Source organism: Aidingimonas lacisalsi (assembly GCF_008079445.1).
GTDB lineage: Bacteria > Pseudomonadota > Gammaproteobacteria > Pseudomonadales > Halomonadaceae > Aidingimonas > Aidingimonas lacisalsi.
The window spans coordinates 479,001-594,343 of the sequence record NZ_VRYH01000003.1; the positions used below are offsets into that span (position 1 = coordinate 479,001).

Sequence of the window (115,343 nt, forward strand, 5' to 3'; positions counted from 1 at the left end):
AATGGTATACAGACAATACAGAAAATACTCTGTTATTGGGCATTGATTATCAGGATTTTGATATCGACTATATGAATGGCGATTTTTTTGATTTTGGAGATATTGATGTCTTTGACCCGCATTATGGGAATTTTACTGCGTCATCGTTAAATTATCAGGCTGAAGAAAAGAAAGAACAAATTGGTGTGTATCTGCAGGATCAGTTGCGGCTTGGTGATCGCTGGATCTTGCTGGGTGGAGTTCGTCATGACTCAGTTGATGTCGAAAGTTATAGCGAAGATCCCTTTGCAAATGATTATAATGAGACTGAAAATCAACTGTCATTCAGTGGGGGGGTAATGTATTTGGGAGATTATGGAATCTCACCCTACCTGAGTTATAGCGAGTCTTTCAGCCCACAAGTGGGGCGAGGTCCGGATGGGCAAGCCTACGAGCCCAGCGAGGGGGAGCAGTGGGAGGCAGGTGTGAAATATACTCCCAATTGGCTTGATGGTTACGTAACTGCTGCAGCATTCGACCTCAAAGAAACCAATACGCTTTACACGAACGCCCAGCTAGCTCAAACGCAAGGTGGTGAGCGTCATTCACAAGGTTTCGAACTGGAGGGCGTAGGCTATTTGACCGATCAGCTTCAGCTAACGGCGGCTTACACTTATCTGGATACCACCATTGAAGATCCCGAGCGCGGTGAGTTTCGTGCCGGTTTGACACCACGCCACCAGGCCTCGTTGTGGTTGGATTATGGATTCGAAGGTGGGGTGTTGAATGGTTTGGATATCGGTGCCGGTGCACGTTATGTAGGCGATAGCGTTGATGCTGCTGAGGATAGTAATGCCAAGGTATCTTCCTATACTGTTTATGATGCCAAGGCCAGTTATGACATCAATGACTCTTGGACCGCTCAGGTGAACGTCACTAACCTGACCGATAAAGAGTACGTAAGTGGTTGTGACTCTTGGTGCTACTACGGCGAATCGCGCAGTGTGATCGGTAGTCTCAGCTATCGCTGGTGAGGTCGAGTCGGCGGTCAATCAAGCAGTGGGTTGCCTGGTGTGGGTTGATCGGTTATGGGCGATTCCAGTAACCCCAGGAGCAGTACGCCGCCACTGCAAGGGCGTATGCCGATCGTGGTGATCGTGACCTGTAGATCGACCCATCCATGAGGGTGGGCCGTGGCGATAAACGGCATCAGAAACAGGGCGATACCGATGCCTGGCACGCGGCATCGGGCGAGCATCGAAGCGACTGGGGTCGCCATCCAGGCATCTCTGTGGTGGGAGAACTCACCGTAAGCGTCCCTATTAAATACGGCGTAATCCCCACATGAAATAGGCACCACCCACCAGCGAGGCGACCAGTCCCGCCGGAATTTCTTCGGGAAAGAGCAGTTGCCTGCCCAACCAGTCGGCAACCGTCATCAGGATGGCCCCTACCAGGGCTGCTCCCAGTAGATGCGAGCGTGCGCGCGCAAAGCCCATCAAGCGCGCCATGTGTGGTGCCAGCAGGCCGACGAAGGAGAGCGGCCCGACGACCAGTGTCGCGCAGGCGGTTAGCAATGCCACCAAGCCGAGTAAAACAAGACGCGCACGCGTAATGTCGATACCCAGGCCGTGGGCGGTCGGAGTTCCCAATGGCAGGATATCCAGCCAGCGAGTGAAGGGTCTGGCTATCAGCGCCAATAGCAGCGCGAGTATTGCGACCGTGGTGGCGGTTGTCAGATCGACATAGTAGGTAGAACCCGACAGCCAAGCCACGACTTGCTGGCCGCGAGGGTCCCCACCAGCAAGCACGATGGCGCGCACCGCATCGAAGAGAGCCGTGATCGCAACACCTGTCAACAGCAACCGTTCCGGAAGGAAGCCGCTGCGGTGATTGAGCAGGATCAGCACACCAAGTACCGCCAGCGCACCGAGCGTACCGATACCGATCAGTGCCAGGTGCGATGCGCCGGGCAACAGATAGATGGCGCCAATCAACGCGATGGCCGTGCCGCCGCTGATGCCGAGTACTTCCGGGCTGGCCATCGGGTTGGCGGTCAGACGCTGAATGAGTGTCCCCGCGATCGCTAGCATGACCCCACTGCCGCTAGCCGCTAGCAGGCGCGGTAAGCGCCACTCCAGAGTGAGCCATTGTGAGGGGCCGAGCCACTGCCATCCTTTGTCTCCCTGGCCGGTCAGCAGGGCGGCGAGGATAGCCAGTACCAGCAGCGCACTCAGTGCAGTGGCCAGGCGTCCCGGTGCGGAGTGGCGGCGCATGAGACTGTGGTTAGCGGTCGTTGGATGGCCGCTGTGCAACGCAAGGCGCGGAATCAGCCATAGCAACAATGGCGCACCGAGTGCTGCGGTCGTGGCGCCGGTTGGAATCAGGGTTGGCAGGGTGCCGGAAAAACGTTGTAGCAGTAAGTCGGTACTGGCCAGCAACAGTGCCCCCAGCAAGGGGGCCCATAACAGGCGTTGCATCAGCCGTCTCGCACCCGCCAGACGCACGATGGCAGGGGCTGCCAGGCCGATGAAACCGATCACACCCACGACGCTGACCACGCAGGCCGTCAGGAAGACGCCGACTCCGAGTCCAGCCAGACGCATTCGTTTGAGCGAGACCCCCAGGCTACGCGCATTGGCGTCGTCGAGGTCAAGGATTGCCAGTGGCCTGAGCAGGAGGATGGCCAGCAAGGCGCCGATAGCCAGTCGAGGCCAGAGGAACTCGACCCCTTCCCATCCGCTCTGCGATAGAGAGCCCGCTCCCCAGATCAACAGGCCTTTCAGGGATTCCTGATTAAACAGCAACAGCGCCATGCCCAGTGCGCCGGCATAGAGATTGACCACCAGGCCGGCCAACACCACGACCATGGGGGCCAGACCGCGGCGCCAGGACAACAGGAACACCAGACCCATGGCCAAGCCGCCGCCGGCGAGGGCCACCCATTCACGGCCCAAGGCGAACAGCCAGGGCGCCATCAATGTCGCCGCCATCAAGGCAAGATTGGCACCGCTGGCAACGCCCAGCGTTGTGGGGGCTGCCAAGGGATTGCGTAGAACCTGCTGCATCAGGACGCCGGCCAGGCCAAGACCTGCGCCCGCCAGCAGAGAGATGGTCAGTCGTGGCCACCAACTGTAATGCAATACGATCTGGGTGACATTGTCCGCTTGCGGGAAAAACAGTGCAGACAGTGCCGTCGACAACGCGCCGGCATGTTGAAGTGCCAGGCCTGCCAGGCCCATTGCCAATAGGCAGAAGGTCAGACAGAGTCGTGGTGGTGTCAGGCGCAGACGCGAATCAAGCACGGTCGGTGTCCTCCAGGGCCTCGACCAGCAAGTTGGCGAAACGCTGCGCCGATGGTAGACCACCGAAGGTCCATACCGGATCGAGCCAAATGACGTCACCACGCTTGACGCTGGGCAAACGCTGCCAAAGTCCGCTGTTGGCCAGTCGTTCTTCGACACCCACAGGCAGTGGTTTGATGACCACGAGTCGGGCGTCGATGGTCATGAGGTCTTCGATGCCAACCAGGGAGAACCCCCACGCATTGGTCGGCTCCTGCCAGCCGTTCTCCAGTCCCAGACGCTCAGTGACGGCCTGTAACAGGCTGTGATCGCCGAAGACACGGGCATGTCGTGCATCCATCAACTGGATCATCAAAAGAGGGTCCCGTGAAGCAGATAGGGTATTGCGCTGGCGTTCCAGTTGGTCTTCCGTGTTCTCGACCAGGGTGTCGGCGGCAGTTTCACGTGCGGCAATGTCTCCCAATTGATGGGTCATCTCGACCAACTGGTCCCACAAGGGTCTCTGGCCAGTATAGAAATCCAGCGTTTCCACCTTGGCGATGCGTGACAGCTTCGGCTTCAGCCTGGAGAACATGGGTGAAATCAGGATTCGCGACGGGGCAAGTTCCGACAGGCGTTCCAGATTGGGCTGGGAGCGCAGGCCGAGGTCAACGACCTCGTCGGGCATGGCCGGCTTCCCTACCCAGTCATGGTAGGCATCTATCTGAGCCACGCCTGCGGGCGGTGCGTCCAGTGCCACCAGTGTCTCAGCCAGCGTCCAGTCGATGGTGGCAATACCTGTATCGTCTGCGGCCAGTGTCAGCGGTGCCGGTATGAGCGCGATCAGTACTGCCAACAAGGCATGCCGCCATCTGCATAGCTCGATTCGCCTGGCACGTAGGCATGCAGGCAGTCTGAATGACGGAAAGACTGACAATGAAGGCTCCGACACGATCATTCCGAGGTAGGTGTCAATGGATCACGGCGATAGCGTGCTCTCCACTGGGATGAGTCATGATATGCATGGGAATGCCATAAATGGCTTCCAGAGTGTCGTCCTTCATCATTTCCTCGGGGGAACCTTGAGCGAGCACCCGACCGCTATGCAGGGCGATGAGATGGTCGCAATAACGTGCTGCCATATTGACGTCATGAAGCACCACGATAACGCCTAGCTGCAGCTCTTCGCATAGCTTGCGTATCAGTGCCAGCACTTCGACCTGGTGTGCCATATCCAATGCAGCGAGTGGTTCGTCGAGCAGCAGAAAACGACTGCCCTGAGCCAGCAACATGGCTAGCCAGACACGCTGGCGTTCGCCACCGGACAAGGTCTCGACCAGGCGATCGGCAAAATCCTGAGTATGGGTCAACTCAATGGCCCGCTCGATCTGGGCGTGGTCTTCACGTGTCAGCCGACCGAGTAAGCCGTGCCATGGATAACGGCCGAAACCAATCAATTCACGGCCGGTGAGCGTCTCTGCACTGGGCAACTGTTGCGGCAAGTAAGCGACTTGCCGAGCGAACTCCCGCGGGCCCCAGTCCTCCAGCGGCCGACCATCGAGACGGACATCGCCCTGGCTTGCCTGTTGTTGCTGGGCCAGGATCTTCAGCAGGGTCGATTTGCCCGAACCGTTATGCCCGATGAGGCCGTATACATTGCCCTCGGCGAAACCAAGGTCGGTTGGGTGAAGCAGACATTTGCCATTGACCTCGAAGGTCGCGGCCTTGACGTCGAACATGTTGGACTCCGCTTGGCAGAGGTTGGCGCATCAGCGATACACTGGGAATGACGGCAGGACTGAACGCCGATGTCGTCACATCGATGCCGTGGTTAGTACGCCGTGCCAATTGCCAACTGTAAAGCAAATAAGAATGGTTATCAAAGGTTGGGTGTCACGTACAAGGGGGTGATGGGCCCGATTGTCGAATCGCCCTTGAGTTTGTTGGCGCTCATCCCCATACAATGAGACGGCATGCAGGAACAGTGGTGAACCCGTCGTGTTTTACGTGCATTCACTGGCGATGGCCACTATTCTCTAGCCCAAACCATAAGGAGTTGATGAAATGCCACACACTCTCCCCGAATTACCGTATAGCTACGACGCGCTGGAACCGCATATCGATGCCATGACCATGGAGATTCACCACTCCCGGCACCATCAAACCTATGTCAATAACCTCAATGGCGCGCTGGAAGGTACCGGATTGGAAGAGGTTCCGGTCGATGAGTTGATCGCCAACCTGGATCGTGTTCCGGATGACAAGCGCCAGCCGGTAATCAACAATGGCGGCGGTCATTCCAATCACGCCAAGTTCTGGACCATGATGTCTCCGCAAGGCGGAGGACAGCCAAAAGGCAAGGTGGCGTCAGCCATCGAGAGTGAACTCGGCGGTTTTGATGCCTTCAAGGATGCCTTCAAGAAGGCGGCACTCGGTCGCTTCGGCAGTGGTTGGGCATGGCTGAGCGTGACACCGGAGAAGAAGCTGGTCGTCGAGAATACGCTCAATCAGGATAGCCCGCTCATGCATGGCAACACCCCAGTCCTCGGTCTGGATGTCTGGGAACACGCCTACTATCTGAAGTACCAGAACAAGCGTCCGGACTATGTTGAAGCGTTCTTCAACGTCATCGACTGGGATGAAGTGGAACGTCGTTACCAGGATGCTACTGCCTGAATGGCAGCATGATTCGTACGGTCAAGTTGACCGTGATGTCAATGCGCCGCGCTCCCTTGGGGGCGCGGCGCATTACTTGCGGACCTGCCTGTCACAGCCTTCCAGTGGGCAATTGCCGCAGTAGCCGATTTCCGGAAGGAGATAACGTAGGCAACAAAGCTTGCGTAAGCGTTTGACGTCCTGATTCTGTGACTCGATATAGCGTATCGGGCGATACAGCGGGTTGCGGCGCCCATCGGGGTAGTGGCGTGACTCCAGCAACGCCTGCGCTTCCCCGGCAATCCCGGGTGAGGCTTGGGGATGTCGCTCGATCGCTGTGGCGTAATGTTCGAATACATTACCCGCATTGCTCCAGAACACACGAGTAGAGGCGCCGGATAGGTCGGACAGCATCTTGAACAGAGGCGCCAGGTGACCATCGAGCAGTGTCTTGAAGCGTGCAAATAGGCCTCGCGACACGAGGGGAGTCCCTTCGTGGACTAGACACAGGCGCTCTGTTCGACCCTCGGGTGTCAACACCAGATGAGTCTCTTCAAGGGCAATCGGGAGTTCGCGCTCGAGGATCAGATTGGCGAGCAAGGTCGGTGCCAGTACGGCGTTGATGTGCCATTTCGACCAGAGCGATGCGATGGCACGACGGTCACCGTGCCCGTACTGAGCGGCGAATCGCTCCAGCAGGTTGTCCAGCGTACCGGCATCGAGCAGTTGACCGCCAGCCAAGGCATGACTCGGTGCGCTACCGATGGATGGGGGTGCCAGGGACTCGAGAGGGCCCACGTACAGATCGCTCAGACATGGCGTGGTCACTGTGGCAAACGGTAAGTGAGCAGGTGCATTCATGACTGAACCTCTGACGTGGGAGCCTCCACTGTAAAGTCAATACGAATCGTTATCAACTTTGTCGGTCATCAGAAGTCATAGCTGACTGACGCGGTAATGTTGCGTTCGGCACCGAAATAGCAGTAGTCCAGAGAGTTGCACGAAGCGACATACTCTTTGTCGAGCAGGTTGCCGACCTTGAGTCGAGCGCTCATGCCTTCCAGGCCGAATTGTTCGAGATCGTATCCAAGAGTGGCATCCACCAGCGTGTAGTCGGGCACTTTCTCGGTATTGGCACGATCGGCATAGATGTCGGCGTAGTAGCGTACGCCCAAGCCGGCATCGAGCCCTTCGAGGGCGCCGTCCTGGAAGGCATAATGGCCCCACAGGCTGGCCTGATGGCGAGGTGCATAGATGGCATGGCTGTCTTCCTCGCTCTCTACGTCGCTCTTGGCGTAGGTGATGTCGGTATAGCTGTAGGCGGCTTGTAGGCGTAGTTCGTCCGTCAGTTGCTTACGGGTTTCCACTTCCAGGCCTTGTGACTCGATCTCGCCGATGGAGCGGTAGGGGTCGGTGGGCTGCTCCTTGGTCGCGACGTTTTCCTGATTGATGCGGAAAAGCGAGAGACTGTAGCGGTCTTGCGTGCCCGGTGGCTGGTACTTGAGGCCTGTCTCCCACTGCTCGCCCTCCATGGGGTCGAGCACATCACCGTCGATATCGACGAAGCTGGTCGGCGTGAAGGCCGTATTGTAGCTGACGTAGGGTGCGACCCCGTTATCGAACAGATACAAGAGCCCAGCGCGGCCGCTGAAATAGGTTTCGTCGAGCGTATCCTCGTGATCGGCCAGCTTTTGCTCATTGGTGATCGAGACCCAGTCGTAGCGGCCGCCGAGCGTCAGGCGCCAGCGATCGAACGCCATCTGATCCTGTAGGTAAACGCCCGTCTGGGTCAGTTCGTGGCGTTCGTCGTTGGTGACGACGATATCCCCGATGGGATCGGCGCCATATTGTGGATCGAAGGCGTCGATAGAAGGGAAGGCGCCTGAAGTCCAGACCACGTCGTTCTCGCGCTTCTGATAGTCGACGCCCACCAGCAAGGTGTGGTCGATGAAGCCGCTGGAGAATTGTCCCTCGAGTTGGTTATCGACTGTCCAGGCTTCGAGTGATTCCCGGCCACCGGAGTAATAGCGAGTCAACTCGTTGGCATCGGGTGACACCCATCCATAGCCATAGACCTGGTTCAGGGTGGTATCCGAGTTCAGGTAGCGCAGCTTCTGACGCGCAGTCCAGGCGTCATTGAAACGGTGCTCGAGGCCGTAACCGAACATCCGTTGGGTACGCTCGAACTTGTCGTAATCGTCCTCGCCGTCGAAGAAGTTATTGCTGATCTGCTGACCATTGTGGCTTTCCACCGCTCCCTCGTAAGGCACACCGGAGTGGTAACCGCCTTCCGGATCTTTCTGCAGATACGCCATGAACGACAGGGTCGTGTCATCGGTAACGTCCCAGGTCACCGAGGGAGCGATGGCATAGCGCTCCTCCTCGACCGGGCCGAACTGGGTATCCGCGCCGCTGGCCAGCCCGACTACGCGATAGGCGGCACGCCGCTCGTCGTCCAGTGGTCCCGTGAAATCGAATGCCGCGCTGCGCTGGCTATTGTTTCCGACGCTGAGGCGCAACTGACGCTGCGTATCGAACTGGGGCTGCTTACTGGTCATTGCCACCAGCCCCCCGGGCGACGAGCGACCGTAAAGCACCGAGGCCGGGCCCTTGACGATCTCGACACTCTCCAGGAAATAGGGGTCGATCACCATCGAGCTGTAACCGTTGGTGTCGCCCATCACCTTGAGGCCATCGAGGTAGGTATTGCTCAGGCTGCCGTCGGAGAACCCCCGCATGACCAGGTAATCGTAGCGATTGGACGCACCGACCTGGTTGGTATACACCCCGGGCGTATATTGCACGGCTTCCCTGAGCGTGCGGGTGTCGCGCTCATCCATCTCGTCGCGATCGACGCGCGAGACAGACTGCGGTGTTTCTATGAAGGGGGTCTGAGTCTTGGTCGCTGCCCGTTGTGCAGTCACGGTGACGGTATCCAGTGACTCGGCATCGTCACTCGCTGTTGCCGTGGTCGTCGACGTTTCTTCCTGCGCCCAGGCTGGCGTCAGCATACCGCTCGCCAATAGGGCGACCGCCAATGAGAGAGGATGTCTTGTCAGCATGAAAAGATCCCTGATTATGAATTTCTCTAGTAATGAGAATTATTTCATTTTTTGTCACGAGTCAGGGTATGCATGCTGACAATAATCGTATGATGAGTGACTCGAGACGTATGATACGTTCTTACGACAGGCTGCTAGGCGGCACACCGTAGCGACGCCTGAAAGCCGTGGCGAAGTTGGTGGCATGGCGGTATCCCGCAAAATGGGCAGCTTGCTGTACGTTGAAACCTGCCTGGAGATAGCTCCTGGCGAGTTCGAGCCGGCGGTCGCGAAGATAGCTGAACAGGGATTCGCCATATAGCGTACGGAACTTGCTGCGTAGACTGCTGGGGCTCATCGAGGCGAGCGTTGCCAGGCTTTGCAGCGTGTGTTCCTGGGTCGGTTCATCGCGCAGCAGGTTGCGCACGAGTTCCAGTCGCTGTCGTTCCTGGGGCAGCAGCGCGTGTTGCCGTTTCTCCGATACCGACGCTAAAGGAAGTCCATGAGCGATCAATTGTAATGCCAGCCCTTCGAGCAGCAGTTGGCGTTGCATGCCTTGCCAGGCGTGACTGAAACCATGATCCAACGATGGCAGGAGATACCCTGGTAAGTGCCAGGTGTGCAGTTGGAAGTCGGCGTCCTCGAACCATCGTCTCAGTGCCGCATCGTTGTCGGCGTGCTCGCGAAGGGCGTCGGTGCTCAACGAAAGGTTCAATGTCCTGAGATGCTGTCCGGGCGGTTGGGATGCACTCAGTGCCAGGGTATTGCCCAAGCGCGTGCTCATGGCCATGCCCTCGCTCAGCAATCGCTCTTGCTGACCAAGACGAACGCGAACCTGCCCTTGGAGTATCACGACGATGAATAGCGGGGTTGCCAGCAGCGAGGTCGATTCGTATGGCTCGAGAACATCGATATCGGATGCTGTCAGGCGGATGCCGGGTCGCAGCAGGAACTCCTCGACGTTTCCCTGAAAGACCGTGGCACGTTGCTCGTCATGGGGCGTGCAGTTGGAAGTCAGCATCGGAAACCGATACGCAATGCCGTAATGATCGCCGAAGCGACGCAAGTCAAAGGCGGAAAAGCAGTGTCGTGTCGATGGTTCCGGCATGGCAGCGTGTCTCTAGGTATCGGGGTAACTAGATGCAGTCATCATTCCTGAGTGTGTTGAACGGCCATCCTTGCTGCCCGTCGAGCAGGCCGACTGTCGTCTTCAAATAAGAAATAGAATCATTATTGACTTTAACGGGTCATGCGTCACAATACAATGCAATGCACCATTTGTGGGTCGACAAGGATCGTTCATGGAACTGCTGCGTGTCGTCTTTCGATACTATCGCTGGCCTTTTCTCGCCGTCATGCTGCTCAGCCTGGCTAGCGCCGGCCTGAGCATCGGGGTGATTGCATTCATCAATCAACGGCTGATCGACCTGCAGGGAACGCCAGGCGTGGTACTGGCGCAGTTTCTCGGCCTCATTCTGCTGCTGTTGTTGATATCGCTAGGGTCGCAACTGGCACTGACCACGTTAGGTCACCATTTCGTCTACCAACTGCGCGGCAAACTGATCAAATGCATCCTGGACACCGATATCGAACGTCTCGAACAGGTGGGGAGTGCCCGGTTACTGGCCAGCCTCTCCAGTGATATTCGCTATATCACCGTAGCGTTCGTGCGTTTGCCGGAATTGGTGCAGGGTATCATTCTGACGCTGGGGGCCGTCCTTTATCTCGGCTGGTTGTCGCCCAGCATGTTGATGGTGATGATGGTCTGGGTAGCAGTCACTGTTCTGGTGGGATGGGTGCTGGTATCGCGAGTCTATCGCTACATGAGTCGGTTGCGTGAGACCGAGGACCAGCTCTACAAGGATTATCAGTCGGTCATCGAGGGACGCAAAGAGCTGGCTCTCAATCGTGATCGTGCCAGGTGGTTCTACGATGAGGTGTTCGAGCACGATTCCCTGGCTTATCGTCATCACATCATTCGTTCCGATACCTTCCATCTCAGCGCCGTCAACTGGTCCAACATCATGATGCTGGCAGCCATCGGCGTGGTGTTTTTCCTGGCCCAGGGATTGGGGTGGGCCACGACCGGTGTGGCAGCGACCTATTCGCTGACGCTATTGTTCCTGAGGACACCCTTGATTCAGGCAGTGGGGGCATTGCCAACCTTGCTCAATGCCCAGGTCGCTTATGACAAGCTCAAGACGCTGGCACTGGCCGACTATCAGGAAGGGTTTGCACATCATGGCAACCTGGATGGATGGCAGACCATCGAGTTTCGAGGCGTGACCTTCCAGTATGCGGCAGGGGAAGCCGCGCAAGGCTTTCAGATCGGGCCTATCGATCTGACGCTGCAGCGTGGCGATCTGGTGTTTCTGATTGGCGGCAACGGTAGCGGGAAGTCAACCTTCGCTCGCTTGTTGACCGGTCTTTACCAGCCGCACAGTGGCGAGATTCTTGTCGATGGTCGGCCAGTGGCCAGTCAGGACTGGCAGGCCTATCGTCAGATGTTTTCAGCGGTGTTTACCGATTTCCACCTCTTTGACCGTCTGCTTGGCCCTGATGGTGAGCCACCCGATCCATCGTTGGTCGAGGCCTGGCTGGCCAGACTCGGTATGCATGACAAGCTGCATTTCGAGGGGCCGCGTGTCACCAACCCTCAACTCTCTCAAGGGCAAAGCAAGCGGTTGGCCATGCTGCTGGCCATCGCCGAACGACGTGACATCCTGCTGCTTGACGAATGGGCCGCCGACCAGGATCCACAATTTCGTCGAACATTCTACCGCGAGTTGTTGACCCATTTACGCGACATGGGGAAAACGGTGGTCGCGATCAGCCACGATGATCACTACTTTCAGCATGCCGATCGTTTGCTGGAGATGCGTGATGGCGGCCTTGTCGAGCTAACCGGCGAACAGCGCGAGCTCGCCAGCCGCGATGCCATTGCCAGAATCGATGAATGACGGCGTTGCAAGGGGGCTGATGCCCTTTTCCCTCCCTCCATAGTGGGTACTGCCGATCAGGCATGATTCGGGCATACCCGATCCAGAATGTTTCCTGGCGTTTCAGTCAGGAGAGCCAACAGCACCAATACCTGAATGCTGCATACGTATCGACGGCAAAGGGGCCCACGCAGGCGATATGAGGTTTGACAAATCGGCATGCATATGAGGCGGCAGGGGAACCCAACTGCGCTCGTTGAAGAGATGCAATACCTGCGCTTCGGGGTGAAAAGCGAAGGCGGCGTGTCGCTCGTCGGGTGGATATGCTTTCCGTTCGAGAGGGTTGCTTGGTAACACGTCAGGAACGTCGTCCTATCCACTAAAAAGCCCCGCAACAGTGCGGGGCGAAAGCGAGCATCGGGGCGATGAATCAGTAGGACATGGACCAACTGAGAGTGTACGTTCGGCCACGCCCCTGGTAGTCATAGAGATATTCGGGGCCGTAGTAGGGGGAGTAAAGCGAGGCGGCACGTTGGCCCCAAGTCGTTGAATAACTTTCGTCAAGTAGGTTCTGGACACCCAAACTGACTTTGCCGACGTCGGTCTGCTGGCTCAATGACAAGTCGAGAGTGGTGTGGCTATCGATACGACCACCTTCGTCATCCTCCAGATCGAACTCATGATTGGCTTGAAGACGTGCGGATCGGTCGAGGTCCGACCACCCGACGAAGGCGGTGGCACTGGATGGTGATGAGGTATCGACACCACGCTTTTCCCAATCGCCACTGTCGTCTTTCTGCTCGGAACGTACCAAATGGAGCGTACCCCCTGCTTCGAAACCATTGTCGAAGTAACGGGTTACTTTGCTCTCGAGACCGTAGTCTCGCTTTTGTTCATCGACGACATTAACGCTCAAGCCGTCAGGATTGTATTCCAGTGACTCATCGGACCAGGCGTAATAGGCAGCGGTTTGTGCCTGCCAATGAGTGCCTTGATATCGCCAGCCAAGTTCGATTTGGTTGGTCTCGATGGCAGAGAGTGGATTCTCAGCAACGTTGAATCCTGCATCCTGGCCATAATATTTTGCGGGATCGGGAAGCTCGAAGCCCTGACTGAACTGAATCCAACTCTGTTGTCCATTCTGAAAGTCATAGAGTGCTTGGGTGTTAAAAAGCGTGGCGTCGTAGTTGTTTTCGCCACCCGGGATGCCCTGAAAATCATCGATTTCCACATCCATATATTGGTGGCGTATACCGCCGCTGAGCTTCAAGGCATCCGTTGCTTGCCAGTCACCCTGCACATAACCGGCATAGGTATCGATCTGGTAGCCGGGATAGCGCGGGGAAATGCCAGCATTACGTTGGATCAAACCTCCACTGGCATCGGTGAGCGCAGTATCGAAATACATCTGGGAAGCGTCGAAAGACTCTCGGTCCAGATCCATACCGTAGGTCAGGCTGACATCCTGCCCAGGCTGGGCATCGAACAAGGCTTTGATGCCTGTCAGGTCGGTATTCTGCTTGGAGGCAGAGAAAGCATATTGATTGACTGGCTCATCGACATCCCACGAACCATCGCCATCCAGGTCGTCATAGTCTGAGACATACGGGAATGGATGAAAGCTGGCTTCTTCCTCTCGATGGTAGGCCTGTAAGTAAAAATTCTGATTGAGGAAATCGGCATTGTGATATTGCAGGTTGACCATCTTGCGGTCGGTTTCGGGCTCGCGATCGGCACTGAAGCCATCGCGAATTTCCGCATCGTTCAGGTTGGCGGGATCGGCATCCAGGTTAGGAAAATACACGCTGTGATCCCCTTCGTAACCTGAACGGTAAAGCTGGGCAGCTAGCTCCAGTGTCTGATTGGTATCCAGGTTGAGAGTCAAGCTGCCGAAGATATCGATACTGCGATTATCCTGCAGATCGGTTTGCGAGATGTCAGGAAAAATTTCATCGCCGTTGCCATCGTATTGGCGGCCATTGTCCTGATAGGCGACGCCGATTCGACCCTGAATGTGTTCGTTGCCGCCACTGGCGGATTGCGCCACTCGGTAGTCTCGGTCGTCACTGTTGTTGAAACCGGTCGTGACGCCGGCTTCACTTTCCCAGTGTGGCCCACCAGATTCGCCTCTCTTGGTGATGATGTTGATGATGCCACCGGTGGCGCCGCCGCCGTAGAGGCTGCTGGCACCGGACAGGACTTCGATTCGCTCGATATTGAAGGGGTCGATGGAATCGAATTGACGGGATAATCCCCGTGAACTGTTCATCGAGATGCCATCGATCAGAACCTGTACGCTACGCCCGCGCATGTTCTGTCCATAATTGGTCCGACCTTGCGGCGCGAAATCCAGCCCTGGCACCAGCTTGCCTAACGCCGTCTTGAGGTCGGCCCCCGTTTCGAGCTGCTGTTGTAGCTCTGCTTCCTCGACGACCTGAACGGCACTGGGTACCTGATCGATCTGGGTAGGGGTACGGGAGCCAACCACCACCATGGTATCCTGATTTTCCTGGGCGTATAGGCCGGTTGCCATCGACCCGGCGGTTACCACCAGGCCGAGTGTCAGCGGTTTTTTCATTGCGGTTTCCCTTGCTGAGGATGCTTGGTATTGGAATGCGCGGCTCAGGGTAGTGAAGATGACAATTAAACTCAATAAGAGTAATTTGCATTTATTGCAACAGACTGCCGTTCGCCTCGGTCGGCATGTGGTCATGGAGAAGGAGTCGAAATGCGCGTCGATGTCGCTGTGATCGGGGCCGGACCTGTCGGGCTCTGCTTTACCCGGGCGCTGGCAAGTGCCGGGCTGTCGGTGGCGTTGGTCGACAAGCAGCCGTTGGTAGCGCTGCGTGATCCGACACCGGATGGGCGCGAGATCGCGCTGAACCATGCGTCGCAGGCGGTTCTGAAACGGCTCGATATCTGGTCGCGTATCCCCGCCGACGAGGTGTCTCCCTTGCGTGATGCACGCATCTTCAACGGCGGCTCGCCGTTTGCCATGACGATATCGACTGGCCAGGGGGAGGCGCGTACGCCCTTGGGCATGCTGGTGCCCAATTTCCGGCTACGCCAGGCGGCGTTCGATGCCGTGGCGGAATGCGACGGCGTGTCCTGGCATGAAGCGGCGTTGCAGCGTATCGATAGCGATTCCCGACATGCCCGGTTATGGCTCGATGACGGCACCCGGCTCGAGGCCAAGCTGGCCGTGGCTGCCGATAGCCGTTTTTCGGAAGCGCGGCGACAGATGGGCATCGGCGCCGAGATGTGTGATAACGGCCGTAGCATGCTGGTGTGCCGCATGCGACACGATAAAGCCCATGACCAATCGGCCTGGGAGTGGTTCGATCACGGCCAGACGTTGGCGCTGTTGCCACTGGAGGCGCATGAATCCTCGGTGGTCGTGACGCTACCCAAGCGTGAGATGGAACTGCTGACGGCCCTGGATGACGATACCTTTGCGGCCAATATCGCAGCGCGTTTCGACTACCGTCTTGGCGACATGCGAAAGCAGGGCGAGCCTGCCGTCTACCCGCTCGTGAGTACCTATGCGCATCGTTTCGTGGCACGCCGATTCGCTCTGGTCGGCGATGCCGCCGTCGGCATGCATCCCGTGACGGCGCACGGTTTCAACCTCGGCCTTCAGGGGCAGCAAGAACTGGCCAGGCGTGTTATCGTCGCCCACCGTCAGGCACAAGATGTTGGGGGTCCGGCCGTTCTGGTACCCTATGAACGCCATCACCGCCTGGCAACCGGCCCGCTCTATGTGGCCACTCAGGCGATCGTGTCGCTATATACCGACGATCGCCCACCGGCCCGCCTGTTGCGTCATGCCGGACTCCGTCTGGCCGAACGCGCAGCTCCGTTGAAGATGGCGATTGCCCATCACTTGACCCGCTAAAAAACCGCCTATCACCTGACTCCGAACGTTGACTGGTCGCCGATCACAATTCGCTACAATAACCAGATATTGATTTTTTCTCGGCGTGTTCTACCATATGTGGTGTGCCGTTCATGGACGGTGTCCGCAAACCATCACGCTGCCGTGCGTCGTCAACAGAGGGAGTCGTAATCATGACGATCAAGATTTACAGCAAGCCCGCTTGCGTCCAGTGCAATGCCACCTACCGTGCCCTGGAAAAGCAGGGGCTCGATTACACCGTCATCGATCTTACCGAAGACCCCACGGCGCTCGAGACCGTTCAAGACATGGGATACCGCCAGTTACCCGTCGTTGTCGCAGGGGAAGACCACTGGTCAGGCTTCCGTCCGGACAGGATTCAGGCTCTGGTGGCATGAGTCAGACCGCAGCGCTCGATACGGAGCCTGCAACACGGGGGGAGTTGGTCTATTTCTCGACACGTTCCGGCAATACGCACCGTTTCGTGGAAAAGCTGGGGCTGCCGGCTCAACGCATTCCACTGAATCGCGATGACCCGTTCTTGCGTGTCGATTCCCCCTACATATTGATCACCCCGACCTATGGCAATGGCCATCTCAAAGGGGCGGTTCCGGGGCAGGTCATCCGTTTTCTCAATGACGAGCATAACCGCGGACTGATCCGTGGAGTGGTCGCCGCTGGTAACACCAACTTCGGTGCGGCCTTCTGCCTGGCGGGCCGGATCATCGCTGAAAAGTGCCAGGTACCACTGCTCTATCGGTTCGAGCTGCTTGGTACCCCAGATGATGTCACCGAGGTTCGCAAGGGAGTCGAGGAATTTTGGAAACGTCAAGCATAGTTACCCCACAGCGACATGCTGGAGAGACGTCGGAAGCGCGGGCGCTGGATTATCACGCGCTCAACGCCATGCTCAACCTGTACGGTCCGGAAGGCGAGTTGCAACTCGACAAGGACCGCGAGGCAGCGCGTCAATATTTCCTGCAGCATGTCAATCAAAACACGGTGTTCTTCCATTCGCTGGAAGAAAAACTCGATTACCTGGTCGAAGAAGGCTACTACGAGGCGGATGTCCTCGCTCAGTATGACGGTGCCTTCATCAAGTCGCTGTTCGAGCAGGCGTATGCCTACAAGTTCCGCTTTCCGAGTTTCCTGGGCGCGTTCAAGTACTACACCAGCTACACGCTGAAGACCTTCGACGGCAAGCGCTATCTCGAACGCTATGAAGACCGTGTGTGCATGGTCGCGCTCAACCTGGCGCGTGGTGACGAAACCCTGGCTCGCTCGCTGGTCGACGAGGTCATCAGCGGCCGCTTTCAGCCGGCCACGCCGACATTCCTCAACTGCGGCAAGCGTCAGCGCGGGGAACTGGTCTCGTGCTTTTTGCTGCGTATCGAGGACAACATGGAGTCCATCGGCCGCTCCATCAATTCGGCACTGCAGCTCTCCAAGCGCGGCGGCGGGGTGGCCTTTCTGCTCAGCAACGTGCGTGAATCCGGCGCGCCGATCAAGCATATCGAGAACCAGTCCTCGGGTATCGTGCCGATCATGAAGATGCTCGAAGATGCGTTTTCCTATGCCAACCAACTGGGCGCGCGTCAGGGAGCCGGGGCGGTCTACTTGAACGCTCACCATCCCGATATCCTGCGTTTTCTCGATACCAAACGCGAGAACGCCGACGAGAAGGTTCGCATCAAGACGTTGTCACTGGGCGTGACGATTCCCGACATCACCTTCGAACTGGCCAAGCAGAACGAGGACATGTACCTGTTCTCGCCCTATGATGTCGAGCGTGTCTATGGCGTCCCGTTCGGGGATATCAGCGTCACCGAGAAGTACGATGAGATGGTCGCCGACCGGCGGATTCGCAAGGACAAGATCAACGCCCGCGAATTCTTCCAGACGATCGCCGAACTGCAGTTCGAGTCCGGCTACCCGTACATCATGTTCGAGGATACGGTGAATCGGGCCAACCCGATCGCCGGCCGGATCAACATGAGCAACCTCTGCTCCGAGATCCTGCAGGTCAATACGCCGACCGAGTACGACGACGACCTTGGCTATCGCGCGATCGGCCACGACATTTCCTGCAACCTCGGCTCGATGAACATCGCCAAGGTGATGGATGCCGGCGATATCGGCACCAGTGTGGAGATCGCCGTGCGCGGCCTGACCGCCGTCTCGGAAATGAGCAACCTGAAGTCGGTGCCGTCCATCGCCGAAGGCAACGCGCAATCGCACGCCATCGGGCTGGGGCAGATGAACCTGCACGGTTTCCTGGCGCGCGAGCGGATCTTCTACGGTTCCGATGAAGGCCTGGACTTCACCAATATCTACTTCTATTGCGTGGCCTATCACGCGATTCGTGCCTCGAACCGCCTGGCGGCCGAGAAAGGGCAGAGCTTTGCCGGCTTCGCCGAGTCCGACTATGCCAACGGCACCTTCTTCGACAAGTACACCGATCAGGTGTGGGAGCCGCGTACCGAGAAGGTCCGGGGGCTGTTCGAGAAAGCCGGTATCGCCATTCCCGGTCAAGCGGACTGGCAGGCCCTGAAAGAATCGGTCATGGCGTACGGGCTCTACAACCGTAACCTGCAAGCGGTACCGCCGACCGGCTCGATCTCGTACATCAACCACTCCACCTCGAGCATCCATCCGGTGGCGGGCAAGATCGAGATCCGCAAGGAAGGCAAGCTGGGTCGTGTCTACTATCCGGCGCCGTACCTCAGCGATGACAATATCGAGTACTATCAGGACGCCTACGAAGTCGGTCCCGAGAAGATCATCGATACCTATGCCGAAGCGACGAAACACGTCGACCAGGGGCTGTCGCTGACGCTGTTCTTCCCGGATTCGGTGACTACCCGTGACCTCAACCGGGCGCAGATCTACGCCTGGCGCAAGGGCATCAAGACACTCTATTACGTTCGCCTGCGTCAGCCCGCTCTGGAAGGGACCGAGGTCGAAGGCTGCGTGTCCTGCACTCTATGAAGGGCGGCAACCGCCGTTGACGCTCGACATCATCATGTCATAACGCGCTGGGGCTATATTGGCCCCAGCGCTAACGGGACGAGATTGACGATATGACTGCCACAGCTGCCAAGCGCCTCAGTCGCATTAATGCGATCAACTGGAATCGCCTGCAGGACGACAAGGACCTGGAGGTATGGAACCGCCTTACCAGTAACTTCTGGTTGCCGGAGAAAGTGCCGCTGTCCAACGACATTCAGTCGTGGAACACGCTCACCGAGCAGGAACAGCAGCTGACCATCCGTGTCTTCACCGGCTTGACGCTGCTCGACACCATTCAGGGCAGTGTCGGCGCACCGGTGCTGATCGAAGATGCCGTAACGCCACACGAGGAAGCGGTTTACACCAACATTGCGTTCATGGAATCCGTGCATGCCCGTTCCTACAGCTCGATCTTCTCGACGCTGTGTGCCACGCGCGATGTCGACGACGCTTTCCGCTGGAGCGAAGAGAATCCGATGCTCCAGGCCAAGGCCGATCTGATTCTCGACCGCTACCGCGCCGAGGATCCGCTGATGCGCAAGGTCGCCAGCGTGTTCCTGGAATCCTTCCTGTTCTACTCCGGCTTCTATCTGCCGATGTACTGGTCCAGCCACGCCAAGCTGACCAACACCGCCGACCTGATTCGTCTGATCATTCGGGACGAAGCGGTGCACGGCTACTATATCGGCTACAAGTTCCAGCAAGCGCTGGCCGAAGCGTCGCCGGCGCATCAGGAAGAGGTCAAGATGTACGCTTACGAGCTGCTGCATGAACTCTACGACAATGAGGTGAAGTACACCGAGTCGCTGTACGACGGTGTCGGGCTCACCGAAGACGTCAAGAAGTTCCTGCACTACAACGCCAACAAGGCGTTGATGAATCTCGGCTTCGAGGCGCTGTTCCCGAGCAGCGTGACCGACGTCGACCCGACCATTCTCGCTGCGCTCTCTCCCAGTGCCGACGAGAACCACGACTTCTTCTCGGGCTCCGGTTCGTCCTACGTGATCGGCAAGGCGGTCGCCACCGAGGACGAAGACTGGGCGTTCTGAGACGGACAGGACACACCTCAAGCGGCCCGAATGGGTCGCTTGACGCCTCGACACGGCTCGACGGCGCGCTCTAGTTTCCCGCATGAGTCGTAGTATGCTGTTCGCCCCAGCAAATGAGCCGAGAGGATCCCCGTGAGTCTTGCCCAGCCTTCCCGCAGCACCAGCAGTTTCCATGCCCTGGTACGCTTGCTGCGTTATGCCCGGGGCTACCGGCGGCGCATCGTCGCCGCGACGACCTGTTCGATCATCAACAAGCTTTTCGATATCGCCCCCGAGATCCTGATCGGGGTGGCCATCGATGTGGTCGTCAACCAGGAGCGCAGCTTCGTCGCCCGGCTCGGTTTCACCGCGCCCCAGGAGCAGATCACGATCCTGGCCGTGCTCACCTTCTTCATCTGGGCCGGCGAGTCGATCTTCGAATATCTCTACCAGATCCTGTGGCGCAATCTCGCCCAGCGCCTGCAGGCCGACCTGCGACAGGACACCTACGAGCACGCCCAACGGTTGGACATGGCGTTCTTCGAGGCGAAGAGTTCGGGGCAACTGGTGGCGACCATGAACGACGACGTGAACCAGCTCGAGCGGTTTCTCGACGGCGGGGCCAATGCGCTGGTGCAGGTCGGCGTCACCGTGGTGGCGGTGGGCGCGGTGTTCTTCGTCATTTCACCGCTGATCGCCCTGCTGGCTTTCACGCCGATTCCGCTGATCATCTGGGGTGCGTTCTACTTTCTGCGCAAGGCCGGGCCGCTCTACAACGATGTGCGCGAGAAGGTCGGCGACCTTTCCAGCCGGCTCGCCAACAACCTTGCCGGCATCGCTACCATCAAGAGCTTTACCAGCGAGGCACGCGAGGCCGAGCGCCTGCGTGCGGCAAGCGAGGCCTACGTCGAGGCCAACCGTCGGGCGATTCGGGTGAGTTCGGCCTTCATCCCGGTGATTCGCATGGCGATCCTGGCCGGCTTTCTGGCCACCTTCACCGTCGGCGGCATGCTGGCGCTGCGCGGTGATCTCAACGTCGGTGCCTATGGTGTGCTGGTGTTCCTCACCCAGCGTCTACTGTGGCCGCTGACCGGGCTGGCCGAGGTAATCGACCTGTTCGAGCGTGCCATGGCCAGTACCCGGCGTATCCTCGATCTGCTCCAGGTGCCGATTCTGGTGCAGGATAACAGCTCACGCGAGCTTGCCCAGCCAGTGCGCGGGGCGGTGAGTTTCGAAGCGGTCAGCTTTCACTATGCCAGCAGTGGGGCGGGGGTCGAGACGGTAAGCCTCGACGTGCCGGCGGGCACCACCCTGGCGCTGGTCGGTGCCACCGGCTCCGGCAAAACGACGCTGATCAAGCTGCTGCTGCGTTTCTACGATCCTCAGCAAGGCGAGGTGCGCATCGACGGCCAGCCGGTCCAGAGCGTCAGCCTGGCGTCGCTGCGCCGTGCCATCGGCCTGGTCAGTCAGGATGTGTACCTGTTCGAGGGCTCGATACGCGACAACATCGCCTACGGCAGACCCGAGGCCAGCGAGGCGGAGGTCGTCGAGGCGGCGCGCACCGCCGAAGCCTGGGAGTTCATCGAGGCGTTGCCGCAAGGACTGGATACACCGGTGGGAGAACGCGGCATCCGCCTCTCCGGTGGCCAGCGCCAGCGTCTGTCGCTGGCCCGGGCGCTACTCAAGGATTCACCGATCCTGATTCTGGATGAGGCCACCAGCGCGGTGGACAACGAGACCGAGGCGGCCATTCAGCGTTCGCTGAAACGTATCGCCCACGGCCGCACGGTGATCATGGTCGCGCATCGGCTTTCCACCATCGTGCATGCCGACGAGATAGCGGTGGTGCATCGGGGTCAGGTGGTCGAACGGGGCTCGCATCAATCACTGCTGGCGCTCGACGGCTACTATGCCGCCCAGTGGCGAGTGCAGACAGGGTCGGCGCGTGCCGAGGACGTGCCGCTCGCCTAGCGCATCAGTGACGTCTAACGATCGACCAGGGTGGCATTGAGCTCCACCGGTATCTCATCGCCGATGCGCTCGTAACCGAGCAGGTTGACGATCGTCCGCCCCGTTTCATCCTTCATCACATCGCTGCCGTTCAGCACGATGCGCTCGGCATTGGTGATGTGGATACTGTCGTCACTCTCGCGCGTGAAACGCAGCCGCAGCGGCTCCTCCTGAGCGGTACTGGACGTATCGGCACGGAACAACAGGGTTTCGGTGAACGAGTCGCCGACCGCCAGGTCGTTCAGGCGTTCCGGCGGCAGTTCGGTCGAGAGCGTGACCAGCGTGCGATCCGTCAGGGTATCGAGCCAGGGCGGCAACTCACCGAGCTTTTCGAGCACATCGGTCTGGTTGAGCCGTAACGGCAAGCGCAGGCGCCCCTGTTCATCGATCGAACCATCCAGCTCCCGCACCGAGTGCTGATGCGGAATCGGCCCCTCGGACGCCAACTCGATGACCGTAGCATCGATCCGCGAGCGCTCGGGGTCCAGTTGCCAGTCGGCTTGCGCCACGCCCGCACTCAACAAAAGCGCCACACCCAATCCATAGCGTTTCATGATCGACACGGTATCGCTCCTCGTTCATCGACATCCAGGTATGGCTGGCCTCAAACGCCAGCATTCGCTATCATACGCCCGCGTTGCGTAAGGGCCTATAGCTCAGTGGTTAGAGCAGGGGACTCATAATCCCTTGGTCGCAGGTTCGAGTCCTGCTGGGCCCACCATTCCCTCCTATGACCCTCCGGGTCACGTTACGCTCCCCGACGATTGTGCAAATAGCGGGCAAGGTAGAGGCTATTGGCTCACCACTACTTCCTCGTAGGCGAAGGCTTATACATCAACGGTCGATTCACGCTGCCTGGTAGAGATCTAGGCTGTAAGTGTGGCTTGGCACCCGTAGTGCCGGAATTTGATGATAACGATGACTAGGATAGTCATGTCTGAGCTGATGTGCTGAACACGAGCATTTAGGCTGAATGGCGCAGGAAATATGACAAATGAGAGCCCGCCATGCGACTGGCTTTACGGCGCCAGGTCGGTCTCCTCTCTACACGACTGTGATAAATGTCTACTGGGCTGCCAGATGGTGGACATTTTCTATCATGCCACTCGGGCATCAAGACTAGTCTTCAACTCGTCAGTCAATCCCTCCTCCAACGCATCCAGGTAGTCGACGTACCACTGCATCATGTCTTTAGGTACATGACATGGTTGCTGATGGAAGGTGACCAATAAGGTGGGCAGGGTAGGTGGGAAGCCAGCCATAACCAACTGAATTTAAATAGAAATATCATGGCAGGCGCGGTCCGGTTACCCCATGTGCTGCACTCATAACCCCGAGATACCCGGTTCGATTCCGGGGCCATTACCAACATGCCGTTTGGCGAGATATGGCGTTTCCTCCTAGATTGATGAGTTGGCTCTGTGCTGGAGCACAGGATCAGCAACTGGAGGAGAGAACAATGCCAACCACTGGAGAGAAGCCAGGTCCTGGCATCTACGCCTGTCGCGACTGTGGTGAGCGAGTCATTCTGGACGATCCGGATGATACCCTGCCGCCTTGTCCCGAGTGCGACGGCACTGACTACGACTAACCGAGACCGCTTTTTCATTTGAGGCCCTGCCGAGTTCCCGGTAGGGCTTTTCTCGTTTACTCCCACGCCGTGAGGCGCCGGAGGCCCTATGACCCATCCACTTCAGGAAACGCTGAGAGCCGAGGTCATCGACCGTGAGGGCGGATACGTAAACCATCCAACCGACCGTGGTGGCCCGACGCACTTTGGCATTACTCAGGATGTCGCCCGTGAACACGCTAAGATTGCGCAGGAAGTCAAGCTGGGACAGCGTTGCCGGTTTGTCACCCGGGATCTGGCTGGATGTCCCCGCGCTGGTTGTCACAATCGCTGTTGCTGCGGGTATCAACGTGTATTTCGAGCTTGAGGGATGGCCAGGAACTGCCGTTGGCGTGGTGTGTGGCTGGCTGGGGCCCTGCAGAGGGCGCGTTAGAGATCAATGTGCGCGAACGCAGCCAAGACAAGGCCAGACGCATGAGAGCAGCGCCGACCTCGTTGATGGACGCATTGCCTATTTCATCGACGTGAAATCAGCTAGTTCCCGGGCCGTCTTTATAGCTTCGGATATGCGGTGAATCTTCAGATTCCTGCATATCCTGTCGTACTGCTTCTGCACTTTCCAGAGTTGAATGTATGCCGATGCTTGTACCGGTATCGGAATCGTATACCTCGTATTTGGTTTCATTGCCATCATCGATCTTTCTGATTTGAATGGCGTCCTCAAGCATGTCTACCTCGGTATCAAGGATGTAAAACAGAGACTCTGTCTCGCTGACTGAGTTCCGTCCCTTAGTGACTGAACTATCCACACTACATCCCACTAGTGAATTCGACCAGCCATGGTTCGACCGTTTCCGCTGCCATTGAATGGCGACGCGGTTGGGCCACGCCGTGAGGCGTCGCCCACTTGTTCTGGAGGTTCCGTCGTATGTATACGATCAAGTTTATCGATCCGGACGGCCGTCTTGCGTTGGTACCGGCTCTGGGCAAAGTGAGTGTGAGGCAGCCGTTACCGAGCAGTGCATCATTGCAGCGTTTCATGGTCGGGCCGACCTCGTCATCAAGTCGTTGATCTTTCCACTTGTACAGCACTTGCCTGCTCACGCCGACATCGACTGCGACTTCTGAAGCGGCCCCCTGGCGAGAAGACAGCTCAATGACGGCGTCTTGCTTCTGAGCGCGTGACAACGCTGTGCTTCTAACCTTGCCAGTGAAACGCTGTCTCATACCGGGGTTAAGCTCATCAATCCACTTTGCAAGCATCTCGACACATGGGTATCCCAACGCTCTTGTGGTTCTAGCGAGGCAGCGGCCATGACTGAGATAGTGACCAACCGCCCGTTGCTTCTGTTCGATGGAATACTTCTGTGTAGAAGGAGGCCGTTCCGGTAGGCCACCGGTTTCAAGGTAGGTGCGGTACCATCGACGCAGATTTTTTCGAGAGGGATATCCCAACTCGCGAACCGTTGCTGCCGCGCTCTTGCCGTACTTGAGATAGAGCTCTAGGGCCCTTATGCGATCTTCATACGAATACATGAACTACCTCCGATGTAGTCCAAGATTTTGTCCGCACCCCCTCTACGGACTTATAGCGCCGATGCCGACATCATCTCCTTGCAGGTGTTGCTGGGCCATCCCGTCTCGGTCGGCGGGCGGACCGCTCTGGAGATGCGGGGCTACTGCACTCCAATGATCGGCACTGCGAGCCCGTGTGGATATTTCGATATTTTGCGCCTCAGGGGGGATGCAGGCCACTACCTGTGTTGCTAGTCTATTCGTCTTCAAAAAGGGAGTCGCAAAGCCGTGAATGCTGTCGAGATCGAAGAAGCTATCTCCGCCTTGGCCGAACAGCCGTTTGATGCAGAAGAGTTCCCGTTCGCCTTCCTAGAGGCGTTCGGCAACAAGGCGACCACGATCAAGCGGCTCCGCAGCGGCGCGACGAACAAGTCTGATATTGGCGGCGTCCTCCAGACCAACCACATCCACATCAAGGTCTGCGCTGAGGGGCAGGTCTCCGACACGATCCGTGAGCTGCGCGAGAGCCCGGCCACGAAGAATGCCCGTAACCGCGTCAAATTCATCCTGGCAACGGATGGCGTCACGCTGGAGGCGGAAGAGCTTGTATCAGACATCGCGCCGATCGTCTGTCCATTCGAAGACTTTCCAGAGCATTTCGGCTTCTTCCTGCCGCTTGCGGGTATCAGCACCGTTAAGCAAATTCGCGAGAGCGGTTTCGATATTAAGGCCACTGGTCGCCTGAACCGGCTTTATGTTGAGCTTTTAAAAGACAATCCAGATTGGGCTACCGCCGAACGACGCCACGACATGAATCATTTCATGGCTCGGCTGATCTTTTGCTTCTTTGCCGAGGATACTGATATCTTCGACGGCTCGGGACTTTTCACTACAACCATCGATAAGATGAGTTCGCGGGACTCGTCCAACACCCATGAAGTCATCGGTGAGTTGTTCCGAGCCATGAACATACCGGTCGAGGAAAGGAAGAAAGCGAAGCTGCCACGCTGGGCAGATGCCTTTCCGTACGTCAATGGCGGGTTGTTTGCTGGTGACACGGAGGTGCCGTGCTTCAGTAAAATCGCACGCTCCTACCTCGTGCACATCGGCAATCTCGACTGGAAGAAGATCAATCCCGATATCTTCGGCTCGATGATCCAGGCTGTCGCCGATGACGAGGAACGCGGTGCTTTGGGGATGCACTATACGAGCGTCCCAAACATCCTGAAGGTGCTGAATCCGCTCTTCCTCGATGATCTGCGCGAGAGGCTTGAAGAGGCAGGTGATAATGCACGCAAACTTCTGAATCTGCGTAACCGGATGGCAAGGATCAGGGTCTTCGACCCCGCCTGCGGCTCCGGCAACTTCCTTGTGATCGCCTATAAGGAAATGCGGGCGATCGAGGCGGAGATTAATACGCGGCGTGGGGAACCCGAACGACGCACTGATATCCCTCTGACGAATTTCCGAGGCATCGAGTTGCGGGATTTCTCCGCCGAAGTAGCGCGGCTGGCGCTGATTATCGCCGAATATCAGTGTGATGTTCTCTATCGCGGCCAGCGTGAGGCGCTTCGAGATTTCCTGCCGCTTGACGCGATGAACTGGATTACCTGTGGTAACGCACTACGGGTTGATTGGCTGAGTATCTGCCCACCAACCGGAACCGGCGTGAAAATCCATGGTGATGATCTGTTTAGCACGCCTCTCAACCAAGCCGAGATAGATTTTGAGAATGAGGGCGGAGAAACCTACGTGTTTGGCAATCCACCATATCTTGGCGGAAAAAAGCAAGATCCGGAGCAAAAATGCGAAATGAAGGACATTGCAAAAGGTAGGTACAATCACAAAAACTTGGATTACATATGCGCCTTCCTGGCAAAGGCGTCAGATCATATAGATCTGTTCTCGGGTGTCGCCTTTGTTGCTACGAGTTCCGTGAACCAAGGGATTCATGTGCCAAAATTTTGGCCGTTCATGTTGGCACAGGGAGTCGAAATTCAGTTCTGTTATGAGCCGTTCAAGTGGTCTAATAATGCCTCTAATAATGCAGGTGTTTATTGCACAATTCTTGGGTTGAATGCTAGGTCGATAGGGCGCCGCTATATTTTTTCTGGAAACAGTAAGCGTGCTGTAAGTCATATAAATCCTTACTTGGTTTCAGGGCCTAATGAGATTGTAACGGGGCTTTCGTCCCCGCTTTCAGATTTGTCTAAAATGAATACAGGAAATCAGGCTGCCGACGGCGGGCACCTGTTTCTGTATTCTCAGGAGCGGGATCGGATAATTTCAAATAACGACTTTGCTAATAAATTAATCAAGCGGGTAAGCGGGACGTCTGAATTTTTTGATGGCAAGATTAGATGGTGTCTTTGGATCAGTGATGATGATATAGAATCCGCCAGAAAAAACTCCGAGATAAGAAGTAGAATCGAAGCTGTGCGTGAATTTAGGGAGAATGGAGGTGAGGTTGCACAAACACTTTCTGATCGCCCTCACCAGTTTCGCTACAGGAATATGGCCAAAAAATTCGGATTGATTGTGCCCCAGGTGTCTTCCGAAAGCCGTGAATTTATACCCTGTGGTATATTTGACTCGGAAATGGTCGTCACGCATAAGGCTCATGCAATATTTACGCCTTCTTTTGTTGATTTTTCTGTGTTTAATTCAAAGCTGCATTTTGTATGGGCTAAAACACTATCAGGTCGTTTAGGCAACGGTTTAAGCTACTCATCTAACTTGAGCTGGAATACATTTCCGTTATACAAGCTAACGGAAAAAAATAGAACGGATTTGACTCGTTGCGCCGAAGAAATCCTGTTGGCTCGCGAAGCACATTTTCCCGCAACCATTGCCGATCTTTATGATCCGGAAAAGATGCCGGATGATCTTCGCGCGGCACATGACCGCAACGACGAGGTGTTGGAGCGCATCTACATCGGTCGCCGCTTCCGCAATGATACCGAGCGCCTGGAAAAGCTTTTCGAGCTTTACACCAAGGTGACGGCAGGTAAGCAAGACAAGGCGAGGAGCGAGTGATGGCAGATCGTGTTCTTTTCCAGATGTATTCCGGCCATCGAGCTCAGCTCATAGAAAAGCATGAGTTCTATGTGCAACAAGCCAAGGCGCGGCTATTGGATCAATTTACGGATGATGCCATTTCGGAGGAAGCAGATAGAGCTGCGGAAGAGTCCCTCGAAAGGCGTGGCCAGTATTTCGATCCAGATCGCCATGATTCTGGGGACTTTGAGGAAGCCGCTTACGATGATGGCGTATGGCGGTATCAGCTCTTGACAGAACTACGCGACAGTGTGCGTCTGAGCATCGTGTCAGGGTTCTTCCACAAGTGGGAGAAGAACCTGCGGCAATGGTTAGTCGATGAGGTTCAACACTGGCATTATGGAGAGGTGACAAGAGAAGTCATTTGGAAGAAGAACCTTTCCGATCTTTTCGATTTGTTAGAAAGCTTTGGCTGGCCTCTTAAAAGCTCAGCATATTTCCAGGATCTCGACGCTTGTCGCTTGGTCGTAAATGTTTACAAGCATGGCGACGGCCCTTCTTTGAACGAGCTGGCCAGTAACTATCCGCAGTTCCTGGATCATCCACTCGCAGAAATTCACGGTCAAGTCGGCGAGATGTGGTTCTCTCCAAGCCATGAATATCTGAAAATTTCAGAAAGAAACCTTGCTCAGTTCTCATCAGCAATATTGAAGTTTTGGAAAGATGTCCCCGAAAACGTTTTCGACTGTCAAATCGTGGAGCCGCCGAGCTGGTTGGTTAAGGCTATAGAAAAGGACCAACAGAAGAAAGAGAGTTCAAAATGAAATCCGTCCCTTCAGTTTCCGTCACCTATTCTCGCAATGGCAGCTCCACCGAGTCGAATGAACTTGGTATGCGCCCGATGCAAGAGCGTGCCTTTGAGCGGCGGGGGGAGCAGTATCTCCTGATTAAGTCGCCGCCTGCCTCTGGTAAAAGCCGCGCGCTCATGTTCATCGCGCTCGACAAGCTGCACAATCAGGAGCTTAGGCAGGCGATCATCACCGTGCCGGAAAAATCTATCGGCTCGAGCTTCGCCGATGAGCCGCTTAGCGCTTTCGGGTTCTGGGCGGACTGGCATGTCGCGCCGAAATGGAATCTCTGTAATGCGCCGGGCACTGATGGGGGGAAGGCTGACTCCGTGGGCGCCTTCCTGGAAAGCGATGATAGCGTGCTGGTCTGTCCGCACGCGACCTTTCGAAACGCCGTCGAAAAATTCGGCATCGAAGCCTTCGATGACCGCCTGATCGCAGTGGATGAATTCCACCATGTCTCGGCCAATCTCGACAACAAGCTGGGTGCTCAGCTCACTGAGCTGATCGGGCGAGACAAAGTGCATGTCGTCGCTATGACCGGATCATATTTTCGGGGCGATACCGAGGCTGTGCTCATGCCTCATGACGAGGCGAAGTTCGATACTGTCACCTACACCTACTATGAACAGCTCAACGGCTATCAGTACCTGAAGACGCTCGATATCGGCTATTATTTCTATTCTGGCGCCTATGCTGACGATATCCTGAAAGTTTTGGACCCTGCCGAGAAGACGATCATCCATATACCGTCCGTGAATTCGCGCGAAAGCACAAAAGACAAAATCAAGGAAGTCGAGCATGTTATCGACGCTCTTGGCACGTGGCAAGGAACCGATCCCGACACTGGTTTCCAGCTTGTGCAGCGCTCAGACGGGCACGTTTTGCGGATCGCCGATCTTGTTGATGACAATCAGGCCAAGCGAGATAAGGTATCGGCAGCACTCGAAGACCCCACACAGAAGGACAATCGCGACTATGTTGATATCATTATTGCCTTGGGCAAGGCTAAGGAGGGCTTTGACTGGGTTTGGTGCGAGCACGCGCTGACGGTTGGCTACCGGTCGAGTCTGACCGAGATCGTCCAGATCATCGGTCGTGCCACTCGTGATGCCGAAGGTAAGACCAGCGCACGTTTCACCAACCTGATTGCCGAACCGGATGCCGCCGAGGAGGCAGTCACCGAGGCCGTAAACGACACTCTTAAGGCGATCGCCGCCAGCCTGCTCATGGAGCAGGTACTTGCACCACGCTTCAACTTCACCCCGAAGAAACCGGATAGCGAGCCAGCCCCTGGCTTTGACTACGGTGAGGGCGGATATAAGGAAGGCGAGTGCAATGTCGGGTTCAATGAAGAGTCCGGTCAGTTCCAGATCGAGATCAAGGGGCTTGTCGAACCGAAGAGCAAGGAAGCGGAGCGCATCTGTAAGGAAGACCTGAACGAGGTTGTTGCGGCTTTTGCACAGGACAAAACAACTGTCGAGCGTGGGCTGTTCGATGACGAACTCGTTCCTGAAGAATTGACGCAAGTGCGCATGGGAAAGATTATCAAGGACAAGTACCCTGAACTTGATGAAGATGATCAGGAAGCTGTCCGCCAGCACGCGATAGCGGCGCTAAATCTGACCCAGAAAGCCAAAGAAGCTGCACTTGACGGTGATGAAGCCGAGAAGAGCGGAAACACTGCCTTGATTGATGGTGTCCGTAAATTCGCAATGGATGTCCGTGATCTGGATATCGATCTGATTGACCGGATCAACCCGTTCAGCGAAGCCTATGCCATTCTCGCCAAAACGATGAGCGAGGAAAGCCTGAAGCAGGTTCAGGCCGTCATATCGGCAAAGAAAGTAAAGCTCACGCCCGAAGAAGCGCGTGACCTGGCGCGCCGCGCCGTGAAATTCAAGCAGGAGCGTGGAAGGCTGCCTTCGATCACATCGCCTGACGCATGGGAAAAGAAAATGGCCGAAGGCGTGGCTTTTCTTGCCCACATGAAAGCGGAGGCTGCCAATGGCTAAAGAATTCACAGAAGACGACGATGCACTTCTCGCCGAGCTTGGCGTTGAAGTCGAAGAGAAGAAAGCACAATACCGCACTCCTCGCGAAGAGCGGATTATCGCGGGTTTTGAAGAAATTCAGCGATTTTATGAAGAACATGGCCGCGCACCGCAGCATGGCGAGGACCGTGATATCTTCGAGCGTCTGTATGCCGTTCGTCTTGACCGTATCTGCGATCAGCCAGATTGCCGGGACTTGGTTGAGCCGATCGATCATCAAGGACTCCTGGCCGCATCAGTGCTATCGTCGTCTCCGGAAGCCGATGAGCTGGATGACGATGCTCTCCTTGCAGAGCTTGGCATCGAGGCCGAAGCCCCTCCGATCACTGAGCTAAAACACGTTCGAACGAGTGCCGAGAAAAAGGCAGCCGAGGAAATTGCTAACCGCGATAAATGCGAGGATTTTGAGGAGTTCAAGCCGCTCTTCGATCAGGTACAGAGCGATTTGGACAGCGGCTTGCGAAAAACGCGGCCATTCGAGATGAAAGCTGATATAGAACAGGGACGGTTCTTTATCGTAGGTGGGCAGAAAGCCTACGTCGCGGAGATGGGGGAAACGACCATCACTGAGCAGGGGCGGACGGATGCCCGGCTGCGTGTGATCTTTGATAATGGTACAGAGAGCAACATGCTCATGCGCTCGCTTCAACGCGCCCTGAATAAGGACGAAGCGGGCAGGCGCATTACTGAACCCGACCCTGGCCCCTTGTTTGCACAGGATACGATCGAAGGTGACGAGGCGAGTGGCACGATCTATGTACTGCGCAGCAAATCCGATCACCCGACTGTTGTAGAAAACCGCGATCTTATACACAAGATCGGCGTCACTAATATGAGCGTCTCAAAGCGTATAGCTGGTGCGCGGCTCCAGCCGACGTTCATGATGGCGGATGTAGAGATTGTAGCAACCTACGAGTTGTTCAATATCAACTGCACTAAGCTAGAAAACTTAATTCACCGGATTTTTGAACCCGCACGGCTCGACATCGAGATCATGGACCGCTTCGGAAATCCCGTTGTGCCGCGCGAGTGGTTCCTCGTTCCACTATTCGTGGTGGACGAGGCTGTGGAAAGGATCAAAGACGGCACAATTGCTGACTTCACGTATGATCCCAATGCCGCGGCGTTGAAACCTCAGGCAAGTCATAGAGAAGAGAACAGGTAGTAGGGCTGTTCCGATCGGATCGGAGTGGTGGCGTTGGAACTCTTGCCCGGCATCGCGCAATGTGGGCGGGCCCTTAGGCTCGCCTACGCTTGTATTCGTTGCTTTCGTGTCCAAATCTGGTTTATGTGTTCCTGACTTCGTTTAGTTTGGCTATTCCTTTCCTTGTTAGTTTAAACTGACTTTTAGGTTTGTAAATATGCTATTTTGTATAACATGAGCGAACTTAAAGGTGGAAAGCTAAACCAGTTGGAGCGCCTGTTGCCGGAAGGCCTGCTGGTCGATGCGGCGTGGCTGGAGGCGCATGGCTACTCGCGGGCGCTGCGCAGCCAGTACGTTTCCAGCGGCTGGCTGGACAGCCCCGTGCGTGGTGTGTATTGGCGGCCGCGCGGCGTCTTGCGCTGGGAGCAGGTCGTCATCTCCTTGCAGGTGTTGCTCGGCTACCCCGTCTCGGTTGGCGGGCGGACCGCCCTGGATATGCGGGGCTATTCCCACTATCTCTATCAGGCGCAGCAGGCTGTCCACCTCTATACCGACCGCAAGCTCCCCTCCTGGCTCTCGAAGCTGCCAGATATGCCGGCATTTGTTGTGCATAACCGCGCGCGCTTCCTACCGGCGCTGCCCGGTTACAGCGATCAGCTCTCTCTGGACCCGGCCGGGGCGAAGCCCCGTCTGCCGGGGGCGCTGGATATCGATGCGTGGGGACCGTGGGGCTGGCCGCTGGTCCGCTCAGCCACCGAGCGGGCGATTCTCGAGCTGATCGACGAGCTGCCGAATAGTACCTCGTTCGACATGGTGGACAAGTTCATGGAAGGGCTTGTGACGCTGCGGCCGCGCAAGATGCAGGCCTTGCTTGAGGAGGCGCAGAGCGTCAAGGTGAAGCGGCTGTTCTTCTTCTTTGCCGACCGGCACCGGCCTCAGTGGCTGGACATGATCGAGCGCAGCAAGATCGATCTCGGCAAGGGAAAGCGGATGATCATTCGGGGCGGCAAGCTGGACAAGACCTATCAAATCACCGTCCCGGAGGACATGGATGCCCTTTGATCCCACATTCAGGCAGCAGGTACAGCTTCTCGTCTCGGTGCTCCCCCTGGTCGCCGAGGAAGGCTGCTTTGCCCTGAAGGGTGGGACGGCGATCAATCTCTTTGTTCGTGATCTGCCGCGCCTGTCAGTGGATATCGATCTGACCTACCAGCCGGTGGCAGAGCGGGCGCAATCGCTGGAAGCGATCGACAGCGCCCTGAAGCGGATCGGTGAGCGCATTACCGGCGCGTTTCCGGACATGACCGTGCAGGGCTCGGCCCCCGGCGGGAAGGGGGCGATCAACAAGCTCGTGGTGCGGACCAAGCACCGCCTGCAAATCAAGGTCGAGGTGACGCCGGTCCTGCGGGGCTGCGTCTATGAGCCGGCCGTGATGCCGGTATCGGAGACGACCGAGGATGAGTTCGGGTTTGCGAAGATACAGGTCCTGTCCTTTGCTGATCTGTATGCTGGCAAGATTCTGGCGGCGCTGGACCGGCAGCACCCCCGCGACCTGTTCGACGTTCATCTGCTCCTGGAGGAAGAGGGCTTGAGCGATGAGCTGCGCACGGCGCTCATCGTCTATCTGGTCAGCCACGATCATTCACCCCATTCCCTGTTAGCGCCGCCCGCCAAGGATATCCGCGCCATATACGAAACCGACTTTGCCGGGATGACGGAGCGGCCCGTAGCGCTTGAAACGTTGCTGGATGCCAGGGACCAGCTGGTCAGCACGGTCCTGTCCGGCATGCCGGAAGAGCACAAATCGTTCCTGATCTCTTTCTATGAAGGCACTCCCGCATGGGAAGTGCTGGGTATAGAAGGTCTAGAGCGGCTGCCAGCCGTGCGGTGGCGTGAGTTTAATCTGGAGAAAGCGGGGCCCGGCACGCGGGAATCGATTATCAAGGCGCTGGAGGAGGTCTTGTCCGCTTGAGGCTGGGCCGTGTGTTGATGCGGCGCATCTCCTGACGGAGACCGGGCTCTCGTGAACTGAACCCCGGCGGGGCGGGTTTCAGCCGTGCGGCGTCGATCCCTTGCGCATGACGAGGCGCAGCTATGAGCAAATACGACAAGCTGAGTGCGTATCTGGAATCGTTGAGCGGCTCCGAGTGGCATGCCGGTTTCAGGCAGCTGGAATCCATCCTCGGCTTTACGTTACCGGCGAGCGCGCGTCGCCATTCAGCCTGGTGGGCGAATGACGCGCGTCAGGGCCGGCAAGCCATGACCTGGCTCTCGGCGGGCTGGCGGATCGGTGATCTCAACCTGACCGGCGAAACCGTCACGTTCTACCGGGATGCCGGTATTAGCAGGAAGGCCGCGTCGCGTTTTGAACAGGGCTCGCAGCGTGCAGGCGCAGCTACGGAGAAGTTCGATGTGAGCGTTCTACCGAAAGCGGGCGGCATCAATCCGCTGGAGCTCTCTGTGGGCATGACATGGCGCGTTCTGGGACGCCTGATGCTGGATGATAGCGGGAAGCTCGTCTTTCCGGCGGTTCCGGACAGCTCGGGGCTGTACCGCTTTCGTCTGCTGGCGGCGGGGCCGAGCCGTCATTACATCGGCGAAACGATCCGGCTGCGGCGGCGCTTTTCCCATTACGCCAATCCGTGGCCAAGCCAGATGACCAACATCCGGATCAATGCTTTGTTGCGGGAGCATCTCGAAGCCGGTGAGCATATCGAGATCGATATCATAACCGGCGCCGACAGCATGGTCATCACCGGTACCGCGATGCCGGTGAACTTCACGGATAAAGCGACGCGGCGGTTATTCGAGCATGCCGCCATCGTGGCCGAAGGCGGCGAGGAAGTCGAAAGCCTCAATCGCTAATCAGCAGGACCGAGAGCTTGCCTGCCGGGGCCGCTTTTCGGTGATGGGTGAAACGGTCATTGCCTTCAATAGCCTGTCTCCTTTCCCTCGTTTCTTAAGTCTCACGCGAACCTGGCCGGGCGCGCCGGGCGATCAACGGCCTGCCCGCACCACCCTCCGCCTGCGGCCCGAAGCCTTGGCGAAGGGCCGTGTTGTCCGTTCCCCTGACGGTGATCCCCCGGCTTATGCGCCCGTCCTTTTCGTCTCGCGTCTTAAGGAAACGAAAAGGAGACAAGACAATGAAACTGTTGACCACACCCATCCGCGAAAAGCTCTTGCGCAACGGCCGCATCAATGCCGGCCTGATCGAAGAGGGCAGGGAGCCCGCGGACTTCCTGCCGGTCGTAAAGCTCTTTACCCCGGATGCGAGCTGCACCTGGCTCCTCATGGAGCTTTATCCCGGTGACCCGGATATTGCGACAGGACTCTGTGACCTTGGGCTCGGTTTTCCCGAAACAGGCCCGGTGCGTATCTCGGAGCTGGAATCCGTGCGCGGCGTCTTCGGTCTTCCCGTCGAATGAGACCGGCATTTTGCCCCGATGCACACCCTGCGGGTCTATGCCCGCGCCGCCTGGAACGCGGCAGCGATCACCGAAAACCCGCAAGCACTCAGGCAGGCTGCTGAAATCCTGGCGAAGGGCGGTGCGGCATGAGCAATACACAACGCATACAAACTACCCGCTTAGCGCTGCATTCAGCATGCCGGGCGCGCGGCGAGAACCCTGATCACGGCGAGGACGCCGTGATCGACCTCCTGACTGATCTGCGACATCACTGCCGGGCGGCAGGCATCGATTACGATGCCTGCGACCGGATGGCAGCGGACCACCAAGTGGCCGAGGGAGGTGCATCATGACGTATCTACCCGACACCAGTGAAACCTATGCCGTCGATCCGACCCGTCTTGCGATGGGCCGGTGGTGTCACCGGGCAGAGCGGACTATCGGGGAAGGCGACATCCATGCCTCGTACAGTGCCGATCATATCGGCATGGGCCGGCCCGTGCGTCCGCCCTTTTCCTGGAAGGGCGCGCTCTGGACCTGCGTCGGCACGGGGTATGGCAATGGTGACGTGGTCTCGGCCAAGGCGTACCGGCTCGTGCCGGTACGGCTGTTCGATGGCACGCCGGTGACCTACGCGGTGAAGACGCGTGACGCAGGGACTGCGCGCGCGGACGCGAACGGCTTCTATCACGGCATGCTGGTCAAGTCTGCCGGGAAAAGCTTCGTGCTATGCGGGCCGCCTGCGCTGTTCGTCCCCGGTCGGTCCGAACAGATGAGCCTGTTCTAGTCATCGCAGCTCTGTCCCGCGCGGCTCAGACCGCAGCGGGGAGGGGCCGAGTATGGTCAGGTTCGGCATCACATAAGAGCACATAAATTGGTCGTGGCTACTTCCTTATTTTCCCGGTGGACTGCTCGATAATTTGCAAGTCATCTTCCGACATGCTGTCTATGTACTCAGCATCCAGTACGACGTTTTTAAGTCCGAGTGGAGTGCAGACCTTGGCTAGTTGAGCCTTTCTATCGAGCTTCGTAACCTCGGAAAAGACAGACAGCACACCCTCGCAAAGCGCCCGGCGTTGATCATCGGTGCTGAATTGTTCTGCCGTAAGATCCTCCAGACTCCTGACAAGGGCATCTGCCGTCTTCTCTCTTCCTTCTTGAACGGACAGGATTTGCTGGAGGAGAGTGATGAACTGCTCGTCAGAGATATGCTTGATATTCTCGTGGATATGGTGATAGAGGCGGACGGCCTGCTCATCGTTCGTACTTTCGCTGACAAGCGCGTCTAGTAACGGCTGGGGATCATGCTCTGATACTGCATTGGCCCATAGCGCCAAAACCGGGTCCGAGGCGCCATCGGCTTCCTGTGGCGGCTGTGCGAGAAGGCTCATGGTTGCCGCTTGTACATCTTCCGAAGCGGCGCACCTGATTTCCTGCACAAGTGCAGCTCGTGAGCGGTCCGCATCACCATCATCGTCTTCGACGATCGTTCCGACCAGCTCTGTGAGCTGCTCAGGCGTACGTTCGGCCTCGGGATGGCGGCGGCAAAGCATCTCGCTTACTTCGGGGTCGTATGCCCATAGCTTGTAGGCGCAGGCAACGAGTTGGTCTTGGTTGCCTGTCTGGTCAAGGCGGGCGCGTTGGCGGAGCCTGTCGAGGCTCTTGAGCAAATCGGCGGCCTCGCTCTCTGATTTATCGATACGGTGGAATGCATCGATACCGGCGTTGAACAGCTCTTGGGCCGCATAGTCGAAACCACCTTCAGCAGCCGGCAGCGGCCAGGTTTCGCTCATCGCATTATATACGCCGGTTAGGATTGTTGGCTGTGACTGTAATTGGGTGAAGCTAATGAGTAGTTGCTGCGCCTTTTTAGACGGCAGCTTTTCCAGGTAGCCAGCGAGGGCCTCAATTTTTGAAAAAAGGTGATCGCCGGAATTTTGCTGGGCCAGGTTCATTGTATCGTCAATGAATTGTTCAAGCTGCTCGAGGAAGGGGCTGGCCTCAAGGATCGATTCATCTAGTGTGGAGAGAAGCCGGGAAAGTGCCTCGATTTTATGGTCGTCAAAAGGCTTGGGCCCACGCAATGGTGCGATGGTTGAAGCCAGGGCTGTGCGAGGCTCGTCGGGAGCATCCTCGCTGTTGACGGTGACAAGGAGGACCTGCTGACATGGGGCCGGCAGGTCCGCAAAATAACGCTTGGCCCAGTCCTGACTTAGTGCTGTCCATTGTGCAGGATCGGCATTCTCGAGAACCGCATACAGTCTGGATGCGCTGGTGGCAGCCTGCCGGGAAGGTTTGGACCATTCCTTGGCAAGCTGAACCAGGTACGCGATGCTGTCATCGTCAAATGACCCGCGTGCTTCGGTGAGATCTGTAAATGTATCGCGCAGTTCCCATTCGCCATCAAGAGGCCACGATTCAGCATCTTGCTCATAGTGGACAAAGCGGGCGCACATATTCGAAAAAATGGACTGGGCCACGTTAGCATCGGCGTAATCATGCCAATCGGCGAATTTCGAGAAAACAAGTGCTACAAAAGATGGCTCAGGCAAAGCGGCGAAATCCGAAAGGTATTTCCACAACCTTTCTCGTGTCTGCGTTCCTCGATCGAAGAAATACGTAAAGATAGAATCGAGACGCTCGGTCACAGTGGCCAGATTGAGGGCCTCTGGATCGTCCTTGCTGAATTCTTCTGCGATGATCTCTGGATAGTCTTCGCGCAATAAGGGAAGCAGGATATCTTCGTGGGCGGCCAGCTTCTCCTCGAGCCAGGTCAGCGATAGCTGATCTGACTGTCCTGTAATCTTTACCGTGCGGTGTAGCAGCCACTGACCAAAAGCAGATTGCGACTGTGGCGGCAGGTTGGCCTGCTGCATAAGGGTAATGACAAGGTCGGATGCGGACTTAGTAAGTTCACAGCCTTCCCGCAAGCTCGGCGCTTCAAGGCTTGGCAGCCGGACGTTTGTGGGCTCAGCCGTTATATCTTCGATTACCGCTCGACCTAGTGCACGTAATTCCTCATTCTCAGCATAGGGCGTGAGGACATGCAGTTTGGACGGACCGAGACGCCAGCGCAGAGAGTCGCTGTCGGCTGCGCGCCGTACGGCAAGTCCCAGGGTGCGTCGCTTCTCATTCTCGGGAATCCTGTCGTCAAATTGAGAAACGGTAAAGGCGACGTTGTCCTGTATCGTCGGCGTTTCGCTACGCAGGTCGTCGATAAGGTCGGCAAGCAGGGCACCAAAATCGGGTGGGAACGCTCCCGTACTTCCTGTAAGGCCGGCCGCGTCCAGGAGCGCGACCACATCCGAGGTTCGCAGAGCCTCTTCGATGGGCACTGCCTTGTCGCCATGCTGTCGCGATACCGGGTCCTGAGAAAGAGCCAGAAGCGGCTGAAGGCTGTAAGGGCGCCGAATGTCCTGAATATGCGACATGAATTGGCGAAGGCCGCGGTGCTGCGGCTTTACGTCCCAGCGGCTGTCCTGCTTTTCTTCGCCGGCAATTGATTGGTCTGCTGAAAACTCTGCCAGTTGTTCGCGGACTTCTGCCGGTAAGGGTTCCAGAGGTTCCGGTCGAATGAACCTGTCAATGAAATAATCGAAGACGCGCGGGTTCTTTTGAAGCACCTGATAGAAATCAGGAAAGTCGGTTCTGATCACACATATGATGGCAAGTGTGAGCGGGTTATTCGTAACCACGCCTTCTCCCAGCCCGCCCGGATTGTCGGCGCCGACAGCATTGCGTTCGCGTAGGGTGCTGAGCCACCAGGATTGCGCGAATAGATTGACAATTTGAATGGCATTGCGCGGGCTTTGCACAGCCGGGTGAATCATCCTGTCCACAAGCTCTTGAAGATCGATCTCCCGCTCCTTGAGGTCGGCAAGCAAAGCCGGGTATTCGGTTTCCAGCAAGCCGAGTGCAAAGCTGCGCATGTCCCGCTTGGGGAAGGGGGGAATTTCCAGGCGGAACTGGAAAATCCGATCAAGATAGCGGCGCGCGTCTTGTATATTCGATACCGCTGCGGGAAGATCAGCCGCGCCGCGCCGCCTGCTCAGGGCGTCGGCTACGCGCTCTTCGTCGCATGAGATAACGAAGACGATGCCAATGTCACCGGGCATTTCATGCGAGGCCATTTCGATCAGGCTGCGAATGCCGTCAAGCCCGCTCACCATTTCGTCGGCGGTGAGGCGGTCGAGGTCGTCGATGAAGACGACAATACGCCGAACATTCTTTTTATCACCTTTCTTAAACTTTCGGATTTTGGTGAGAAAGAGGTCTTCAAACTCCTCGATAGTTTGACTCGGGGGCGAGGTTATGTTGACTGGTGTCCGTGCAGATAATATTGGAAGACTGGAGAAGTATTTTTGGGCAAGCACCCAGATGATACCGGAGGAGGCAAGAAGGCTGGCAGCGGAGGTGGCCGGATCATCGAACCCGAATCCCCACGCCATCAATACCAAAAGGGCCACGAACAGGACGGCAAAGACGCCGACGACGAGTAGGCCCAGAACGTACTGATCCACAAATTCGGCCCATATTTCTTTAAAGGGCTTCCTTTGGGACTCCGTCGACGAAACAGTCTTGAAAAGATGACGGTCGGCTTCTTCGTGCGTGCCACCAATTTCAAGAAAGATGTGGCGGAAGAGTGATTTTCGAATATCAGTCTCGCCGCCATATTTCCAGGCATTGAAGGTGATCGTATGGATACGATCCCGGCGCTTTATGCCGGAGATTTTCGCTTTCTTGTCAGTGCGATCGTCAGTATGAAGGTGATCGAGATATAGCCCTTTGACGGTGGACTTGCCAGTTCCCCATTTTCCGAGCAGGCCGATGGAATAGGGTGGTCGGTGCTTTTCATCCTCAATGAGGCCCTGAAGTGCCGACGCAAGGTGAGCATGGCCGAATTTGTCGTGATCAGCCGATGACACCTCCTTGTCCAGGTATGCGGGCATCTGTGCTGTGTGTAATCGAAGGTCAGTCATGCTACCCCTTTCTGATAGGAACCCTGCTGATTGCTGTGCGTGTCGCTAGTAATAATTATTCTCAATTATATCTGAGCAGCTAATCCTTTTTTAGGTATCATGCTCTCTTCCACCGTGTCTATGCTGCAACGGTGGAAGGACATATTTCAGGCTTTCCTTGGTCTGTAATGCTCTTTAGTTTCTGTACGCCCTAAGCGGCTAATGCTGGGTATGTTCGGGGTGCCACATAGCCTAGGGACTTATGCGGCCGTTCTTCGTTGTAGTACCGGATCCAGCAGTTGATGACACCCCCGGCTTGGTTCAGCGAACTGACCGGTGTATCAAGGCTTCCTCCGATACTGTTTTTAGCAAACGTGTATTACCCGAATGAAAGGTGGCTGCGGTAGCATCAAGGGTACACCATCGGTACACACACCAGCTTCGTGTGCTATCCTCAACTTTAGCTAACTTGCTGATTTCAAAGAACTGTACCTTTTTCTCTATTACGGTCGCTTTTCCTTGTATGTCAGTAGATTATTGATTTAAAAGCGAACTTATAATTCTTCGATCGCAGGTTCGAGCCCAACTGGGCCCACCAATACTCCCTTATCCTGCCGTTGCAGCAAGCTACCTACCGGCCTGCGTCGGATGGTTGATGGAGCGAGCGACCTCCGTGTCGATCGCACACGATTCTTCGTCCGGCCCCCGTCGTTACGTCAAGGCTGGATATCGCTGGCTGTCTTGCGGTTCGTCCTTGAGCTTGAAGCTGCCGACCAGTTCCGCCAGGCGGTCGGCTTGCTCGCGCAGTTGTTCGGCGGCGGAGGTGGATTCTTCCGCCAGCGAGGCGTTCTGCTGCGTCATGCGGTCGAGCTCTGCCACGGCAACGTTGACCTGGCCGATGCCGTCGCTCTGTTCGGTGGTGGCGTGGCTGATTTCTCCGAGCATGCCGGCCACGCGGTTTACCACTTCGACGAGCTCGTTCATGGCGTTGCCGGCGTCGCGCACCAACTGGGTGCCCCCTTGGACTTTCTTGTCGGAGGCGTCGATCAGGCCGCGGATATCCTGTGAGGCTTGGGCGCTGCGCGTGGCCAGTTGACGAACCTCGTTCGCCACCACGGCGAAGCCTTTGCCACTTTCGCCGGCGCGGGCGGCTTCCACCGAGGCGTTGAGCGCCAGCAGGTTGGTCTGGAAGGCGATGTCATCCATGACCTTGATGATGTCGCCGATCCGCTCGGAGGCGTGCTGGATGTCACTCATCGTCGTGACCACGTCAGTGACCGTGTCGCCGGTGCCCTGGGCTAGCTCGGCAGCGGATTGCGAGAGGTTGCTCGCTTCGCGAGAGGAGGTGGAGGTGTTTTCCACCGTGCCGGTGATCTGCTCGATCGAGGCTGAGGTCTGCTGCAGGCTGGATGCCGCCTGGTCGGTGCGTCGCGACATGTCCTGCCCGCCACTGGCGATCTCCTGGGCGGCGTGGCGAACGGCGTCACTGCTGCCCCTGACCTGGGCAAGCACGTCATGCATCTTGTCCGCGAAGGCGTTGAACTGGATGGCGAGTTCGCTCGCTTCGTCCTTGCCTTGCACGGGGAGCCGCAGTGTCAGGTCACCATCGCCATCGGCGATCTCGCCCATGGCTTCCGCGGTGCGTCGAATCGGGCGGAACAGGGCGCGCAGCAGCAACGCGAAGACCACGAGGCTTGCCAGCATGATCATGGCCACGAGCAGCATCACCAGCAGCACCGCTCGATTGAGGTCGGCGAACAATTCGCTGCGCGGTATCTGCGCAAAGGCAACCCAATCGGTGCCGGGCACCTCGATGGCGGCGGCCAGTTGCTCGGCGCCATGTGGGTCGGTGAGGGTGGTGTAGCGATAGCCTTCCCCGGACAACAGCTCGGCGGCCTGGGTCTCCCACCCGGGCAGGTCCGCTACTGACTGGCCGGCCATGGAGGCGCCTTCAGGATGTACGCTGATGGTTCCGTCCTGACTTGCCAGAAATACCGAGCCGGTGTCGCCGAGTTGATAGTTGTTGATGGTGTCGACCATGGTGTCCAGGGTATAGCCGACCCCGGCGACGCCCACGCGTTCGCCGTCCATCTCGACCACGTGATTGATGAAGACCTTCAGTTCCCCGCCTTCGGAATCGACATCCAGGGCGTAATCCGCATCGTTGGCCTCATCGACCATGTCGTAGAACCACTGGTCTCCTTCACGGTCCAGTGTCCGCTCGACGCCATTCGCCGTGTAGTAGTTGCCGCTGAGTGACGACACGAAGAAGACGGTGTTGGCCCCGGTGCGTTGCTGCAGCCGTTCGAAGTGGTCCACGGCGCGCTCGCTATCTTCCCGCGATTCCCCTTCGGCCAGCCACTTGTGCAGATAGCCATTGTTCGCCAGGCTCTGGGCGGTGGTGATCGGCCCGGTCAGGGTGGCGTTGATGTCATTACGAATGCTTTCGAGCGTGGTCGGCAATTCCTCTTGGGTGACTCGGTCGGTGATCAGGTCGCTGAACAGGCGATACTGAATGGCCGTGGCCCCGCCGACGATCAGGATCATGCAGAGGCTGATGGCGATCATCAGCTTTTGGGCAATGGTTAGATTCTTCACTTTTCCCCCTGGTTCGCGCTCCATCAGAGCGCATGTGTTGTTGTTGACTACTTGGTCAACATGTATCGGCGGGAAGTAGAAAATCTGTAGGCGACGCACTGTATCGGATGTGTAGTGTCGGTTGGGGGAACGCTTGAGGCGGGGCCGATGGCCGGCAGCGCCCAATTGGCGAAGTCCTGAGAGTTCGCTTAGCGCTGGTGGTCGAACATCATCACCAGCGCTAGTGCCGCTGGACGTTATAGCATGCCTGCCATCATTCGCTGTATCTGCCATATTGCCGGACACATCCGTTGCCTGAATGACGCAGGCCAAGCCAGGCATTGACGAAGAGGGTCAGTAGGATCACTGAACCGCCGAGCAGGGTAGCCTGTGGTGGTTGTTCACCCAGCCACCACCAGACCCACAGGGTGCCCAGTACGGCTTCCACCAGATAAAACAGGGCTACCTCGGCCGAAGGCAGATAGCGAGTCGCACTGTTGATCAGGGCGGTGGCCAGTGGCATCTGCAACAGGCCCATCAGGGCGAGTACGCCATAGCTTTGCGGGGTGAGTGCCAGTGGCGTCGCCATCGGCAGGGCAACCAATGCCGATATACCTCCGCCAATGGCAATAAGTGGAATCCTGTCAAGATCGGGATGACGTCGCAGCAGGGTCAGGTTGCCGCCGACGGCAGCCGCCGCGATCAGTGCATAGGCATCGCCGACCAGCCCCTCGCCACTGAGTGATCCAGAGAAGACCAGTAGCATGCCGAACATGGCCAGGGCAATCGCCAGCCAGGTTCTCAAGGCCACCGGTTCATGCAGGAAACAACGCGTGAAGATGGCAGCAAACAGTGGCGCGGCACTCAGGATGACGACCACATTCGCCACCTTGGTGTTCATGACGGCGAGTACGAACAGGGTGGACGTCACACCCAACAGTATCGCCGAGACCAACGAGATCCCAAGGTGGCCGCGCAATGTCGCCAACCGGCGTCCTCCAAGGCACAGCAAGCCGAGAGATAGCCCCATCAGGCCACCCCGCCAGAAGATGATGTTCCAGCCATCTGTGGCCGCCAGGCGTACCAACAAGCTGTCGACGCTCAGGACAGTAACGCCGGCGGCGGCCATGAGTAGGCCTCGTCCGTGGCCGTGAAAAGAGAAGGACATCCAGTGTACTCCTGGTTGCGGGGATAACATGATCATCCGGTGAACAGCATACCGACACAGCCAATAGATGGCCGATAACGAAATCACCAATCCAACCCGTTATGAGCGATGGTGGACAGGGTCAAAAGATCATTGATTTTGGCCTGCCATGATATCGGGCGGACGCGGGAAGGCTGTTCTTTTTACGCCATGCCGAACGATTGGAACGACACGAGGGTGATGTCTCGATACGCTGGGAGGGCAGTAGCTTGTAAGAGATCGCTTACATCACGCGTAGCAAATATCTTGCAGAAAAGTGACGATGGTATGACTACGCTGGAAGTGTGTCTTGATTGGTACGTCTCATCTGATGTGAGCCGGCGTGTTGTTCCCTGTTAGCGAGAAGTGTCCTTTACCCCGGTACCTCACCGGGGTTTTTTCTGGTCAGTCTCAACCACGAATCAGCCTTGCGCCGGGCGGCACGTCATGGCGCAGCCGTGAACAATCGCCTGGCGGCGGCTGCTGGCCGGGCGGAGTATTCGAGTACCAGATCCGGCACTCCCCGGGTGGGGGCATGTGCCCCTTCGGTATGCCTTGAGTCGCACTGTGTTCGTGGTGTTCTCGATGGCCCAAGCCATCGCCATGTACCGCACAGCCTGTCACCCCACTGAGTAGCGCGATAGCTGCAGCCGACTTCATGCCTGTCATGAGCCGCATGTTGCACCTCCTCTATTGGTGTCGAATCGAGTGTGCCGCATTCCGTGAATCAACCCAATGGTTATGAGTCGACACTGTGTAAGTGATTTCTTACAGAACAGGGAGCAAAATGCCTACATCACAAGGCTGTTACCTGGAGTAGGGTAAACGTGTGACGTCTGATAATGCGTTGGCACGATGCCTTCGCCCAAGGGTTGCGTCACTGGACAGATGCCAAGGATGGGGGTCCAGCCAGGGAGGGTAGGGCTCTTCTTTGAATTGCATGTCTCCTCACACGAATAAGGGCCGCCAATCACTTGGCGGCCCTTGCAGTCGATATGCCAGCATGAATCAGCTCGTCGAACCGACGTCGCCCTGATTGTCGTGGTGGTAGACATGCATGTCCCGCTGAGGGAAGGGAATGCTAATGCCCTCTCGATCAAAGCGTCGCTTGATCTCCTCGGTCATCCCCCAGTAGACATCCCAGTAATCCACGGCCTTCACCCAGGGTCGAACGATCCAATCCACACTGGAATCATTCAGCGCGCTGATGCGAATGTTCGGTGCAGGATCTTCCAGGACCCGTGTATCATCGGCCACCACGCTTTCGAGCACCCGCCGCACGGTATCGATGTCATCGTCGTAGCTGACCCCCACCACGAGATCGACACGCCTGGTTGTGTGGGTGGAATAGTTGGTTATGGCGCCTGACAGCATCTGGCCGTTAGGGACGATGACCCGCCTGTTATCCGGCGTGTTGAGCTCGGTATTGAAGATTTGCACCTCATCCACGGTACCGGATACGCCACCTGCCTCGATGTAATCGCCGACCTTGTAAGGTCGGAACAGCACCACCATCACGCCAGCGGCGAGGTTGGCCAGTGCGCCTTGTAGCGCCAGACCGATCGCCAGACCAGCGGCACCGATGACAGCAATCAATGAGGTAGTCTGAATGCCGACCTGGCTGATCGCTGCCAGCACGACCGCAAACATCAGCATCACATAGAAGATGTTGCCGATGAACGTAACGATCAGTGGGTCGGTGTCGGCGCGCTTCATCGCCTTGACGGTGAGTCGGTGCAGCAACTTCGCAATCCAGCGACCTATCACGAAGATGGCAATCGCTGCGACCAGATTGATTACGAAACTCGTGCCCCGTATCTGCAGAAAGCCAAAGATTGTCTCGAAATCCATGTCGTCTCTCGTGCCTTGGTGGAACGTATGGTGGATGCCGTTGACTCGGAAGTTGGCCCGCTTCGGTGGCCACCTGCCGACGGCCGTTTACCTTCGTTACTTTAGCACGGCCTTTATACCCTGGCTTGGTCGTGCCATCGATCAATGGCGTACCACAACAGTGGCTGTGTCCGCGGCTTAATTCATCTCAAGGTCTATCGCACGTATTTGCCAACGGCGCGCTTGCTCGTCGCAGCCCGGTACATCATTGCACCGCTCGAGTCGCAGCGTGCCCTGATGCGCGAATGGCTTCCCTCGACGCTCGCCCGAAACCTGCACCGGAACCTCGGCATGTAGGGTTCCCGCCGCACCTTCGATCCTGGCCGCCCCTACCGTTTCTCCCTCAAAGGACTGATACACGAGCATCGATTTCTCGAACTGATCGCGGCCACTCTCACGGATCCGTGTATCCGGCGCCCACATGCCATACGCCTGATCGAATTTCCCTTGCGCGAGCAGATCAAAGTAGCGCTGGCCGGTCTGTTCAGGATCGCGTGGGAGGCTGCCATTGTCATCGGTCGCGACTTCCTCCCGCATCCCACCCGTATCCGCGATGGGAGCACAGGCGGCAAGCGAACAAAGCAGCAGTACTGACCAGGATACGACAGTCGCCAATTTTCGCATGTTCAGGTACATCGTGTTCCCCTCCATGGTGAATAACCGTTGCTATGTCCAGCATACCCAGTGATACGTACGTGAGCGAATTGAGCAGGACGTCGAGAATGACGCAGGGCAAGGGCTGAGGTGGTGGTGTGCGGTGTGGTCATGCTATGTGGATCACGTCAACGGCAAGCGACTCACTGTCTGGGCAAAGGACAGGGGCCATGTAGCTAGTACGCAGATTGTCCTTTTATGTGCGCTTGAAGCTGGGCGGCAAGTTGCTGTGTCGCTTCAGTGGGGCGCCCGGGGCTACGATGTAGCGTGATTTCCGTCGTCTGCAGCTCGGGCAATCCTTCGTCCACGCCGATAATGCGAAGATCCGGACCGATCATGGATGGTGTCAGCACTGTCACGGCCAGCCCCGCCCGAACTGCAGCGGAAAGTCCTGACAGGCTGGCGCTGGCATAGGCAATCCGCCAGGCGATTCCAGCCGCTTCAAGGGCCATGATGGCGCGCTCTCTGAAAATGCACACCCCTTCCTTCGATACCGCCAGCGGTAATGGTGAGCGGTGGTGGGTATCGTATCCGGACGCACTGGCCCATACCATCGGTTCGCGACACAGCACCTCACCGCCGGGGCTATTGGGCTGGCGAGTCGCAATGGCCAGGTCCAGAGCGCCAGCCTTGACATCTTGAACTAGATCAACACTCAAGCCGCATCTTACCTCCAGCTCAACGCCGGGAAAGCGTGCCTCGAATTCCGACAGTGCCTCGGGCAGATAGACCACATAATCGTCAGGTATTCCGAGTCGTACCACACCATCAAGACGCTGCTCATGTACATCCTGCCAAGCCAGGGCATTCTGGCGGAGCATCTGCCGGGCATGAGCTAGGAGACGCTCACCGGGTGGCGTAGGCGTAGCGACCTTTTGTCCTCGCTGCAGTAGCGGACAGTCGAAGGTTGCTTCCAGACGCTTCATGTGGGCACTGACGGTGGACTGTGCCATATGCAACTGTTCGGCCGCTGCGGTGAATCCACCCTGGTCCACCACGCTGACGAACGTCTTGAGCACGACAAGATCCAGTGGTCTGGGGATATGAGAACTGGTCATCACGTTTCTTGATGGCTCCATCGAAATACTTCGTTTCCATGATACTGAAAATGTCCCCAAGATACCCGCCACTGAAGCATTTCGGTCCATCTACGGGAGTCACAGAATGAGAAGTTCACACAGTGTTATCGGACTTCTCGCGGGTCTCTTGACAGTCACCCTTTGGGCGAGTCTACCGGTACTTCGCAATCTGGTACATCTCCCTCCCATGTTGACTGCGGCCATCGCGATGTCTTCGGCCGCAGGTTTTGCACAGGTACTCGAGCGGTGGATGCACGAACGCAAGTCACCAGTGCCGTTTCGCGACTGGCGGTTCTGGGTCATGGGCGTTGGCGGTCTGACCGGTGCGCTCTATTGCTATTTTTTGGCGCTGGGGGAGGGGGACCCGGCCAGGGTCACGCTGGTGACCTATACGTGGCCCTTGGGTTTCATGTTGGTCGCCGACCGGCTGGCAGGCCGGGGGCTGAGAATGCGAACGCTGCTGGGCGCGCTGGTCGCCTTTTCGGGATTGGCGCCACTGATCCTCTCGTCCGACAAGGGAATATCCACTTCGCCATTGGCTTATAGCGCAGGACTGGCGGCGGGCATGTCGTGGATTCTTTTTTCCCTCTATCTGAAAAATAACAGCCGCTCAGGGTTGAAGAACTATAAATATATTTTCGCGTGTGTCGCGGGCACTGCTCTGCTGCTGCATGGTCTGTTCGAAGCCTCGGCTGAAGGGGCAACGTACGTGGACTGGCTGATGGCGGCGTTGATCGGCATTGGCCCCTATGGCTTGGCATTCATGACGTGGGGGTATGCGTTACTGAAGAGTCCGACCACACTGCTTGGCATTTTGACCTATTTTGTGCCGGTCATTTCTTCTCTATTTCTGATCTTGGTGGGGTTGGCCTCACTTAGCATGCAGTTGATAGTCGCTGTGGTGGCGGTGCTGACAAGCGCCGTCATCACCCAAACGTCACTTTCAATGAAGTGGAGGGAATTGAAAGTTTTTCACCATGTTTTCAATGAACCAGGAGTGAACATGTCACGCAAATATACCGTTTCCACTGGACACGAACCCTCTGTTTCCAACGTTCGTGACAATTTCCCGGCTCTGTATATGCCAGCGATGCCTCCGCTGGGCTTTATGGATTGGAGTAGGCAACAGTTAACCAGGCTCCTGACAAAAGCAAAGCGATAAACATGACGTTGCCGCGTCATACAGCCGCCCTCAAGTGAGAGGGCGGCTTTGACATTGCAGCAGTATGCCTGTCGACGATGGTGTTTCAGCCCCCCATCCCCGCCACAACGATGACCGCCCCATAAGTCGCCACGCCCGCGGCCACCGGCCAGCCAAGCGAGCGCGTGCGATACCAGACGAGCAAGGTGGCAATGGCGCCTATTACGGTGGCCAGCCATGAGAGGGGCGATTCCGGGTCGCTGGGGACGAGCGAAACGCCGAGTACGGCGGTGATCATCAGCGGCCCGAGAATGCTCAGCCATTGTGGCATCGCGTCTATCCTGTCGCTCTCGGCCAGCTTGCGCAGCCGCCGGCGCATCCATACCAGTGGCAGGCACCGCATCAGGAACGTGCCGATGGCGGTGGCCAGCACGGCGACCCAGAGTACGCTGCTCATCCTTGCCTCCGATTGCGGGTATCGAACTGCACGACGTAGAAGCAGAGAGCGCCGAGGATGGCGGCCAGGGGGATGCCGAGGTTGGTCACGCCGGCCAACGTACAGAGCATGGCCGTGGCGATGGTGGTGCACAGGGCCAGCGACCATCGGCGGGAAGTGAAGCGTGGCACGACCAGCACCAGAAACAAGGAGGGCAGAGCGAAGGGCATGACCTCACCCAGCAATGGCCAGCGTGCTGTCAGCCACTCACCGGCAATGGCGCCTAGCGCCGTGCCCGCGATCCAGCTTGCCCATGCCATCAGTGCGGCGCCGGTGAACCAGCCCAGGCGCTGCCTTTCCGCCAGTTGCGGCAGGCGGCTGTGGGCGAGAGCGAACACTTGATCGGTCAAGCCGTGCATCAACCAGGGCCAGCAGCGATGGTGTGTCAGCCAGGGGGCCAGATTGGGGGCGTAAACCACGTGGCGGACGTTGATCAGCAGCGTCATGACGACGACCAGCCACAAGGGGCCGCCGCCGGCGACCATGCCGACGAACAGGAACTGGGACGCGCCGGCGTAGATCAGCGTCGAGATCAGCGCAGCTTCCCAGGTGCTGAACCCGGCCTGGACGGTGACCAGCCCGAACGAGATAGCGACCGGGATATATCCGCCCAACAGCGGTATGGCTTCGCGTATGCCCGTCAGCCAGGGGCGGGACAAATCGGGGGTGGCCTGCAAGTTCATGACGGGGTTCCCTGCCTGGCGTAGACGATGGTGACGAGCAGCGTCACCCACGCTTCATGAGTCCGGTAAAGGTGCGGTTGGTCGGCTGCGAAGGTGAGAGTATCGCCTGCCGCGAGGGTCGCTGGCGCATCGACCGGCCCCGCCTCCAGCTGACCACTGATGATGGTGAGCGATTCTTGCGCGCCCGGCGTATGTGCCTCGGCATGTCGTGTCGTATTCGGGGCGCAGCGCATCCAGTAGGCATCGACATGAGGATCTTCCTTGCCCTGATCCAGCAGACGCACCTGAACACCATTCTCGCCCAGCGGCACCTCATAGATGGGAGCGACCAGAGTGCCGAACGGGACATTCAGCTGTACCGCCAGGCGCCAGATGGTATCCAGTGTAGGATTGCCGTTGCCCTGTTCCAGTCGCGACAGGTTCGATTTCGCGATGCCGGCGGCGGCGGCCAGCTGCGACAGCGACCAGCCCCGGGCCAGGCGAAGCGTCTGTAGATGCTGCCCCAGGGTATGGAGTGAAAGTTCGTCCATGTCGGTGCCCAGAATCGTTCAATATAAAGAACGTTCTATAAAAGGAACACCCGGCCTGTCAATGATTCTCTCGCTATCCCGCCACATTTGCTCGTGTGATCACCTGAGGCGGTGCGTCGAAGGTATCGGCGCTGGCCATGTTCCAGTAGTGGCGGAAGACTTCATGCTGTGGCGGCACGTCTTCGAGCAGTTCGCCGGGTTCCAGATACGCGAAGAGAGCGTCGTAAGAGCGGATTTCGTGGCGCGAGACTCGGCGCAGGATGTGTTCCGGCCCGAGCTGGTTGGTGTGCGACAGGCCGGCAGCGGCGAGCATTTCGCTCAGGGCGTTCATGGTATTGCGGTGGAAGTGGTAGACACGCTGGCTCTTGTCGCTCACGTCGAGCTTGCTGCTGCGCTGCGGGTTCTGGGTGGCGACCCCGCTCGGGCAGCGGTCGGTGTGGCAACTGCGGGCCTGAATGCAGCCCAGAGCGAACATGTAGCCGCGTCCAGCGTTGCACCAGTCCGCACCCAGGGCGATGGTGCGGGCAATGTCGAACGCCGAGATGATCTTGCCGGCGGCACCGACTTTGATCTCTCGGCGCAGATTGACGCCGACCAGCGTGTTGTGGACCAGCAGCAGCGCTTCGTTGAGCGGCATTCCCAGACGGTTGATGAACTCCAGTGGAGCGGCCCCCGTGCCACCTTCGCCGCCATCGACGACGACGAAATCCGGAGATTCTCCGCTTTGCAGCATGGCCTTGACCACGGCAAACCATTCCCAGGGGTGGCCGATCGCCAGTTTGATACCGACCGGTTTGCCACCGGAGAGTTCGCGTAGGCGGCGAATGAATTCCATCATCTCCATGGGCGTGGCAAAGGTCGAATGTGTCGTGGGTGATATGACGTCTTCGCCGACGGGGACGCCGCGTGTCTGGGCAATTTCTTCGGTGACCTTGGCACCGGGCAGGATGCCGCCATGGCCCGGCTTGGCGCCCTGGGACAGCTTGATCTCGATCATCTTGACCTGATCGAGGGTAGCGTTGGCGACGAAGCGTTCCTCGTCGAAGCGACCCTCGGCATCGCGGCAGCCGAAATAGGCGGAGCCGATTTCCCAGACGAGATCGCCGCCGCGGTGATGGTAGGGAGAAATCGCCCCTTCACCGGTGTCGTGGTAGAAGTCGCCCATCCTCGCTCCTGCGTTGAGTGAGCTGATGGCGTTGCCCGACAGCGCACCGAAACTCATTGCCGAAATGTTGAAGACACTGGCTGAGTAGGGCTGGGCACACCGCTCCCCGATCGTGATGCGGAAGTCGTTATCGCCGATGTGAGCTGGAGTCAGCGACGGATTGATCCACTCATAACCCTCGGCGTACATGTCATGCAGCGAACCGAACGGCTTCTTGTCCACCACGTTCTTGGCGCGCTGATAGACCACCGAGCGCTGCTCGCGCGAGAAGGGACGTTCGTCGGTGTCGGACTGGATGAAGTATTGCCGGATTTCCGGGCCGATCGACTCCAGGCTGTAACGAAAATGCGCCAGAATTGGGTAGTTGCGGCTTACGGTGCGGCGACGTTGCAGCACGTCGTGGGTGCCGAGTGCCGCCAGTGGCCCGAACGCGAGCAGGCTCCAGGCCCAGGCGCTGCCGACCCCCCAGGCGATTATCGCCGTGACCAGACCGAACAGGCTGAGTGCATAGGCGGCGTAGCGCATCGGCAAGGCGGTGGCGAGCGACTGGTGTTGCAGTGGGCCGAACGGCTTGGGCATGGAGCAGGTTCCTTGGATTAGAAGGTCATTGGATATTGCAGGGGCCAGAGCGCGGCTGTGTCAAATGCACGGGCTGAACCTCAGATCAGCGATAGAAACGGCCATACCGTCAAGGCCAGTATGAGTCCGATTGCGGCGAGATAGACCAGAGCGGCTAGCGGGTTGTCGCGTACGCGTTGCCAGAGGGTCGGGGCCCGGCCTTGGGCCTGAAGATCGGCATATTCGTCGCGAACGCGTTGACCGAGTTCCTGCTGATAGGCTTCGATCACGGCTCGGGCGGCTTCGTACTGGCTCTCATCCTGCAGCCAGATGGCCGGTAACGACACCTGCCAGCGCCCGGCCGTGGTCTCATAGGTTTCGAAGCCGTGCTCGTCTAGCAGGCGGCGGACCTCCTCGGCTTCTTCGTCGGGGACGTTGCGTAGTTTGAAGAGTAGTACCGCCATGGTATCCCGTGATTATCGTGGAGTCGTTTGCATGGCAAGATCACGGCCGGGGCCGCCGCGTGCATCGATGCTTTCTGCCAGTATCGACTCGCGCTGGCAGTTGAGAAAACTGGACTCGGCGAGCCATTGTGAATCAGGATAGTAAGCAAACAGATATTGATCTTCCTTGATACTATCGATCAACGGCCCCGCCACGTCCTGGGGAACGGCGGGGCAGCCGAGGCTACGCCCCAGGCGACCGTTTTCGGCAATGAAGGATTCACTGACGTAATCGGCGCCATGCATGACGATGGCGCGTTCGTAAGCGAGATCGTTGATACCGTCTTCCAGTCCTTGCAGGCGCAGTGAATAACCGTTGCTGCCATCGTAACTGTTCATGGTGCGAAACAACCCCAGACTCGATTGATGACTGTCCGGAGTATTGGAGAACCACAGTGCATTTTCATCACCGGTTTCACGGCCATGAGAGACCAGTTCTTCATACAGCAAGCGATCATTGACCAGATCGAACACCCAGAGCCTGGGCTCATTGGCGGAACGCGAAAAATCGATGACTGCCAGCTTCTCGGCGCCCGGCTGGGCACAGTGCAGTGCACTGGTCGCGAGTCTTAACACGTGGGGACTCGCATTGGGTGCCAGACGTTGTAAGGTCGTGGCATGTGGTGCGGCCAGGGATGAGACACTGCTCAATAGTAGTGGGGTCGATAGAATGATGGGCCAAAGGTGGCGAACGAGACAGCGAAAGTCGAATATCCTGCGAAATGTTGTTGTTGGCATCGTCAGGGGGCTCCGGTTCCTACAGTGTCGACAAATCAGCGGCTATTATGACCATAGAGTGGCGTGAGGCCAATGCCACGCAAGGGAACTGTAGGAGTCGATTGATGGAAAAATGGCGGATCCGAGCCCGATGGATGGGAGTCTGGATGGTCTTGGGCTTGATGTGGGCGTTGCCGGTATCGGCAATGGCGAATACTGCCGCGTCCGCGATTGAAAAGCGCGTTGAGGCCATGGAAGATGGGGAAGCTCCCAACCGCAAGGTGGCGCAGTTTTATGCCGCCAGAGGGTTTCAGCCGGCTTGGAGCGACGAAAGTTCGATCCAGGCACTGATCGAACAGATCGATGCGTTGGCGAATGACGGCCTGCAGCCGCAGGACTATCGGCCCGAACGGTGGCTGCCGGATTATCGAGCGGTGTATCGGCATGGCGAGGATAGCGACGAACGCGCGCGATTCGATCTGGAGATGACACGGACCATGCTGACGGCATTGGAACACCTTCACCATGGCAAGCTCGATCCTCGGCGTATCGAGCAAGGCTGGGATATGGAGCGGCCTTCGTTCTCGCTTTCCATGGCCAGGGTGTCCTATGCCGTTGATGAGGGCGACCTGCCGGCGCTGTTCGAGGAGGTGCGCCCAGACCATCCACCGTATCGGCATCTGCGTGATGGTCTGGCACGGTATCGCGCGATCCAGTCTGCCGGAGGCTGGCCGCGCTTGCCGGCGCGCGACGAGTCTTTACGGCCGGGCGATACCGATGAGGATGTGCTGTTACTGCGCAAGCGGTTGGCGGCCTTGACCCACCCGGCGGATCGCCCCGCGAATGACGATTACTATGCCGAGATCGATACTCGCGTGACGAACGGTGGCACATCATCGTTCGATGACCGGCCCCGAGGGCCCCGCTACTATGACGAGCAACTGGCGAATGACCTCAGAGCATTTCAGCGCCGTCACTTGCTGACTGCCGATGGGGTGATCGGGCCCAAGACTCGGGCCGCGCTCAATGTCGATGTGGATACCCGTATCGATCAGATCCGCGTCAATCTGGAAAGGGCGCGCTGGTTGCTGCACGGTCTGCCGGAAGCTTTCGTGCTGGTCGATATCGCCGGGTACGAAGTGAGCTACTATCGACCCAACGGTGATGTCTGGCAGTCCCGCATCGTGGTCGGCAAGCCGTATCGCAAGACGCCGACCCTGCGTTCGTCGATCACGCATCTGACGTTCAATCCGACCTGGACGGTACCACCGACCATTTATCGGGAGGACATGCTGCCGCGGATTCGTGAGGACCTGGACGTTCTGGACGAAGAAAACCTCGTCGTCATCGATCCCGAAGGGCAACGTCTCGATCCCGAAGAAATCGACTGGGAATCGCCGCCGAACTTGATGCTGCGTCAACCGGCGGGCCCAGCGAACCCATTGGGGCAGGTGGTCATACGCTTTCCCAACGACCATGCCGTCTATCTGCATGACACGCCGGCTCAGTCGCTTTTCAACAGGCCTCAGCGTGCAGTCAGTTCCGGCTGTATCCGGGTGCAGAATGTCATGGAATTGGTGAGGTTGTTGCTCGACGATGAGCGCCGCTGGGACAGGGAAGCGATTGCCAGTGTCATCGACAAGGGACAGACGCGTCACGTCACTCTGGACCAGCCGGTGCCGATCATTCTGCATTACTGGACGGTCAATGCCGATGAGAATGGCAAACTCTCTTTCAAGCCGGATATCTATGAGCGTGACCGGGATCTGCTGATGGCACTGGATACACCTGCCTTGCAGGTGTTGTGAATCGTGTCGACGGCCCTCGCCGAACCGGTGGCGTTGCGGTAGGGTATTGAAAATTCACCGCGAAGGGGCTGGCATGAGCACAACCGACGAGTTGATCATCGAACCGCAATCCGGCAGGCCCGTCGATGCCTGTGTGATTCTGTTGCATGGTCTGGGGGCCGATGGTCATGATTTCGAACCCTTGGTACCGGCCTTGAACCTGCCGGCCGACATGGCAGTGCGCTTCGTGCTGCCACATGCGCCGCGGATGCCGGTAACCGTCAATGGCGGTATGACCATGCCGGCCTGGTACGACATTCTTGAAGCCAACCTCGATCGGCGAGTCGATGAGGCTCAACTAATGGCGTCGGCAGCGCGAATACACGGGTTGATCGATGCCGAAATCGACAAAGGGATCGACAGCCGGCGTATCATCGTCGCCGGGTTTTCCCAAGGCGGCGCAGTGGCCTATCAGGCCGCGTTGACCTATCCGAAGCCGCTGGGTGGGCTGCTGGCGCTGTCGACCTATTTCGCCACGGCGGATAGCATCGAACCCAGCGACGCCAATCGTGGGTTGGTGATCGAGGCTCACCACGGCAGCTTCGATCCGGTAGTGCCTGAAGCCCTGGGGCAGAAGGGGGCGGACCGGGCAAAAACGATGGGGTATGCTGTCACGTATCGCCGTTATGCCATGCAACACTCGCTTTGCCCGGAACAAGTCCCCGATATCAGTGCCTGGCTCACCGAGCGGTTGGGAAGTCAGTAAACCATGGAGTCTCTCGATCCAATGTCTCGTCAATCCAGCGCGCGGCTATCAAGTCCTGCCACGCAACGCAATCGCGACCCGATTCTCGAGGTGCTGCGCGATTGCTTGCCCCAGCGGGGCACGGTGCTGGAAGTCGCCAGTGGTAGCGGCGAACATGCGCTGCATTTCGCCCGGGCACTGCCGACTCTGATCTGGCAACCCACGGATCCCAGTCAACAGGCCCTGGCATCGATCGACGCCTGGCGGGCCACCGAGTCGCTGGGCAATCTGCTTGCACCGCTGGAACTCGATGTGACCCAGCGTCCCTGGCCGATCGACGACGTCGACGCCATCGTCTGTATCAACATGGTGCATATCTCGCCCTGGGAAGCGACCGAGGCTCTGCTGGCGGAAGCGGGGGAGCATCTGCCTGCAGGCGGTGTGCTGTATCTGTATGGCCCTTACAAGCGGGAAGGTCAGCATACCGCTTCCAGCAACGAGGCCTTCGATGCCGAGCTCCGTCAGCGCAATCCCGCGTGGGGGATACGTGACCTGGAACATGTCGTGGAACTGGCGGAACGCTACGCTTTCGAAATGGAACGTGTCGTCGACATGCCGGCCAATAATCTGAGTGTGGTCTTGCGACATCAATAGGCGGGGGATGGTATTTACACCCGGCCCCAGGTGGGGAAAGCGAACAGGAATCTCGACCAACAAGGAGTGCTCCATGCCCGATCTGTCCGAGGATTTTCGTCTACCCGTAGGGTGTCGTTATTGCGGGAGCCATCGCATGCGAGTGTCGGAAGTCCACAACCCCGATGACAAGGTATTCTGCGCTTCATGCAACCATTACGTCTGCTTGTACGCGGATGCCAAGCAGATTCTGGAAAAAGGCCCCGGTAGCGAGAGCGAAGCCCTGCTGGAAGAAGCCGCCAACCGCCATTCCTGACCTCAGCGCCCGCCGGAGCGGGCGCCTTGACTGGACCATTCGCTCGTTCGTGTTGCGTTAGAGCAACTCCTCGGCGGCTAGCGCCAGGCGTGACCGTTCCACGCTCTGCAGTGTAATGTGACCCGCATGCGGCCAGTCGCGGAAGCGCTCCACCACCGCGGCCATGCCGCAGGTATTGGCCGTCAGATACGGGGTGTCGATCTGGCCGACGTTACCCAGGCAGACGATCTTGGTATTGCGACCCGCTCGGCTGACCAATGCCTTGAGTTGCTTGGGAGTGAAGTTCTGTGCCTCGTCGATGATCAGGAAAGTGTCGTTCAGGGTCCGTCCCCGCATGAAGCCCGGTGAACGAATCTGAACCCGCGATCCGAGCAGTTGCCGTGTCGCGCCATCGTTCCAACTGCTCGACCCGTCGTGCTCGTCACGCAGCAGGTTGTCCATATTGTCGTGGAATGCCCCCATCCACGGTGACATCTTCTCCTCTTCGGTGCCGGGCAGGAAGCCGATATCCTCGCCCATGGGGATCGGTGCCCGGGTGAACACGATACGCTCGAACAGCTTGGTATCCAGCGTTTGCTGGAAGCCTGCAGCGAGTGTCATGAAGGTCTTGCCGGTACCGGCGTTGCCGGCGATGGTTACCAGGTCGATCTCCGGATCCATCAGCAGGTTGAGGGTGAAGTTCTGGCGACTGTCGTGAGCATGCACACCCCACACACCGGCATGATGCCGGTAATTGGTGAGCAGTTGCAGGCATGCGCTATGCGGACCGACCTCACGCACGACAGCCTCGAATTCCGCACCGTTCTCGCTGTCCGACACCAGCATGCCGACATGCCAGTCATCCGGCATATCGCCTTTGAGGTGATAGAAAGTGTGGTCGTCCTGGCGTTCGACCTTCACCTCGACATTCAGCGACGCCCAGAGTTCGGCGCCATGCTGGCCGGCCCGTGCATAGACCTTCGCTCCTTCGATCATGGCGTCGCGATCGGAGAAGACCCGGTCGTTGAGGTAATCCTCTACCGGCACTTTCAGCGCGGATGCCTTGACCCGCAGGTTGATGTCCTTGGTGACCAGGATCACCGAGGCATCGGGGCGTTCATCGCGCAGCCGGCAGGTTTCGGCGAGCAACCGGTTGTCGGGACTGTCCTCCATGTTGTCCAGCGGCAGCAGATCCTGATAGCACAGGAAGCGCAATCGACCCGTGGGACCGATGGAACCGGGAATCGGGATGCCTTGCTGGATTTCGGCGAAAGTGACCTGACTGGTGAGGTCGGAGAGGGTGCGGCTGACCTGCCGGGCGGTGCGAGCGATTTCGCGAATGCCGTTCTTGTGTTTGTCGAGTTCCTCAAGGACCGTCATGGGTATGACGACATCATGTTCCTCGAATTGGTAGATGGCAGCGGGGTCGTGGATCAGGACATTGGTGTCCAGCACGTAAAGCCGTGTGGCTTTCTTGTCGAGTCGTACCATCGGCAAAGGCACTCCTTGGTTGATGGCAACCTCGACACTGGCAGCGTGATGTGACCGGCATGTGACATCGGCGCCAGCGTCGCTCTCCTGGCGTGGCTCGCGTCTGATTCCCTCCTTTCCGGTTCAAGGTTGATGGATTCGATTCATTCGTTCTTATGACAATAAGATGAACCGGAAATGCCATTCTTGCCAGTCGGTTTTTCCACGCTGGAGTCACTCGGCCTCGATCAACACCGCTTCACCGTCGCAACGCACCGGCCAGGTGCGCAACCGACAGCGCTTTATGTCGCGATTGCGGTAGGGTCGCTGAGAAACTGTGTCGCCCTTGCGTCTCGTGTGTAAGCCACGTTGATACGTAGCCAGGGAGAGCTGGTCCCCTGGGGCAGGAATATGTGCCCCGGCGACAAGCTGATTCCGGCATGCTGGGCATTCCGGACCAGTTGGGTAGAAGATGCGACCCGAGGATGTCGCACCCAGAGGAACATGCCGCCGGCAGGCTCTGCATAGCTTTCCCAACCTGCGTCTTTCATCAGGTTCAAGGCTGAGGTCATCTGGCCAGACAACTTGACCCTGATTCGTTCCATTGACTTCCGGTAGGAACCGTTTTGGAGCATGGTCATGACCACCTGCTCGGAAAAACGTGAGGCCGAAATATTGGTGAGCATTTTTACATCGACCAGGTGCTTGATCAGGTGAGGTTCCGCAGCGATGAAACCGACTCGCAACGAGCAGGACAGGCTTTTGGAGAAACTACCGAGATAGATGACCTTACGCAGTCCGTCCAGGGTGGCGAGCCGAATCGAGGGAGTATACTGAAAGTCCGCGTAGATATCGTCTTCGACAATCTGGAAATCGTACTTTTCGGCGAGCTGAAGCACTTGGTGGGCGACGGTCGGGACCAGTGTCGTTCCCGTGGGATTCTGGAACACGCTATTGGTGAAGAACAGCTTCGGCTTGTGCTGGGACAGCAGATATTCCATCTGCTCCGTGTCGGGGCCGCCGGTAAGACGGGGTACGCCGACAATCTTGATCTGTTGAAGACGCAATAAGCCAAAGAGATTGTAGTAGCCTGGTGATTCGACAAATACCACGTCGCCGGGCTTGAGCATCAGCCGAATGATGAGGTCCAGTGCATGACTTCCGCCTCCAGTCATCAGAATCTGGTTCGGATCCGCTTCGATGCCAAGCAAACGTACCCGTTCTTGGATTAAGGCTCGAAGCTCCGGTATTCCCATGGGGGTGCTGTAATCGAATATGCCTGAACGGTTCTCTCGGGTGACATGGCGTATCGCATATGTCAGGTCGTCTCCCTCGCGCCAATGATTGGGGAGCCAGCCGCAGCCGAGCTTCAAGCCATCTTCGTCGGCTTTGAAGAGATTCCACATCTCATCGGATATGTCCTCGAGGCTTGTCTGAGCCAATGGATCCTTTGGGTGGACGCTGGCTGTGTTTTCGGCCACGTAGAATCCCGAACCCGGTTTGGAGCGGACCAAGCCATGGGCAACTAACCTCTCGTAGGTTTCGATCACTGCATTGCGGCTTATGCCGTGGTTTGACGAGAGTTGCCGTATAGAAGGTAGACGGCTACCACCGCCGGCTCCATGTCGCTCTATCCACTCGCGTATCCCTTCCTCCACCTGCTGTACGACAGGCTTATCCGAGTGCTTGTCGACTTCCAGCTTCATGCTAACGCGCTCCCTGCTTCACCCAACCGTTCAGAAAAATACAGGAACAGTGCTTTGATAATCATGCGTCACTGTACCTTATCCGCGAACCATAGAGGTGCGAGATTAGTGACTCCACGCCACATGGCGTGATACTCGCCGCTCTCCAATTGGAAGCGATATCCGGTTCGGGCAATTGCGCCAAAACTCGTCGAGCAATTGAGAATGATGATGCTATATATGATTTCCTTGTTCACCTTGGGCCGTCGCCATGGATAAGATCAATGCCATGCGCCTCGCATTCGCGCTGTGTATGATCACCACCGCGGTGAATCTCCAGGCACCATTATACGAGGCGTTCGCCGCGCGAGATGGGGCAGGGGTGGGCGCCACGACGGTGGCATTCTCATGCTATGTTGTCGGTATCATGCCTGTCCTCCTGCTGCTGAATGGACTTTCCGAACGTGTCGGCTGCCGTCCTCTGATCGTTGTCGCCTTGCTGTTGTGTCTGGCAGCCACCGCCTTGACTCTCATCGAGCCAAGTCTTGTCGCTCTGGCCATAGCCCGATTCTTGATGGGCATCGGGACAGCGCTGACATCGGCGGTCGCCCCGGCGTATATGCTTGACCTGTTCAAAGGCGAGGATAGCCGGAGGCCGGCCAACTGGGTGACGGCTAGCACATCGCTGGGATTCGGTCTTGGAGCGGCCCTGACCAGTCTATTCATTCTCCATTCGCCAAGTCTGACACCGCCTAGTTTCTGGATATACCTTGGGGCTGGGTCGCTGGCACTGTTGCTCGTGATCACCTTGCAAGATGACGTCCCAAGGCAGAGCAAGGCCGACATGTTGCGTTTGCCGATGTATCCGCCAGGTGTCTTTGCCTATGGACTATCCATTTTGCTTGCCTGGGCAACGGTAGGGCTGGTCATCGCGATCCTGCCCTCGGCCTTGGCCCGGCATGGGCTGTCAGGCTGGACAGGATTCACGACATTCGGTATTTGCAGTTGCGGCATCCTGTTCCAACCGCTGGCACGCAAGTTGCCGCCGCTCGTCTCGACTCGCATAGGCCTGGTCATCCTTCCCGTCTCCTACGCCTTGATAGCCTGGGGAGCACTGCAAGGTGTCCTGGGCGCGGTGCTGGTCGGGACGATCGCCGCCAGCAGTGCCTGCTACGGGTTCGTCTACCTGGGAGGACTGAGCGGGGTGCTCGAGGTGGCGGGAGAGCACAAAGCCCGGGCGAGCGCGGGCTTTTTCCTGATGGCCTACAGTGGCTTCAGCATTCCGGTGATCACGACCGGCGCTCTGATCGATGCCCTTGGTCATTCGCTGGCCTTGGCCCTGTTTGGCATGGCACTGCTGGCTGGAGTCATCGTGGTGAGTTGGATCCTCAAGGGGGGCAAGCAACATGATCAGTACGCTACCCGGGCCGTGACCGACAAGGCGGAATGAGGGGTTGCTACCGAACGAGAGTGAGAGAGAACTCCATAGTGAGGTTACGGTCGATATTTGCGCCATAGGCCAACATAATCTGAGCGAAGCCGATGGCTGCTTTGGCGGTCGCGCTCAACCACCTTGCGTGGTTGGTTAGACATGGATCCGTACCCGCTCACCGTCGAAACGCACCGGCCAGGTGCGCAATTGCACCGACTCGTCTTCCAGGCACTGGCCGTCTTCAAGGCGAAAGTGCTGCTTGTAGATAGGCGAGGCCACGACGGGCTGTCCCTTTAGATCGCCGACGATGCCACGCGCAATCACGTTGGCCTTGGAGAATGGATCGTGATGATCCACGGCGTAGAGTTCCTGGTCGTGTCCGGGCAGGTAGAATAGTGCCACCTGCACGGGGCCATCGGCGGTCTCGAGCCAGGCGGCGACGCCGGAAAAGTCGACCAGATCGGCCTTGGAGCAGATGGTTTGCCAGGTCATGGTGTCAGTCTCGGTCTTGAGGGCGGTTGCGGTCGTCATTGGTTGTTCCTTGGGACTATCTAGGATCGCTCATTCACGATGATCGCGGTTGCAACCACCCCTACGAACTCGCTAACCGAGCTGGCTGTAGGAGCGGCTTTAGCCGCGATCCCATCATGCGGGGCGCAGTTGGCCTCGTTCGCTCGTCATGATGATATCCGGATCCGGGCGCTCGTCATTGACGAAGCTACGGAAGCGCTTGAGCTTCTCCGGATCGTTCAGGGTATTGGCCCATTCGCACTCGTAAGTGTCGATGACGGTCTGCATCTGTTGTTCGAGTTCCTCGGCGATGCCCAGGCTGTCCTCGATGATGACGGCCTTCAGATAATCCAGTCCGCCTTCCAGGTTCTCGCGCCATACCGAGGTCCGCTGCAGGCGATCGGCGGTACGGATGTAGAACATCAGGAAACGGTCGATGTATTTGAACAGGGTTTCATCGTCGAGATCGGTGGCGAACAGTTCGGCGTGGCGTGGACGCATGCCGCCATTACCGCATACGTACAGGTTCCAGCCGTGTTCGGTGGCGATTACACCGACATCCTTGCTCTGTGCTTCGGCGCATTCGCGGGTACAGCCGGAGACCGCGAACTTGAGTTTGTGCGGTGAACGCAGCCCCTTGTAACGGTGCTCGATCTGCTGTGACATGCCGACACTGTCCTGCACACCGTAACGGCACCAGGTGTTGCCGACGCACGACTTCACGGTACGCGTGGCCTTGCCGTAGGCATGACCGGTCTCGAAGCCGGCATCGATCAGCGCCTGCCAGATATCAGGCAGGTCATGAAGCTGGGCGCCGAACAGGTCGACCCGCTGGCCGCCGGTGATCTTGGTATAGAGTTGATACTTCTTGGCTACCTCGCCGAGCACGATCAGCTTGTCCGGCGTGATCTCGCCACCGGGTACGCGCGGCACGACCGAATAGGTGCCGTTCTTCTGCATGTTGGCCATGAAGGTGTCGTTGGTGTCCTGCAAGGGCACATGCGCGGCATCGGTGATCGGCTCGTTGAAGCAGGAGGCCAGGATCGAGGCCACGGCGGGCTTGCAGATGTCGCAGCCCAGGCCATGGCCATGTTTTTCCAGCAGTTCGCTGAAGGTCTTGATGCCCTCGACCTGCACGATGGAGTAGAGCTCCTGGCGCGTATAGGCGAAGTGCTCGCAGATCGACTGGTCGACCTCGACGCCGCGGGCCTCCAGCTCATGGTCGACGACACTCTTCAACAGCGCTGCACACCCTCCACAGCCGGTGCTGGCCTTGGTCTCCGCCTTGACGGCGCCGAGGTCGGTTGCGCCGGCATCGAGCGTTTCGCACACCGCGCCCTTGGTGACGTTGTGGCACGAACAGATGGTGGCCGTATCGGGCAGGGCATCGGGACCCAGCGTCGGGGCGCCTTCGCTCGACGGCAGAATCAGCGAGGCCGGGTCGTCAGGCAGTTCCAGGCCGTTGCTGTAATACTGCATCAAGGTGTCGTAATAGCTGTTATCGCCGACCAGCATGGCACCCACCAGCTTCTTGCCATCGCTGGAGACGACGAGCTTGCGGTACTCCTGCTTGATTTCATCCAGGTAGCGGTACATTCGCGCTCCGGGAGTCCGGTCGCCATGGGCGTCGCCGATCGCGCCGACATCGACGCCGAGCAGCTTGAGCTTGGTGCTCATGTCGGCGCCCTGGAAGCGTTCGCTACCGTCGGTCAAGGTATTCGCCGCGGCCTTGGCCATCTGATAGCCGGGGCCGACGAGACCGAAGATGCTGTCGTTCCACAATGCCACTTCGCCCACCGCGAGAATGGCCGGATCACTGGTCAGGCAGTGATCGTCGATCACCACGCCGCCGCGTTCGCCCATTTCCAGGGCACACGCGCGGGCCAGTTCGTCGCGCGGACGAATCCCGGCGGAGAATACGATCAGGTCGGTCTCCAGTACCTTGTCGTCCTGGAACACCATGCGATGGTAGCTGGCCTCGCCATCTTCGATACGCTGGGTGGCGCGGTCGGTCAAGGCCTGTACCCCCAGCGCCTCGATCTTCTCACGCAGCAACTCGCCGCCTTCGCTGTCGACCTGCATCGGCATCAGACGCGGGGCGAACTCCACGACGGCGGTATCGAGATCGAGTCCTTTCAGGGCATTGGCGGCTTCCAGGCCGAGCAGCCCGCCGCCGACCACGACACCCGTATTGGCATTCCTGCCCGCTTCGCGAATCGCATCCAGGTCGTCGAGCGTGCGGTAGACCAGGCAGTTGGGGCGGTCGCCGCCTTGAATCGGGGGCACGAACGGATAGGAGCCGGTCGCCAGTACCAGCCGGTCGTAAGGGTAGCGCCCCAGGGGCGTCACGATCTCGCTATTGTCGCGATCGATGGCAGTGACGGCTTCGTCGAGTCGCAGTGCAATGTCATTCTCCGCGTAATAGTCCGAGGTGCTCAGTGCCAATGACTGCGCATCGCGGCCGGCGAAGTATTCGGACAGGTGGACGCGATCGTAGGCCAGGTGACGCTCCTCGCCGAAGACGGTGATGTCGTAGCGCGTCGTCGCATCACGTTCGACCAGCTGCTCGACCAGATGGTGGCCGACCATGCCGTTGCCGATGATGATGAGTCGTTGTTTGTCGGTGGAAGTCATGCGGCCTCCTGATAGGCAGGGGTATCGTGTTCATCGTGCGATGCCGCCAGTAGCGGGGTGGCATCGGCAGGGCCGAACAGCAGCGCCTGACGGCAATTGCCGAGGTCGCGTTCGGCCATGGACTGTTCGAAGTACCAGGGGCCGGCGGTGGTATCGCCATACAGTACGGCCCCTTCGATTCGGTTGTTGCGCAGTAGCAGCCGGCGGTACTCGCCTTGCTGAGGATCGTGATACGTCAGGACGTCGTGCTCGTCGTCCGCCTCGATGGGGCCGAAAGCGTAGAGCGAGACGCCGCTGACCTTGAGCTTGGTGGCGGTGGGGACGTCGACATAGCCATCGACGACCTCATGGGCCAGTCGGGCGGCCAGGACATCCACCTGGTGCCAGATCGGATCGACCAGGCCATAGGTCTGGCCCTGAAATTCGCAGCACTCGCCGAGGGCATGAATCGCCGGATCGGAGGTGGTCAGATAGTCATCGACGACGATGGCACGGCGGGTCGCCAGGCCGGTCGCCTGTCCCAGTTCTGAATTGGGCGTGATGCCGGCGGCGATGACGACACAGCGGGCGGGCAGGAAACGACCGTCTTCCAGGCGGCAGCCGTTGACATGGCCGTTGTCGTCGTCCGTCAGGGAGGCCAAACGACTACCGGTGACGACGGACAAGCCACGTTTGATCAATTCCGCTTCGAGCAAATGTGCGGCGGTGGCATCGAGTTGGCGATTCATCAAGCGTTCGCTGCGCTGGACGACACTGACCGACATGCCGCGCTTGCGCAGCCCTTCGGCGGCTTCCAGGCCCAGTAGACCACCACCGATCACGACCGCGGGAGCACCGGTATCGAGCGATTCCGACAGGTGGATCAGTGTCTCGGCATCCTCGATATCTCGGAACCCGAGGACACCCTCGAGATCGATGCCGTCGACCGGAGGTAACGTGGGGCGGGAACCGGTTGCCAGAACAAGCCGATCATAAGTCAGTTCCCGCCCCGTATCGGTGGTGAGCCGTTGTGTCTCGCGGTCGATGGTCTCGACGCGTTCGCCGAGAACCAGCTTGACGCCATGCTCGTGGTACCAGTCGGTGTTTCGGAGTGTCAGGGCCTCTCGGTCCATCTCGCCGGCGAGCCAGGGAGAGAGCAGAATCCGGTTGTAGGCGTGCGCCTGTTCCTCGCCGATCACCGTGATGTGCTTGGGTCGGCCGGGTTTGGCTAACAAGGCTTCCAGTAGTCGCTGTCCCGCCATGCCGTTGCCGACGATGACGAGATGGTCGTTCTGGGATGTGGTTTGAGAGGTCATGATGCCTCCTTCGGTGAATCCCATAAAAAAAGACGTCCCTGCATGCCCGCCTGTGATCAAGGGGCATGAAGAGACGTCTTCGTCACACTCGTTGGCAGTCGCCTTTGACTACCTGGCGGTCGCGCCGCCTTGAATTTTGGCGTCGTCACATCATGGACGACGGAATCTACCTGTCATCATTCAAGAATCCGGCCAGGATGCCGGAAATAAAGATAATATATTTTATTATCAGTGTGTTATGTCTATACGGGTGGATTGACGTGGCGGTAGACACCTCCACGTCGTGCACGCTACTGGTGCGCCAACCGATCAAAATGCACGGGGCTGTAACATTCGGCGACGGTGTCGCGGTCCAGTTGCCGACCGTTATGGCGCATATGCTGATCGATATATTCCGCGATATGCTCCATGGCGCGCGGCTCCGGGCGTAGCATGTCCGGGCCGAAAAGCCGTTGGCGAATGGGCGGGGAATCCAGCGCGAAGTGCGATAGATGGGCAACCGAACGATCCAGGTAGGGAGGCAGAGCAAGCCAAGCCAGTGCTTGGTCGGCATGTTGCCGATCGGTGGCGAGCCACTCACTGGCGCGCAGCAGGGCACGCATGACGCGTGTCAGAGTGGTCGGATAGCGGCGTGCCCATGAGCGGGTCACCCCCAGCACCTTCTCGGCATGATCGGGCCATAACTGCGCGCTGGTGGCGACGAGCCGCCCGACCCCCTCGGCTTGTGCCAGCGACCCCCACGGCTCGCCGACGCAGAAGCCGTCGATGGTGCCATCACGCATGGCGTCGACCACCTGCGGAGGCGGCATGGCGATCAGTTCGACATGTCGATCGGGGCTGATATGGCCCAGATCCAGCCAATAGCTGAGTTGATAGTGATGACAGGAATACGGATAGACCATGGCCAGCCGCGGGCGGTGCTCGTGAGGGTGATGCCTGAGATAATCGCCCAGGGCGCTGGCACTGGTGGTGGGATCGTCCGTCAGCGTGGCATGGGAGGCATCGGCCAGTGCCTTCGACAGCACGATGGTATTGCCGTTGCGGCTCAGCAGCATCGGCGCCAGCATGTCGCAGGGTGCGCGGCCGAGCCCCAGGCTCATCGCCAGCGGCAGAGGAGCGAGCATATGCGCCCCATCCAGCAGGCCCGCGGCTACCTTATCGCGTAGCGTCGCCCAGGCGTTCTGGCGCAGCAGTGTCACCTCGATACCTTCCTCGGCAAAGAAGCCTCCCTCCCGCGCGACGACCGGCAGGGCGCAATCGAGCAGGGGGACGAAGCCGAGTTGCAACCGATCCAGTTCGGCTTTGGGTATATCGTTCATGAGCCTTTCTCCAGACCTTCGAGAATATCGATGACGCTGTTGGCAACCTTGGCAATTCGCTGGCCGCGGTCCATGGCGATCTTGCGCAGCATGCGATAGGCCTCCTCTTCATCGCAGCTCTGCTGTTTCATCAGCAACCCTTTGGCACGCTCGATGCGCTTGCGCTCCGCCAACTGGTTACGCGTCTTGTCGAGCTCCTTGCGCATCGACTGGAAGGCATCGAAACGCGCGATGGCGACATCGATGATGGTCTTGACCCGGCTTTGTACAAGGCCATCGACCACATAGGCGCTGACCCCCGCCTTGAGAGCGGCCTGCATGGTATCGGGGTCGTGTTCGTCGGCGAAGAACACCACAGGTCGCGGGTTTTCGCGATTGAGCTGCGACATGCTTTCCAGGGTGTCGCGATCAGGCGATTCCATGTCGATGATCACTACGTCGGGCTGATGACGCCGGACCATGTCGTTGAGGCTGGCGGGGCTCGTCAGGTGGCAGATGACCTGATGTCCCTCGCTGATCAGTGCCTCCTCGACCATGGCGGCGCGCACCACCTCATCGTCGACCAACAGAACTTTCAGTGCTGAGGCTGCAGGCATGGGCGTTGGCTCACTCATCGAAACTGGCGCACGGTAACTATAATTCATACCATGCAAAGCATGTTCCACTCTGGTGCTATTAGTGAACAAATGCCCTAAAAGAGGGCGGTTAGGGGCGGTCGAGCATGAGCCGGATTTCCCAAAGCGTGCCGATGGGTTGTGTCAACAACGTGCCCGGCAGAGTCATCGATGCATCTCTTTGGTGCAAATGTCTGCCGTGATGGCGGCATCCAGCCATGCATCGGCCTGTCGATGATGGACTTTAACTCTCTCATTTTACTGTAGTTCCGGCATCGTTCCCTGAAGCGGTGGCATAACTATTGCATTCATGAAGTAGAGAGCGTGGGGCGACATGATACCGCCCTCGGATCAGCGACGATCCGCCAAGAATTCATCTGCATATCAGGCAATGACGTCCAGTGTCGGTAACCTCTTCCAGGTACCGGGTCTGGGCGTTTTTTACTTTTGGAGGGCCCAATGCAACAGCCCACGGACAAGCCGGAGTCCACGACCGGAACACGGATCTGCACGACTTGCCCCTATTGCGGGGTCGGCTGTGGCGTGGAGGCGATACACGATGGCGAAACGGTGACCTCGGTGGCAGGCGATCGCGACCATCCTGCCAATTTCGGGCGTCTCTGCGTCAAGGGCTCGGCCTTGCATGAAACCCTCGGCCGGCATGGACGCTTGATGGCGCCCCAGGTCGATGGCCGTGAGGTGGACTGGGACACGGCACTCGAGAGTGTCGCCAGCCGCCTGGCCACCACCCGAACCGAGTATGGTGATTCCGCCGTGGCCGCCTATCTCTCCGGTCAGTTATTGACCGAGGACTATTATGTCGCCAACAAGCTGTTCAAGGGCTTTCTCGGTACGCCGCATCTGGATACCAATTCGCGACTCTGCATGGCGTCCGCCGTTGCCGCCTACAAACGGGCATTCGGGGCCGATGCCGTTCCATGCAGTTATGAAGATATCGAAGAGGCCGAACTGGTCGTGCTGGTCGGCTCCAATCTGGCCTGGAATCACCCGGTACTCTATCAGCGCCTGAAAGTGGCCAAGCAGCGCAATCCCTTGCTACGGGTCGTGGTGATCGATCCGCGTGTGACCGATACCTGCGAGATCGCCGATCTCTATCTGGGTCTCAAGCCAGGCAGCGATGCCCGATTGTTCAGTGGGCTACTGACATGGATGGCCGATAAGCGGCGTCTCGATACCGTCTACCTGGACAAGCATACCGCAGGGTTGGACGAGGCCCTGGCGGCCGCACGCGAAGACGATACCCGCATCGAGGCGATCGCTGCCGACTGTGATCTCGATAGCGAAGCCCTGGAAACCTTCTTCTACTGGTTCGCCAGCCAGTTGCACGTCGTCACGCTCTACTCGCAGGGGATCAACCAGTCCACCAGCGGCACCGACAAGTGCAATGCCATCATCAATTGCCACCTGGCCGGCGGCAAGCTCGGACTGCCCGGTGCCGGACCGTTCTCGATCACCGGCCAGCCGAATGCCATGGGCGGTCGTGAGGTCGGAGGCCTGGCCAACCAGTTGGCGGCCCACATGGATTATCACACCCCTGGTGCCATCGAGCGGGTCACCCGCTTCTGGAGCACCGGTGATCTGACGCCGAGACTCCCGGAAGGTCCCGGCCACAAGGCGGTGGAACTGTTCAATGCCGTGGAGAGCGGCGCGATCCAGGCAGTGTGGATCATGGCGACCAACCCGGCGGTCAGCCTGCCCGACGCCAATCGAGTGCGGGCGGCACTAGCGAAGTGCCCGTTGGTGATCGTCTCCGACTGCATGGCCGATACCGATCTGATGGACTATGCCGATATCGTGTTGCCGGCGACGTCCTGGTCCGAGAAAGATGGCACCGTCACCAACTCCGAGCGGCGCATCTCACGCCAACGCGGCATGTTGCCGCCACCCGGCGAGGCGCGCCACGACTGGTGGATCATGGTCGAGGTGGCGAAACGATTGGGCTTCGGCGCCGCTTTCCCGTACACGCATCCCGGCGAGATATTCGATGAACACGCTCGACTCTCAGGTTTCGAGAATACGGGTGAAGGATCCCGGTTGTTCGATATCTCGGGACTGGCCGGCATGGATCGGGCCGCTTACGATGCGCTGACACCGATCCAGTGGCCGGTCAACCGCGTTGCACCGCTTGGCACGGTGCGCTTGTTCGAGGACGGCCGTTTCGCGACACCGACGGGGCACGCCGCATTGGTGCCCGTGCGTCCCCGAGCCCCTGAACAGGCCCTGAGTGCGGCACGCCCACTGCGCCTCAATACCGGGCGTGTCCGCGACCAGTGGCACACCATGACGCGGACCGCCCGCGCACCGCGACTGATGAATCATCGTGCCGAGCCCTTCATCGAAGTGAGTCCCGCCGATGCCGCAGCGCTGGGAGTGAGCGATCAGCAACTGGCGTGCCTGACCAGCCGGACAGGGGAGTATTGCGGACGCGTACGTCTCTCCAAGGGCCAGCGTCGCGGCGAGGTGTTCATTCCCATTCACTGGACCGACCGTTTCAGCATGGCTGCCCGTACCGGCGGACTGCTGGAGGCCCACATCGATTCCCTGTCCGGGCAGCCGGAAGCCAAGCATGGGGCGGTGTCGCTGGCGCCAATGTCGGTCGGCTGGGAAGCCACGTTGTTGGTGGCGGAATCACTGAGGTGCGACACCGACTGGCAGGAGGGCAACCGCTACTGGACCCGTATCCCGTTGGGGCATTGCCAGCGGTTGCAGTTGGCCGGTGGTGAGCCAGGCGAACGCCGTGACTGGCTGGCCTGGGTGGAGGAGCTCCTGCCGGTGTCTCCCTCGCTGTGGTGCGACGATCCCGCCAGCGGCCGACTGCGTGCTGCCGGTATCGAGGACGGCCGGTTGTGTTGGTGGTTGATGGTGGCGCCGCCCTGTGAATTACCCGGCATGAACTGGCTGGATGACCGCTTTGCCGACGCGCAAGCCGGTGAGCGGCTCGATGAGAATCAGCGGCGCCGCCTGCTGGCCGGTTGCGAATCGGGGGAAGCCGATAATGGTCCGCTGGTGTGTAGCTGCCATCAGGTCGGCCAGAAGGTCATCGTCGATGCCATTCGCGAGGGCGATACCAGCGTCGAGGCGCTGGGGGCCCGGCTGGCGTGTGGTACCCAGTGCGGCTCCTGCGTTCCTGAATTGAAATCCCTGATTGAAGAGGAGAGCACTCATGCGCACTCTGCAACGACACCTGAAACAGAAGTGGCCTGAGTTCCTCGCTCGCATGAGCCAGGGAGTCTCGCGCTATCTCGACGTCCTGTCCCGCTCGACTGGCCGCGATTTGCCGCTGCCGGCGCGACTCTGCGGTGACTGCCGACCCGGTACGGTCTATCTGGTCGGGGCGGGTAGCGGTGACGTCGAACTACTGACGCTCAAGGCAGTGCGCCTGCTGCAACAGGCCGATGCCATCGTCTACGATCGCCTCATCGGCGATGACGTACTGTCCCTGATTCCGCCCAGCACCGAGCGCTATTACGTGGGCAAAGCACGGGGCCATCACAGTGTTCCCCAGGCCGAGATCGGCGCTCGTTTGACCACGCTCGCCCGTGAGGGCAAGTCGGTCGTTCGCCTCAAAGGAGGTGATCCCGGCGTGTTCGGTCGCATGGGAGAGGAACTCGCCGCGCTGGGCGAAACCGACATTCCCGCTGAAATCGTGCCTGGAATCACCGCCGCATCGGCGGCCTGTGCCGAGACGGGGATTCCGCTCACCGACCGTGGCCATGCCCAGCAGTTGCGTTTCGTCACCGCCCAGCTCTGCCGTGAAGGCGGCGAACCGGATTGGCACTCGCTGGCGCGTACCGATGAAACCCTGGTGTTCTATATGGGGCTCTCGAAGGTCGCGGCCATTTGTGCCGGATTGCACCGTGCCGGGTTGCCGGAGGACTGGCCGATCATGCTGGTCGCCAACGCCAGCCTGCCCGATCAGCAGGCATTAGTTGGAACGTTGGCCGACATGCCGCGCAAACTGGCGGCGCAGCCGCTACCGTCGCCTTGCCTGATCATCGTCGGTAGTGTGGTGAGTATGGCCGAGACCAGCCCGGCGTCGTGCCTCAAAGACGCGCAGACCCCGGCCCAGCGCTGACCGGAAAGATGACAGCACACTACAGATGGATGTCGATCAGGACGGTTCGACGGCAGCGATCATCCGTTCGACCACCGCTTTTGCCTGCTCGAGGTATGTGCTGCCATTGGAAGGGGGCGTCGGGTCGGAGGTCATGATGATCGTCATGTTCCGTGCGGGGATGACGAACAGCAACTGGCCGCCATATCCCCAGCCGTAGTGGACCGTCGTGTCGTCCAGCTCAGTCCTGAACCAGCCGTAACCGTACAAGTCCTGATTGAATACGGAACGGGTTCTCGGTGCCCATGAACGCTCGATCCATTCGGCAGTCAGCACTTGCTCGCCAGCATGCTTCCCTTGCTGGCGATAGAGTTCAGCGAGGCGTAGCAGCGCCTGCGGGGTGAGGCTCATCTCGTTGCCACCGAAATAGATACCTTGCGGATCGCGTGTCCAGGCGGGAATGGCGATACCCAGCGGTTCGCCCAGCCAGTCACGCATCAGGGCCAATGTGCTGCGGCCGCTTGCCTCGGTCAGTGCCGCCGAGAGCAGATGACTGTTCCCCGTCGAGTAGCGCATGCGTCCACCGGGCTCGCCGACCATGGGACGTGTCAGTGCATCGCGGACCCAGTTATCGCTGGCGACCCAACCGGCATAGTTGGCGCCGGAGGTACGTTCCAATCCCGCCTGCATGGAAAGCAGATGCCCGACGGTAATGTCGTTGACGCGATGGTCGACATCGCCGGGCACTCGGCGATCGAGCAACTCGACGACGGGCTGGTCGACCCCCGCGATGATGTCACGTTCGATGGCTATGCCTACCAGCGCCGAGATCAGTAGCTTGGAGAGTGATTTGATGTTTGCCGTTTCGTCGGTGGCGTGGCCACGCCAGCCACGATCGATCACTGTCTCGCCATCGATGGCAACCAGCAACGTGTGGGTGCGCGACAGCTCACCGGCCTTCTGGACGGCGGAGTCCAGAGCCGAGCGATCGATAGCTGCCATGGTGTGCGGAACGATTCCAACACACAGCATCAATAGAACCGCCTTGGCCCAACGTAACGTGAGGAGTGACATGCCAGGGGCCTCATAGGGATATCAGGAAGGTACCAGTCTGGTCGATTGAGGTATTGAGGCCAATAGCGTTGACAGGTGAGAGCACATAGCAGGCGACGATGACAGTGATGTGACCGTTCAACGAAAGTCGTGTTGTACGGAGGCGCCAGACGGTCGACACTTGATGAAAAACAACCCCTGCAAACAACAATAAAAAAAGTCCCCCGAAGGGGACTAGGGGAGCACGCCAGCTCACTCGGTTCATCGCTGCCTAGGCAGCGACGCTGAAATCGGGTGAAAAGCCAAGCCTCGCTTGGCTTTTTCTTTTCACATCATACTATACGAAAATTGGGCCAACATTTTACCCCGCCCTTTATAATCAAAAAGCTACGATAGTATCGGGAGGCGATATCAGCGCATGGCCCAGTTCGTGAATGCCTGTCATGCACCATGTCGGTCGAACTTTACGCTGTGGTGCATCATAACGGCGCAGGCGTGAATTTCCAACCGTCGCGATTTATTCCCGTGTTTCCGTTTCCGGCAACTTGCACACATCCACCCATTCGGCATCGACCAGCGTCGCCAGCCGTTCCGGGCAGAGCCGCACGGCGGTGTGGTGGGCCCCTGCGGCGGGCAGGACTTCGTCATACGCTTTCAGTGATTGATCGCAATAGATCGGCAGAGGTGTGGCGAGCCCGAAGGGGCAGACACCCCCTACCGGATGACCGGTCAATGCCAGCACCGTTTCGGCATCCAGCATTTTCGCCTTGTTGTCGAACGTCTGGCGCATCTTGCGATTGTCGAAACGGGCATCGCCGCTGGCGATCACCAGTACCTGTCGATCACCGACCCGAAAGGCCAGCGTCTTGGCGATCTGACCGGGCTCGACACCATGTGCCTCGGCGGCAAGATCCACCGTGGCGGTGCTGGTTTCGAGTTCCAGCACCTCGATATCGGGGGCCTTCTCGGCGAAAAAGCGGCGAACGGATTCCAGACTCATGCGGTTGTCTCCCTGCCATGCATCGGTCGAACGAAGCGTCGAAACGTTCCTATCAATAACCGATGCATGGAGGAAATGCCACCGTCGCCGCTTCAGGGATTACGCTTCCTGAAGTTCGAAATCCGGTACACCTTCCCTGAACAGCCGGGTCAGGTACACCAGATAGAGGAAGCCGACGGCAACCCAGGTCAGCCCGACTTCGAAGGTGGTCGACGACAAGCTGGTCCATAGCCAGACGGTTAGCAGGAATCCGGTGCCCGGCAGCAGACCATAGCGGATCAGATCGCTGCCACTGCGTTTGTGTTGATCGATCAGGAAGTGCTTGAGCACCGAGAGATTGACGAAGGAGAAGGCCACCAGGGCGCCGAAGCTGATCATGTTGGCAGCCAGTGACAGGCTGATCACCAGCGCCAATAACGAAATGGCACCGACGACCAGCGTTGCACCGATGGGGGTGGCGTAACGTTGACTGACCTTGCCGAAGACGCGGTTGGGCAATACCTTGTCACGTCCCATGGCGTACAGGATGCGCGATACGCTGGCTTGCGAGGCCATGGCAGAGGCGAAGCATCCGGCGACATAGGCGGCGGTGAAGAACGTGACCATGAAGGTGCCGCCGGCCTGACGCATCACATCCACGGCGGCGGAATCGGCATTGCGAAAGTTCTGCCACTCGGGGAAGACCATGTGGCCGGCCCAGGAGGCGATGATGAACAGCGTGCCGCCGACCAGGGTGCAGAGCATGATGGCGCGGGGGATGTCACGGCGTGGTTCGCGGGTCTCCTCGGAGAGCGTCGAGACGGCATCGAAGCCCAGGAACGACAGGCACAGGATGGCGGCCCCGGCGACGATGGCGGTCCCGGACAGGTCCTCGCTGTAGAAGGGCGCGATCAGGGACGGTGTTTCACCGCTACCCAAGGCGCTCAAGGAGATGGCGATGAAGACACCGAGGAAGACCAACTGGAAGGCGATGATCAGGAAATTCATCTTTGCCACCAGCTTGATGCCCAGGACGTTCAGGGCCGTGACGATGCCGATGGCGCCGACGATCCATACCGCTTCCGGCACGGCAGGGAAGTAGTCCTTCATGTAGATGCCGATCACCAGATAATTGATCATCGGCAGGAAGATGTAGTCGAGCAGCAGCGCCCAGCCGACCATGAAGCCGGTGTGGCCGCCGAAGGAACGCCGTGCATAGGTGTAGGCCGAGCCGGCCGCCGGATAGCTCTCAACCATGCGGCCGTAGCTGTAGGCGGTGAAGAACATCGCTGCCAGCGTCACGATATAGGCGGTGGGCAGGTGGCCGCCGGTTTCCTGGGTCACTACGCCATAGGTGGTGAAGACTGTCAGCGGCACCATGTAGGCCAGGCCGAAAAAGACCAGCGATGGCAAGCCAAGTATGCGTTTGAGCGAACGGTCGTCGTTGGGTGTCGTTGCGGTCGTGGTAGTCATCGTTGCCGGTTCCTGTTTGTTGACATTGTCGATGGAGTGCGGCTGGTGGCGTCATGCGTCGTTATTGTCGGTGCTGGTGAATCAAGTGCCGTCGAAGCCCGTCAGTACATTGACGGTATTGATACCGATCTCTTCCACGGCGTAACCGCCTTCCATCAGGAAGGTCGTCGGCAGGCCGATCTGCTTGAGCCGGCGGCCGCAGTCGATGAAATCCTCGCTCATGAGCTTGAAGAAGCTGATGGGGTCCCTTTCGAAGGTATCGACCCCCAGGGAGACGATCAGCAGTTCCGGACGGTAGGCTCGAATACGCTCGATGGCCCGGTCGAGCGCCTGCGACCAGGCGGTGTAATCAGTGTGGCGTGGCAGCGGGTAGTTGACGTTGAAGCCCTCGCCCTTGCCTCGCCCGGTTTCGTCGGCGAAGCCCAGATAGTAGGGAAAGGCATCGTTGGGCTCGCCATGCAACGAGAGGAACAGCACGTCGTCGCGATCGTAGAAGATATCCTGGGTGCCGTTGCCGTGATGGAAGTCGATATCGAGGATCGCGACTCGTTGTATGCCGTCGTTGAGCGCACATTGGGCAGCGATCGCGGCATTGTTGAAGAAACAGTAGCCGCCATATTGATCGACGGCGGCGTGGTGGCCCGGTGGACGGCACAGACCGAATGCCGGCTCTCCGGTATGAAGCACGTGATCCAGCGCAGATAGCGCGATGTCCTTGCTGGTTTCGGCGGCCTCGAAGGTGCCCGGTGACAGCGAGGTTTCCGCTGCCAGCGCGTAGTAGCCGATCTTGCCATCGATATTGTCGGGAATGACATCGCTGCGCAGGCGTCGAGCCGGCCAGATCGACGGGATCGGCTCGCCGTCCAGGCCGGCAGCGACCCATTCATCCCAGGCGGTCTCGAGAAAGGCGATGTAGCGGGCGTCGTGAATGGCCAGCACCGGCTCGAGCCCATATGCACCGGGCAAGCGGACCTCTCCCAGACCGACCTGGCGGACGCGGTCGATAATGATATCGACCCGTTCCGGACACTCGAAGGGAGGCACCAGAGTGCCGCCATAGAGTTCGGTTCGGGCCTGGCGCTTTTTGGTATCTTCCGAGTGAAACGTCAGCATGCGTTGTCCTTATTGGCTGCGGTGAGCAAGTCGAAGGGAATGGTGTAATCCGGAGGGATTGGTGTCCATGTCGCCGTGATCAAGAGGTGTCTTCCGCTGACGCTGATGGCCTTTCGGTATACCATCCCTGACGGGACTGTTATTGGATACTCAACGCCCAAGTGTAGCGCGGTGAACCCGTTTGCCTATGACATGGAAGGGTTACCACAAAAGGGGGGCGTCATGTCGTCTCTGGAAACACTGGCCTGGCATCGAGGTTTCGGCCAGGCAGTCGATAAACTGGATTCGCCGTCATTCTGGCTGGGGATCGTGCGGTTGTTGCGGACCTCGTTGACGTTTCATACCTGGATGGCGGTCGTCTTTTCGCGCACGCAGCCGCCGGTGTTGCTCGGTGTGAGTGGTGAAGAGGAGGGGAGCGACGAACGGCTGTTGCAGGATTACCGCCATGGACTCTATCTGCTCGATCCCTTCTATATCGCCATCGGTGAGGGCGATCGTGACGGCCTGTATCGGCTGGATGACGTGGCGCCGGACTGCTTTACCGACACGGAGTATTATCGGCGGTATTTCCAGCGCAATGTGGTCAACGATGAAGTGCAGTTCAACGTGGCGCTCGATGTCGATCGCACGCTGTGTCTGTCGCTGGGTTCGCAAGCGCGTTACAACACCGATGCCATCGGTTTCATGGCGCTGGTTCAGCCGTGGTTGTTACCGCTGATGCGTCAGCGCATGCATTTCGAAAGCGATATCGATCAGGCGGTGACACAGCGTTCCTACACCACGACCCCTCGGCGTCCTTTCCCGCTGGACGATGACATGCTCACCGAACGCGAACGGGAGGTCAGCCAACTGATGCTCAGTGGCTGCTCCACGAAAGGTATCGCCCGCCGCCTGGATATCAGCATCGAAACGGTGCGCAGCCACAAGAAACACCTCTACCACAAGCTTGGTATCAGCACCCAATCGGAACTGTTCGCCCTGTTCTGGACGCGGCAAGGCAAGGGATGAACAGGGCGTGCCCTATCGCTCTGCCGTTTCACGCTCGAAGCTGTGGGCCTTCGATATCAGCCAGTCGATGAAACGTCGGACTGCAGGCGGCGCCTCACCGGAGGCTGGCAGAATCAGATCATAGGTGAACGGCGAGGGGAGTACATGGTGCGTGCCGAATGGGCGAACGAGCACACCGCTGTCCAGCCGGTCCTTGGCGACCGGGGGATTGGCGAGCATCACACCGCGCGCGGCGATCGCGTGATCCATTGCCAGTCCGAATAGCGAATAGCGACGCTGTGGTGGTGTGACGGTATCGGCGACACCGGCGGCCTTGAGCCACGCTTGCCAGCCTGGAAAGGCGAGGCCTTGGCGCGATTCCCAGGACACCTCGAGCAACGTGTGATTGGCCAGGTCTGCCGGTTCCCTGAGCGGGGGACCCTGAGTCAACAATGACGGTGAGCAGACAGGGAACAGCGTATCGCCGAGCAAGTGGTGACTGTTGACGCCCGGCCAGGGGCCTTGCCCGTAACGAATCGCCAGTCGGGCGCCATCGCCGTACCAGGCGGGTGTCGTCAATGACTGGCTGGCATCCAGTGACACCTCGATATGCCCCTCCTCGGCCTCGAATTCCGCCAAGCGTGGCAGCAACCACAGTTGCATGAATGACGGCGGGGCACTCAGTGTCAGTGACGTGGCACGTCGGGCCCGCTCACTGGCTGCATTGACTCCGGCGGTAATGCGTTCCAGCCCGGCATGAATGTCATCCGCCAGTTGCCGCCCAGCCTCGTTCACATGCACACCGTTGGGATGCCGATCGAAAAGCGCGATGCCGAGCCTGTCCTCGAGCTGTTTGATCTGACGGCTGACGGCTCCGGGCGTCACGCTCAAGCGATCGGCTGCCACTTTGAAACTTTCCGCTCTGGCCGCTTCGGCAAAGGCACGAAGCGCATTGAGAGGCAATCGTTCGATTTTCATGAATTGAGTTTTCCTAAGCCTAGACCGGCAGATTAATCGTTTGGCGGCTGTGTTCGCAAATGCTCAACTTGGCGCCACTCAGCGCCAAGGGAGGCTGTCATGGCATACAGCAAGCGATTGACGAAAACGCGTTCAGCACCGCAGACGAACACGTCGGCCAGACGGCCCATCGATCTTCAGGCGAGTGGCTTGATGGTACTGTTCTGCCTGGCGCTGGGGTTTCAGCAAGTGGCGATCAAATCCGTGGCTACCGATATATCGCCGCTGACTCAGATCGCACTGCGTTCATTCATCGCCGCATGTCTGGTGACAGTGCTGGCTTACTGGCAAGGCGTACGCGTGTCCGATTTACGTGCGCAGCTCGGGCCCGGTCTACTGGTCGGGCTGGGATTTACCGGCGAGTTCGTCTTCGTGGCATGGGGCCTGAACCATACGCTGGCGTCACACATGTCCGTATTTCTCTACACGGCACCCGTATTCGCGGCGCTGGGATTGCATCTTCTGGTCCCGGGCGAGCAGTTGAATGGCCAGCAGTGGGGTGGCGTCGTGCTGGCATTCGCAGGCATGGTCGTCGCGATGGCACCGGATACCGGTATCGACAATGCCGGGGACATCCTGTTTGGCGATCTTCTGGGGCTGCTGGCGGGGCTCGCGTGGGCGGCAACCACGCTGGTGATACGGCGCTCCTCGCTTTCTGAAGCGCCACCGGTCCAGACGCTCTGCTATCAACTTGCGATTGCCGCCCTGATCCTGTTGCCGCTGACCGCCATGCTCGGCGATCTGGGCAGTACGCACATGACAGCGGCGGTTGTCGCCAGCCTGACCTTTCAAACGCTGGTGATCTCTTTTGCCGCACTGCTGCTCTGGTTCGCCCTGTTGCGGCGATATTTCGCCTCGCAGCTTGGCATCTTTTCCTTTCTGTCGCCCATCTTCGGCGTGTTGTTCGGGGCGTTGCTGCTCGGCGAACCGTTGACGATGAATTTCGTGGTTGGCGGTGTCGCCCTGCTCACCGGCATCATGATGGTGAGTCGATAAAAAGCGCTTTACCTTGGATACATTGGCTCGATACGCGTTTGAAAGTGGCCTGTCCAGACCCTATACCTAATGAAAGGAGCAACGACAGGCCGGCATCGAGGCGGTATTCCGTGGGTCAGGAGGCTTTATATGCAACGCACGACAGGTGATCGTTCCAGTCTCACCGCGACGTTGACGTTCTTGGTCAGGCGCGATGAAAAACCCTACGTACATACCGAAGCCTTGACCGGAGCCAGTGAGCCGCAATACTTCGCCGAGCAGGAGGTGCGCGAGGTGACGATGCACAATGGCCGCTTGCAGTCGACGCGCCTGTCACTGGACACGCATGGATTCGAGTTGCATGGGCGGGAGACAGCGGTCGACGATCTGTATGATGATGCCGCAGTGACAACCGCCTACTATGCTGAAGTCGAGACATTGATCAAGGAAGTCACCGGCGCAAGTCGCGTCGTCATTTTCGATCATACCCGACGCAGCGATGCCGGGCAGCGCGACATACGCGGTCCTGCCAACCGGGTACATAACGACTATACCGAGCGTTCCGGACGCGAACGTATACGCGATGTGCTGGGCGAAGAGGAAGCCGCCCGGATGGGCAATGTGCCGGTGGTACAGATCAATTGGTGGCGGCCGATACGCGGGCCGGTAAAACGTTCGCCGCTTGCCCTGCTCGACGCGTCGACCCTCGATCACGCTGACTTGGTGGCGACCGATCTCGTCTACCCGGATCGCATCGGTGAGATCTATCACCTGGCCTATAATCCGACTCAGCGTTGGTATTACTTTCCCGACCTGCGGCGCGACGAAGGGCTGCTGATCAAGGGCTACGATTCGCGTGACGATGGCCGAGTGCGCTTCACGCCTCACACTGCCTTCCAGGACCCGACGACGCCGCTGGACGCGCCACCGAGGGAAAGCATCGAGGTGCGAACGCTGGCGTTTTTCGACTGAGTCGGGCGCTCATGGCCCACATCGAAGATCCAGGCCATGAGTAAGCACTAACTGGGGCGGTTCATTCGATGAGCGAGGCGAAGAAATCGTTCGTCTTCATCAATGCCGGCTTGAGTAGCGGTGTGTGACGCTGGCGTTGCATCAAGGCTTCTTCGCCAGCGTAGCTGTACGTGATGGTCTGGGCGGCCAGCCAGCGCAGCGGTTCGGGTTCCCAGCGTTTGAGCAGTTGCGCATGGCTGGCGTCGGCGAAGGCCCAGGGCATGCGAACGATATCGGTGTCGCGTTCCAGAATCAGGTCGGCGAGGGTGCGTCCGAACAGGTGTGAGGCGGCCACTCCTTCACCGGCATAGCCGCCGGCGGTGGCGATGCCGGTGCGGCGGTCGACGATGGCATGCGGCCTGAAGTTACGCGACAGCCCGAGTGAACCACCCCAGCCATGCGTGATGCGAACGTCTTCGAGAGCCGGAAACAGGTCCGTGAGCAGGTCGCGGCGCATGGCGATATCGGTGTCGCTGATGGCGTGGTCGGTCTTGGGTCTGGCACCGAAACGGTAGGTACCACGCGCGCCGAAGACCAGGCGGTCATCGGCGGAGCGGTGCCCGTAGTTGATCAGGCGGCTGGCGTCGGCGAAGGCGGGGCGCTCCTGCATGCCGATCTCTTCCCAGGTGGATGCCGACAGGGGCTCGGTGGCAATGACCAGGCTCTGCACAGGGATGACATGCCGTCGGAAATCATGGAAGTCTTGCGCGTAGCCTTCAGTGGCGCACACTATGTTGGAGGCTTCAATGCCCCCCTCGTAAGTGCTTACTTCGCCTTTAGCGATACTCGTCGCAGGACTGCGTTCATAGATCGTGACCCCCAGGCGCTCCACGGTGTCGGCCAGCCCTGTCACCAGCTTGAGTGGATTGATGGTGGCGACCTGGCGATGGTGGATCCCGCCATAGCCGTTGCGAAAGCGTGCTTTCCCGGCCAGTTGATCGGCATCCAGCCAGTAGCAGTTCGCCTCGTCGTGCCCCAGTTCGTGCAAGTGGGCCAGGTAATCCTGTTGAATGGCTACCTGGTCGGGATAGCGAGCGGCGGCATAGATGGCACCGCCCTTGTGGAAATCCGCCTCGATGCCTTCCCGGGCCAGGGTGCGGCCAATGTCATCGACGTTGTCGGCCACCAGTCGGCAGCACGCCGCGCGGTGCGTCATGGGAAGCCCGCCGATATGCCGCTCCAGCCCGGCCAGGTTGCCGACCACCCAGCCACCGTTGCGCCCCGAGGCCCCATGGCCGACCCGCTCGGCCTCGATCACGGCGATCTCGAGGTGCGGTGCAAGCGTCTTCAGATAATAGGCGCTCCACAGGCCCGTGAAGCCGGCGCCGACGATGGCGACATCGGCGCTTCGACGGTTCACGAGCGACCGGCGCTGGCTTTGGGAATTGACGGTTGATGCCCAGAAGACGTGATGACGGTCATCGCGCATGATAGCGGTTTCCTTCCCGGTTACATGTGGCCCAGCACCAAGTAGATCACGGCAGCCAGACAGCCGGCCAGGGCGGCGTAGGGCAACTGGGAGAAAGCGTGCTGGAAGGGAGTGCAGCCACTCGCCTGGGACGTCAGTACCGTGGCATCCGAGTAGAAACAGGCGTGGCTGCCGAAGGTGCTGGCCGAGAGTGTCGCACCGATCACTAGTGTCATGTCGGCGCCGAGGCTGTGCCCGAGCGACGTGACGATGGGCAGGATGATGACGAACACGCCCCAGTTCGAGCCGGTGGCGAAGGACACGAAGCCCATCACGGTGAAAATGATGAACGGTAACAGTTCCCCGGTAATCAAGGGTTCGACGGTGGTGATGATGTACTCATTGAGACCGAGCGTGGTGTTGACCTCATTGAACAGGAAGGCACCGACCAGTACCGCCAGGGCATCGAGCATCGACTTGAAGCCATCGAGAATGTTGTCGAAGGTCTCTCCCGGCGATAGCTTCTTCATCGCGATGAAGGCGACGATCATGCCACCCAGCGTCAGCAGCACGGCCATCAGGAAGTCGAGATCGAACCACCAGGTGAAAAAGGCCAGCGACACCATGGGCAGGATGAACGACCAGACGCTGCCCTGGGTATGTTCGTTCTCGGCCAGATGAGCGATGGCCTTGTCGACCTGTTCGGCGCCCGGCGGGACGCACTGGCCGGTGGATTCGGCGCGGCGCTCGGCGGCTTTCATCGGACCGATCAGCGGAATCTTGCCGGAGACCACCAGCGGTACCATCGCCACTGCGATCCAGGGGTAGAACATGAATGGGATGGACTGGATATAGGTCCACACGCCCTGGCCGTCCGCTGCCAGGCCATTCTTCTCGATTAGGGCGCCGAAGAATACCGCCCAGGTCGAGATCGGGATGATCACGCTGATCGGCGCGGCGGTGGAGTCGATCACATAGGCCAGCATTTCCCGCGAGGTCTTGAAGCTGTCGGTGATCTTGCGCATCGAGGTACCGACGGCGAGCGAGTTCAGGTAGTCATCGACGAACAGGATGATACCCATGAACCAGCAGCCCAGCAGCGCACGTGGCTTGTTGGTGGTATAGCGCATCAGCGATTGCGCAAACGCACGGGATGAACCGGATTTGAGCAGCAGGGCGATGATGCTGCCCATCAGTCCGCAGACCAGGATGACCCAGGCCACGTCCTCATCGGTCATGACCGTCAGCAGGTTGTCGGACAGCGTGCTCAGGGCATTGCGTGGGTCGATCATCAACGTGCCGATGAATGCCCCGAATACCAGGGGTTCCAGGGCCCGTCGGGTCCACAATGCCAGGATCAGCACGAGGGCGGTGGGGAGCAGTATCAGAGGTCCATTGATTTCCATCGATCTCACCTAATCGCGTGTTGTTCTTGTCGCGTGTGGGTTTATGGGGAAGGAAACGTCTCGCTCAGCGCAGCTTTTCCAGCAGTTGGTAGTACCACATGCCGAGCGCCAGCAGATGGTTGCCGAACCGGTCGTTGAAGGGCACGCGCCAGTGCTTCACGTTGGCGAAGGCATCGAATTCTTCGAGCGTACCGGTCACGGCATCGGCCATGATTTCGCCGACGATATGTGAGGTCGCGATGCCGTGGCCGGAGTAGCCCTGGGCGTAATAGACGTTGTCGGCAAGCTTGCCGAGTTGGGGAATGCGGTTGAGTACGATGCCTGCCATGCCCTGCCACTGATAATCGAGTCTGACGCCCTGGAGCTGGGGGAAGGTGTGTTCCAGCCGTGGACGTAGCTCGGTACCGACATCGTCGGAATCCTTGCCGGAGTAGTTGGCACCGCCACCGAATAGCAGCCGTTTATCGGCGGTCAGGCGGTAGTAGTCGAGGACGAAACGCGTGTCATAAACGGCCAGATCATCGGGGTTGATGGCGGCGGCCGTTGCGTCGGACAGCGGTTCGGTGGTGACGATGCCGAGCGAGGCGGGAAACAGCTTGCCGCTGAGTTTGCCTCGTTCCAGCCGGTGATAGGCATTGCCGGCCAGAATTACGCTGTCGGCCTGGACGCGGCCATGTTCGCCGACTACGGTCGGGGTCGTACCATGTTCGATGTCCACGACCGGCGATGCTTCGAAGATCCGTGCCCCAAGACTGGCTGCCGCACGCGCTTCGCCCAGACAGAGGTTGAGCGGGTGCAGGTGCATGTTGTAGTCGTTGCGGATCGCACCGTGATAGAGCGTGGTGCCGATGGTCTGGTTCACGAGATCCGCATCGAGCCACTGGACGTGCTCGCCGATCCAGTGGTGCTGCGAGGCAGCGAAGTCATCGCGTAGCGCCTGCAGATGAGAGGGCTTGTAAGCCGCCTGCAGATGGCCATGCTTGAGATCGCAGGGGATACCGTATTTTTCCACCCGTGCCTTGATGATCTCGTGGCCGCGCCAGCGCAGATCCCATACGAAGGACTCGGCATCACGACCCAGGGTGCGGCGCATCTGCTTGATCATGGCATCCTGCCCGGACAGGCTGCCGGTGACCTGGCCGCCATTGCGTCCGCTGGCTCCCCAACCGATCTTGTTGGCTTCGATCACGGCGACGCGATAGCCACGCTCACTCAGTTCGACGGCCGTGGCGACGCCAGTGAAACCACCGCCGATGATCGCGATATCGACACGGTGATCGCCTGCGAGAGAGGGGTAGTCGGATTCTTCGACGATCGAGGCGGTGTAGTAGGACGGGCAGCGCGCCACGGTCATGGAAACTCCTTGGATGTGTCGTTGCGATTGTTGTGATCACACATGTGTGATCACATTAACAACGGTACTGTCAATGCACAAGAGGTTCGTGAGCCGATGAGCAGCCGAAGCCATGGATTTGCGTTATGGTAGGAGGCAATCACCCATAACGAACGATGTCGTGACCCCATGGATACCAATACCAGTCAGGATGCCTTCTCGCCGGATACCGCTTCGACACGTCTGCATCGCGCCCTGCGCGTCCGTATGTGTGAAGGGGATTTCAGTCCCGCTGATGTGATCTCCATTCGCCGGGTGGCCGCCGAGTACGGTACCAGCGCCATGCCGGCGCGTGAGGCGATACGCTGGCTGGTGACGGAGGGGGCGCTGGTCTTTTCCGACAGCCGCAAGATCATCGTTCCGGAGCTGAGCCGTGAGCGTTTCCATGAAGTGCTGTTTGCGCGCAAGAGCCTGGAGACGCAAGTGTCCCGTCAGGCATTCGCGCATATCACGGCCGAGGATATCGACGAACTGCGGCGTATCGATGCCGAGATCGATGAGGCGATCGAACAGTCCGACTTGCTGGGCTATATGCGCGGCAATTACCGCTTTCACTTCCACATCTACCGGCGCAGCCAGTCACGGGTGTTGTTGCCGATCGTGGAAAGCCTGTGGCTGCAGTACGGACCGAGCATGCGTTACATCTGCACGCGTTGGGGGGCGTCGACCATTGCCGATGATTACCACCGTGAGGTAACCCAGGCGCTGTCGCGCGGCGACATCGAGGCGTTCTGCCACGCCATCGCCGCGGATATCGAGCAGGGAATGCAGCTGCTGAATCAGGTGGAGTGAGCGAGTCAGGACGATGCATCGCCCGTGAACATCTCGAACACTTCCTGGCCGGTCATGGTTCTGGTGTCATTGGCGAAAGCGTAATATTGCGGTTGTTCATCGGTGAATATCTGCAGCGTCATCTCCCAAGGGGAGGTGTCGCCCATCAAGCCTACGGGAATGGCGTAATGCTCACCGCTCTTGAGACGGTAGAATAGGTGGGTACCGCAGTGGCGGCAGAACCCTCTTTCCGCCCAGTCCGACGACGCGTAAATCGCCACGTCCGCTTCGCCATCGACGCGAGGCGCCCTGGACGCCGTGACCGCCATCATTGGCCCGCCACTCCAGACACGACACATTTGGCAGTGGCAGACATCCACATGAGGGTCATGGGCGGACACATGCAGCGTCACGGCACCGCACAGGCAACGTCCTTGCGTATCTATCGCATCTGACATCGTAGGCCTCCAGGATCGTTAGTTGGTTGGTAGGGGCTCACACCATCGGTGAAACACGTAGTGGCTCTTCCTCCAGCAGTTCAGCCAGGCGCGACAGCCCCGTTTCCAATGTAGTGCGGTCGGCGGGCGGCGTCACGCAGAGTCGCACGGCCTGCGGTGCTGGTTGGCTGCCGACGCAGAAGGGGTCGGCGCTGATCACGGTGACGCCGTGTTCGGCGGCGCGGCTGACGAAATCCGTCGCTCGCCAGGGGTCAGGAAGAGTCAGCCAGGCATGGAACCCGCAGGGGTGGGCCTTCGGCTGGTGCGCGCCGAGAACCTCCTGGACTCGCTGCTGTCGGATGGCGACTTCCTGCCACTGCCAGCGCATCAGGGAGTCGGCTTCCGGGGAGGTCAGCCATTGGCAAGCCACGGCGGCTATCAGATCCGGCGGTGCCCAACACTGGGCTCGTAGTGCGGCACATAGCTTGGGGATCAACGCTGCGGGCGCGCGCAAGGCGCCGAACCGCAGACCGCCGGCGAGCAACTTCGAGGTGCTGAAGATGTATAGCGACAGATCGGGCGCCAGTTGGTAGAAGGAGGTGCCTCGCGTTTCTGCAGTCACGAACTGCACACCATCCTCCAGCAGCAGCATGTCATGTCTGCGCGCCACGTCGACGAGCGCATGTCGTCGTTCCGGCCCCATATGGCATCCGGTGGGGTTGTTGTGTTCCGGCATGACATACAGCAGCCGGATACGCTGTTGCTGGCAGAGTCTCTCCAGGGCATCGGGACGTACCCCCTGATCGTCCATCGGCACGGCGATGTGCTTGAGCCCCAGTTGGCGTGCCGCTGCGATCATGCCGGGATAGGTCAGGGCTGCCGAGGCCACGGCTTCACCCGGATGTATCAGTGCTTGCAGGACCAGATAATCGGCATGCTGTCCCCCTTCGGTGAATAGCAGTTCGTCGACTTCCATGGGCAGGCCCTGGGTAGTCAGCCAGTCGGCCAGTTGCCGGCGATGATGACGGTTCCCCTGTTCGGACTGGTAGGCCAGGGCGGTCTCCACCGACGGATCGTGGCGGGACAAGCTCGCCAAGGCCCCCGATAGTTGCTGCTGGCGCATGACATGGGGAATCGGAATGCTCAGTGAGAGGTCGATGCTGTCGTCGGCGGCGTGGGACAGATGGTGAAAGCGGGGAGCGTCACTGCGTCGCTCCCTGACGCGAGTGCCGCTGCCGACACGGGCTTCCACCAGGCCGCGCCGTTCCGCTTCCCGGTAGGCGCGGGTGATGGTGCCGACCGTGACGCCCAGGGCGTCGGCGAGCAGGCGTTGAGGCGGCAGGCGGTCGCCGGGCGCCAGAGTGCCGTCGGCAATATCGGCAGCGAGTTGGTCGACCAGGGCTTGGTAGCGGGGCGTCGAGATGGCTTCGAGAGAAGGGAGCCACTGGCAGCGGGCCCGGGCGTTTTCGCGGATCGCATTCATCATCGACACCATCGGGTTTTGTCAGGATGACAATGTATTGTCGGGGTGACAAATCGAGTCTTGCAGGTGATTCGTTGCTTGTCATACTGACATTGTTGCAATTGTATCTGCAATTTTGCCTGTATTTTCTTTATTGTACCCTTACAATCAAGGAAGCGACATGAGCGATGTCCTGGGAACGTCGACAACGGAACTCTTGGCCCTGGCAGGTCCGATGACGCTGTTTTCCATCAGCATGACGGCAACACCCGGTCCCAACAACATGATGCTGACGGCGTCCGGCGCCAATTACGGCTTCATTCGGACATTGCCCCATATGCTCGGGATCAGTATCGGCGTGATGACCCTGATGGGGGGAGTGGCCACCGGGCTGGGGGCCCTGTTTCAGCAGTGGCCCGTCTTGCAGCAAGGTCTCAAGGTGGTCGGTAGTCTTTACCTGCTGTGGCTGGCCTGGAAGATTGCCAGCGCTCCGCCACCGGAGACCATTACCGGCGAAACCGAGGGACGGCCGTTAACCTTGTTGCAGGCGGCAGCGTTTCAGTTTGCCAATCCCAAGGCGTGGGTAATGGCGATTTCGGGGGTGGCGTCGTTCACCTTGACTGGCGATGCCTTCGTGGCGTCGGCCGTGGTCGTGATCATGATCATGGGCATCGTGACCTTGCCATCGATCGCCATCTGGGCGGGCTTTGGGGTTGCCCTGGGGCGACTGCTCAAGACGGCACGACATTGGCGGGTCTTCAATGTCGTGATGGGCAGCCTGACCGCCGCCTGCGTGATCATGATCCTGGCATGAACATCACTCCGTCGGCGGGGTGGGTCTGACCAGGATCTCGTTGACATCGACATGTTCCGGTTGATTGACCGCATACATGACGGCATTGGCGATGTCGCGATCTTCCAGTGCATGCGTCGGCGGCTCGTCGAAGAAGGGTGTGTCGACCATGCCGGGTTCGATCAGAGTGACGCGAATGCCGCTGCCGCGCAGCTCTTCGCGCAGGTTGTAACCGATGCCGCTGACGGCCCATTTGGTGGCACTGTACATCGACCCGGGAATGGTTGCTCGCCCGGCAGCCGAACCGGTGAGCAGGACGTGGCCCTGGGTCTTGCGAAGTGCCGGCAGTGTGACCTGAAGCGTGACACCCACGCCATAGACATTGGTCAGAATCATGTCGTGCCAGGCATGGTGATCGGCACCACTGAAGCCTCCCGGCGAGCCGCCACGACCTGCATTGGCGAAAACGGCGTCGAGTCTGCCGAAACGCTCCAGCGCCTGGTCGACCATACTCTGCTGATCATCCATCGATGTGACGTCACAGCCGACAGTCAGTACATTTTCGGGCCCCAGTTCCTGGGCGAGATTCTGCAGCTTGTCCACAGACCGTGCTGCCAGTACCAACTGAAACCCTTCCTTGGCGGCTGCCCGCGCCGTTGCCGCCCCGATGCCACTTGATGCACCGGTAATCAACAGAACTCGTTGACGCATCGTTCCTCCTCATCTCGTCAGTGGTTATAACGCTAATGATTCCATCATGGCGTAAGGTGACAAGAATCATCAACAAAAACCGCTGCCCGAGGGCAGCGGTTTCAATAGGGATGGAGGAGTGTATTAGCGCAGCGAGAGAGCGGCGGAAGGCTGGTTTCCGACAGCATCCTGATAGGCGGCATCTTCTTCGGCTTCCGTTTCCGGTGAGAAACGGACCAGCAGGGCGCATAGCGATGCGACGATGACCGCCACGCCCAGGAAGAACAGGCCTTGCTGATAGGTCAACGTTTCAGAGCGGAACAAGAAACCCGCTGCCACGGCACCGGCATTGCCGCCGGCACCGACGATGCCGGCAACGGCGCCCAGGGCTTTCTTGTTGACGAACGGCACGATACCGAAGGTGGCGCCTTCGGCCATCTGCACGAACAAGCTGAAGACCAGCATGATGCCGATCGCCAGTGCCAGGACGTGCATCTGAGAGAAAAACATCAATGCGATCCCTTCGCACAGCATGGCGATGAATAACCAGCGCACGCGTCCTTTCAGGCCGCCATTGCGCGCAAACAGGTCCGAGAAAATCCCGCCCAGGGTACGAGCGAAAATGTTCATCAGCCCGAACAGACCAGCGATCATGCCGGCTGTCGCCAGAGTCAGGTCGAAGTTATCGAAGAAGTAGATAGCGGCGATGTTGTTGATGGTCAGTTCCACACCGAAGCAAGCGGCATAGACGATGAACAGTGCCCAGACACGGATATCCTTGACGGCGGTCGTCAGACCTTCCTTCATGCCGTGCTCACCCTTGGCGGGGGGCAGTTCGCCGCGTGCACGCAAGTCTTCGAAGTTACCGTCCGGCGCATCCTGAGCCAGGAAGTAATAGGCCAGTCCGGCCAAGAACAATACGATGCCGGGCACGACCATGGCGAGTCGCCAGCCAAAGGCTTCATTGACGCCCAGCATCATGACGCCGGAAAAGACCAGCGGCATCAGTATCTGGGTTGTGCCACCCCCCAGATTGCCCCATCCGGCCGAGGTGGCATTGGCCGTACCCACGACATTGGGGGCGAACATGATCGAGGTATGGTATTGGGTGATTACGAAGGAGGCACCGATAGCCCCGATGGCCAGTCGCGCCAGCAGGAACGTCTCGAAGCTGTCGGCCAGGCCGATTCCCATCACCGGGATCGATCCGAGGCAGAGCAACCAGGTATAGGCCTTGCGAGGGCCGATACGGTCACACAGTACACCGATCAGCAGTCGTACGATCACCGTGATGGCGACGGAGGCGATGATGGTATTGCCGATTTGCGTTTTGGTCAGTCCCAGATCGTCGCGTACCACTGCCATTAGTGGGGCGATGCCGAACCAACCGAAAAAGCAAATATGGAATGCGAACCAGGAGAGATGGAAGGCTCGCATCTGTGGTGTTTTGAAATTGAGAAGACGTATCTTGTTCGCTTTGTTACGAATGTCCATGGGGTTGCCTCGTCGAATGACAGTCGAACACGGAGACTTGATCCTTCACCATTGAAGGTCGGTTCGACGCACTCGTACCCCTTGAGGAGCCTGGTCTACGTCTTGTATTGGGTGTTCTCTAATCAAGCAACATGGCTGCCAGATTTTTTAATGAGATTTAATATCAATAATTTAAGTTTGTCTGCTTGTAAAGGCGAGAGGGAACAGTCAGATCGAGGCACCATATGGGGAGGATACGGGCGGGGTTTGCACAATAAGAATGCAATGGTGCATGTCTATCGGCATTTGTCATGAGTCATAGCAGGGATGTTGCAACGACAACACCCCGCAAAAGCGGGGTGTTGTCGTTGCAACGGAAGACGGTTGAGGGCGCTATGTATCGTCGCTGTTGCTCTGCGCTTCCCGGTTCCTGCCAGTACTGGCGACGACGGTACCATTCTCGCCGTTTTCCAGCCGAGCCAGAAGCTCTTCGGACTCTTGCTTGAAACTGGCCAGCGCTTCGCCTTTCAGGTTCTGGCTTTCAGGCAGATCGACACGCATGGGATCGACGCGATCGCTGTTGACGATGATCTCGTAATGCAGATGAGGACCGGTACTGCGGCCCGTATTGCCGGAGAAAGCAATGCGTTCCCCCATCGAGACTCGTTCGCCCTGTTCCACGGTTTGTTGAGACAGATGCAGGTAGCGAGACTGATAGCCGTTGTCGTGTTCGATGACAAGATAACGCCCCGCCAACGGGTCATTACCCACTTTCTTGACACGTCCATCGGCGGGGGATTCCACCGGTGTGCCGGTCGACATGGCAAAGTCCGTGCCGTAATGGGGACTGATGCGGCCCGTTATCGGGTGCTTGCGTCTCAAATTGAAAGACGAACTGATACGATGGTCGCCGCTGAAGGGGTAGCGACTGAAGGCAGGATCGAGGCTTTGACCTTCCGGCGTATAGAAGCGATTGTCGGCGCTGTTACGCACGACGGTCAGATCCATGCGTTCGCCCTCGTAATGCACGGCGAGCACACGGGCATCAAGACTCTCACCATCGATGATGTCGGATTCGACAAGCACATGAAATCGGTCGCCGTTACGCGTATCCCGGCGGAAATCCAGCTTCTTTTCCAGAACGTTCGAGAGAGAGGAAACCTCCCGGGCCGACAATCCCGTGGCTTCCGCGGAACGACCGAAACTGCCGGTCACCTTGCCGGCGAATAGGCGCTGTGTTGCTTCGCCGGAGCGTTCTATCTCGGAAACGTCGAAGCCACTATCTTCTTGCTGGATGAGATAGCCCTTGCGGGAGTTCTTCATTATTCGTAACGCGAGTAACTGCCCACTGTCATCCAGCTGATATTCGAAATTGTCACCGGTACGCATATGCGTCAAGACGTTCTTGTCAGGAACGCTGTCCAGCAGTTCCATGACGTCGCTATACCCCATGCCTAGCGACCGCTCGGCAAGCACGGCAAAGGTATCGCCTTGCTGAATGGTGTAGCTTTCCCACTGTGGGACATGATCTTCCTTGGCGACGATTTCCTGATCCAGAAATACGCTACCATCGTCAAACAGTTCCAGAGGGTCTGCCGAAAAATCATCGTAGGAGGTGCCGCCAGCAATGTAATCGGCGTTGCCGGTGGCGTCATCGCCTGACACTGCGTCGCCGGTCAATTGCATGGCAATATGTAGTACTCGATTGTCAATATCGCCATTATCGGTCGTGGCCAATGACGTGCTATTGCCCTCAGTCGACTTGGTCTTGCCAGTGTCCAACTGTGCCAGGGATTCATCGATTTTGGCAGCTTCGGCGCGGGAAATCGGGTCAATGTCGGCGAGCGCGGGGGCTTCAAGCTCGTCGATCGCAACCATGGCCATCTGGATGCTTTGCGCTAGTGTCGAGGGCTTGGAAGCCTCGGGAAGCGTAGCAACACGAGTGTCGACTTCGATGGGGACGGTGACGATTTTTCGGGAGTCGCTATCGGTATTTTGTTCGTCGAAAGCGGAGAAGATTTTTTGCGTGCCCAGCACAGTAACCATGGTGGCGGCAGGTAACAGAAGTAACTTGTGCGTGCGGGGCAGCGAATGAAGTATTCGCAACATGAGTGGTGACCGTACTTTTTAGCTGGATAAAAAAAGCACGATGACCTTAACGCATGATAAATAAAATGCCTATCCTGTAAATAAATACAGGATGTCATGCTAACGACTCGCTATGCCCCGAATTTTCAGTGATTCACAGGTTCAATCCGGGGAATTAGTGCATGATGTCAGCGTTGTTTCAGCCTTTGCCCGACCAAGAAAGCGAAGCGTTGGATCCTCGAACGCTTCGCTTTCTATCACCTTAACCCGTCAAGGTGCCGTTTCGATAGTCGTCCAGGGCCTGCTCCAGCTCTTCACGATGGTTCATGACGAAGGGGCCGTAATGAGCGATAGGTTCGCGATGAGGCGTTCCTGCCAGCAGTAGTAACTGGGTATCTTCGTTAGCGGTCAACGGTAAGTATTCCCCCTCGCTCATGCGAGCCAACTGGCCGGATGGAACCGATTGATCGCCGATTGTCGCAGTCCCGGTAAATACATAAACGAGCAGTGTCGGCGATAGCTGCTCCAGGTCCAGCCGACTATCCTGGGCCAGTGTGACATGGGCAACTCCGCCGTGTCCCGCCAGAGCATCCAGGGGGCCTTCGACCTGCGCACCGTCGGTGGTCCGCCATGTGCCTCCCAACGCAATCAGACCGGCGTTGTGTCCGGCCAGTCGAGGCATCTCGGTGCTGCGGACGTCACGGTAAGTGGCCGGCGAAAGCTTATCCTTGGCGGCGAGGTTGATCCACAACTGGAATGCATGCAGTCCCTGGTTGTCGGTCAGTGGCATTTCCGAGTGAATAATACCCCGCCCGGTGTGCATCCATTGGGCATCCCCGGCATGGATGGTACTGGCATGGCCTAGATGGTCCTCGTGGGTCAGGCCCCCATGGATCACATAGGTCAGGGTTTGCATACCCCGATGTGGATGCGGTGGAAAGCCACCGATGTAATCATCCGGTTGATCGGAACCCAGCTCATCCAGCATCAGGAAGGGGTCCAGTCCACCTTCGAAATCGTGCAGGCGATTGATTTTGACACCATCACCATCTTGACTGGGGTGACTGCTAATCACGCGCTCGATGCGTCGTTGTGTCTTTGCGTTTGCCATGTCGTTACTCCCGGATAGGTCGGTATTGCCAATTCATTACTGATATCGTCATTGTAGGTCAGTTTTTTCGAATGTTAATCGCATATTTTTGGTCTATTGTTTCGATAATATCGAACGTATGGAGTGATCCATGTCACGAGTCACACTATTGCAGTGGCAAATGCTGGCGGCTGTCGTCGACCATGGTGGCTTTGCCCGGGCCGCCGAGGCGATCCATAAGAGTCCCTCGACACTGAACCATGCCGTGCACAAGCTGGAAGAGCAGTTGGGAGTGGCTTTGTTGGAGCCGGTGGGGCGGCAAGTCAGGCTGACGGAATCCGGCGAGTTGCTGCTGCGCCGGGCCCGCCAACTGCTGGAAGGTGCCGAAGTCCTGGAGGATGTAGCTGGCCGGCTGGCCGAAGGTCTGGAAGCGGAAGTCGTGCTGGCCGTCGATCAGATATTTCCGCCCGATGCGCTGGCGCATGCGTTGGAGGTGTTTTCCGCTACCTACCCTTATGTGCGTGTCCAGTTACATGAAACGGTGCTCAACGGTGGCATCGAAATGCTTTATGACGGCCGCGCTGACCTGGTCGTATCGGGACTGGCAGCACAGGGGTTCCTGGGAGAGCCCATCGTGACAGTGAATTTCATCGCCGTGGCGCATCCCGAGCATCCCCTTCATCAACTGGGGCGGGCGCTGGATCTGCGCGATCTCGAACGCCATCGCCAATTGGTCGTGAGGGATTCGGCCTTGCGTCAGTCGATGGATGCCGGCTGGTTGAAAGCGGAACAGCGCTGGACGGTCAGTCACCTCGCCACCTCGTTGGATATGCTGGAGCGTGGCCTGGGGTTCGCGTGGATGCCCGAAACGTTGATCCAGCCCGCCTTGGCTGCGGAGAGATTGCAACCCTTGCCCTTGGTGGCGGGAGGAATCCGCAAAGCGCCGATGCAACTGATCCATCGCGATCGAGACCGAGCGGGACCGGCGACCCTGGCGATGGCCGAGGCGTTGCTGAATTCGGTAACGCTGTGCTGTGAGGCGGCTTATGATTCGACGGCATCGAACGAATAAGGCGAATTTATCCGCTTGATGGTCGACTGCGTCGTATTAGAGTGGAATCAGATATTCAAACAGTCGGGAGGAGTCGTCATGGGACTGCTGATTAATGGTACCTGGTACGACCAGTGGTATGACACGGAGAAGCATGGCGGCGAATTCGTCCGCGAATCGGCGCAACTGAGGGATTGGGTCACGGCAGAAGGTCAACCGGGGCCGGAAGGGCAGAGGGGCTTGCTCGCTGAAGCCGGTCGTTACCATCTCTATGTGTCGCTGGCCTGCCCCTGGGCGCATCGGACATTGTTGATGCGCAAGCTCAAGGGGCTGGAATCGCTGATCGGCATGTCTTATGTGAGTCCACTGATGCTCGATCAGGGCTGGACCTATCACCAGGACGAAGGCGCCAGTGGGGATCCCGTCAACGGTGTGACCTATCATCGCGAACTCTATACCTTGACCGATCCGCAATATACGGGGCGTGTTACGGTGCCTGTCCTCTGGGACAAACACGAGCAGCGAATCGTCAACAATGAATCCGCCGACCTGGTCAGGATCTTCAATACCGCTTTCGATGAGTTGACCGGCAACCGGTTCGATTTCTATCCCCAGGATCTTCGTGAAACCATTGATGCCATCAATGCCGATGTCTATGACCACATCAACAATGGTGTCTACAAGTCCGGGTTTGCGACGCAGCAGTCTGTCTACGACAAGCACGTGACGGCCCTTTTCAAGGCGCTTGATCGCATGGAGACGCGTCTTGCCGATCACCGTTATCTGGCTGGTGAGTGGCTGACCGAGGCGGACATTCGCTTGTTCACCACCCTGGTGCGTTTCGATGCCGTCTATCACGGGCACTTCAAATGCAATCTCAGACGCATCGAAGACTATCCCAACCTGTCGAATTATCTGCGTGAACTCTACCAATGGCCCGGTGTGGCGGAGACCGTGAATATGGATCATATCCAGCGCCACTACTATTACAGCCATGACACCATCAACCCGACCCGTATCGTTCCCAAGGGCCCGTGGCTCGACCTTGAGCGGCCGCACGATCGTGAGCGACTGCCGGGCAACGGGATCCGGGCGAGGTGAGGAGAAGTGTCAAGGGACGGGTTATAGAACCACCCTTAACGTTAGGAGGCGGGTTGCCGTGCCAGCCAGCGATCGAGCGCATTGGCGAATTCGCGCTTGTCGATGTCCGAGTATCCCTTGGGACCGCCGGTGTGTTCGCCGCTGGCGCGTAGCGTTTCCATGAAGTCGCGCATCTGAACGCGGGCGCGGATGTTGTTCTGGTCGAGCGTTTCCCCTCGCGTCGTCATGACGCGCGCGCCTTTGTCGAGCGCTTCCATCGCCAGCGGAAGATCCGACGTGATGACCAGGTCACCGGCTTCGAGGCGATCGATGATCTCGTGATCGGCGGCATCAAAACCGCTGGCGACCGTCATCGACCTGACCCAGCGTGAGGCGGGGAGCGGCACTTGGTGATTGGCGACGAACCTTGTCGATGTGTGAGTTCGTTCCGCTGCTCTGACGATGATGTCGCGAGCTGCGCGAGGGCAGGCGTCTGCATCGACCCAAAGGTTCGACATGATCGGGCTCCATGAAAAAGACTGGTCAGGTGGATTAGCCAATGGTAGCATGCGCACTCCTCGCATGTGTTGACCCCACCATCGTAACGAATCGTTTTCGTCATGGGGCCGTCGGTAAGGCGGTTGTCAGTGACGATGCTTTGCGAGACGCCCGAGAGACTATCCGGGTGTCTGACTCAATAGATGGAGCGCCCCGCGTCGGTAACTACCGAATCAAGGCGCAAACGGTCGCCACAGCGATTTGCCGAGAGTGCTCGTCGGACACGATCCGATAAGTGCTTGGTCGGGCATGACGAGATTGGTGTCATGCTCGGTACGTGAATCGAATGCCAGGTGCGACCGGTGTCCCAGACGCTCGTGTGCATCCTGCTCGAAAGCAGGGCTGACGCGAATTGGCTTGAATCAGGGGCACCATCCATTTTCGTTGCCGGACTGACCGGCTAACTCAAGGTGTGATTGATGACCTCGACTTCTGTCGCTTCGTCGACTTTCGGCGATATGGCACTTGTGCCTGCCGTACTCTCAGCCCTGGAAACTCTGGGCTATGAAACACCGTCTCCGATCCAGGAGCGTACCATTCCCGAATTGCTCGAAGGGCGTGACTTGCTGGGCCAGGCACAAACCGGCACCGGCAAGACGGCTGCGTTTGCGCTGCCGATCCTTTCGCGTCTCGATATCGAGCGCCGCGAGCCCCAGGTGCTGGTATTGGCACCGACTCGTGAATTGGCGCAGCAGGTCGCTGTGTCGTTCAGCCGTTATGGCCAGAATCTCAAAGGGCTGGAAGTGGCTACGCTCTGTGGCGGCCAGGAATATCGCGAACAACTCGGTGCTCTCAAGCGTGGAGCCCAGGTCGTCGTGGGAACGCCGGGTCGCGTGATCGATCACCTCAATCGTGGCAGCCTCAAGCTCGACGGCTTGTCCGCCCTGGTGTTGGATGAGGCTGACGAGATGCTGCGCATGGGCTTCATCGACGACGTCAAGCGTGTCGTCGCCGATACGCCGCAAACCGCCCAGCGAGTGTTCTTCTCGGCGACGTTGCCGGCGGAGATCGAGCGTATCGTCAACCGTTACCTGGTCGACCCGGTCAAGGTCATGATCGAAGCCAGTGCCGGTACCGCCGAAAGCATCGATCAGCATGTCGTGCGTATCGATGGCGGCGCGAAGCTGGAGGCACTGTCGCGCATTCTGGAAGTGGAGCCGGTCGATGGTGCCATCGTCTTCGTTCGCACCCGTGCGTCTTGTACCACCCTGGTGGAGCAGTTGACGGCACGTGGCATCAATGCGGCAGCGCTGTCGGGCGATCTCGATCAGAGCCTGCGCGAGCGCACCGTGACGCGTCTCAAGCGCGGTAAGGTCGATGTGCTTATTGCCACCGATGTTGCTGCACGTGGCTTGGATGTGGCGCGTATCACGCATGTCATCAACTACGACCTGCCCCAGGATAGCGAAGCTTATACCCACCGCATCGGTCGTACGGGCCGGGCCGGGCGTAGCGGCGTAGCGATCACCTTCGCCGGTGCTCGCGAGAATCGCAAGGTACGCTGGCTGGAACAGGCTACCGGGCAGCACATGTCGGAGATGGCGCTTCCCGATGAGGCCGCTATCCGGGCCCATCGCGATGAGGCGTTCCATACTCGTACGGTCGGGACGCTAACCAGTGGTGCTGAAGAGCAGCGTGCGCTGATCGAGCGGCTGATCGAAGAAGGTCATGATCCGGTCGAACTGGCTTGTGCCTTCGCCGCCATGGCTCGTGCGGAGGAACCATCCATCGGTCGGTTGCAGGCGCCGCGCAAGGAGCACTCGCCGCGTGAAGGCAAGCCGCGTCGCCGTGATGACCGCGGTCCTCGCGAAGGCATGACACGTTATCGTGTTGCCGTCGGACACAAGGATGGCATCAAGCCCGGGCAATTGGTCGGCGCGCTGGCCAATGAAGGCGGTATCGAAGGCAATCGGATCGGGCGCATCGATATCCGTGATGGTTTCTCCACCATCGAACTGCCGAGCTCACTACCGGCCGGTATCCTGGCCAAGATGTCGCGGGCACGTGTTGGCGGTCAGGCATTGGCGATCAGCGAGGACAAGGGAAACTCCGGGCCTCCGCCGCGTCGTCGTCAGGATGACAATGCTCCCGTTCGGCGTCGTCAGCGGGCCTGACGCCTAGTCCGTACAGGACGTTTATGCCGGCGCTTGCTTGGATGCAGCGCCGGCATTCGTTTGTGGTCCGCTTACTCCGGCAGGATGCGGCCGCGGCTCATGATGCCGTGCGGATCGAACAGTGACTTGATGCCTTGTAGGAGTTCGCGTTCCGTCGGTGACAGTCTGGTCAGGTACGCAGCCTGCTTGGTTCGACCGATTCCGTGTTCCGCACTGATGCTGCCGCGGAAGTCGTCAAGGATGGCAAACAGGCGCTGTTCCAGGTCGTGGAGCAGGGTATGTTTGTCCTCGTCGGATAATGACGGCGGTGGCAGGATGTTGAAGTGCAGGTTGCCGTCACCGACGTGACCGTAGGCGATCACGGTCGAGTCGGGCGAGACCTCCGTGACCATGGCGTCAGCACGATCGACGAAGGCGGGGATCGCGGAGATCGGTACCGACACGTCGGTGCGCAAGTGCTTGCCTCGCTGGCGCTGCCCTTCCAGCATGCTTTCCCGGAACTGCCATAAATGCTGGGATTGAGCCTCACTGCTGGCCAGAGCGCCATCCAGCACCAATGCTTTCTCCATGCCGGATTCCAGCAACTGTTCGAGCATCTCTCCCAGATCGACGGGGCCGGTGGCCGAGACTTCCATCAACACATACCATGGATAGGCTTCGTCCATCGGGTCGCTAAGTTGTGGTGAGGCCTCCATGGCCAGTTCGATACAGCGGCGTGGAATCAGTTCGAATGCCGAAAGCAGGTCGCTGCAGCCGCGCCTGGCCAGACTGTAGAGTTCGATGACCGACGTTACCGAGGGTAGGCCGAGCATCGCGGTGCGCGTCTGTTCGGGCTTGGGGACGAGCTTGAGCACGGCACCGGTCACGATGCCCAGCGTCCCCTCGCTGCCGAGAAACAACTGGGCGATGTCGTAGCCACGATTGTCCTTGTGCAGAGCGGTCAAGCCATCCCATATCTCACCGTTGGGCAGCACGACTTCCAGCCCCAGCACCAGTTCCCGCATCATGCCATGGCGCAATACGTTCAGGCCGCCGGCATTGGTGGCGACATTGCCACCGATCTGGCAACTGCCCTGGGCGCCCAGCGATAGGGGAAAATCGCAATCCTCGGCGTCAGCAGCCTGCTTCACCGCTTCCAGGATGCAGCCGGCATCCACCGTCATGCTGAAGTTGACCGGGTCCAGATCGCGGATGCGATTCATGCGCTCCAGACTGATGATCAATTCGTCCTGGTCGCGATCCGGAAAGGCGCCCCCGACAAGGCCGGTATGTCCGCCTTGCGGCACCACGCGCAGGTTGTGCTCATGGCACAGTTTGACGGTGTCGGCGACTTCAGCGGTATTGCGTGGCCGGACGACGGCTAGGGGGGTACCCAATTCGTCTCCGGCCCAGTCGCGCAGGTAACGGGAAACCTCTTCCTCGGCGCGGAGTACGCCACGCTCTCCCAGCCGTGTGGCCAGGGTGTCGAGGATACCGGCATTGTCTGTTGTCATGCTTGCTCCATGCCGTCACTAGTGTCGAAGTCTCGGGTGGCCCCGACCGTCATTGGCCGTTCTGCCAAGCCTCACCATCGGGGTACCGGTGACGGGCCAGCGAATCGGGGTACATGGTAATACTGTAGCCCGGCGCCGTAGGTACTTGATAGTGGCCGTTCGTGATGGTTACCGGGTCGATGAAATGTTCGTGTAGATGATCGACGTACTCCAGGATGCGGCCATCCAGGGACCCTGATACTGCGATGTAATCGAACAGTGAGACGTGCTGCACATACTCGCACAGCCCGACACCGCCCGCATGCGGGCATACCGGTACATCGAACTTGGCCGCCAGGAGCAGCACCAGGATGACTTCATTGAGGCCTCCGAGTCGTGCTGCATCGATCTGGCAGTAGTCCAGTGCATCGGCCTGCAGGAACTGTTTGAACATCACTTTATTGTGGCAATGCTCGCCTGTCGCCACGCCGATGGGCGCGAGACGGTGACGAATTTCGGCATGGCCGAGGACGTCATCGGGGCTGGTGGGTTCCTCGATCCACAATGGGTCGAATTCGGCCAGTCGACGCATGTTGGCAACTGTCTCGTCGACGTCCCACATCTGGTTGGCGTCCATCATCAGTGGGCGCTCCCAGCCAATTTCTTCACGCAACAGCCGGGCACGCCGACAATCCTCTTCCAGGTCGCCCCCGACTTTCTGCTTGAAGTGAGTCCAGCCGTCGGCCAGGGCCTCGCGCGCCAACTGGCGTACCTTGTCATCCGAGTAGCCCAACCAGCCGGCCGAGGTGGTGTAGCCGGGGTAGCCGTGCTGGCGCATTTCCGACTCACGCTGCGCCTTGCCGTCCTGCTTGCGCCGCAACATGGCGATGGCTTCTTCCGGTGTCAGCGCATCGGTGACGAAACGGAAGTCCAGGCAGCGCACCAATGCTTCGGGGGACATGTCGGCCAGCAGTTTCCACACCGGCTTGCCTTCGTGCTTGGCCCACAGGTCCCAGACGGCATTGACGATGGCGGCGGTGGCCAGATGAATGGCGCCTTTGTCGGGGCCGATCCAGCGTAGTTGACTGTCGCCGGTGATCTCGCGCCAGAAGGCGCCCATGTTGTCGGTGATGGAGGCCAGGCTTCGTCCTTCGACCAGGTGAGCGAGCGACTTGACGGCGGCGACGCAGATTTCATTGCCGCGACCGATGGTGAATGTCAGGCCATGCCCCTCGAATTCGTCATCGGTATGCACGATGACGTAGGTGGCCGAATAATCGGGAGCGGCATTCATCGCATCCGAGCCATCCAGCGACTTCGAGGTCGGGAAACGGATGTCCTGGACGTCTAGGTGAGTGATCGTTGTCATGATTGTCTCCAATATCGCTGGCGCTGGCTTTTACTGTTGATGGCGGCGAGCCAGGCTGGCTTGCCATTGACGGATGCCGAAGGTCCACGGCGGTAGCCTGTCCGAGCGGTCGACCCGGTGGACGAGAGCACCCAGCGACGGTGTCGCAATAGTGACGGTATCGTCGATATGGTGAGTGAACCCTTGGCCGGCGCCATCACGATCCTGGATCGGTGAAAACATGGTACCCAGGAACAGCATGAAACCGTCCGGATACTGGTGATGGGTACCGATGGTCTGGGACACCAGGTCCTGTGGGTCCCGGCTGATCTCGCGCATGTCACTACTGTCTTCCAGCACGAAGCCGTCATCCGCGCCCTCGATCCGTAGCGACACCTTGGCCTGGCGCAAGGTGTCCAGCGTGAAATCGTCATCGAACAGGCGGATGAAAGGTCCGATGGAACAGGACGCATTGTTGTCCTTGGCCTTGCTAAGCAACAGGGCACTGCGGCCTTCGATGTCGCGCAGGTTGACGTCATTACCTAGCGAGGCGCCCTTGATCCCTCCCTGCGAATCCACCGCGAGCACGATTTCCGGCTCGGGGTTGTTCCATTGGGAGGCAGGGTGCAAGCCGACCGGCGTGCCGAACCCTACTGATGAAAGCGGTTGTGCCTTGGTGAATACTTCAGCGTCGGGACCGATACCGACTTCCATGTACTGCGACCAGGCACCACGCGATTGCAGAGCCTGCTTGAGCGACATGGCGGATTCCGAGCCCGGCTCGATTCTGGACAGGTCTTCCCCGATCAGTGCCTGTAATTCGCTGCGCAGCTCGCTGGCCCTGGCGGGATCGCCGCCGGCCTGCTCTTCAATGACCCGTTCCAGCAAGCTGACGGCAAAGGTGACGCCGCATGCCTTGATCGCCTGCACGTCACAGGGGGCCAATAACGTGGGACCCTGCGGATGGGTTGTCATCGATTGCGTGAGCAGTTCTTCGACAGTGCCCAACGACTCGCCCGGGACGGAGCGGACGAACGACGCTGCATCATCGCGGTCGAGCAGGTCGGCCATGCAGCCGCAGGCATCACTGATGTCGATGACTTCGCCATTGCGCACGACGACGAGAGCGGGATATTCATGGGGAGCAGGGCGCCATACCCGGCCGACCAACAGGGCGCTGTCAGGATCTTCAGGAAGACATTGACGTGCATCGGAAGACATAAAGGACTCCAGTGAATGATGCGGTGAGAGGTAGTGACATGATGGCATTCCGTCTTGAGTCGACTATGCTTGTCGCTATGTATGATAGGTATACTATCAACGCGAAACCAATGCCTCTAGCCATTCATGACAATGAGTTCGCGTAACCGCAGGATCGAGGCATCATCGGGCGGTATGTTCCAGTCTAACGAGAAGCAGGAGGAGAAGCGTCATATGTTCGACGATTTGTCAGGCAAGCGAGTATTGGTCACCGGGGCGAGTCGTGGCATCGGAGCGGCGGTTGCCAGGAAATTGGGAAGTCTCGGCGCGCACGTCGCCGTTCACTATCATTCCAGTGAAGCCGGGGCACGCGATGTACGTGATGCCATCGTCGGTGATGGCGGCAAGGCCGTGCTGGTCAAAGGGGATGTCAGCCGTTCCGATGAAGCAGCGGCGGTCGTCGACAACGCTGCGGATCAGTTGGGCGGTCTCGATGTGTTGATCAACAATGCTGGCGACATGTTGGGGCGCGTGACACTAGCCGATATCGATGATGCCCACTACGACCGGGTCATGGATCTCAATGTGCGTTCGGTAGTCACTGCCAGCCATGCCGCCTTGCCCTATCTGCGTCGTGCGGGTGGCGGTTGTATCGTTCACACCAGTTCGATCGCCGCCCGCAACGGTGGGGGGCCGGGTGCCGGTTTCTACGCCTCGGCCAAGGGCTTCGTCAGTACCCTGACACGCAACATGGCCAAGGAGTTGAGCGGCGACAACATTCGAGTCAATGCCGTGGCACCGGGGACCATCGCGACTGATTTCCACGAACGGTACTCCAATGACGCTCAACTGGAGGCGGCCAGAGCGACGATACCTCAGGGACGGCTGGGCACTGCCGAGGATTGTATCGGGGCCTACGTGTTCCTGGTCAGTGATGCCATGAGTGGTTATGTGACGGGGCAGATCATCGAGGTCAACGGCGGGCAGTTGATGCCATGATGACATCCGCTTCACATGCCGTGCCCGCTTATTCACTGGCGATCACCATGGGGGACCCCGCCGGGATCGGTCCGGAAATCATCTGTCGTGCACTGGCGGCACTGTCGGCACATGAGCGGGCCAGCACCTTGCTGGTCGGTGACTGCGCCACCTTCGCGCGGGCATCGCAGGTGGCGCAACTCGACCTGTCGTTTTGCGACGTCGAACGTGACGCCGAGGTGGCTGGTTGTGTCCCCGTGGCACAGATCGACATGCCATCTGGAGCGATTCCGCCTGGCGAGATCAGTGCCGCGGCAGGCGAGGCCGCGTTTCGTTGCGTGGCCAGGGCGGTCGAGTTGGTCCAGGCCGGTCGGGCCGGCGTGATCGTGACGGCTCCCCTCAACAAGGCCGCTCTGCACGCTGCCGAGCGCTACTATGATGGTCACACGGGTATGTTGGCCTCACTGACGGGGGCGCCGTCGTCCTTCATGCTGCTGGCCTCCGAACGGTTGTCGACCATCCATGTGTCCACGCATGTCTCGCTGCGTGACGCTATCGAGCGTGTCACTGTCGAGCGCATCATGGACACGGTCTCGGCGGGCTACGATCATCTCCGGCGCCTGGGACTAACGGCTCCGCGTATTGCCGTGGCAGGACTCAATCCGCATTGTGGTGAAGGCGGCATTTTCGGCGATGAAGACGACCGGATCATCGCCCCGGCAGTGAGCGAGTCGCGGCAACGCGGCTGGGATGTTCAGGGGCCCATCTCGGCAGATACGGTTTTCTATCGAGCCAGCCGTGGTGAATTCGACCTGGTCGTGGCGCAGTATCATGATCAGGGGCACATTCCGGTCAAGTTGATCGCGTTCGACACCACGGTCAATGTCAGCCTGGGGCTCCCCATTCAACGTACCTCGGTGGATCACGGCACGGCTTTCGATATCGCCTGGCAGGGGCGTGCCGATGCCACCAATATGCGTGCGGCCATCGACCATGCCTGGCGACTCGTCGACCGTCATGAGTGACGTCGTCATTATCGCCGATGACTTGACCGGAGCGCTTGATGCTGCCGCTCCGTTTGCGGCCCGTGGGGCAGTCACGCAGGCCGTGACATCGCTGTCGGCGCTCCAGGGCATGTCGGCTGGTAGCGCACCGAATGTGGTCGCTATCACGACCGAATCCCGTCACTTACCGGCCGAGCGAGCGGCGTCGCGAGTGGCCGAGGCAATAGAAGCTGCGAGTTGCCTGAAGCCTGAGCTCTGGATCAAGAAAGTGGATTCGACCTTACGTGGCCAGGTGGCGGCTGAATGTCTGTCGGCAAACCGTCATCTCTCCCGTGCCCTGCTCGTCGCGCCAGCGGTACCCAGTCAAGGCCGGACCGTATCGCAAGGATGTGTCTTCGTTCATGGTGAGCCACTGGAAACGACAGCCTACGTTAGCGATGCCTGTTCGCCGGCGCCGGGGGGCGATCTGGTAGCGTTGTTCGAGGCAGTCGGCCTACCGATGACAAGATGTGCCAGTGCCGACATGGCGTCAGACGGCATGAATTGTGTCATCGATGCCGACGATGCGACGACGCTGGATGCGATAGCCGATGTCGCGCTATCCGCCGCCGGACACTGGCTGGCCGTGGGGGCGTCAGGCTTGACGGAGGCGGTCGCCCGGCAGCGTTACGGCACGTTGAAACACGGATCGGCATGGTCGCCTGAGGGGTGGGTCGTGGCGATGGGGTCTCGCAGTCCTCAGGCTCGTCGTCAGATTGCGAGCTGCCGAGTCGCGTTTCCGAAGTTGCCTGTGATCAAGGCTCTGGAGCCGCAGGCGGCGCTGCCATCGGGTGATGCTCTGGTCATTCCCGGCGAGGCGGTCGGTGAATGGTCCGCCACCGATGTCGCCTCACGCATGGCCGAGGTACTGGTCGATGGCGATGCGCGCAATCCTCAGCCCGGACGAGTCTGGTGCGTGAGCGGAGGCGACACGGCCATGGCCGTACTGGCTCGGTACGGTGCTGAGCGGATAGAGGTCGTTGGCGAGTGGGCTCCTGGCATGGTCTGTGGTTATATCGACGGGAATCAGCCACTCGTCACCAAGGCGGGCGGCTTCGGCGATGACGGTGTCCTGGCGGCGTTGTACCGCCACACCACCAAAGTGGCAGATGTCTGATCCCAACGGAGGGTTGCGTGTTGCGTCACGAGTAGCTAGCTTTTCTTATGATGGTATGACACGTATACATAAGCGCCATCGGTAGGCTCGACGGTATGTCGAGTCATGGCAATTTTCTCATGCATGGAGAACAACAATATGGGTATGACGAGCACGAGCCAGCGCCGCCCTCTACACTGGTTTTCATTGTCACTCCTGGCCGCAGGTGTGACGCTGGCGGGAACGGCGCACGCCGAGACCCTGAATTTCGCCCACGTCTATGAGACATCCGAGCCTTATCATGAATGGGCCCTCTGGGCCGCCGATGAGATCGAGGAGCGCACCGATGGGCGTTATGAAATCGAAGTGCATCCCGCATCCTCGCTAGGGAAAGAAGCGGATATCAACGAAGGCCTGGGGCTGGGTACGGTTGACTTGATCTATACCGGTAACCAGTTCGCCGGCCGTTTCTATGGTCCGATCGGCATTGCCGGTGCGCCCTACATGTTCCGTGATTTCGATCACTGGAAAGCCTATACCGAAAGCGACCTGTTCCAGGAAATCGCCCAGGGCTATCAAGATGAAACCGGCAATGTGCCGCTGGCCATGAACTATTATGGCAAGCGCCATGTGACATCCAACAAGCCGATCAATACACCGGAGGATATGGAGGATCTCAAGATCCGCACGCCCAACGCTCCGCTGTACATGATGTTCCCGGATGCCGTCGGCGCCAACCCGACGCCCATCGCCTTCTCCGAGGTGTATCTGGCGCTCCAGCAGGGAACGGTCGATGCGCAGGAAAACCCCTTGCCGACCATTCGGGCCAAGGCATTCTATGAGGTTCAGGATTACATCAACCTGACCGGCCATATCACTGACTCCCTGATCACCATCGCCGGCGGGCCCCTGTGGGATCGGTTGTCCGAAGAAGATCGGGAAATCTTCCGTGAGGTCTATGCCGAAGCTGGTGAGCGTATCACCGAAGACATCCAGCAGCAGGAAGAAGATCTTGTCGCCTGGTTCGAAGAGCAGGGTGTGACCGTCAACGAGGTGGAGACCGAACCATTCCGTGAAGCCGTGATTCCTTACCATACCGGTGAGGACGTGGAATGGGATCAGGAAACCTACGATCGCTTGCAAGCCATCGGCCAGTAACGTTCCATTCGCCATCGCTTCACCTCCCGGCATGGGGGGTGAAGTGTTGAGGAGGTTTCATGACCGAGGATCGTCGGCCTGCCGAAGAGGTCACGTTTGAGGTTCCCGACGACGATGTCTTCGACGCTCGCGACTATGGCATCGAGGATTACGTCACGTTTGGGGTGTTCTGGATTCTGGCGTTCGATGTCTTTCTGCAATTCTTCAGCCGCTACGTACTGGGCAACTCCATTGCCTGGACCGAGGAGATGGCCCGCTACCTGTTGGTCATGGTCGGGTTTCTCGGCAGTGCGATGGCGGTTCGGACGTGCTCCCATATTTCCGTGGAGTTCTTCTATCGCTATATGCCCGGTGTCGTAGGACGCACCATGTCGACGCTGGTGGATCTCGTCAGTATCGCGTTCTACCTTGCGATGTCCTGGCTCACGCTCAAGCTGGCGAATCAGACCTCCTCAATGATGGTATCCGTGGATATCCCCAAGAGCTTGCTGTATTACCTGGTGCTGTGCGGGTTCGTGCTGATGACGTTGCGTGCGATTCAAGCAACCATTCGGCATTGGCGAGAGGGTACCAGCGAATTGATGTTCACCGATGATAAACGATAAACCCTGCCGCTTTCGGGAGACACAGTCATGACCCATGCCCCGGCCACGCGTTGGCGAGGCCTTCTGGTTCCCCCGATTATCGCTGCGCTGGCGGTGGTCGGTTGCGTTGTGCTGGCCTTGCTTGGCCACTACCTCTGGTTTCTGTTTGCTGCACTTTTCACCATGCTGGTGCTGGGCGTTCCCATCGCCATCGGTCTGGCAGGCTCGTGTCTGCTCTACATACTGCTGGTGGGACGCATCCCGGATATCGTGGTCGTCCACCGCATGATCAACGGGGTCGACAGTTTCCCGCTGCTGGCGATTCCTTTCTTCATCCTGGCCGGTAACCTGATGAACAATGCCGGTATCACGACGCGCATTTTCGACTTCGCCAAGGCATTGATGGGCTGGATGCGCGGTGGTCTGGGACACGTCAATGTCGGTGCCAGTATCGTATTTTCCGGTATGTCCGGGGCGGCGGTCGCCGATGCCGGCGGCCTGGGCACCATCGAAATCAAGGCGATGCGAGATGCCGGTTACGACCAGGAGTTCGCCGTGGGCATTACGGCAGCGTCATCGACCATCGGACCGATCATTCCGCCAAGCTTGCCTATGGTCATCTATGGCGTGATGGCCTCGGCATCGGTAGGGCAGTTGTTCGTTGCCGGTCTAGTCCCGGGATTGCTGATGGGTGTCGTCCTGATGCTGATGATCACGCTGCTGGCGCGTCGGCGTGGTTACCCGCGTGATGCCAGTTTTGCGCTGCCGGTATTGGGCCGGACGTTCGCCCGGGCGTTTCTGTCATTGTTGACGCCGGTCATCATCGTCGGCGGCATTCTATCCGGTGCCGTGACGCCGACCGAGGCAGCCATAGCGGCGGTCGTCTACGCACTGTTCCTGGGGGGTGTGGTCTATCGGACCCTGACTTGGCAACGCCTGCTCAAGGTCAGCATGGAAACCATCGAGACGACGGCGGTGATTCTGATGATCGTGGCCGGTGCATCGATCTTCGCCTGGATCCTGACCAGTAATCAGGTTACACAGCATCTCGTCAGTCTCATGGGGCCGTTTGCGGATAATCCGGTTGCCGTGCTGCTGCTGATCAATCTCATCTTGATCGTGGTGGGCTGCTTCATGGAAACGATTGCGGCCATCACCATTCTGGTGCCGGTGTTGTTGCCGCTTGCGGTCGGCGTGGGTGTGGATCCGGTGCATTTCGGTGTCATCATGGTACTCAATTTGATGATCGGACTACTGACGCCGCCGGTGGGCATGGTGCTCTATGTCCTGTCCAAGGTGTCGCATATCTCGTTCGAGAAATGCATGCGCGGCACCTTGCCATTCCTGGTACCGTTGGTGGCCGCGCTGTTGCTGGTCACCTTCATTCCGGCCATTTCCATGTGGCTGCCGACGCTTGTTTATCGATAAGGGATGACGATGAAATCGGGAAATGACGATGTGGCACGAGTCGATGCCGCTGACCTGAAAGTCTTCATGGGCGATGCCTTGCGACATTGCGATGTCGATGACGCCAGCGCTGAAGCCGTTTCCCGTGCCTTGTTGACGGCGTCGAGCATGGGCGTCGATAGCCATGGATTGCGCTTGTTGCCGCATTATGTCAACGCCGTACGAGGTGGACGTATCAAGGCAAGCCCGACGATGCAATTTCACCAGCAACTTCCGGCCATCGGCTATCTGGATGCCGATGATGGCTTCGGTCATCTGGCGGGTTACAAAGCCATCGACCAGGCGTGTGCAATGGCCGAGGCGTGCGGTATCGGTGCCGTTGCGGTCGGCAATTCGTCCCATTTCGGGGCGGCGGGATGCTATGCCCTGGCAGCCGCCGAGCGGGGAATGATCGGCATGGCCGTGTGCAATTCCGATCCTTTCGTGCGCCTGCATGAGGGCAAAGCGCCGTTTCACGGTACCAACCCGATTGCCTTTTCGGCACCGGTCGAGGGGCAGCTTCCCTACCTGCTCGATATGGCTACCAGCACTATCCCCTGGAATCGCGTGCAGCAGTATGGCGCCATCGGGCGTGAATTACCGCCCGATGTGGCCGCCGATGCGGCGGGGGAGGTGACTCGTGATCCTGCGTCGGTCGCTTCGTTGCTTCCTCTGGGGGGCGCCAATTTCGGCTTCAAGGGAGCCGGTCTGGCGGGCATGGTCGAAGTGTTGAGCTCGACACTGACCGGTATGCTGAATGGGTTCCGCCTGCTACCCATGGGGGGCCCCGATATGTCGACTCCGCGCGGTGTCGGGCATTTTTTCCTGGCCATGCGACCGGAAGCATTCAGCAATCGGGAGACCTTTCAGGCCAGCATGCGCGAGTATCTGGACGATCTGCGTTCCCAACCAGCTCTCGACGACGCCGAGGTAATGGCGCCCGGCGACCGTGAATGGCGCTGTCAGGCCCGTCGTGACGCCGAGGGCATACCGCTGGACGCTGCCAACCTGGCAGCCTACGAAAGCCTGGCTGACGAGTTGGGGATCTCGCCATTGGCCGTGCACGATTGATGATGGCCAAGCAACATAGGGCATGAATGGAGTAACATGGGCGCATGCAGATAGCCGTGGCGAGGAGTGCTAGCGAATGAGTCGATACAAGGTGGAGCGGAAAACGCTCTCCGAACAAGTGGCTGAACAACTGGAAGTGGATATTCTCGAAGGCCGCTTGAAGGAAGACGACCAACTACCGACCGAGCGTGAATTGATGGAGCAGTTCGGCGTGGGTCGGCCTGCGGTTCGGGAAGCCTTGTTCTACCTGCAGCGCCTGGGATTGATCGCCATCAACAGCGGAACCCGTGCACGGGTCATTCGTCCCACCGCCGAGGCCGTAATGGCACGTCTATCCGGGGTGACCCGGCAGTTACTGGTCAAATCGGAAGGTCAACAGTATTTTCAGGAAGCGCGCGCCATGTTCGAGATTTCGCTGGCGCGATATGCGGCGTGTCATGCGACCGACGAGGACCTCATGCGCTTGCGTGGGGCACTTGAAGCCAATCGTGACGCCCTGGGGCACGAGGCGCGTTTCAAACGCTCCGACAATGATTTCCACGGGGTATTGGCATCGATCGCCTGCAACCCCATCTTCGATGCCATCCACGATGCGCTGTCCGAATGGCTTGACGACCGGCGTGCCGAAGTATTACAGCAAAAGGGCGAAGATCAAGCGGCCTTGCAGGCACATACCGAAATCATCGAGGCCATTGAGTCACGCGACCCCGACGCCGCCGAGGCGGCCATGCGTCGCCACCTCGACCGGCACTACGGCACCTACATGGAACTCAAGAAGCGGCTCTCTCAAAAGGCCGAGTGACCACGCATCATCCTGTTCGGTCCATGTCCGGGACTATAGCGAGACGCCGCGTTTCCAGGGAATGAAATCGAGCTGTTCGAGTTGCACGGCGCGTGGACGATAGCGCCCGGACGCCGTATCGATGCACCTCTGCAGCATCTGTGCTGCCAACTCATCGATCTGCGCTTCGCCGCGAATGATCGGGCCGGCATCGAAATCGATCACATCGGGCATGCGCTGGGCCAACTCACTGTTACTGGCTACTTTGAGTACCGGCGCGATCGGGTTGCCGGTCGGCGTGCCCAAGCCGGTTGTAAAGATCACCAGGTTGGCGCCGGAGCCCACCAGTGCCGTTGTCGATTCGACGTCGTTGCCTGGCGAACAGAGAAGATTCAAGCCGCGATGCTGGTGAGGCTCGGTGTAATCGAGGACATCGACTATGGGGCTATCGCCGCCTTTCTTGGCTGCGCCTGCGGATTTCATGGCATCGGTGATCAGGCCATCTCGAATGTTGCCGGGAGACGGGTTCATCGAGAAGCTTGCGCCAACGGCAGCCGCGTGACGCTGATAGGCTTCCATCAGTTGCTGGAAGCGCTCGGCGACCTGGTCACTGCGGCACCTGGCCAGCAACTCGTGCTCGACCCCGCATAGCTCGGGGAATTCGCTGAGTATGCCACTGCCGCCCAGGGCCACGAGACGGTCGATGGTGGCGCCGACCATGGGATTGGCCGACAGGCCAGAGAAACCGTCGGAACCGCCGCACTCGACACCGATGGTGAGTTTCGAGAGCGGCGCCGGTGCACGTTCGCAACGGTTGGCGTCGGCCAGTCCGTCGAAGATGGTGCTCAACGCCTGGCGAATCAGGTCGGTCTCGCTGTGAGTGGCCTGTTGCTCGAAGTAGTGTACCGGTCGCAGGCCTTGCGGATCGCGTTCAGTGATGGCCCGACTGAGCATGTCCATCTGCGCTTTCTGGCAGCCCAGGCTAAGCACGGTAGCCCCCGCGACGTTGGGGTGGCAGATGTAGCCGGCCAGCAAACGACACAATGCCTGAGCATCGTCATCGGTCCCGCCGCAGCCGTGGGTGTGCGTCAGGAACCGGACGCCGTCGACATTGGAGAACAAACGTTCCTGTGTGGTTTCGCCGGGGAAGGTGTCAACCGTCTCGCCGCGCAACAGGGACCGAGCCATACGTTTGTAGTCGCGGTACGGGTCGTCGCCGAGGGCGTCGGCTACACACTGGCGCAGCACCTCGATATTGCGGTTTTCACAGAATACCAGCGGCACGACCAGCCAGTAATTGGCCGTTCCCACCTGGCCGTCGGGGCGGTGGAAACCATCGAATGTCACCCCCGTGAAGGCGCTGACATCGGGAGCCTGCCACTCATCATGACGCGTCTGGGGCTGACTATTGTCGGTGGAGTGCTCGGTATTGCCGGTGGTGATGGCCTGGCCTTCGCCGATCGGGCGGGTGGCACGACCCACCGTCACGCCGTACATCACGACAGTGTCACCTTCCGCGAGTGGGTGGAGGGCGAACTTGTGCTTGCGCCGAATGGGTTCAGCAATGCATATCACCCTGCCACCGTCCTCGATCTCGGTACCGACATGGAGGTCCTTGAGCGCCACACGCACATTGTCGGCGGCATGGACACGCAGACTGGGTTGTTGATGGGTATCACTGGCTATTGTTCGACTCATGCCCATGACTCCTGACCCTCTCGTGTTGGTGTCGTGATGCCTCAGGAGGTACCTGTCAGGCGGTACTATCGGCAACGACGTTCTGACTCTGCTCACCGAGCCCCTCGATACCCAGGCGCATGCGTTGACCGGGTTTGAGATAGACCTTGGGATTCTGCCCCATGCCGACACCTGGCGGTGTGCCGGTCGAGATGACATCGCCGGGTTGCAGACTCATGAACTGGCTCAAGTAACTGATCAGGTAAGGGACCTGATAGACCATGGTCCGCGTGCTGCCGTTCTGATAGCGCTTACCGTCGACTTCCAGCCACATGGCGAGATCTTGCGGGTCCTTGATTTCGTCGGGGGTGACCAGCCAGGGGCCCATCGGGCCGAAGGTATCGCAGCCCTTGCCCTTGTCCCAGTTGCCGCACCGTTCGAGCTGGAATTCCCGTTCGGAGACATCGTTGATGACACAGAACCCGGCGACATGATTCATGGCATCCTGTTCATCGACATAGCGGGCTTCGCTGCCGATGACCACGCCGAGTTCCACCTCCCAGTCGGTCTTCTGCGAGCCGCGCGGAATGATGACATCGTCATTGGGGCCGCAGATAGCGCTGGTCCACTTATTGAAAAGAACCGGCTCGGCCGGAACTTCCGCGCCGGTTTCGGCGGCATGGTCGGAATAGTTGAGACCGATGCAGATGAACTTGCCGACGCGTCCTACGCAAGGGCCGAGGCGTTCACCGGGATCGACGGCCGGCAGCTTGGCGGGATCGAGCTCGGCCAGGTCGGCCAACTGGTCGCGGCTCAGGTGATCACCGGCCAGGTCGTTGATATGCGCGGAGAGATCGCGGATGACACCCTGGTCGTCCAGAAGTGCGGGCTTTTCATGGCCACGCGGGCCGAAACGCAACAGTTTCATCGTCAATAGGTCCTCGTATCAGTTCAACCAGCCGCCATCGATGATCTGGGCGGTACCGGTGGTATAAGCGGATTCGTCGGCTGCCAGGTAAGTGACCAGTGCCGCGATTTCTTCGGGAGTTCCCAGCCGACCCAACGGTTGGCGGGCGATGAATTCCCGGTGAACTTCGTCTTCGTCGCGTCCCTGCTGTCTTGCCTGTTCGGCAATGCGGGCTTTCAGCGACGGGGATTCCACCGTGCCGGGGCAGATGGCATTGCAGCGAATGCCCTGACCGATATAGTCAGCCGCAACCGACTTGGTCAAGCCGATCACTGCCGCCTTGGTCGTACCATAGGCGAAACGATTGGGCACGCCTTTCAGACTGGAAGCCACCGACGCCATGTTGATGATGCTGCCGCCGCCGTGCGACAGCATTCCCGGCAGGAAAGCACGGATCATGCGATACATGGCCATGACATTGAGCGACAGGGAAAATTCCAGGTCGCGCTCGTCGCACTCCAACAGGGCGCCTCCGGCGACATGCCCGGCACAGTTGAACAGGATGTTGGGGGGCGGCAACGCTTCAGCCAGCGCATCAATGGCGTTGGCATCCAGCACATCCAGTGGATGTGTCTCGATACCCGGCGTCTTTGCCAACTCGGCCAACGCTTCGGTGTTGATATCCGTCGCGATGACCTTGGCACCCTCGGCGGCGAAACGTTCGGCAGTCGCACGTCCGATCCCCTGCCCGGCGGCAGTGATCAGAGCTGTCTTGTCTTGCAGTCGCATGGCGTGACCATTCCTTGGCGTTGTTCTCGAATGGTAGATGTTTGATTGTATGACAGGATACTAGCCTGACTGTCATCTCGAGTATGGAACAGTTTGGACGGCTTGCCAATTACGGTTTCCATTCTCAGCATGGATCGGGGAACGGGACGTTCAACTTACTGGCCCATTCAGAAAGTACGTCAGCCACTCCAGGAGGTAATGGTATGCCCTCTTGACGATGAGTTTGGCGTAAAGCCAGCGCACGTTGACCGGGTATGCGAACCGGAGACTCTCCTGTCGGCACCGGATTGGACCGGCAGGATTCAATCAGGAACGCTGTCTCCGACGTGAAGGAGGGCAGGCCACCAAAAGCTTCTGGATCAAGTAGTTGCACGAATACGGAAGCGCCCCACTGTGCCGGTTCCTGAGCGCGGCCATGACCAGCGAGCCCAGACGTGAAGGCTTCCACCATGAGGCCGAGCGCATACCCTTTATGGCCATGGTCGATACCACCCACAGGGAGAATGCTGCCTTTGGGCTCATTGAACAGTACGCTGGGGTCAGTGGTGACCTGGCCAGAAGCGTCTTTCAGCCATGGATGAGGTAACCGCTCGCCTTGCTTGTGTAGTCTGCCAACCATGCCATTCGTCGTGATGGAGGTGCTGATGTCCAGCAAGACGGGGTCTGACGTCGTCGGGAACCCAACGGCGATCGGGTTGGGAGAGTGGGTGGCTTCCAGTCCGCCATGTGGTGCCACGGACCTGGCGGCTGGGTCCGACGAGTGTATGACGACCATCATTCCTCGGTCAGTTGCACGCTTCAGATAGGCGGCAAGACATGCAATATGGTTGGAGCGGTGAATCGTGATCGTCCCGGTCCCATAAGTTTCCGCCTTCTTCATTGCGTCATTCATGGCTTCGACAATAAGCCACGGGCCAGGCAGATAACGACCATCCCAATTGGCGACGGCGGGACGTTCGGAGATTATGTCAGGCGAGCCCGTTTTGGCCATGCGTCCCGACTCGATTTCAGCCAAATAGGGTCCCAATAATTGAAGTCCATGCGTCGTATGTCCCATGAGGTCGGCTTCGACCAGAATTTCGGCGACAGTGCTTGCTTTCTCGTCATCCAGGCCAGCGTGTCGCAGGATGTCGTGACCAAACTCCTGCATTCTTGAGGCATTGTATGTCGTCTGCATAACGGCTCCCGGGCAGCTGTGAGTGCGTTTCGTTTCCATGTATCGACAGATCCATGGTAAATCCGCTTATCTTGATACGGTGTCTTCTATTCGCATGCCCCTGATTCTTTTTACGCAACTAATGATTAGTGGCGATACCCAAATTAGTATGACAATAACGCCAAGAGTGGCACTTATCGGGCGTGAGA

At 58.8% G+C, this 115,343-nt stretch carries 100 protein-coding genes and 1 tRNA gene (2 of these 101 cut by a window edge); 46 read left to right on the forward strand and 55 right to left on the reverse strand.

Annotated elements, in window-relative coordinates; genetic code table 11:
- Positions 1–1,013, forward strand: the 3' end of a protein-coding gene (locus FVV99_RS08440) for a TonB-dependent siderophore receptor (protein ID WP_407921333.1). 1,102 nt of this gene lie to the left of the window's left edge; only the last 1,013 of its 2,115 coding nucleotides appear in the window; its start codon lies beyond the left edge, outside the window; the stop codon is at positions 1,011–1,013.
- A 14-nt stretch (positions 1,014–1,027) separates the two neighbouring features.
- Here FVV99_RS08440 and FVV99_RS08445 read toward each other — a convergent pair whose 3' ends face one another.
- The 4 genes from FVV99_RS08445 to FVV99_RS08460 form a co-directional block, all read right to left on the reverse strand.
- Entirely contained in the window at positions 1,028–1,258 is a 231-nt protein-coding gene (locus FVV99_RS08445; protein ID WP_148253593.1) for a hypothetical protein, read from the reverse strand.
- A 43-nt stretch (positions 1,259–1,301) separates the two neighbouring features.
- Positions 1,302–3,221, reverse strand: a complete 1,920-nt coding sequence (gene fhuB / locus FVV99_RS08450; protein WP_236645356.1) for a Fe(3+)-hydroxamate ABC transporter permease FhuB — start codon at positions 3,219–3,221, stop codon at positions 1,302–1,304.
- A 55-nt stretch (positions 3,222–3,276) separates the two neighbouring features.
- Complete coding sequence (locus tag FVV99_RS08455) at positions 3,277–4,119, reverse strand: ABC transporter substrate-binding protein (RefSeq protein ID WP_236645343.1); 843 nt, start codon at positions 4,117–4,119, stop codon at positions 3,277–3,279.
- Positions 4,120–4,234: 115 nt separating this feature from the next.
- Positions 4,235–5,002 carry an ATP-binding cassette domain-containing protein gene (locus tag FVV99_RS08460; protein WP_148253595.1) on the reverse strand — a complete coding sequence of 256 codons (768 nt, stop codon included), beginning with the start codon at positions 5,000–5,002 and terminating at the stop codon, positions 4,235–4,237.
- 325 nt (positions 5,003–5,327) lie between these two features.
- On the opposite strand from FVV99_RS08460, the gene FVV99_RS08465 reads away from it, so the two are divergent.
- Positions 5,328–5,939: a superoxide dismutase gene (locus FVV99_RS08465; RefSeq protein ID WP_148253596.1), complete on the forward strand. Its 612-nt coding sequence runs from the start codon at positions 5,328–5,330 to the stop codon at positions 5,937–5,939.
- A gap of 72 nt (positions 5,940–6,011) precedes the next feature.
- On the opposite strand, the gene fhuF is transcribed toward FVV99_RS08465, so the two are convergent.
- From fhuF to FVV99_RS08480, 3 genes are all read right to left on the reverse strand, one after another.
- Positions 6,012–6,779 carry a siderophore-iron reductase FhuF gene (gene fhuF / locus FVV99_RS08470; RefSeq protein WP_148253597.1) on the reverse strand — a complete coding sequence of 256 codons (768 nt, stop codon included), beginning with the start codon at positions 6,777–6,779 and terminating at the stop codon, positions 6,012–6,014.
- Between the two features lie 68 nt (positions 6,780–6,847).
- Positions 6,848–8,980: a TonB-dependent siderophore receptor gene (locus FVV99_RS08475; protein WP_148253598.1), complete on the reverse strand. Its 2,133-nt coding sequence runs from the start codon at positions 8,978–8,980 to the stop codon at positions 6,848–6,850.
- Between the two features lie 121 nt (positions 8,981–9,101).
- Positions 9,102–10,067: a helix-turn-helix transcriptional regulator gene (locus tag FVV99_RS08480; RefSeq protein WP_148253599.1), complete on the reverse strand. Its 966-nt coding sequence runs from the start codon at positions 10,065–10,067 to the stop codon at positions 9,102–9,104.
- 193 nt (positions 10,068–10,260) lie between these two features.
- Here FVV99_RS08480 and FVV99_RS08485 point away from each other — a divergent pair, with 193 nt between their 5' ends.
- Complete coding sequence (locus FVV99_RS08485) at positions 10,261–11,919, forward strand: multidrug ABC transporter permease/ATP-binding protein (protein WP_148253600.1); 1,659 nt, start codon at positions 10,261–10,263, stop codon at positions 11,917–11,919.
- A gap of 409 nt (positions 11,920–12,328) precedes the next feature.
- On the opposite strand, the gene FVV99_RS08490 is transcribed toward FVV99_RS08485, so the two are convergent.
- Positions 12,329–14,476 (reverse strand): TonB-dependent receptor, encoded by a 2,148-nt coding sequence (locus tag FVV99_RS08490; RefSeq protein WP_148253601.1) that lies wholly within the window; start codon positions 14,474–14,476, stop codon positions 12,329–12,331.
- 150 nt (positions 14,477–14,626) lie between these two features.
- Here FVV99_RS08490 and ubiM point away from each other — a divergent pair, with 150 nt between their 5' ends.
- The 6 genes from ubiM (at position 14,627) to FVV99_RS08520 (ending at position 21,801) form a co-directional block, all read left to right on the forward strand.
- Positions 14,627–15,793, forward strand: a complete 1,167-nt coding sequence (ubiM, locus tag FVV99_RS08495) for a 5-demethoxyubiquinol-8 5-hydroxylase UbiM (protein WP_148253602.1) — start codon at positions 14,627–14,629, stop codon at positions 15,791–15,793.
- Positions 15,794–15,966: 173 nt separating this feature from the next.
- Complete coding sequence (nrdH, locus tag FVV99_RS08500) at positions 15,967–16,191, forward strand: glutaredoxin-like protein NrdH (protein ID WP_148253603.1); 225 nt, start codon at positions 15,967–15,969, stop codon at positions 16,189–16,191.
- Complete coding sequence (gene nrdI, locus FVV99_RS08505) at positions 16,188–16,631, forward strand: class Ib ribonucleoside-diphosphate reductase assembly flavoprotein NrdI (protein WP_148253604.1); 444 nt, start codon at positions 16,188–16,190, stop codon at positions 16,629–16,631. The genes nrdH and nrdI overlap by 4 nt, the downstream gene beginning before the upstream one ends.
- Entirely contained in the window at positions 16,613–18,781 is a 2,169-nt protein-coding gene (gene nrdE, locus FVV99_RS08510) for a class 1b ribonucleoside-diphosphate reductase subunit alpha (RefSeq protein WP_148253605.1), read from the forward strand. The genes nrdI and nrdE overlap by 19 nt, the downstream gene beginning before the upstream one ends.
- A gap of 92 nt (positions 18,782–18,873) precedes the next feature.
- Complete coding sequence (gene nrdF, locus FVV99_RS08515) at positions 18,874–19,851, forward strand: class 1b ribonucleoside-diphosphate reductase subunit beta (RefSeq protein WP_148253606.1); 978 nt, start codon at positions 18,874–18,876, stop codon at positions 19,849–19,851.
- Positions 19,852–19,983: 132 nt separating this feature from the next.
- Positions 19,984–21,801 (forward strand): ABC transporter ATP-binding protein, encoded by a 1,818-nt coding sequence (locus FVV99_RS08520; protein WP_148253607.1) that lies wholly within the window; start codon positions 19,984–19,986, stop codon positions 21,799–21,801.
- Positions 21,802–21,815: 14 nt separating this feature from the next.
- Here FVV99_RS08520 and FVV99_RS08525 read toward each other — a convergent pair whose 3' ends face one another.
- A complete protein-coding gene (locus FVV99_RS08525) occupies positions 21,816–22,394 on the reverse strand; it encodes a hypothetical protein (RefSeq protein ID WP_148253748.1) in 579 nt (192 codons plus the stop codon).
- A 91-nt stretch (positions 22,395–22,485) separates the two neighbouring features.
- Here FVV99_RS08525 and FVV99_RS08530 point away from each other — a divergent pair.
- From FVV99_RS08530 to FVV99_RS18650, 3 genes are all read left to right on the forward strand, one after another.
- Positions 22,486–22,561, forward strand: a tRNA-Ile gene (locus FVV99_RS08530).
- A 687-nt stretch (positions 22,562–23,248) separates the two neighbouring features.
- Positions 23,249–23,431: a zinc ribbon-containing protein gene (locus FVV99_RS08535; RefSeq protein ID WP_148253749.1), complete on the forward strand. Its 183-nt coding sequence runs from the start codon at positions 23,249–23,251 to the stop codon at positions 23,429–23,431.
- A gap of 88 nt (positions 23,432–23,519) precedes the next feature.
- Positions 23,520–23,777, forward strand: a complete 258-nt coding sequence (locus tag FVV99_RS18650; protein WP_201745054.1) for a glycosyl hydrolase 108 family protein — start codon at positions 23,520–23,522, stop codon at positions 23,775–23,777.
- Between the two features lie 163 nt (positions 23,778–23,940).
- Here the strand turns inward: FVV99_RS18650 and FVV99_RS08545 are convergent, their stop codons facing one another.
- Both FVV99_RS08545 and FVV99_RS08550 read right to left on the reverse strand, forming a co-directional pair.
- Positions 23,941–24,138 carry a hypothetical protein gene (locus FVV99_RS08545; protein ID WP_148253608.1) on the reverse strand — a complete coding sequence of 66 codons (198 nt, stop codon included), beginning with the start codon at positions 24,136–24,138 and terminating at the stop codon, positions 23,941–23,943.
- An 82-nt stretch (positions 24,139–24,220) separates the two neighbouring features.
- Complete coding sequence (locus FVV99_RS08550; protein WP_148253609.1) at positions 24,221–24,946, reverse strand: transposase; 726 nt, start codon at positions 24,944–24,946, stop codon at positions 24,221–24,223.
- Between the two features lie 267 nt (positions 24,947–25,213).
- On the opposite strand from FVV99_RS08550, the gene FVV99_RS08555 reads away from it, so the two are divergent.
- The 10 genes from FVV99_RS08555 to FVV99_RS08600 all read left to right on the forward strand — a co-directional run bounded on the left by FVV99_RS08555 (position 25,214) and on the right by FVV99_RS08600 (position 36,162).
- Entirely contained in the window at positions 25,214–27,961 is a 2,748-nt protein-coding gene (locus FVV99_RS08555; RefSeq protein WP_148253610.1) for a class I SAM-dependent DNA methyltransferase, read from the forward strand.
- Positions 27,961–28,746, forward strand: coding sequence for a hypothetical protein (locus FVV99_RS08560; protein ID WP_148253611.1), 786 nt, complete (start codon positions 27,961–27,963; stop codon positions 28,744–28,746). Before FVV99_RS08555 ends, FVV99_RS08560 begins: the two co-directional genes overlap by 1 nt.
- Positions 28,743–30,785, forward strand: coding sequence for a pseudomurein-binding repeat-containing protein (locus tag FVV99_RS08565; protein ID WP_148253614.1), 2,043 nt, complete (start codon positions 28,743–28,745; stop codon positions 30,783–30,785). The genes FVV99_RS08560 and FVV99_RS08565 overlap by 4 nt, the downstream gene beginning before the upstream one ends.
- Complete coding sequence (locus FVV99_RS08570; protein ID WP_148253615.1) at positions 30,778–31,989, forward strand: GIY-YIG nuclease family protein; 1,212 nt, start codon at positions 30,778–30,780, stop codon at positions 31,987–31,989. The genes FVV99_RS08565 and FVV99_RS08570 overlap by 8 nt, the downstream gene beginning before the upstream one ends.
- Positions 31,990–32,202: 213 nt before the next feature.
- Positions 32,203–33,030, forward strand: coding sequence for a type IV toxin-antitoxin system AbiEi family antitoxin domain-containing protein (locus FVV99_RS08575; RefSeq protein ID WP_148253616.1), 828 nt, complete (start codon positions 32,203–32,205; stop codon positions 33,028–33,030).
- Positions 33,020–33,940 carry a nucleotidyl transferase AbiEii/AbiGii toxin family protein gene (locus FVV99_RS08580; protein ID WP_148253618.1) on the forward strand — a complete coding sequence of 307 codons (921 nt, stop codon included), beginning with the start codon at positions 33,020–33,022 and terminating at the stop codon, positions 33,938–33,940. Before FVV99_RS08575 ends, FVV99_RS08580 begins: the two co-directional genes overlap by 11 nt.
- A 122-nt stretch (positions 33,941–34,062) precedes the next feature.
- Positions 34,063–34,833 carry a DUF7662 domain-containing protein gene (locus tag FVV99_RS08585; RefSeq protein WP_148253619.1) on the forward strand — a complete coding sequence of 257 codons (771 nt, stop codon included), beginning with the start codon at positions 34,063–34,065 and terminating at the stop codon, positions 34,831–34,833.
- Between the two features lie 278 nt (positions 34,834–35,111).
- Positions 35,112–35,393, forward strand: a complete 282-nt coding sequence (locus tag FVV99_RS08590; RefSeq protein ID WP_148253620.1) for a DUF2958 domain-containing protein — start codon at positions 35,112–35,114, stop codon at positions 35,391–35,393.
- 128 nt (positions 35,394–35,521) lie between these two features.
- Positions 35,522–35,728, forward strand: a complete 207-nt coding sequence (locus FVV99_RS08595) for a hypothetical protein (RefSeq protein ID WP_148253622.1) — start codon at positions 35,522–35,524, stop codon at positions 35,726–35,728.
- On the forward strand, positions 35,725–36,162 hold the full coding sequence (locus FVV99_RS08600) for a hypothetical protein (protein WP_148253623.1): 438 nt from the start codon (positions 35,725–35,727) through the stop codon (positions 36,160–36,162). Before FVV99_RS08595 ends, FVV99_RS08600 begins: the two co-directional genes overlap by 4 nt.
- 97 nt (positions 36,163–36,259) lie before the next feature.
- Here the strand turns inward: FVV99_RS08600 and FVV99_RS08605 are convergent, their stop codons facing one another.
- The 8 genes from FVV99_RS08605 to FVV99_RS08640 form a co-directional block, all read right to left on the reverse strand.
- A complete protein-coding gene (locus FVV99_RS08605; protein ID WP_148253625.1) occupies positions 36,260–40,354 on the reverse strand; it encodes a P-loop NTPase fold protein in 4,095 nt (1,364 codons plus the stop codon).
- 190 nt (positions 40,355–40,544) lie between these two features.
- Positions 40,545–40,691 (reverse strand): integrase core domain-containing protein, encoded by a 147-nt coding sequence (locus FVV99_RS19055; protein WP_148253750.1) that lies wholly within the window; start codon positions 40,689–40,691, stop codon positions 40,545–40,547.
- Between the two features lie 353 nt (positions 40,692–41,044).
- Positions 41,045–42,955 carry a methyl-accepting chemotaxis protein gene (locus FVV99_RS08615; protein WP_161598979.1) on the reverse strand — a complete coding sequence of 637 codons (1,911 nt, stop codon included), beginning with the start codon at positions 42,953–42,955 and terminating at the stop codon, positions 41,045–41,047.
- Positions 42,956–43,184: 229 nt separating this feature from the next.
- On the reverse strand, positions 43,185–44,078 hold the full coding sequence (locus tag FVV99_RS08620) for a DMT family transporter (protein WP_148253628.1): 894 nt from the start codon (positions 44,076–44,078) through the stop codon (positions 43,185–43,187).
- 429 nt (positions 44,079–44,507) lie between these two features.
- Complete coding sequence (locus tag FVV99_RS08625; RefSeq protein ID WP_148253630.1) at positions 44,508–44,774, reverse strand: hypothetical protein; 267 nt, start codon at positions 44,772–44,774, stop codon at positions 44,508–44,510.
- 330 nt (positions 44,775–45,104) lie between these two features.
- The gene (locus tag FVV99_RS08630; protein WP_148253631.1) at positions 45,105–45,947 is read right to left on the reverse strand and encodes a mechanosensitive ion channel family protein; all 843 of its coding nucleotides are present in this window, start codon (positions 45,945–45,947) and stop codon (positions 45,105–45,107) included.
- Between the two features lie 177 nt (positions 45,948–46,124).
- Positions 46,125–46,622: a hypothetical protein gene (locus FVV99_RS08635; protein WP_148253633.1), complete on the reverse strand. Its 498-nt coding sequence runs from the start codon at positions 46,620–46,622 to the stop codon at positions 46,125–46,127.
- Between the two features lie 194 nt (positions 46,623–46,816).
- Positions 46,817–47,698 carry a LysR substrate-binding domain-containing protein gene (locus FVV99_RS08640; protein WP_148253634.1) on the reverse strand — a complete coding sequence of 294 codons (882 nt, stop codon included), beginning with the start codon at positions 47,696–47,698 and terminating at the stop codon, positions 46,817–46,819.
- 106 nt (positions 47,699–47,804) lie between these two features.
- On the opposite strand from FVV99_RS08640, the gene FVV99_RS08645 reads away from it, so the two are divergent.
- Positions 47,805–48,881, forward strand: coding sequence for a DMT family transporter (locus FVV99_RS08645; RefSeq protein WP_148253635.1), 1,077 nt, complete (start codon positions 47,805–47,807; stop codon positions 48,879–48,881).
- Between the two features lie 85 nt (positions 48,882–48,966).
- On the opposite strand, the gene FVV99_RS08650 is transcribed toward FVV99_RS08645, so the two are convergent.
- The 6 genes from FVV99_RS08650 to FVV99_RS08675 all read right to left on the reverse strand — a co-directional run bounded on the left by FVV99_RS08650 (position 48,967) and on the right by FVV99_RS08675 (position 53,533).
- The gene (locus FVV99_RS08650; RefSeq protein ID WP_148253637.1) at positions 48,967–49,317 is read right to left on the reverse strand and encodes an AzlD domain-containing protein; all 351 of its coding nucleotides are present in this window, start codon (positions 49,315–49,317) and stop codon (positions 48,967–48,969) included.
- Positions 49,314–50,039 carry an AzlC family ABC transporter permease gene (locus FVV99_RS08655; protein ID WP_148253639.1) on the reverse strand — a complete coding sequence of 242 codons (726 nt, stop codon included), beginning with the start codon at positions 50,037–50,039 and terminating at the stop codon, positions 49,314–49,316. The genes FVV99_RS08650 and FVV99_RS08655 overlap by 4 nt, the downstream gene beginning before the upstream one ends.
- On the reverse strand, positions 50,036–50,569 hold the full coding sequence (locus FVV99_RS08660) for a helix-turn-helix domain-containing protein (RefSeq protein WP_148253641.1): 534 nt from the start codon (positions 50,567–50,569) through the stop codon (positions 50,036–50,038). Before FVV99_RS08660 ends, FVV99_RS08655 begins: the two co-directional genes overlap by 4 nt.
- A 73-nt stretch (positions 50,570–50,642) precedes the next feature.
- Positions 50,643–52,313: an FMN-binding glutamate synthase family protein gene (locus tag FVV99_RS08665; protein ID WP_148253643.1), complete on the reverse strand. Its 1,671-nt coding sequence runs from the start codon at positions 52,311–52,313 to the stop codon at positions 50,643–50,645.
- Between the two features lie 80 nt (positions 52,314–52,393).
- On the reverse strand, positions 52,394–52,756 hold the full coding sequence (locus tag FVV99_RS08670) for a DUF6164 family protein (protein WP_148253645.1): 363 nt from the start codon (positions 52,754–52,756) through the stop codon (positions 52,394–52,396).
- A 12-nt stretch (positions 52,757–52,768) separates the two neighbouring features.
- Positions 52,769–53,533 (reverse strand): murein L,D-transpeptidase catalytic domain family protein, encoded by a 765-nt coding sequence (locus FVV99_RS08675; protein ID WP_148253647.1) that lies wholly within the window; start codon positions 53,531–53,533, stop codon positions 52,769–52,771.
- A 104-nt stretch (positions 53,534–53,637) separates the two neighbouring features.
- On the opposite strand from FVV99_RS08675, the gene FVV99_RS08680 reads away from it, so the two are divergent.
- From FVV99_RS08680 to FVV99_RS08695, 4 genes are all read left to right on the forward strand, one after another.
- Positions 53,638–55,320, forward strand: coding sequence for a L,D-transpeptidase family protein (locus FVV99_RS08680; RefSeq protein ID WP_236645345.1), 1,683 nt, complete (start codon positions 53,638–53,640; stop codon positions 55,318–55,320).
- 73 nt (positions 55,321–55,393) lie between these two features.
- On the forward strand, positions 55,394–56,065 hold the full coding sequence (locus tag FVV99_RS08685; RefSeq protein ID WP_148253649.1) for an alpha/beta hydrolase: 672 nt from the start codon (positions 55,394–55,396) through the stop codon (positions 56,063–56,065).
- A gap of 21 nt (positions 56,066–56,086) precedes the next feature.
- The gene (locus tag FVV99_RS08690; RefSeq protein ID WP_148253651.1) at positions 56,087–56,698 is read left to right on the forward strand and encodes a DUF938 domain-containing protein; all 612 of its coding nucleotides are present in this window, start codon (positions 56,087–56,089) and stop codon (positions 56,696–56,698) included.
- Positions 56,699–56,771: 73 nt separating this feature from the next.
- Entirely contained in the window at positions 56,772–56,993 is a 222-nt protein-coding gene (locus tag FVV99_RS08695) for a hypothetical protein (RefSeq protein ID WP_148253653.1), read from the forward strand.
- A 57-nt stretch (positions 56,994–57,050) separates the two neighbouring features.
- Here the strand turns inward: FVV99_RS08695 and FVV99_RS08700 are convergent, their stop codons facing one another.
- Positions 57,051–58,463, reverse strand: a complete 1,413-nt coding sequence (locus tag FVV99_RS08700) for a PhoH family protein (protein WP_092568120.1) — start codon at positions 58,461–58,463, stop codon at positions 57,051–57,053.
- A gap of 281 nt (positions 58,464–58,744) precedes the next feature.
- Positions 58,745–60,148, reverse strand: a complete 1,404-nt coding sequence (locus tag FVV99_RS08705; protein ID WP_148253655.1) for an aminotransferase-like domain-containing protein — start codon at positions 60,146–60,148, stop codon at positions 58,745–58,747.
- 250 nt (positions 60,149–60,398) lie between these two features.
- On the opposite strand from FVV99_RS08705, the gene FVV99_RS08710 reads away from it, so the two are divergent.
- Positions 60,399–61,577: an MFS transporter gene (locus tag FVV99_RS08710; RefSeq protein ID WP_148253656.1), complete on the forward strand. Its 1,179-nt coding sequence runs from the start codon at positions 60,399–60,401 to the stop codon at positions 61,575–61,577.
- A gap of 135 nt (positions 61,578–61,712) precedes the next feature.
- On the opposite strand, the gene nirD is transcribed toward FVV99_RS08710, so the two are convergent.
- The 5 genes from nirD to FVV99_RS08735 form a co-directional block, all read right to left on the reverse strand.
- Positions 61,713–62,090, reverse strand: a complete 378-nt coding sequence (gene nirD / locus FVV99_RS08715) for a nitrite reductase small subunit NirD (RefSeq protein WP_148253657.1) — start codon at positions 62,088–62,090, stop codon at positions 61,713–61,715.
- Positions 62,091–62,204: 114 nt separating this feature from the next.
- The gene (nirB, locus tag FVV99_RS08720) at positions 62,205–64,703 is read right to left on the reverse strand and encodes a nitrite reductase large subunit NirB (RefSeq protein ID WP_148253659.1); all 2,499 of its coding nucleotides are present in this window, start codon (positions 64,701–64,703) and stop codon (positions 62,205–62,207) included.
- Positions 64,700–65,998 (reverse strand): NAD(P)/FAD-dependent oxidoreductase, encoded by a 1,299-nt coding sequence (locus FVV99_RS08725; protein WP_148253661.1) that lies wholly within the window; start codon positions 65,996–65,998, stop codon positions 64,700–64,702. The genes nirB and FVV99_RS08725 overlap by 4 nt, the downstream gene beginning before the upstream one ends.
- A 290-nt stretch (positions 65,999–66,288) precedes the next feature.
- Positions 66,289–67,317: a CmpA/NrtA family ABC transporter substrate-binding protein gene (locus tag FVV99_RS08730; protein ID WP_148253663.1), complete on the reverse strand. Its 1,029-nt coding sequence runs from the start codon at positions 67,315–67,317 to the stop codon at positions 66,289–66,291.
- Positions 67,314–67,913: an ANTAR domain-containing response regulator gene (locus FVV99_RS08735; RefSeq protein WP_148253664.1), complete on the reverse strand. Its 600-nt coding sequence runs from the start codon at positions 67,911–67,913 to the stop codon at positions 67,314–67,316. Before FVV99_RS08735 ends, FVV99_RS08730 begins: the two co-directional genes overlap by 4 nt.
- A 477-nt stretch (positions 67,914–68,390) precedes the next feature.
- Between FVV99_RS08735 and FVV99_RS08740 the strand changes: the two genes are divergently transcribed.
- Positions 68,391–71,156 carry a nitrate reductase gene (locus tag FVV99_RS08740; protein ID WP_148253666.1) on the forward strand — a complete coding sequence of 922 codons (2,766 nt, stop codon included), beginning with the start codon at positions 68,391–68,393 and terminating at the stop codon, positions 71,154–71,156.
- Positions 71,116–72,027: a uroporphyrinogen-III C-methyltransferase gene (gene cobA, locus FVV99_RS08745; RefSeq protein WP_148253668.1), complete on the forward strand. Its 912-nt coding sequence runs from the start codon at positions 71,116–71,118 to the stop codon at positions 72,025–72,027. Before FVV99_RS08740 ends, cobA begins: the two co-directional genes overlap by 41 nt.
- 36 nt (positions 72,028–72,063) lie before the next feature.
- Here cobA and FVV99_RS08750 read toward each other — a convergent pair whose 3' ends face one another.
- The 4 genes from FVV99_RS08750 to FVV99_RS08765 all read right to left on the reverse strand — a co-directional run bounded on the left by FVV99_RS08750 (position 72,064) and on the right by FVV99_RS08765 (position 76,624).
- Positions 72,064–73,080, reverse strand: a complete 1,017-nt coding sequence (locus FVV99_RS08750; protein ID WP_148253669.1) for a serine hydrolase domain-containing protein — start codon at positions 73,078–73,080, stop codon at positions 72,064–72,066.
- A 496-nt stretch (positions 73,081–73,576) separates the two neighbouring features.
- The gene (locus FVV99_RS08755) at positions 73,577–74,059 is read right to left on the reverse strand and encodes a YbaK/EbsC family protein (RefSeq protein ID WP_148253670.1); all 483 of its coding nucleotides are present in this window, start codon (positions 74,057–74,059) and stop codon (positions 73,577–73,579) included.
- A gap of 99 nt (positions 74,060–74,158) precedes the next feature.
- A complete protein-coding gene (locus FVV99_RS08760) occupies positions 74,159–75,511 on the reverse strand; it encodes an APC family permease (RefSeq protein WP_148253671.1) in 1,353 nt (450 codons plus the stop codon).
- 81 nt (positions 75,512–75,592) lie between these two features.
- On the reverse strand, positions 75,593–76,624 hold the full coding sequence (locus tag FVV99_RS08765; protein WP_148253672.1) for a histone deacetylase family protein: 1,032 nt from the start codon (positions 76,622–76,624) through the stop codon (positions 75,593–75,595).
- 222 nt (positions 76,625–76,846) lie between these two features.
- On the opposite strand from FVV99_RS08765, the gene FVV99_RS08770 reads away from it, so the two are divergent.
- A complete protein-coding gene (locus FVV99_RS08770) occupies positions 76,847–77,632 on the forward strand; it encodes a helix-turn-helix transcriptional regulator (protein WP_236645346.1) in 786 nt (261 codons plus the stop codon).
- A gap of 12 nt (positions 77,633–77,644) precedes the next feature.
- Here the strand turns inward: FVV99_RS08770 and FVV99_RS08775 are convergent, their stop codons facing one another.
- Positions 77,645–78,589, reverse strand: coding sequence for a LysR substrate-binding domain-containing protein (locus FVV99_RS08775; protein ID WP_148253673.1), 945 nt, complete (start codon positions 78,587–78,589; stop codon positions 77,645–77,647).
- A gap of 99 nt (positions 78,590–78,688) precedes the next feature.
- On the opposite strand from FVV99_RS08775, the gene FVV99_RS08780 reads away from it, so the two are divergent.
- Together FVV99_RS08780 and FVV99_RS08785 are read left to right on the forward strand one after the other, a co-directional pair.
- Positions 78,689–79,624, forward strand: coding sequence for a DMT family transporter (locus tag FVV99_RS08780; protein WP_148253674.1), 936 nt, complete (start codon positions 78,689–78,691; stop codon positions 79,622–79,624).
- Between the two features lie 129 nt (positions 79,625–79,753).
- A complete protein-coding gene (locus FVV99_RS08785; RefSeq protein ID WP_148253675.1) occupies positions 79,754–80,575 on the forward strand; it encodes a CmcJ/NvfI family oxidoreductase in 822 nt (273 codons plus the stop codon).
- A 61-nt stretch (positions 80,576–80,636) separates the two neighbouring features.
- Here the strand turns inward: FVV99_RS08785 and FVV99_RS08790 are convergent, their stop codons facing one another.
- The 3 genes from FVV99_RS08790 to FVV99_RS08800 all read right to left on the reverse strand — a co-directional run bounded on the left by FVV99_RS08790 (position 80,637) and on the right by FVV99_RS08800 (position 84,782).
- Entirely contained in the window at positions 80,637–82,043 is a 1,407-nt protein-coding gene (locus FVV99_RS08790; protein WP_148253676.1) for an NAD(P)/FAD-dependent oxidoreductase, read from the reverse strand.
- A 20-nt stretch (positions 82,044–82,063) separates the two neighbouring features.
- Positions 82,064–83,428, reverse strand: coding sequence for a Na+/H+ antiporter NhaC family protein (locus FVV99_RS08795; RefSeq protein ID WP_148253677.1), 1,365 nt, complete (start codon positions 83,426–83,428; stop codon positions 82,064–82,066).
- Positions 83,429–83,492: 64 nt separating this feature from the next.
- Positions 83,493–84,782: an NAD(P)/FAD-dependent oxidoreductase gene (locus FVV99_RS08800; protein WP_148253678.1), complete on the reverse strand. Its 1,290-nt coding sequence runs from the start codon at positions 84,780–84,782 to the stop codon at positions 83,493–83,495.
- 168 nt (positions 84,783–84,950) lie between these two features.
- Here FVV99_RS08800 and FVV99_RS08805 point away from each other — a divergent pair, with 168 nt between their 5' ends.
- Positions 84,951–85,613, forward strand: coding sequence for a GntR family transcriptional regulator (locus FVV99_RS08805; protein ID WP_148253679.1), 663 nt, complete (start codon positions 84,951–84,953; stop codon positions 85,611–85,613).
- A gap of 5 nt (positions 85,614–85,618) precedes the next feature.
- Here the strand turns inward: FVV99_RS08805 and FVV99_RS08810 are convergent, their stop codons facing one another.
- Both FVV99_RS08810 and FVV99_RS08815 read right to left on the reverse strand, forming a co-directional pair.
- On the reverse strand, positions 85,619–86,050 hold the full coding sequence (locus FVV99_RS08810; protein WP_148253680.1) for a GFA family protein: 432 nt from the start codon (positions 86,048–86,050) through the stop codon (positions 85,619–85,621).
- Positions 86,051–86,087: 37 nt separating this feature from the next.
- Positions 86,088–87,515 (reverse strand): aminotransferase-like domain-containing protein, encoded by a 1,428-nt coding sequence (locus tag FVV99_RS08815; protein WP_236645347.1) that lies wholly within the window; start codon positions 87,513–87,515, stop codon positions 86,088–86,090.
- Positions 87,516–87,672: 157 nt separating this feature from the next.
- On the opposite strand from FVV99_RS08815, the gene FVV99_RS08820 reads away from it, so the two are divergent.
- Positions 87,673–88,305, forward strand: a complete 633-nt coding sequence (locus FVV99_RS08820; RefSeq protein WP_148253681.1) for a LysE family translocator — start codon at positions 87,673–87,675, stop codon at positions 88,303–88,305.
- A 3-nt stretch (positions 88,306–88,308) separates the two neighbouring features.
- On the opposite strand, the gene FVV99_RS08825 is transcribed toward FVV99_RS08820, so the two are convergent.
- From FVV99_RS08825 to FVV99_RS08840, 4 genes are all read right to left on the reverse strand, one after another.
- On the reverse strand, positions 88,309–88,995 hold the full coding sequence (locus FVV99_RS08825) for an SDR family oxidoreductase (RefSeq protein ID WP_148253682.1): 687 nt from the start codon (positions 88,993–88,995) through the stop codon (positions 88,309–88,311).
- A 123-nt stretch (positions 88,996–89,118) separates the two neighbouring features.
- Positions 89,119–90,468, reverse strand: a complete 1,350-nt coding sequence (locus FVV99_RS08830) for a NarK family nitrate/nitrite MFS transporter (RefSeq protein WP_148253683.1) — start codon at positions 90,466–90,468, stop codon at positions 89,119–89,121.
- Positions 90,469–90,840: 372 nt separating this feature from the next.
- A complete protein-coding gene (locus tag FVV99_RS08835; protein WP_148253684.1) occupies positions 90,841–92,556 on the reverse strand; it encodes a peptidoglycan DD-metalloendopeptidase family protein in 1,716 nt (571 codons plus the stop codon).
- Positions 92,557–92,797: 241 nt separating this feature from the next.
- Positions 92,798–93,646, reverse strand: a complete 849-nt coding sequence (locus tag FVV99_RS08840; RefSeq protein ID WP_148253685.1) for a pirin family protein — start codon at positions 93,644–93,646, stop codon at positions 92,798–92,800.
- Between the two features lie 130 nt (positions 93,647–93,776).
- Between FVV99_RS08840 and FVV99_RS08845 the strand changes: the two genes are divergently transcribed.
- Both FVV99_RS08845 and FVV99_RS08850 read left to right on the forward strand, forming a co-directional pair.
- On the forward strand, positions 93,777–94,697 hold the full coding sequence (locus FVV99_RS08845; RefSeq protein WP_148253686.1) for a LysR family transcriptional regulator: 921 nt from the start codon (positions 93,777–93,779) through the stop codon (positions 94,695–94,697).
- Between the two features lie 78 nt (positions 94,698–94,775).
- Positions 94,776–95,777, forward strand: coding sequence for a glutathione S-transferase family protein (locus FVV99_RS08850; RefSeq protein WP_148253687.1), 1,002 nt, complete (start codon positions 94,776–94,778; stop codon positions 95,775–95,777).
- Positions 95,778–95,818: 41 nt separating this feature from the next.
- On the opposite strand, the gene FVV99_RS08855 is transcribed toward FVV99_RS08850, so the two are convergent.
- Positions 95,819–96,274 (reverse strand): YaiI/YqxD family protein, encoded by a 456-nt coding sequence (locus FVV99_RS08855; protein WP_148253688.1) that lies wholly within the window; start codon positions 96,272–96,274, stop codon positions 95,819–95,821.
- A 459-nt stretch (positions 96,275–96,733) separates the two neighbouring features.
- Between FVV99_RS08855 and FVV99_RS08860 the strand changes: the two genes are divergently transcribed.
- On the forward strand, positions 96,734–98,428 hold the full coding sequence (locus tag FVV99_RS08860; protein WP_148253689.1) for a DEAD/DEAH box helicase: 1,695 nt from the start codon (positions 96,734–96,736) through the stop codon (positions 98,426–98,428).
- Between the two features lie 71 nt (positions 98,429–98,499).
- On the opposite strand, the gene FVV99_RS08865 is transcribed toward FVV99_RS08860, so the two are convergent.
- The 3 genes from FVV99_RS08865 to FVV99_RS08875 are packed head-to-tail and all read right to left on the reverse strand — an operon-like array spanning position 98,500 to position 102,469.
- Positions 98,500–99,921, reverse strand: a complete 1,422-nt coding sequence (locus FVV99_RS08865) for an FAD-binding oxidoreductase (protein ID WP_148253690.1) — start codon at positions 99,919–99,921, stop codon at positions 98,500–98,502.
- Between the two features lie 49 nt (positions 99,922–99,970).
- Entirely contained in the window at positions 99,971–101,269 is a 1,299-nt protein-coding gene (locus tag FVV99_RS08870) for an L-fuconate dehydratase (protein WP_148253691.1), read from the reverse strand.
- 30 nt (positions 101,270–101,299) lie between these two features.
- Entirely contained in the window at positions 101,300–102,469 is a 1,170-nt protein-coding gene (locus FVV99_RS08875; RefSeq protein ID WP_148253692.1) for a fumarylacetoacetate hydrolase family protein, read from the reverse strand.
- A gap of 213 nt (positions 102,470–102,682) precedes the next feature.
- Here FVV99_RS08875 and FVV99_RS08880 point away from each other — a divergent pair, with 213 nt between their 5' ends.
- The 8 genes from FVV99_RS08880 (at position 102,683) to nanR (ending at position 110,626) form a co-directional block, all read left to right on the forward strand.
- Positions 102,683–103,447, forward strand: coding sequence for an SDR family NAD(P)-dependent oxidoreductase (locus FVV99_RS08880; protein WP_148253693.1), 765 nt, complete (start codon positions 102,683–102,685; stop codon positions 103,445–103,447).
- Positions 103,444–104,451 carry a 4-hydroxythreonine-4-phosphate dehydrogenase PdxA gene (gene pdxA, locus FVV99_RS08885; protein ID WP_236645348.1) on the forward strand — a complete coding sequence of 336 codons (1,008 nt, stop codon included), beginning with the start codon at positions 103,444–103,446 and terminating at the stop codon, positions 104,449–104,451. Before FVV99_RS08880 ends, pdxA begins: the two co-directional genes overlap by 4 nt.
- Positions 104,444–105,586 carry a four-carbon acid sugar kinase family protein gene (locus FVV99_RS08890; RefSeq protein WP_161598980.1) on the forward strand — a complete coding sequence of 381 codons (1,143 nt, stop codon included), beginning with the start codon at positions 104,444–104,446 and terminating at the stop codon, positions 105,584–105,586. Before pdxA ends, FVV99_RS08890 begins: the two co-directional genes overlap by 8 nt.
- A gap of 138 nt (positions 105,587–105,724) precedes the next feature.
- Positions 105,725–106,723 (forward strand): sialic acid TRAP transporter substrate-binding protein SiaP, encoded by a 999-nt coding sequence (locus FVV99_RS08895; protein WP_236645349.1) that lies wholly within the window; start codon positions 105,725–105,727, stop codon positions 106,721–106,723.
- A 59-nt stretch (positions 106,724–106,782) separates the two neighbouring features.
- Positions 106,783–107,328, forward strand: coding sequence for a TRAP transporter small permease (locus FVV99_RS08900; RefSeq protein WP_148253695.1), 546 nt, complete (start codon positions 106,783–106,785; stop codon positions 107,326–107,328).
- Positions 107,329–107,355: 27 nt separating this feature from the next.
- Positions 107,356–108,735, forward strand: a complete 1,380-nt coding sequence (locus FVV99_RS08905; protein WP_148253696.1) for a TRAP transporter large permease — start codon at positions 107,356–107,358, stop codon at positions 108,733–108,735.
- A gap of 9 nt (positions 108,736–108,744) precedes the next feature.
- Entirely contained in the window at positions 108,745–109,824 is a 1,080-nt protein-coding gene (locus FVV99_RS08910) for an Ldh family oxidoreductase (RefSeq protein ID WP_148253697.1), read from the forward strand.
- A 76-nt stretch (positions 109,825–109,900) separates the two neighbouring features.
- Positions 109,901–110,626 carry a transcriptional regulator NanR gene (gene nanR / locus FVV99_RS08915; protein WP_148253698.1) on the forward strand — a complete coding sequence of 242 codons (726 nt, stop codon included), beginning with the start codon at positions 109,901–109,903 and terminating at the stop codon, positions 110,624–110,626.
- A 33-nt stretch (positions 110,627–110,659) separates the two neighbouring features.
- On the opposite strand, the gene FVV99_RS08920 is transcribed toward nanR, so the two are convergent.
- The 5 genes from FVV99_RS08920 to FVV99_RS08940 form a co-directional block, all read right to left on the reverse strand.
- Complete coding sequence (locus FVV99_RS08920; RefSeq protein ID WP_148253699.1) at positions 110,660–112,303, reverse strand: UxaA family hydrolase; 1,644 nt, start codon at positions 112,301–112,303, stop codon at positions 110,660–110,662.
- Positions 112,304–112,358: 55 nt separating this feature from the next.
- Positions 112,359–113,210: a fumarylacetoacetate hydrolase family protein gene (locus FVV99_RS08925; RefSeq protein ID WP_148253700.1), complete on the reverse strand. Its 852-nt coding sequence runs from the start codon at positions 113,208–113,210 to the stop codon at positions 112,359–112,361.
- Between the two features lie 18 nt (positions 113,211–113,228).
- Positions 113,229–113,978: an SDR family oxidoreductase gene (locus FVV99_RS08930; RefSeq protein ID WP_148253701.1), complete on the reverse strand. Its 750-nt coding sequence runs from the start codon at positions 113,976–113,978 to the stop codon at positions 113,229–113,231.
- A gap of 124 nt (positions 113,979–114,102) precedes the next feature.
- Positions 114,103–115,155, reverse strand: a complete 1,053-nt coding sequence (locus tag FVV99_RS08935) for an Ldh family oxidoreductase (RefSeq protein WP_148253702.1) — start codon at positions 115,153–115,155, stop codon at positions 114,103–114,105.
- 66 nt (positions 115,156–115,221) lie between these two features.
- On the reverse strand, positions 115,222–115,343 hold the final stretch of the coding sequence (locus FVV99_RS08940) for a tripartite tricarboxylate transporter permease (RefSeq protein ID WP_148253703.1). Its footprint extends 1,390 nt past the window's final position; the window shows 122 of its 1,512 coding nt (coding positions 1,391–1,512); the start codon falls outside the window, past its right edge; its stop codon occupies positions 115,222–115,224.

Coding starts and splice junctions, on each gene's coding strand:
- FVV99_RS08565 (WP_148253614.1), top strand. CDS start 28,743: ATGAAATCCGTCCCTTCAGTTTCCGTCACCTATTCTCGCAATGGCAGC.
- FVV99_RS08640 (WP_148253634.1), bottom strand. CDS start 47,698: ATGACCAGTTCTCATATCCCCAGACCACTGGATCTTGTCGTGCTCAAG.
- FVV99_RS08575 (WP_148253616.1), top strand. CDS start 32,203: ATGAGCGAACTTAAAGGTGGAAAGCTAAACCAGTTGGAGCGCCTGTTG.
- FVV99_RS08485 (WP_148253600.1), top strand. CDS start 10,261: ATGGAACTGCTGCGTGTCGTCTTTCGATACTATCGCTGGCCTTTTCTC.
- FVV99_RS08810 (WP_148253680.1), bottom strand. CDS start 86,050: ATGTCAGATGCGATAGATACGCAAGGACGTTGCCTGTGCGGTGCCGTG.
- FVV99_RS08600 (WP_148253623.1), top strand. CDS start 35,725: ATGACGTATCTACCCGACACCAGTGAAACCTATGCCGTCGATCCGACC.
- nanR (WP_148253698.1), top strand. CDS start 109,901: ATGAGTCGATACAAGGTGGAGCGGAAAACGCTCTCCGAACAAGTGGCT.
- FVV99_RS08875 (WP_148253692.1), bottom strand. CDS start 102,469: ATGTCTTCCGATGCACGTCAATGTCTTCCTGAAGATCCTGACAGCGCC.
- FVV99_RS08845 (WP_148253686.1), top strand. CDS start 93,777: ATGTCACGAGTCACACTATTGCAGTGGCAAATGCTGGCGGCTGTCGTC.
- FVV99_RS08910 (WP_148253697.1), top strand. CDS start 108,745: ATGAAATCGGGAAATGACGATGTGGCACGAGTCGATGCCGCTGACCTG.
- FVV99_RS08925 (WP_148253700.1), bottom strand. CDS start 113,210: ATGAAACTGTTGCGTTTCGGCCCGCGTGGCCATGAAAAGCCCGCACTT.
- FVV99_RS08580 (WP_148253618.1), top strand. CDS start 33,020: ATGCCCTTTGATCCCACATTCAGGCAGCAGGTACAGCTTCTCGTCTCG.
- FVV99_RS08830 (WP_148253683.1), bottom strand. CDS start 90,468: ATGGACATTCGTAACAAAGCGAACAAGATACGTCTTCTCAATTTCAAA.
- FVV99_RS08880 (WP_148253693.1), top strand. CDS start 102,683: ATGTTCGACGATTTGTCAGGCAAGCGAGTATTGGTCACCGGGGCGAGT.
- FVV99_RS08895 (WP_236645349.1), top strand. CDS start 105,725: ATGGGTATGACGAGCACGAGCCAGCGCCGCCCTCTACACTGGTTTTCA.
- FVV99_RS08870 (WP_148253691.1), bottom strand. CDS start 101,269: ATGACAACGATCACTCACCTAGACGTCCAGGACATCCGTTTCCCGACC.
- FVV99_RS08760 (WP_148253671.1), bottom strand. CDS start 75,511: ATGACTACCACGACCGCAACGACACCCAACGACGACCGTTCGCTCAAA.
- FVV99_RS08645 (WP_148253635.1), top strand. CDS start 47,805: ATGAGAAGTTCACACAGTGTTATCGGACTTCTCGCGGGTCTCTTGACA.
- FVV99_RS08475 (WP_148253598.1), bottom strand. CDS start 8,980: ATGCTGACAAGACATCCTCTCTCATTGGCGGTCGCCCTATTGGCGAGC.
- FVV99_RS08650 (WP_148253637.1), bottom strand. CDS start 49,317: ATGAGCAGCGTACTCTGGGTCGCCGTGCTGGCCACCGCCATCGGCACG.
- nrdH (WP_148253603.1), top strand. CDS start 15,967: ATGACGATCAAGATTTACAGCAAGCCCGCTTGCGTCCAGTGCAATGCC.
- FVV99_RS08770 (WP_236645346.1), top strand. CDS start 76,847: ATGTCGTCTCTGGAAACACTGGCCTGGCATCGAGGTTTCGGCCAGGCA.
- FVV99_RS08935 (WP_148253702.1), bottom strand. CDS start 115,155: ATGCAGACGACATACAATGCCTCAAGAATGCAGGAGTTTGGTCACGAC.
- FVV99_RS08800 (WP_148253678.1), bottom strand. CDS start 84,782: ATGACCGTGGCGCGCTGCCCGTCCTACTACACCGCCTCGATCGTCGAA.
- FVV99_RS08755 (WP_148253670.1), bottom strand. CDS start 74,059: ATGAGTCTGGAATCCGTTCGCCGCTTTTTCGCCGAGAAGGCCCCCGAT.
- FVV99_RS08460 (WP_148253595.1), bottom strand. CDS start 5,002: ATGTTCGACGTCAAGGCCGCGACCTTCGAGGTCAATGGCAAATGTCTG.
- nirB (WP_148253659.1), bottom strand. CDS start 64,703: ATGACTTCCACCGACAAACAACGACTCATCATCATCGGCAACGGCATG.
- FVV99_RS08825 (WP_148253682.1), bottom strand. CDS start 88,995: ATGCGTCAACGAGTTCTGTTGATTACCGGTGCATCAAGTGGCATCGGG.
- FVV99_RS08535 (WP_148253749.1), top strand. CDS start 23,249: ATGAGTTGGCTCTGTGCTGGAGCACAGGATCAGCAACTGGAGGAGAGA.
- FVV99_RS08570 (WP_148253615.1), top strand. CDS start 30,778: ATGGCTAAAGAATTCACAGAAGACGACGATGCACTTCTCGCCGAGCTT.
- FVV99_RS08890 (WP_161598980.1), top strand. CDS start 104,444: ATGAGTGACGTCGTCATTATCGCCGATGACTTGACCGGAGCGCTTGAT.
- FVV99_RS08735 (WP_148253664.1), bottom strand. CDS start 67,913: ATGCCTGCAGCCTCAGCACTGAAAGTTCTGTTGGTCGACGATGAGGTG.
- FVV99_RS08690 (WP_148253651.1), top strand. CDS start 56,087: ATGTCTCGTCAATCCAGCGCGCGGCTATCAAGTCCTGCCACGCAACGC.
- FVV99_RS08780 (WP_148253674.1), top strand. CDS start 78,689: ATGGCATACAGCAAGCGATTGACGAAAACGCGTTCAGCACCGCAGACG.
- FVV99_RS08840 (WP_148253685.1), bottom strand. CDS start 93,646: ATGGCAAACGCAAAGACACAACGACGCATCGAGCGCGTGATTAGCAGT.
- FVV99_RS08725 (WP_148253661.1), bottom strand. CDS start 65,998: ATGACCTCTCAAACCACATCCCAGAACGACCATCTCGTCATCGTCGGC.
- FVV99_RS08630 (WP_148253631.1), bottom strand. CDS start 45,947: ATGGATTTCGAGACAATCTTTGGCTTTCTGCAGATACGGGGCACGAGT.
- cobA (WP_148253668.1), top strand. CDS start 71,116: ATGCGCACTCTGCAACGACACCTGAAACAGAAGTGGCCTGAGTTCCTC.
- FVV99_RS08795 (WP_148253677.1), bottom strand. CDS start 83,428: ATGGAAATCAATGGACCTCTGATACTGCTCCCCACCGCCCTCGTGCTG.
- FVV99_RS18650 (WP_201745054.1), top strand. CDS start 23,520: ATGACCCATCCACTTCAGGAAACGCTGAGAGCCGAGGTCATCGACCGT.
- FVV99_RS08865 (WP_148253690.1), bottom strand. CDS start 99,921: ATGACAACAGACAATGCCGGTATCCTCGACACCCTGGCCACACGGCTG.
- FVV99_RS08680 (WP_236645345.1), top strand. CDS start 53,638: ATGGAAAAATGGCGGATCCGAGCCCGATGGATGGGAGTCTGGATGGTC.
- FVV99_RS08615 (WP_161598979.1), bottom strand. CDS start 42,955: ATGGAGCGCGAACCAGGGGGAAAAGTGAAGAATCTAACCATTGCCCAA.
- FVV99_RS08655 (WP_148253639.1), bottom strand. CDS start 50,039: ATGAACTTGCAGGCCACCCCCGATTTGTCCCGCCCCTGGCTGACGGGC.
- FVV99_RS08750 (WP_148253669.1), bottom strand. CDS start 73,080: ATGTCACTCCTCACGTTACGTTGGGCCAAGGCGGTTCTATTGATGCTG.
- FVV99_RS08905 (WP_148253696.1), top strand. CDS start 107,356: ATGACCCATGCCCCGGCCACGCGTTGGCGAGGCCTTCTGGTTCCCCCG.
- FVV99_RS08705 (WP_148253655.1), bottom strand. CDS start 60,148: ATGAAGCTGGAAGTCGACAAGCACTCGGATAAGCCTGTCGTACAGCAG.
- FVV99_RS08900 (WP_148253695.1), top strand. CDS start 106,783: ATGACCGAGGATCGTCGGCCTGCCGAAGAGGTCACGTTTGAGGTTCCC.
- pdxA (WP_236645348.1), top strand. CDS start 103,444: ATGATGACATCCGCTTCACATGCCGTGCCCGCTTATTCACTGGCGATC.
- FVV99_RS08545 (WP_148253608.1), bottom strand. CDS start 24,138: ATGCTTGAGGACGCCATTCAAATCAGAAAGATCGATGATGGCAATGAA.
- FVV99_RS08620 (WP_148253628.1), bottom strand. CDS start 44,078: ATGTCCTTCTCTTTTCACGGCCACGGACGAGGCCTACTCATGGCCGCC.
- FVV99_RS08785 (WP_148253675.1), top strand. CDS start 79,754: ATGCAACGCACGACAGGTGATCGTTCCAGTCTCACCGCGACGTTGACG.
- FVV99_RS08480 (WP_148253599.1), bottom strand. CDS start 10,067: ATGCCGGAACCATCGACACGACACTGCTTTTCCGCCTTTGACTTGCGT.
- FVV99_RS08675 (WP_148253647.1), bottom strand. CDS start 53,533: ATGCCAACAACAACATTTCGCAGGATATTCGACTTTCGCTGTCTCGTT.
- FVV99_RS08590 (WP_148253620.1), top strand. CDS start 35,112: ATGAAACTGTTGACCACACCCATCCGCGAAAAGCTCTTGCGCAACGGC.
- FVV99_RS08765 (WP_148253672.1), bottom strand. CDS start 76,624: ATGCTGACGTTTCACTCGGAAGATACCAAAAAGCGCCAGGCCCGAACC.
- FVV99_RS08665 (WP_148253643.1), bottom strand. CDS start 52,313: ATGCCCAAGCCGTTCGGCCCACTGCAACACCAGTCGCTCGCCACCGCC.
- FVV99_RS08835 (WP_148253684.1), bottom strand. CDS start 92,556: ATGTTGCGAATACTTCATTCGCTGCCCCGCACGCACAAGTTACTTCTG.
- FVV99_RS08490 (WP_148253601.1), bottom strand. CDS start 14,476: ATGAAAAAACCGCTGACACTCGGCCTGGTGGTAACCGCCGGGTCGATG.
- nirD (WP_148253657.1), bottom strand. CDS start 62,090: ATGACGACCGCAACCGCCCTCAAGACCGAGACTGACACCATGACCTGG.
- FVV99_RS08625 (WP_148253630.1), bottom strand. CDS start 44,774: ATGCGGCTCATGACAGGCATGAAGTCGGCTGCAGCTATCGCGCTACTC.
- FVV99_RS08790 (WP_148253676.1), bottom strand. CDS start 82,043: ATGCGCGATGACCGTCATCACGTCTTCTGGGCATCAACCGTCAATTCC.
- FVV99_RS08695 (WP_148253653.1), top strand. CDS start 56,772: ATGCCCGATCTGTCCGAGGATTTTCGTCTACCCGTAGGGTGTCGTTAT.
- FVV99_RS08700 (WP_092568120.1), bottom strand. CDS start 58,463: ATGGTACGACTCGACAAGAAAGCCACACGGCTTTACGTGCTGGACACC.
- nrdF (WP_148253606.1), top strand. CDS start 18,874: ATGACTGCCACAGCTGCCAAGCGCCTCAGTCGCATTAATGCGATCAAC.
- FVV99_RS08730 (WP_148253663.1), bottom strand. CDS start 67,317: ATGAACGATATACCCAAAGCCGAACTGGATCGGTTGCAACTCGGCTTC.
- FVV99_RS08740 (WP_148253666.1), top strand. CDS start 68,391: ATGCAACAGCCCACGGACAAGCCGGAGTCCACGACCGGAACACGGATC.
- FVV99_RS08585 (WP_148253619.1), top strand. CDS start 34,063: ATGAGCAAATACGACAAGCTGAGTGCGTATCTGGAATCGTTGAGCGGC.
- FVV99_RS08920 (WP_148253699.1), bottom strand. CDS start 112,303: ATGAGTCGAACAATAGCCAGTGATACCCATCAACAACCCAGTCTGCGT.
- FVV99_RS08605 (WP_148253625.1), bottom strand. CDS start 40,354: ATGACTGACCTTCGATTACACACAGCACAGATGCCCGCATACCTGGAC.
- FVV99_RS08635 (WP_148253633.1), bottom strand. CDS start 46,622: ATGTACCTGAACATGCGAAAATTGGCGACTGTCGTATCCTGGTCAGTA.
- FVV99_RS08815 (WP_236645347.1), bottom strand. CDS start 87,515: ATGATGAATGCGATCCGCGAAAACGCCCGGGCCCGCTGCCAGTGGCTC.
- FVV99_RS08465 (WP_148253596.1), top strand. CDS start 5,328: ATGCCACACACTCTCCCCGAATTACCGTATAGCTACGACGCGCTGGAA.
- ubiM (WP_148253602.1), top strand. CDS start 14,627: ATGCGCGTCGATGTCGCTGTGATCGGGGCCGGACCTGTCGGGCTCTGC.
- FVV99_RS08595 (WP_148253622.1), top strand. CDS start 35,522: ATGAGCAATACACAACGCATACAAACTACCCGCTTAGCGCTGCATTCA.
- FVV99_RS08820 (WP_148253681.1), top strand. CDS start 87,673: ATGAGCGATGTCCTGGGAACGTCGACAACGGAACTCTTGGCCCTGGCA.
- FVV99_RS08930 (WP_148253701.1), bottom strand. CDS start 113,978: ATGCGACTGCAAGACAAGACAGCTCTGATCACTGCCGCCGGGCAGGGG.
- FVV99_RS08560 (WP_148253611.1), top strand. CDS start 27,961: ATGGCAGATCGTGTTCTTTTCCAGATGTATTCCGGCCATCGAGCTCAG.
- FVV99_RS08855 (WP_148253688.1), bottom strand. CDS start 96,274: ATGTCGAACCTTTGGGTCGATGCAGACGCCTGCCCTCGCGCAGCTCGC.
- FVV99_RS08445 (WP_148253593.1), bottom strand. CDS start 1,258: ATGGCGACCCCAGTCGCTTCGATGCTCGCCCGATGCCGCGTGCCAGGC.
- FVV99_RS08660 (WP_148253641.1), bottom strand. CDS start 50,569: ATGGACGAACTTTCACTCCATACCCTGGGGCAGCATCTACAGACGCTT.
- fhuB (WP_236645356.1), bottom strand. CDS start 3,221: ATGGGCCTGGCAGGCCTGGCACTTCAACATGCCGGCGCGTTGTCGACG.
- fhuF (WP_148253597.1), bottom strand. CDS start 6,779: ATGAATGCACCTGCTCACTTACCGTTTGCCACAGTGACCACGCCATGT.
- FVV99_RS08685 (WP_148253649.1), top strand. CDS start 55,394: ATGAGCACAACCGACGAGTTGATCATCGAACCGCAATCCGGCAGGCCC.
- nrdI (WP_148253604.1), top strand. CDS start 16,188: ATGAGTCAGACCGCAGCGCTCGATACGGAGCCTGCAACACGGGGGGAG.
- FVV99_RS08850 (WP_148253687.1), top strand. CDS start 94,776: ATGGGACTGCTGATTAATGGTACCTGGTACGACCAGTGGTATGACACG.
- FVV99_RS08525 (WP_148253748.1), bottom strand. CDS start 22,394: ATGAAACGCTATGGATTGGGTGTGGCGCTTTTGTTGAGTGCGGGCGTG.
- FVV99_RS08805 (WP_148253679.1), top strand. CDS start 84,951: ATGGATACCAATACCAGTCAGGATGCCTTCTCGCCGGATACCGCTTCG.
- FVV99_RS08550 (WP_148253609.1), bottom strand. CDS start 24,946: ATGTATTCGTATGAAGATCGCATAAGGGCCCTAGAGCTCTATCTCAAG.
- FVV99_RS08860 (WP_148253689.1), top strand. CDS start 96,734: ATGACCTCGACTTCTGTCGCTTCGTCGACTTTCGGCGATATGGCACTT.
- FVV99_RS08775 (WP_148253673.1), bottom strand. CDS start 78,589: ATGAAAATCGAACGATTGCCTCTCAATGCGCTTCGTGCCTTTGCCGAA.
- FVV99_RS08670 (WP_148253645.1), bottom strand. CDS start 52,756: ATGGCGGTACTACTCTTCAAACTACGCAACGTCCCCGACGAAGAAGCC.
- FVV99_RS08710 (WP_148253656.1), top strand. CDS start 60,399: ATGGATAAGATCAATGCCATGCGCCTCGCATTCGCGCTGTGTATGATC.